This window comes from Kluyvera cryocrescens NBRC 102467, assembly GCF_001571285.1.
GTDB lineage: Bacteria > Pseudomonadota > Gammaproteobacteria > Enterobacterales > Enterobacteriaceae > Kluyvera > Kluyvera cryocrescens.
Window position 1 is genome coordinate 1 of the sequence record NZ_BCTM01000003.1, and the last position, 114968, is coordinate 114968.

Genomic DNA, 114968 nt, shown 5'->3' on the forward strand with positions numbered 1-114968 from the left:
CGGCTTTACGTGCTTTGGCACGTGCGATAGCGGCTTCAACGGCGGCCTTACGCGGGTCGGTGGCTTCAGTCGAAAGCGTTTCGGCGACGTGCTGCTGTTTTTCTGCCTGTGCTGCACGGGCCTGCGCTTTACGTGCTTCACGTGCGGCGGCGACGGCGCTGTTATCTGGCAGAGAGCCGGATTGGATAACAATTGGCTGCGTTGCCTGCTGCTGTTTTTCCTTCACGCGCGCCAAAGCGGCATGAATGGCATCCTGATCTTTCGCGGTTGGCTGTACTGCGGCCTTTTTATGGCGTTCTTCGCGGGCTGCTTTTTCACGTTCGAGACGCAACTGACGCGCTTCAAAGCGCGCTTTGGCTTCCGCTGCTCGCTGTTCCTCAAGACGGATTTCGTTGATCTCCGCTTTTTCTTGGCGGAAATACTGCACCAGCGGAATGCTGCTTGGGCACACCCAGGCGCAGGCGCCGCATTCTATGCAGTCAGAAAGATTATGAGCGGTCGCTTTATCATGCTGCTGGCCTTTGCTAAACCAGTACAGCTGCTGTGGTAACAGATCCGCCGGACAAGCATCGGCACAGGCGCTACAGCGTATGCAGCCTTTTTCTTCTTCCGGCTCACCCATTTCGGCAGGCGAGGGCGCCAGCAGGCAGTTTGTGATTTTGACTACCGGAACGTCAAGCCAGGGCAGGGTGAAGCCCATCAGCGGGCCGCCCATGATGACCATCTGGTCGCTGGAAGGACAAAAATCCGCGTGCTTTAACAGATGCTGAACGGGGGTGCCCAGCCGCGCCCAGACGTTGCCAGGTTGGCCAACGGACTCGCCCGTTAACGTCACGACGCGCTCGGTGAGCGGCTCGCCGTCGATAATGGCGCGTTTAACCGCATAGGCTGTGCCAACGTTTTGCATCAACACGCCGATATCCGACGAGCGGCCGCCGTGCGGAACCTGTTTACCGGTCAGAATTTGCGTGAGCTGTTTAGCGCCGCCGGACGGATACTTGGTGGGGATAACCCGCAGATGAATATGGTGCTGGTCCGCCAGCACCGCACGCATCATTGAAATCGCCTGCGGTTTGTTATCCTCAATACCAATAAGCACCTGCTGTGGCTGCAGGATATGCGCGAGGATCTGAATACCTTCAAGAATTTGTGCGGCGCAATCCTGCATCAGGCGATCGTCGGCGGTGATATAGGGCTCACACTCGGCGGCGTTAATAATCAACGTCTCAATTTTGTCGCCACCGCCGCGCAGCTTGGTCCCGGTCGGGAAGCCCGCGCCCCCTAAACCGGCAACGCCAAACTGATGAATTCGTTCGATAAGCTCTTCGCGGCTGCGATTTTTGTAATCACTCCAGCCGTCGCGAGTCGTCCAGCGATCTTCACCGTCAGCGTCGATAATGACGCTCATTTCCGGTAGCGCAGAAGGGTGGGCGGTAGCGTGTGGCTCAATTGCCACTACGGTTCCGGACGTTGGCGCATGAACCGGCAGCATTTTGCCCCAGCCACGGGTGAGAGGTTGTCCGCGTAGCACGCGATCGCCTGGCTGAACGCTGAGTTCGCCTTCGGCACCAATATGCTGCTTCAGTGGAATAACAAAACGCTGGGCGAGCGGGATCTGACGCAAAGGCGTCCCGTTCGACTGTGTTTTCATTTCCGGCGGATGAATGCCACCGTCAAAATCCCAGATTTTGTCTTTTCTGAACGCGGAGAATAGCTTAAACATGTTGTTCCACAGGAATAATTCGTACCGGGATTGTGTGCAAATCCCATTTCCAACTGTCGGTGGTGGTCTCGACCGGGCGTAATTCAATGCACTGTGTCGGGCAGGGGGCCACGCACAGGTTACAGCCCGTGCACAGATCGCTCATCACCGTATGCATCGCGCGCGTCGCGCCAACGATAGCATCTACCGGGCAGGCCTGAATGCACTTGGTACAGCCGATACAATTGGCTTCATCGATGATGGCGAGCATACGCGCGGGTTCTGCAGCGGATTCATCGGCATCAATCGGCTGAGGATCGACGTTCAGCAGTTCGGCAATTTTTAACATCACCGCTTCGCCGCCTGGGGCGCAGCAGTTAATTTTTTCGCCGTTGCTTACCGCCTCGGCGTAAGGGCGACAGCCGGGGTAACCGCATTGGCCACACTGGCTCTGCGGCAGTAATTCATCAATCTTTTCGACAACAGGGTCATCCTCCACCGCGAAACGGCGTGAGGCATAGCCGAGAATGACGCCAAAAATCAGCCCCAACAGGCTGATTGCAGCGACAGCAATCCAGAAGGTCATCATTACAACTTCACCAGCCCACTAAAGCCCATAAAGGCTAATGACATTAAACCTGCGGTAATCAATGCAATCGCGTTGCCGCGAAAGGGCGCGGGGACATCGGAAACCACCAAACGCTCGCGGATTGAGGCAAACAGCACCATCACCAATGAGAAGCCAACGGCGGCGGAAAAGCCGTACAGCGCTGACTGCAGGAAATTATGCCCGAGGTTGATGTTCAATAACGCCACGCCGAGTACGGCGCAGTTAGTGGTGATGAGCGGCAGAAAGATACCGAGCAGACGGTACAGTGCGGGGCTGGTTTTACGCACCACCATTTCGGTGAACTGAACCACCACGGCGATGACCAGAATAAAGGCCAATGTGCGCAGGTAGATTAAATCCAGCGGAATGAGGATCCAGGTATCGATGAGCCAAGCGCAGATGGAGGCAAGCGTCATAACAAACGTCGTCGCCAGCCCCATCCCCATAGCAGTTTCCAGTTTTTTGGAAACCCCCATAAACGGGCACAGGCCCAGGAACTTCACCAGCACGAAGTTGTTGACCAGCACAGTACCGATAAAGAGCAATAAATAGTCAGCCATCATTTGACCTGTAACGAAAAAAGCCACCTATTATCTGACAAAGTGTCGTCAGCGACAACAGGCTAAGTGTGGGGTTATTAAGCGCGTGTAAACGTGCGTTTTACCCGCGTTGAACGCTTGAAATAAGGAACGATAAGCGCGGCCGCCAACAGCGGAAGCAGCAGCTGGCGTACGGCCAGATCGTCAGCAATCGGTGAGAAGGCAAACGCTTTAACCGCCAGAATTACGCCGACCATCAGCCAAATAATGTAGTGCTTCGGCACATTGCTGCGTCGCTTAAAGAAAGCCACCGTCAGCCACATGGTGTAATACCACATCGCGACAAAAGAGATGAACGACAGCCCTAACAGGGCGACGTTCGACGTCCCCAGGTCTTTTAACAGCGCCAGAGTTTGCGGTGAGAACAGAACGTAGGTGAATTTAACCAGAGTAACGCTGATGCTTATTAACTGAACGATTAACCAGGCCAATGGGCCAAGCAGCCATCCGCCAATACGCTCTGCAGAAATATCTGACATTGTGTCTCCCAAAATCAGCGCCAGTGATGAGGTAAATTACAGGCCGTGGAGTATAAGCAACTGGCGCTGAGGAGAAAACCCTTATTGCACGAAACGCCAAACGGATTTCGGTACCTGGCCCACATCGTACAGACGTCCGCCGGATACCAGTTCAGCGCGACGGTGGTCTGCGGCGCGATACATATTGATCAATTCTTCGGTGCTGGTGAGCGAATAGTTAAGGTGATCATAAAGTTTTTCAAGTGTCTCAAGCGAATTGACTTTGCGGAATTTTAATAAATAATCCAGAACGGTCATTTGTGGGTATCCATTTATAATGTTAATGCCACCAGAAATCGCTTTTCAGCCGAGAGAATATCGGGAAAACGATGCGGTGGTTTCAGTTTTTATCGCCAATGTGATTATTGGCATCCGTTTGATTGTGCATTTAGCCTGTTAGGCTAAATCTCAACGGGATATCCTGGATTATTTGTTTTATACGAATGAATTTCAATAACAGAAATTGTGCTTATTGATTTCACCCCGAAATTAGCGGGCTTTCAAGCGTCTGGACGCCGCATGGCGCCCAGATGAGAGAAGGGGACTAACGATTTTCGCCGCGGCTGGCAATGACGTCCTGATACCAGAAGAAACTTTTCTTACGCTGGCGCGCGAGGTTTTTCTGATGATCAACATACACGAAGCCGTACTGCTTTTTGTAACCGTTCAGCCAGCTTAACAAATCGATGAACGACCACGGATAATAGCCACGAACGTCGGCGCCTAGCGCAATAGCATTTTCCAGCGCATCGATGTGCATACGCAGGAAATCAATGCGCGGGTCGTCAACGACCTCACCATCGATAATGGGGTCAACCGCCCCGAGACCGTTCTCAGTGATGTAGATAGGAATATCGCCGTAGCGATCTTTAATCATCATAATCCCATCGGTCAGGCCCTGTGGCCAAATTTCCCAGCCCCATTCGGTGTAGGTACTTTCCGGGTTACGCACGAAGTAGAACAACCCTTCAACGCCTTGTTCACCGCTGACTTTTTCAGCCGGCGGCTGGGCCGAAACCGTTTCACGACGATAGTAGTTTAGACCGATAAAATCACAGCGGTTTTTACGCAGCAGTTCATCATCGCCCGGCGCAAAACGCGGCACGCCCCACAGCGCCTGAGACTGCGCGAGCAGTTCGTCAGGATAACGTCCTTTCAGAACGGGATCGTAGAACCAGTGGGTGTGAATAGCATCGGCCAGATCGCTGGCCGTTTTGTCTTCCTGGCTCTGAGTCAGCGGAGAGTGGGGTTGCAGCACGTTCACAAAGCCAATTTCACCGTTGATTTGCATACCGCGAAAGGCCTTAACGGCGAGTGCATGCGCAATAAAGACATGGTGACAGGCCTGAATGGCGCGTGCCGGGTTACGCACTGACGGTGGGTGGTTGCCAGTAATATAACCGTGACCAATGAAAACGATGGTTTCATTAAAGGTGGCCCATTTCTTCACCCGTGAACCAAAGCGGGCATAGCACAGACGGGCGTACTCTTCGAATGCTTCTGCGGTCGAACGGGCTTCCCAACCGCCTTCATCCTGCAGCGCCTGCGGCAGATCCCAGTGATAAAGCGTAATCATCGGCTCAATATTATGCGCCAGCAGGTCATCAATGAGGTCGCTGTAAAACTGGATCCCGGCTTCATTCACTTCGCCGCGGCCGTTGGGCAGCAGGCGAGGCCAGGAAATTGAAAAACGGTAGCTTTGCAGGCCCATTTCGGCCATCAGCTGAACATCTTCTTTTACGCGATGATAGTGATCGACGGCAACGTCACCGTTGGTTCCTTGATAGGTTGTTCCTGGCTGGTGGGAAAAGATATCCCATATCGACGGGCCTTTGCCATCTTCATTATATGCACCTTCAACCTGGTACGCCGCGGTGGCAGCACCCCATAAAAAATTCGGGGGAAAAGCAGACATATAACACTCCTTATCTGTGTGATAAGGGGAGTGTAAAGAGGGCTATTAAGACGTGCAACCGGTTTCAGAAACCGGTTGCACAGATGGGATCCGAATCACTTTTTTTCGTGATAACGCTACTTTTTCTGCAGCGCGGCGGTGGCTGCCGGTTCGGGTGACTGATAGTTATCGATATGGTGCGCGACAACCAGCAGCAGAACGGAAAAGCCCAAAATAACCCAGCCAAAAAGCTCAACGATACGATTCATTACGGAAGTCATGAAATTTAGCTAACAGTCCATTGATAAAATAGTGCAGGAGCAAGATCTTAGCCTGCTTTTTCCACAACGCAAGTTTTCAGCCGAAACGATTCGACAACTGATGTTTTTTTCATCACCTCGCCTCCGAAAAGCGGATAATGTTATTAAACTGTTGTATGAAATTGTGAGATAAGGTCAAATAAGAAATCGATTACAAAATGGTTTTAACCGCATAAAACGAAGAATGAGGCTGCATTATGAGTGACCAAATCCGAGTCGGACTCGTGGGTTATGGCTTTGCCAGTAAGACGTTTCATGCGCCGCTCATCAGCGGCACACCGGGTATGGAGCTGGCAGTCGTTTCCAGCAGTGATGCCAGCAAGGTTCATGCTGATTGGCCTGCGGTGACGGTTGTCTCTGATCCTAACGCACTGTTTGCCGACCCTGAAATCGATCTGATTGTAATTCCAACGCCGAACGATACCCATTTCCCGTTGGCTAAGGCCGCACTGGAAGCCGGGAAGAACGTGGTGGTGGATAAACCGTTTACCGTGACACTGTCACAAGCGCGCGAGCTGGATACGCTGGCGAAACAGCAGGGCAAGCTGCTGTCGGTGTTCCATAACCGCCGTTGGGATAGCGACTTCCTGACGGTTAAAGCGCTGATTAATGAAGGCAAACTGGGTGACGTTGCCTATTTCGAATCGCATTTTGACCGCTATCGCCCACAGGTCCGCGCACGCTGGCGCGAACTGCCGGGGCTGGGCAGCGGCATCTGGTATGACTTAGGTTCACATCTCCTGGACCAGACGGTAAATTTGTTTGGCTTGCCGCACAGTATCAACGTCGATCTCGGCCAACTGCGTCCTGGCGCGCAGGCGACTGACTATTTCCACGCGGTACTGACCTACCCACAGCGCCGCGTGGTATTGCACGGAACGCTGCTGGCGGCTGCAGAAACCGCGCGTTACATCGTGCACGGAACGCAGGCGAGCTACGTCAAATTTGGTCTCGACCCCCAGGAAGACAGGCTGAAGAGCGGCGAACGCTTGCCGCAAGCGGACTGGGGCTATGATATGCGTGACGGTATTTTGACCACGGTGGAAGGGGAAACGCGCGTCGAAGAGAACTGGCTGACGCTACCTGGCAACTATCCCGCCTACTATGCAGGGATCCGCGATGCGCTAAATGGTATGGGTGAAAACCCCGTGCCGGCAGGCCAGGCGATTCAGATTATGGAACTGATTGAGCTGGGAATTGAATCGGCGAAGCATCGCGCGGCGCTGAATTTGGTCTGATGACCTGAAAAGGTGAAATCCCGGCAGACACGCGCTGCCGGGATTTTTTTTATCCGCGCAGGACGCGAGCCTTTAACGCCTGCTTCTCTGAATCGCTCAGGAAGGCCATCTCCAGGCCGTTGATCTGCGCCTGGCGGATCTGCTGCGGGCTCAAGCCGGCAGCCGGCGCCGCAACATGGTACTCGTGCTGAATATCGATACCCTGTACGGCCGGATCATCGGTGTTGAGGCTTGCCAGCACGCCGTGTTCGAGGAAGATTTTCAGCGGGTGCAGCGCCAGAGATGGCACGGTGCTGGTTTGAATGTTAGACGTCAGGCAGGATTCAATCCCGATACGTTTTTCTGCCAGATAATCCATCAATGTCGGATCCTGCACCGCTTTTACCCCGTGACCGATACGTTCAGCGCCAAGATCGCGGATGGCCTGCCAGATGCTTTCCGGGCCCGCGGCTTCGCCCGCGTGCACGGTGATGCGCCAGCCGGCGTCGCGCGCGCGGGTAAAATGGTTCAGGAACAGATGTCCCGGGAAGCCCAGCTCATCGCCGGCCAGATCCAGTGCGGTGATACCGTCGCGGTGGGCCAGCAGTGCGTTAAGTTCTTCCTCACAGGCAGCTTCACCGAAGGTCCGGCTCATGATGCCAATCAGACGTGCTTCAACGTGAAATGCTTTACACCCTTCGTTTACACCGGCGATCACCGCTTCGACTACGCCAGCAACCGGCAATTGGTGCGTCATCGCCATATAGCGTGGAGAAAAACGCAGCTCAACGTAATGCAGGCCATTGCGGGCAGCATCTTCGATATTTTCATAGGCAACGCGGCGGCAGGCATCCAATGAGGCCAGCACCTTAACGCCCCAATCCAGTTTGCTGAGAAAACTGACCAAATCGGGTTCATTGCTGGTGACCTGTACGTGCGGGATCAGCGTTTCGAGCGTCGTAGCAGGGAGCGCGAGATTGTACTGGTGGCCAAGGTCCAGAATGGTTTGGGCGCGAATATTGCCATCAAGGTGGCGATGGACGTCGGTTAAAGGCAGGTTAGTATCAATCATGGGTGCACTCTGTTTTTTGTTGAAGGTTTTTAGTTAAAGTGCAAACCATTATAACATAGCGCCTTATTTGATTAAAAGTATTGAAAAAATTACGGATATACAGGGATTTGGTTGCTGTATCAGGGGATTACAGCAGTTTATTTTTTAGCGTCGAATCACAAATCCGCAGCAAAAAATCATCCTCAGCTCGGGGAGAAATCCGCCGATTGTTACTGATTTAGTAACACTGAAGTTCTTTTAGAACTATTTTTCCACCGTAAACAACCCCGTAAATTGCTCGCAGATGAATTGGGCGCGCCATCCATGTCAATGTAAAGGCGCGCCGCTAACTGATGAGGTATTGGGTATGTCTAAAGTGGTTACGTTTAATCGCACCGGCGGTCCAGAAGTGCTGGAAATTGTTGACCTACCGGTAGCGGCTCCAGCGGCTGATGAAGTGCAGATTCGGGTGCAGGCGCTAGGACTTAATCGCGCAGAAATTATGTACCGTAGCGGTCAGTATGTCATTGAGCCCGTATTCCCGGCGCGTCTTGGCTATGAAGCTGCAGGCGTGATTGCAGCGGTAGGCAGCAATGTAGACGGTTTTTCCGAAGGCGACCGGGTTAGCGTCATCCCGTCGTTCATGTTCAACCAATATGGCATGTACGGTGAGCGGGTTAATGCGCCGGTACACGCCGTGGTCAAACATCCACAAAACCTCTCTTTCGAACAGGCAGCTGCGAGCTGGATGATGTTCATTACAGCTTATGGCGCCTTGGTTGAGTATGGCAATCTGCAAGCGGGGCAAAACGTGGTTATCCGCGCAGCATCAAGCAGCGTGGGGCTGGCTGCCATTCAAATAGCCAATATGCTGGGGGCTCGCCCGATTGCGTTAACGCGTACGCACGACAAACACGCGCTACTGCTGAAAGCCGGCGCTGCCGCGGTTATCGCCACCTCAGAGCAGGATATGGTGGCTGAAATCACGCAAGCGACGAAGGGGGAAGGTGTCCATCTTGTTTTTGATCCTGTCGGTGGCCCGGACGTGGCAAAGCTGACGCAGGTCATGGCGCCGCAGGGGATGTATTTCCAGTACGGCGCTCTGGATAGTCGTGATATGCAGGTGCCGGTATTCGACATTCTGGGGAAACATCTCACGCTGCGCGGCTATGAACTGTTCGAGATCACGACCGATGCCGAAAAAATGGCGCGCGCCAAATCCTTTGTGGCAGCAGGTCTGCGTTCAGGAAAACTGCGGCCGGTAATTGATAAAACCTTCCGGCTTGAGGACATTGCCGAGGCCCATCGTTATATGGAAGCTAACGGGCAGGTCGGGAAAATCGTCGTTACCGTGGCATGAGTTCGCTCCACATGCGCGTGAGATATCCGGCAATAACGGAGATTTCCGCTTAACGAAAGTCGATGGCTGCCGGGAAATTCGGCGGCCACGCTTGGTCGCTTCATCGTGCGCGAAGCAGGTGATGCTCGATGTTAAAAGCAGCCTCGCTGGGTGATATTTTTTCCCACCCTAATCACCTTATCACTGTCGGGATCGGCATTGAGAACCACATTACGAATTTGCGGGCAAAATGCCTCCATGCTCTGTTTGCTACATTCCAGTTGCTTGAAAAAACGCGCGTTATTTGCGTCGAGTGCAACCTTTGTGAGGCGTGCACTGTCGGCGCTACACCTATACCCCTGACGATTCATTTCCATGACGGCAGCATGCAGACTCATTCCCGTCACGTGCAGGTTATTTACTTCACGGGCGAACGCATCGTCAGAGACGCGCGTGAAGACGCAGCCGCTAAGCAGGCTGCTCAGCAGCACAAACAGGGCTGAGCGGGAGCAGCTCATTTTGTAGGTTGTTGGCATTAAACAGTTTTAGGTCGTTAATTAGGGATGAGATAGCAAAAGGATGGCAGGTTTCACGCCGACTGCAAATGTGGATAGCGTCGGTATTTGACACCGTGATGTGGAGAAAAACCCCACATCACCTCAATGTTGTTTACAGCCCCAGTTCGGTTAATCCTGGATGGTCGTCCGGTCGCCGACCCTGAGGCCAGTGAAAAAGGCGCTCCGAGGCGCTAATGGGCAGATCGTTAATACAAGCAAAGCGGCGCTGCATCAGCCCATCATCGGCAAACTCCCAGTTTTCGTTACCATACGAGCGGAACCAATTGCCGCTGTCATCGTGCCATTCGTAGGCATAGCGAACCGCAATGCGATGTCCCTCAAACGCCCACAGCTCTTTGATTAAGCGATATTCATGCTCTTTCTGCCATTTTCGTTGCAGGAAGGCCTGTGCCGCATCGCGGCCGTGAACAAATTCGGCGCGGTTACGCCAATAGGTATCAGGAGAATAAGCAAGGGCGACTTTTTCCGGGTTACGGCTATTCCAACCATCCTCGGCGAGGCGTACTTTTTCCATGGCGCTCTCACGGGTAAAAGGCGGCAGCGGTGGGCGAATGCTCATTAGATAATCCTCATGGTTAACGCAGGTAGACAGGTCTGTCTACCTGCGTTAACCTAATCCGCCATAAGGGCATTGTCAACGGTGAAAAACAAGGTGATGGAAAGAGTGGATAGGGGCCAGCAGGCAACCAGCGCACGCGAAAAAATTCTACTTTCGGCGCATGAACTGTTTTATCGACACGGGATCCGAGCAACCGGTATCGATAAAATCATTGCGCAAGCTCGCGTAACGAAAGTGACCTTTTATCGGCATTTTCCCAGCAAAAACGATCTGATCCTTGCCTACCTGGAGTATCGCCATACCCGCTGGTTAAACAGATTTTCGCAAAGCATCAAGCAGCACCATGCTGATGGGCGTTCGCCCGCCGACGCGCTGGCGAACGCCATGGCAGACTGGTGGGAGAACCCTGATTTTCGCGGTTGTGCATTTTTAAACGCGACGGCGGAGATGGGGGAAGCGCTGCCGGAGATTATGCCCGTGACCCGGGCGCATAAAGCCGCCGTAGCCGATGTGTTGGCGCACACCTGGGGTATTGAAGATCGGACGCTTATCGCAATGCTGGTCGTGGCCCTTGACGGCGCGATTATGCATGCACAGATGGGGGTTGATGTTTTGACGGTGAAACAACAACTACGAGCCATTGTGGCTGCAATGATCGGGGAGTAGCGAAAAGCCCTTTCCGACAAATATCCATCCGCCGCTGCGCTACAGTGTCTTCATATTTGATTTCACAGGAGTCGCGCTTTGTTAAGTCATATGCGCATTGCCAGACCCGTTACCGATCTTGAGAAAACCTGCCAGATGTACTGCCAGGGGTTGGGTTTGCAGAGAATTGCCGATTTCAGGGATCATCAGGGCTTTAGCGGTGTGATGGTCGGGAACGAACGGCTCAGTTGGCACCTTGAATTTACGCTTTGTCATCATCATCCAATCGCACCATCGCCAACGGATGACGATATGCTGGTGCTTTACTACCCCGATGTCACACACTGGCGGCAGGTTTGCGATCATATGACGGCCGCCGGTTTTAGCCCCGTCGCCGCCTTTAACCCTTATTGGGATATCAAGGGACGGACGTTTATTGATGGCGACGGTTATCGCGTGGTGGTGCAAAACCAGTCATGGCCCGTGCGTTGAGGTATTGGGAAGTGTCAGACGACGCAGCACCGGCCAGCGCTGCGCCGTAGGCAGATTATTGCAGGGTGCGAATGGCCGCAATCAGGCGGTTGACACCGTCTTCCAGCTTCACCCGCGGGCAGCCCGCATTCAGACGAATAAAGCCGTTACCTTCTTCGCCGTAGGTGTAGCCGGGCATGATCGCCACTTTTTGCTGTTTAATCAGCACATCCTGTAATTGTCGGTCGTCGATGTTCAGCGGGCGTAAATCGATCCATGCCAGATAGGTGGCCTGCGGACGTTGCCATTCCAGCGCGGGAAACGCTGCGTTCAGCGTCTCTTCGATATAGCGCATATTAGCCTGTAGATAATCGCGCAGCGCATCCAGCCACGCTTCACCGTGTTGATAGGCCGCAATGTGGGCCACCAGAGCGGGAACCGACGGTGAAGAGAGGCCATCACGCCCTTTGAGCGCATTGAGATAGCTATCGCGTGCGCCGGCGTCGGCGATTAAGCCATAGGCGCCGGTGAAGGCCGGAATGTTGAAGCTCTTGGAGCCGGAAGTAAACAGCGCCCACGGCCCCTGCGCTACGTCGCACCAGGGAATGTGCGAGTGCCCATTCCAGGTCATATCCATATGGATTTCGTCGCTAATGACTCGTACGTTGTGTTTTGCGCACAGCGCCGCCATGGTTTCCAGTTCGTCACGGGTCCATACTTTGCCGGTTGGGTTTTGCGGGCTGCACAGCAGCAGCACGCTGTTCTGCGGCTGGGAAAGCGCGGCTTCCAGCCTGTCCATATCGCAGAACCACTGGCCATCTTGTTTCTCCAGCGGCACGCCGACAATCTGCCGCTGATTGCCTTCAATGGTTTTAAAGAATGCGTTGTAGGCTGGCGTGTGAACCACGATACCATCGCCCGGCGCGGACCACTGGCGAATCATCTCGGCAACCATATAAATGACAGAAGGTCCGTAAACGATGCTATTGGTATCAATCGGGGTATGAAAACGGTGGGCGAACCAGTGGGCAATCGCGGGTAAGAATTCGTCGTTTTTCCAGCGGCTGTAGCCAAACACACCGTGGGAAAGGCGTTTGCTCAGAGCGTCGAGAATGCAGGGCGCGGTGGCAAAATCCATATCTGAAATAGTAAAGGGCAGCAGGTCGGCGTCACCAAATCGGTCAGCGACGTAATCCCATTGGGTGCACCAGGTGCCGTGTCGGTCAATCACCGTTGCAAAGTCAAACATGTGAAGTTCCTAGCGAAGAGAAGATGGGGGCTATTTTGCCCCTGTTTTTCACAGGGGCAAAGGGATCAGGCGCTAACGGTGTTCATTAGGACCGACATTTCGTCTTTCACTGACTGTACCTGTGGGCCAATCACCACCTGCAGGTTATGCTGGTTGAGTTTCACCACGCCGATGGCGCGATTCGCTTTCAGCACCGCTTCATCAACTTTACTCATGTCGTGAACCGACAGACGCAGACGGGTGATGCAGTTGTCGAGGGAGACGATATTCTCAGCCCCTCCAAGCGCCGCCAGAATGGCCGGAACATTGTAGCCCGATTTACCGGTAACGCCGCTGGTGGCGTGGTCAGCAGCCGGCGTAGTATCCACATCGCGACCCGGCGTTTTAATGTTAAAGCGAACGATAGCGAAGCGGAAAATCGCATAGTAAACCGCAAACCAAACCGCAGCCACAACCGGGACCAGATACCACTTGGTCGACAGACCGTGCAGGATCCCGAAGACCACAAAGTCGATGATGTTGCCGTCGGTATTCCCAATGGTCACGCCGAGGATCGCCATCATGGTGAAGCCCAGGCCGGTCAACAGCGCGTGAATCACGTACAGCACCGGTGCCACGAACAGGAACAGGAATTCCAGAGGTTCTGTGGTGCCACCGATAACGCAGGCAATGACGCCGGAAATCAACAGACCTTTAATTTTATGGCGGTTTTCCGGGCGAGCACAGTGGTACATCGCCAGTGCCGCACCCGGCAGGCCGCCGAGGAACGCCGGCATTTTGCCCTGTGACAGGAAGCGGGTTGCGCTTTCAGAGAAGCCGTGGGTAGTTGGACAGCTCAGCTGCGCCTGGAAGATGGTCAATGCACCGCTGACGCTATGTCCACAAACGTCCATGGTACCGCCGGCTTCGGTGAAGCGGATCAGCGCGACCAGGATGTGGTGCAGACCAAACGGCAGCAGCAGACGCTCGCCGGTACCAAAGATCATCGGGCCGAAATCACCGGCGCTGTTGATAACATGGCCCAGCGCGTTGATCCCCATTGCGAAGATCGGCCACACCAGAGGGATAACCAGACCTACCAGTCCTAACACTACGGTGGTGATAATCGGGACGAAGCGGGTACCGCCAAAAAAGGCCAGCGCGTCCGGCAGACGAATGGTGTTGAAGCGCTCGTGCAGCAGCCAGACGATGATGCCGGCGATGACTGCGCCTAAAATCCCGGTGTCGATAGACTGAATACCGAGGATGTTCTGAATATTGTTAGCTTTCAGAATGGCGGCATCGGTGGTCGGCAGGATGCCTTTCGCGGTCAGCCAGAAGTTAACGGCCAGGTTCATTACCGCATAGCCAACGAAACCGGCAAAGGCGGCCACGCCTTTGTTGTCACGCGCCAGACCCAGAGGGATAGCGATACAGAACATCACCGGCAGGAAGCTAAAGGCGAACGAGCCAACTTTGCTCATCCAGATGAACAGCGCTTGCAGGAACGGCTTATCCAGCCACGGCAGCAGGGTGAGAACATCGTGGCTGCTTAATGAACTGCCGATCCCGAGCATGATCCCGCAAAACGAGAGCAGAGCAACCGGAAGCATAAACGTTTTACCCAACTGCTGGAAAAATTCCCAGAGGGTGAATTTTGGTGCGGTTCTCGCCGTCATGAAACGACTCCTTAGTCCTGAAAAAGGGTTTCTGATAATCACGGGACAGGAAGATAAAACGTTTTATCATTTTTTAGTGAGAAACAAATCACAAAAGCAAGTGATAATACAGTTTATAAAGTACCCCTATTGATAAAACGTTTTAGCGAATGAGTAAAAGGAGTCGCGCAGGAGACATGGCGATTGCAAAGAAAGTCACCATTAATGATGTCGCACTGGCGGCCGGTGTATCCGTTAGCACCGTCTCTTTGGTGCTAAGCGGCAAGGGACGAATTTCATCGGCAACGGGTGAACGGGTTTATCAGGCTATCGATCAACTGGGGTTTGTGCGTAACCGCCAGGCGGTATCATTACGCGGTGGGCAAACGGGCGTCATTGGCCTGATTGTCGGCGATCTCTCGTCGCCATTTTATGCGGAATTGACGGCCGGTATGACCGCGGCGCTTGAGTCCGAAGGCAAAATGGTGTTCCTGACCCAGGGCGGCAAACGCGGTGAACAGATGCTGCAACGCTTTGAGACGCTGGTGTCGCAAGGGGTCGATGGCGTGGTGATTGCCGGCTCGGTCGATCAGGCGGCGGAATTGCGGGCGAAAGCGGCGGAAACCGAGACGCCGCTGGTCTTTGCTTCCCGCGCCAGCTATCTCGATGAAGTCGATATTATCCGCCCCGATAATATGCAGGCGGCACAATTGGTGACCGAACATCTGATACGCCGCGGCCATCAGCGAATTGCCTGGCTTGGCGGTAAAAGTTCATCGCTGACCCGCGCGGAGCGGGTGGGTGGCTACTGTTCGACGCTGATTAAGTATGGTTTACCGTTTCATAGCGAATGGGTGCTGGAGTGCGAGTCCAGTCAGAAGCAGGCCGCAGAAGCTATCGCGGGGCTGCTACGCCATAATCCGACCATCTCTGCCGTGCTGTGCTACAACAGCGTCATTGCGATGGGGGCATGGTTTGGCCTGATGCGCGCCGGGATTCAAAGCGGCGAGGATAGCGTCGAGAGCTACTATGAGCAGCGCGTTGCGCTGGCGGCCTTTGCCGACGTGGCGGAGAACGCGCTGGACGATCTGCCGCTGACCTGGGTGACGACACCGGCCAGGGAGATGGGGCAAAGCGTCGCCGAACGCATTCTGCAGCGCATAGATAACGTGCAGGGCAGCATTCGCAATTTGATCATGCCGCCGCGCTTATTGGCGCGGAAATAAAAAAAGCGCCTCGTGAGGCGCTCTTGGGATGATACCGCTTACTGCACGGGGGCCGGTGCTGGAACCGCCGCCGGTTCGCCCGGCTCGGTGAGCCCTGGCATACCAAACATGCCAACCAGCTCTTCCAGCGACATTTTCTGCCCGTTCAGCGTGACCTGACCGTCGGCGTATTGCAGGCTGCTATTGATGGCGTTGTCCTGGGTGGTGGTCAGACGGAACATCTGGCCCATGGCCGCCAGTCCTTGAACCTGCTGTTTAGCCAGCTTGCTGGCATCTTCCTGCTGATAACCTTCCAGACGCGCAACCTGCGTCATCAGTTCGGTCGCCATTTCCATAGGAATGGTTAATTTGGCATCCAGCGATTTCACGCCGCGATCGACCTGCTGAGCCAGGGTTTGTGCTTCACCGGTGGCCAGAGCCGGGTCTTTCAGCGCCAGCGACAGGTTCAATGCGCTCTCACCCTTGGTATTTTTCCAGCTAAGAGGTGACAGTGTCACAACTGGATCACCTTTCATCAGCAGCGGCAGAGAACTGAACAGGGCATCCACGGCTTTCTGCTGATAGAGATCTGGGTTCTGCGTCAGCGCCGGGTCGGCGAGCAGCGCCTGCGTTTTCGCCTGATACTGCTGGCTAAACTGGTGCATTGCCACGCCGTCAATGCCGTCGACTTTAAACGTCAACTGGCCGCTACCGAAGTCCTGATTTTGCAGCTTCAGGCTGTTGATCGAATAGTCGAGCTGGCTGTTGATTTTCTTCTTATCCGCGGTCAGTTCAGACTTACCGGCAATGCGCATGCCGTTAATCTCAGCCAGGTCTTTGCCTTCTACGGCAATAGCCAGACGCTCCAGATTCAGCGTCTGATCGCCCACGCGCTCGTCAAAAGCGGTCAGGCTGCTGGAGCCATCGGTTTTCAGGTCATTGAAGGTGAACTGGACTTTCTGACCATATTCATTCACCGCATTCACTTGACCGCTTTTGGCTTCGCCGGTCAAGGATACCAGGCTACCCTGGTTATCGGCTGACAGCGTAAAATCACCGCCGCTAAAGGTGACTTTGTCGGTGTCTTTTTCGTAATCCAGCGGCTTAAGCGAGATGGCGGATTCGGTATCGCCGTTGTAGCTAATGCGGGTATTGATATCAAATGGCGATTGGCCTTTTGCGATATCAAACAGCGGTTTAGTGACGTCGTTGTTCACCAGCACTGAGTTTACTGACGCCATAGCCGGCGCAAGGTTAAGGTTTTTCAGCGACGCCAGCGGGAAAGGGCCGTGGCTGACGGTTTCATCCAGCAGCACGCTTTGTCCCGGTTTCAACCAGGATTTTTCGGCACCTGCCAGCGGTTTAACCACCATTTTCAGCTGGCTGCTGAATACGCCGCGCTGATAATCCTGATAGCTCACCTCGAGACCGGCTTCTGGCGCCGTCAGCTTAAGTTGGGTATTGGCCTGCGACACCATTTCTGCGATGTGAGTTTCCAGCTGTTTGCCCGTGTACCAGGCTCCACCCGTCCAGACAACCCCTAAAGCAACAATGACACCTGCGGCAACCAGCGTTTTTTTCATCGTATATATCCATAAAAATGAAACCAGGCGGAGAAGCCGCCCGGTCGAGTCATAAGGCTATGCAAAAGAGTAGCAAGCCTGTCCTGAAACTTCAGTAATTACTTCAACTTATTATAAACGCGCGCTAAACGACCGCTACCGCTGACCTCTACCGGTGATTCGTCGGCGGCAACAAAGGCCGATTCGCCCGGTTTTAACGCCAGCGTCTGGCCGTTTTTATGAATCACGGATTCACCTTCCAGGCAGAAGACAATCGCCGCGCCATCCTGGGCCAGTTCAGTAGCGCTGGCGCTTAGGTTATGCAGGGAGAATGCAAAATCGTCTACCGGGATCGGGAAGTCCAGTGTCTCACCGTGTTTTTCTGGCTGGGTTAATAGCGTGTTTGCCGGTTTCGCGGTGAATTGAACGTTCGCCACCAGTTCAGGGATGTCGATGTATTTCGGCGTTAACCCGGCGCGCAGCACGTTATCGGAGTTTGCCATGACTTCCAGGCCGGTACCGCGCAGATAGGCGTGCGGCGTTTCAGCGAACAGGAACATGGCGTCACCCGGGTTTAGCTGCACCACGTTGAGCAGCAGCGGGGAGAACAGGCCGCTGTCGTCTGGATAGAACTCGGCGATCAGGCGGATGCCATCCCAGGCAGGTCCGGTTTGCGTTTCGAGAGCGGCACGCAGCACGCGCAGTGCATGGGCTTTTTCGTCACCCTGCATATTGAGCAGACCAGCGAATAGGGCACTCAGACGCTCGCTGGTCGGTTCGGCGATAAATTGCCCGATGGCGGGGTTGGCATCGGCAACCGGGGCCAGCAGCGCAGTGATTTCGCTGAATTCACGGAAGGCGTTCATCGCCAGGAATGGGGTCAGGGCGAAAACCAGCTCCGGCTTGTGGTTAGGATCTTTATAGTTGCGCTCGGCCGCGTCCAGCGGGATACCGGCGGCGTTTTCTTTAGCAAAACCGACTTCCGCCGCTTTTTTGCTCGGATGCACCTGAATAGAGAGCGGTTGAGCCGCGCAAAGGACTTTGAACAAATACGGCAATTCGCCAAAACGCTCGGCGACTTTTTTACCTAACAGCGTCGTTTTGTCGGCATCGATAACGTCGCGCAGCGACTGCTCCTTGCCATGGCTATCCAGTACTCGTGAGCTGCTCTTAGGGTGCGCGCCCATCCACAGTTCTGCCATTGGCAGACCATCAGGATTGGCCATTCCGTAGAGTTCCGTTAACGCAGTTTTGCTGCCCCAGCCGTAGTTTTGCACTGAGTTGATGAGTTTTTGCATTATCAAGCCCTGTTTTAAATGTGGATTCTTTGCGACGTATTAAAGCAAAAAAACGCACTGGCGTATGCGGGAGAAATAAAAAGTCGTACTAGTCTCAGTTTTTGTTAAAAAATTGTGTACGATAGGGTAACTCGCTTTTACATGGGCAAATGGGAAGTTCGCCCTTCATAACATCATCAAAGCAGTAAGTGAGAGCACAATGTCGAATAAACCTTTTTACTATCAGGATCCTTTTCCGTTAAAAAAGGATGAAACCGAATACTATCTGTTGAGCAACGACTACGTTTCCGTCGCTGAGTTTGAAGGGCAGGAAGTCCTCAAAGTTGCCCCGCAAGCGCTGACGCTTCTCGCCAAACACGCCTTCCACGACGCCTCCTTTATGCTCCGCCCCGCGCACCAGCAGCAGGTGGCTGATATTCTCAATGACCCGGAAGCCAGCGAAAACGATAAGTACGTGGCGCTGCAATTCCTGCGCAACTCCGATATCGCCGCGAAAGGCATTTTGCCGACCTGCCAGGATACCGGTACCGCCATCATCATGGGCAAAAAAGGCCAGCGCGTGTGGACCGGTGGTGGCGATGAAGCGGCATTGGCGCGCGGCGTCTACGATACCTTTATCGAAGACAACCTGCGCTACTCGCAAAACGCTCCGCTGGACATGTACAAAGAGGTCAATACCGGCACCAACCTACCGGCGCAGATCGACCTCTACAGCGTGGACGGCGACGAGTATAAGTTCCTGTGTATCGCCAAAGGCGGCGGTTCGGCGAACAAAACCTATCTCTACCAGGAAACCAAAGCGCTGATCACCCCGGCGAAACTGAAAAACTATCTGGTCGAGAAGATGCGAACCCTGGGCACTGCGGCCTGTCCGCCATATCACATCGCGTTTGTGATTGGCGGTACTTCAGCGGAAGCAACGCTGAAAACCGTGAAGCTGGCGTCCACCAAATATTACGACGGTCTGCCAACCGAAGGTAATGAGCACGGCCAGGCATTCCGCGATACCCAACTGGAAAAAGAGTTGCTGGAAGAGGCGCAGAACCTGGGTCTTGGTGCGCAGTTCGGCGGCAAGTACTTTGCCCACGATATCCGCGTAGTGCGTCTGCCTCGTCACGGCGCATCCTGCCCGGTGGGGATGGGGGTTTCCTGTTCCGCTGACCGTAACATCAAAGCCAAAATCAACCGTCACGGTATCTGGATTGAAAAACTGGAAAACAACCCAGGCAAGTACATTCCCGAATCGCTGCGTAAAGCCGGCGAGGGTGAGGCGGTGAAGGTCGACCTCAACCGCCCAATGAGTGAGATCCTCAAACAGCTTTCTCAGTATCCGGTTTCCACGCGTCTATCGCTGAGCGGCACGATTATTGTCGGCCGTGATATTGCTCACGCCAAGCTCAAAGAGCGGATGGACAAAGGTGAAGGGCTGCCGCAGTACATTAAAGATCACCCGATCTACTACGCGGGGCCAGCAAAAACGCCTGAAGGCTATGCCTCCGGTTCGCTGGGCCCGACTACCGCAGGGCGTATGGACTCGTACGTGGATCAGCTGCAATCCGAAGGCGGTAGCATGATCATGCTGGCCAAGGGCAACCGCAGCCAGCAGGTCACCGACGCCTGCCATAAACACGGCGGTTTCTACCTCGGCAGCATCGGTGGTCCAGCGGCGGTACTGGCGCAAAGCAGTATTAAGAGCCTGGAGTGTGTGGAATACCCTGAATTGGGGATGGAAGCTATCTGGAAAATTGAAGTGGAAGACTTCCCGGCGTTTATCCTGGTGGATGACAAAGGCAATGACTTCTTCCAGCAGATCCAGTCGTCACAGTGCGACCGCTGCGTGAAGTAATCTTTTAACCGCCCCATGGGGGCAACCGCTAGTTTGAGATTGAGATACCCGGGGCGACCACCGGGTTTGGTGTCCCTCCGGGAACCCAATCCCGGCGTTTCCCCTAATCGCCTTGCTCAAGTGTACGGTTGTTACCCCTCGTGGCGGTTTTTATTTGTACCATACTTACCCAAGTTTGCCTGAGCAATGTCACTTCACAATCACTTTGAATTCAAGGAGAAGGTAATGACAACGTCACGCTGCGAAAGCGATTCTATGGGCCCGATTGAGGTTCCGGCCGATAAACTGTGGGGGGCGCAAACCCAGCGCTCGCTGGAGCATTTTCGGATCTCCACCGAGAAAATGCCGCTTTCGCTGATCCACGCCCTTGCGCTTACCAAGCGCGCGGCGGCAAAGGTAAACCAGGATTTAGGCCTGCTGAAGGCCGATAAAGCCGGGGCGATCATCGCCGCGGCTGATGAGGTATTGAATAACCAGCATCCGGACGAATTCCCGTTAGCTATCTGGCAAACCGGCTCCGGTACCCAGAGCAACATGAACATGAACGAGGTATTGGCCAACCGCGCCAGCGAGCTGCTGGGCGGCGAGCGCGGCATGTCGCGGTTGGTGCATCCGAATGATGACGTCAATAAAAGCCAAAGTTCTAACGATGTGTTCCCTACCGCGATGCATGTGGCGGCGGTGATTGCGGTGCGTGAACAGTTGCTGCCGCAGCTGGCGGTTTTGCAGGAGACGCTGCGTCAGAAGTCTGAGAGTTTCCGCGATATCGTCAAAATTGGCCGCACCCATCTTCAGGATGCCACGCCGCTGACGCTGGGCCAGGAGTTCTCCGGCTGGGTAGCGATGCTCGAGCATAACCGTCGACACCTTGAACAAAGCCTGCCGCATCTCAGTGAGCTGGCGCTGGGTGGCACGGCGGTGGGGACCGGTCTGAACACCCACCCGGAATATGCGGTCCGCGTGGCGCAGGAGCTGGCGACCATTACCCAGCAACCGTTCATCACGGCACCGAATAAATTTGAAGCGCTGGCGACCTGCGATGCGCTGGTGCACGCCCACGGCGCGTTAAAAGGGTTGGCGGCATCGCTGATGAAAATCGCCAATGACGTGCGCTGGCTGGCGTCCGGCCCGCGCTGCGGTATCGGTGAACTGTCGATCCCGGAAAACGAACCAGGGTCGTCAATCATGCCGGGCAAAGTGAACCCAACGCAGTGCGAAGCGATGACCATGCTCTGCTGCCAGGTGATGGGCAATGATGTCGCGGTGAATATGGGCGGCGCCTCCGGAAACTTCGAGCTTAACGTCTTCCGCCCAATGGTGATTCATAACGTGCTGCAATCCGTTCGCCTGCTGGCAGATGGCATGGAGAGCTTTAACGAGCACTGTGCGATAGGCATTGAACCCAACCGCGAACGCATCGATCAACTGCTCAATGAGTCGTTGATGCTGGTGACTGCACTCAACACCCATATCGGCTACGATAAAGCGGCTGAAATTGCCAAAAAGGCGCACAAAGAAGGGCTGACGTTGAAAAATGCTGCCCTGGCGCTGGGTTACCTGAGCGCCGATGAGTTTGACCGCTGGGTTCGCCCGCAGGAAATGGTGGGTAGCCAGATAAGCGGCGCTTAATCGGTCGCTAACCACAGGTGCAGCCGCGGGATAATCAACTGCAGCGGCTGCGCCTGCGGTTTATGCCGATGCTGAACGTTATCGGCATCGTAGTTCAGCAGTTCGCCAAGATCCGGCACGCTCACGTCGTTTCTGCCGGACAACACCGCAATCAGCGGCCCGGGGCAGGCGTACTGCACCTGTTTTTGCTCTCCTGCATACCACACGCGCGCAATCGGCTGAACCTTCACCGGGCGCTTGATTTTCAACCGGGAGTTCTGCGGCAGGGCGGCGATATCCTGATACTCTCTTTCCAGCTTTTGCTGCCACTGCTCCCGGGTCCATGGCGGCACGGCGCGCGGCGACTTCAGGCTTTTTTCCAGTTGCGCCATCACTTCATCGCGGGTCAGATTTTTGATGATGTGTTTGTTCGCCCAGCCAAAGCGAATGGTGCTGGGATCGGAAAGTAGGGTCAGCGAACGGTAGGCATTCAGGGTAATCAAGCCGGGAATATAGCGATGCACCCACTCAAAACGAGCGACTGGCGGCAGACCGGAATCGACGGTAATGATTTTCTCCAGCTCCGCTTTCAGCGTATTAATCAGTTCGACGCGGGCAGCTAGCGCCTCATGTTGTGTCGTGCTTGCCTGTAAGCAAATTGTCCCCGGTAGCCGCACTGCTGCTTTGCTGCTGCGGTTTTCCGACTGCTGCTGGATAAACAGGTGGCCGAAGTGTTGCAATGAGCGGGTAAATGCCGTCTGGCCAATATGTTGCACCACCTTAACCTGTGACATCGGCGCGTGTTCCGCGCTTTTATCGACTTCAGGTAGCTCAAACACTCGCGCAGTCAGCAGACGGCAGTCGCTCAACTCATCGCGCAGGGCGGCAATGTTGCGTTCAATCTGGCGAAAGGTATCGGTTAACCGTTCAACAAGGTCGTAGCTGGCCATCGTTATCCTTTGAGAGTGACATTAGTTACAACATACTGTTTGTGCTTTCACTATACGCCGGGATTGGACTCTGTGCAAACCGCGGTCAGCTAGCCGCGGGCAGGGAGATGTGATGATAAATAGGCCACTGCAGGCTGAAGCTGGCGCCGCCGAGCGAACTGCTTTCGCAACTGGCGTGACCGCCCATCGCCACGGCGATAGAGTGCACGATGGCAAGCCCCAATCCGCAGCCGCCGGTGGCGCGATCGCGGCTTGGATCGAGACGGACAAACGGCTCGAAGACCCGTTCGCGTTCACTTTCCGCAATACCCGGGCCGTCATCTTCAACTCGCAGGCAGGCCTGGCTGCCGTTAAGAGTCAGGCTCACCTGAATTTTGGATTGGCTATAGCGCATGGCGTTGTTGATGAGATTGTCCAGCACGCGCTCCATCAGACGCATATCCAGCGCGCCGAAATCACCGTGCGTTATCTCGCCAATGACTACCTGGCGCTGCGGGTTTACCGATTGAACATCTTCAACGTGGGCGGCAATCCAGCCGGGCAGGTCAGGCGTGGTGAGCGACAGCTCGGTTTGCGGGCGGTCGAGACGGGCATAGGTCAGCAGTTCTTCAATCAGCGCTTCCAGTTGGCCGATATCGCGATTGAGCGCCAGCGATTCCGCTTCGGTCAGATTTTCGCTCATCTCCAGCCGATAGCGGAGGCGCACCAGCGGGGTTCGTAGCTCATGGGCTATGCCATCGATCAATTGCTTCTTACTGGCAATCAGGGCGTTGATATTATCGGCCATCTGGTTAAACGCCACGCCCAGGCGTTCGAAGCTCGACATGCTATCAAAGTGAATGCGCTCACCGAGATGGCCGTCACCAAAGCGCTGGGCCGCGCTTTCAAGGCGCAGCATATCCTGCCAATGAGGCCGCATCCAGATAAATACCGGGAAGGCCAGCGAAATGGCAATAAACGCCATCAGCGCAATATCTAAGAGCCGCATCTCATGCATAAAGTAGAGATAGGGAATCGGTCCGACGGCCAGCACATAGTGACTGCGCGGAATTCGCTGAATAAAGGTGTACTGATCGTCAAGCGCCACGATATCGCCCGCGCGCAGGTGCTGCATGGAGCTTTCTGCTAGCTGGAATTTACTGAGTGGCTCGATACGCAGATCGAACGACAGGTTCAAATCCAGCTCGTTGAGGGTTTTACTCCAGTTACGTGGCGGTATTTCGCGCAGTTCGCTGCGCATCAGATATAACGAGCTTTTCATCAAATCGTCGAGCGACTGACGTCCTGCCCGTTCGGCGGTGAACTTGTACACGAGGCCGACCAGCATAGTCATGACCAGGAAGCAGACAAACAGCAGCAGGTAAAACTGTACAAACAGCTTTTTCATGAAAATTCACCGAGTGTTCAATACGTTAGCACGTTCATTGCGAGGGTGAGCAAGCTTATAAGATTACACGGTAATAAAGAGATATGCATGCAACAACGCATCCAAATAGCATCGGTGTTTTACATTTCATGCGAACATTAAGATAACCTTAAGAAGATCGCATGCAATGCTAATGGCTAATCACCCTGAAAATTTATGATGATAGGCAGATTCTCAATGTGGCTATTATCATATGAAATTAGATACGCACGTTACGCTTCCTGTAATTGTTCTGATTGTGGTGTCAGCGCTATTTCCATTTGTCGCTGACTGGCATATTCCGCTGCTGGGCGGGGCGGTCGTCACGCAGATTGAAAACATCCAGGCACTGTGGCTGCTATTTGGTGCGGTGTTTACCGTATGGTATATCAGGCCATTGGCAAGGCCAGAGGGTGAAAAACAGTTCTGGATGTGGGCCGCACTGTGGTGGTTGGTTCTGTTAGGTCGGAGCACCAGTTGGGGACGCGTCTATTTTCCGGATGCGCCACATATCGTATTTAAAACTATTTCGGTTATTCTGGTTGGCGGGCTACTGCTCAGTTTGTTGTCTACGGCGTTACGCAAAGAAATTGCCCGTCGGATGCGCAAGGATACGTTTCCGCTGTGGCTGATGGCAGTAACAGTTGTCACGTTTTTAGCCGCCGATACCATAGAGCATCACCGTTTATTAGCGCCGCTGTTGGTGCGCGATCTGCATTATTCGGAGCTGATGGAAGAACTCTACGAAATACCGTTTATGGTTGGGCTATTCTTCGTGACGTTCTATTTTATGAAAGCGGATAAAAAGGCAGAAATGCTGTTCCCAATACGTTATCAGCACAGTCATTAATATTAAACGCCTCAGCGTTCAGGTCGCTGAGGCGTCGACGTTTAATTGAGCGTCACGTCGGCCGGCGTCGCCGGCGATTCTTGTTCCTGCTTCAGAACCCGGCTGGCAATGACCCCGGACATCATCGAACCATTCACGTTCAATGCGGTACGCGCCATATCAACAATCGGCTCGATAGCGATGAAGATACCCACGAGTGCCACCGGAAAGTTAAGGGTGGATAGTACGATCAACGCCGCAAACGTCCCGCCGCCGCCGACTCCCGCCACGCCAATCGAACCCAGCGCAATCGCTGGCAGCAGCGTAGCGAGGAACGTAAAGGATAGCGGATCGATCCCCATAGTAGGCGCAATCATCGCCACCATAATTGCCGGATAAATCCCCGCGCAGCCGTTTTGTCCCATGCTGGAACCAAAAGAGGCCGCAATATTCGCAATAGTGCCTGGAACGCCGAATTTTTCCTGTGCGGTAATCGCCAGTGGAATCGCCGCGGCGCTGCTGCGCGATACAAAGGCAAAGGTCAGGACCGGCCATACGGTTTTGTAGTATTGCAGCGGATTATGGCCGGTTAGGATGAGTAAAATCGCATGGACGATAAACATCATGGCGACCGCCAGGTAGCAGGCGGCAATAAAGCCTAACAGACTGGTAAATTGTTCCAACTGATAGGTGGAGAAGACTTTGGCCATTAAGGCCATGACCCCGTATGGCGTCAGTGCGATCACGATGCGGACCATCTTCATCACCCAAATCTGAATCGCGTTAATTCCGGCGCTCAGTTTTGCCCCTTCTTCCGGCGCATCCTTTTTCACCTTCAGCAGCGCGACACCGGCCAGCAGGGTAAAGATAACGATGCCAATAACCGACACGCTGCGTGCGCCCGTCAGATCGAGGAACAGATTGGTTGGGATAAGCGAAGTGAGAAGCTGTGGCAGTGAGACGGCGGCGGTTTTACTCACGTCATCGGTCGTTAGCGTTGACTGCATATGGCCGAAGGCACTGGCATCAAGGCCAATCACATGAGCGGTAAGCAGGCCGACGAAACCGGCAATCATCACCAGAACCAACATACAGGCGACGATGGTTAGCGACATTTTGCCAATTCCGGCATTGTTCTCGAGTTTATTAATGGCGGAAAGAATGGAAATAAAGATCAGCGGCACCGCGACCAGTTTCAATAAATTGACGTAGCCGTTACCAATAATGCTATACCAATCAATGACGATTTTGCTGCTGTCGGTGGCAATAAAATGCAGAGATAAGCCGATGATGGCGCCGATGAAAATGGCGATAAATACAGCACGGGAAAGCGAATGGCTTTTTTGATCTATTTTGAAAATGCCCCATGAGCAGATTAAAAAAAGCACAATATACGCAAGCGTGATAAACATAATGTGAGTCTCTTGCCCCATTCAGCACCTGAAATGCCGGAAAGAGTGGTTTGCTATTAAATAAACCTCAAAGCCGATATGGATTTGAGTTCGTGGCGGATTATAAAGATAAAAACACCGTTTTGTCATACAAAATGCGTGGTTTTATGCTGTTTTGATTGCGATGAAGGGGGAATGCGTTGCGGTATTAAAATCGGCAGCTTGTTATCGAGGTTACATTCTGGATAAATGGTTTTTTAACGTTCAGGCGAGGGTGCTATGCAGGCTTTATTGATTATCGATATGCAGGGATTTGTAACTGACAGAATAGCCAATGGGATGGACTATTACCCTAAGGACAGTATCGACAACATGCGCACGGTGATTCACGCATTTCGCGCGGCGGGGAAGCCGGTGCTCCATGTTCGGCATCAGACTCTGGCGCCAGATTCTCCGCTGCATTCATCGTCGCCACATTTTTTACCGGTTGCAGGTTTTGCCGAGCAGTCTGATGAACCGGTGTTGATTAAACATACGTCGTCGGCGTTTAGCTCAACCGATCTCTACCAGCGGCTGCAGCGAGATAACATCAACGAGGTCGTGGTGATCGGTGCCGTCGCTGGATTTTGCGTCAACTCGACGATTCGCGCCGGTTCTGATTTAGGGCTCGCGATGAGCGTGGTCCGCGATGCCGTATTAAGCTTCCCGCTGGACGGTGATGGTCTGGATGCGAAAGCGATTTATACCGTCACGCTTGGGCTGTTGGAGGCGGGTTTTGCCCGAGGTGTGCAGGCCGCTGACTTGACGCCCTGAAATTTATAGAAAACATTGCCAGTAGGCTAAGTTCTAGCCTGCTGGCAGCATAAACGCGTTGTTTTCTCGATCGGCGGTGTCAGCCTTCTCGGGGGTTATATTTTCTCGTCTAGCACAATCTGCTGTTTGCGTTCGGGTTATTCCCACGCATGCGGAGCAAACAGATAGCCTTTATTGCGTACCGTTTTAATACGATATGGTTCGGTGGCGCTATCCAGCAGTTTTTTGCGCAAACGTGAAATGGCGACGTCGACGCTGCGGTCCATTCCGTCGTAGCTTACGCCGCGTAAGTTTTTCAGCAGGGCATCGCGGTCCATAATTTGCCCTGCATGGGTTGCCAGCTCCCACAGCAGCTCAAAATCGGCGGTGGATAGCGCAATGTTTTCACCGCTTAACAGCACCTGGCGATTGACCGGGTCAATAGACAGAGTGCCGAAACGCAGCGCCTTGTGCGGCGTTAGCGTCGACTGTGCGCTAGCAACGTTGCTGGTGGTGGTGGTGTTCTGACGCAGGTGCAGACGCAGACGCGCCAGCAGTACGGCCGGGGGCGTGGTTTTGAGAATATAGTCGTTCGCGCCCATCTCCAGCGACAGAATATGATTCATGTCGCTGTCCAGCGAAGTGAGCAATACGATCGGCCCCTGCCACTGTCCGCGCAGATCGCGGCAAAGCGTCATCCCATCTTTGCCTGGCAGCATAATATCCAGTAGCACCAGGTCGGGCTTTTCGCGGGCAATCGTCGCTTCTGCGGTATCGCCGCGCGGTTCTACGATGACATCCATATCATGCTTGCCGAGATACGCGGCGATCAACGCCCCGACGTCGGGATCATCTTCAACATAAACGATCTTATTCATTGCTCTACGTTATGGCTGGCGAAAACGCTACGATACCGAAAAAAACGCAATTATCACAGGCACAAATCATTTGTGGTCGGGCAAACACTGTAAGTGACCGTGACGAACACCGCGCTGGGCGATAACGTCATCGGCAAAATGCTGTACATCGCCCATATCGCCTTTAAGCACGCTGATTTCCAGACAGTCCTGATGATTGATATGTACGTGCAGTGTAGATACCGACAGATCGTGGTGGTGGTGCTGGGAAGAGACCAGCCGGCTGGCGAGGTCACGTTTCTCATGTTCATACACATAGGAGAGCACCGCAAAGCCCTGAGTGCCGTGCTGTTGGGTGGTTTCCTGGGCCAGGGCGTCGCGCAAAATGTCGCGAATCGCTTCCGAACGATTATGGTAACCGCGGCGTTGGCTCAGGTTATCGAGGGTGGCCAGTAAATCATCATCAAGGGTTATGGTGACGCGTTGCATCGTGGTGGACCTTATTGTCGCGAAGGGGGAAGGCGGGAAGCACCGCGTGCTGCAGTTCTTGCCCGGCGGTAGAAGAAAAGACGAGCGAGTCGCCAACGCTTTGGGTCTCCACGATCTGGCCGTCATCCATGACCATCACCCGCTGGCAAAATCGCTCAACCAGCCGTAAATCGTGGGTGATAAACAGACAGGCGGTGCCAAACTGCTGTTGCAGCTTTTTGAGAAGACGAATAACGCCCGCCTGTATGACCAGGTCAAGATTCGAGACGGCTTCATCGAGGATGAGCAGTTTGGGCTCGACTACCAAGGCGCGTGCCAGGCATACCCGCTGAAGCTGGCCGCCGCTCAACTGCGGCGGGCGTTTGTCGAGCACGCTGTCGTCGAGGTCGACGGCGCTGAGCATGGCGCTAGCCCGTGTCAGTTGTTCAGCTTTAGTGAGCGACAGAAGATGGCGCATCGGCTCACGTAAAATGTCGCGCACGGTTTTGCGCGGGTTGACCGCGCTGATAGCATCCTGAAACACCATTTGAATATCACGGCGAAACGCCCGTTGCCTGGCGCGATTAAGCTGCGCTAGCGGTTCTCCGCGCCAGTGAATGGTTCCCTTTGCCGGGGGTTCCAGACCAACCAACAGACGCGCTAAGGTGCTTTTTCCACAGCCGCTGCGCCCCAACAGCGCAACGGTTTCGCCGCTGTGCAGCGCGAAGGAAACGTCGCGCAGAACGTTCATCTCGCGGTAGTGATGGGAAAGGGTTGTGCCGCTCAGTAATATCGTCATGCTAACTCCAGGCCGTACAGGGCAAGGTGAGCCGCCACCAGATTGCGGGTGACGCGATGTTTGGGCGCGTGAAAAAGCGTGTCGACATCGCCTTGTTCAACGATGGCGCCATTGTCCATCACCGCCACATCATCCGCCAGCCTGGCAACGACCCCCATATCGTGGGTGACCAGTAGCAGGCCCGGTCCACGGGTGTGCATCAGTTCCGCCAGCAAATCAAGAATGCGCGCCTGGGCGACCACGTCGAGATCGGTTGTCGGTTCATCGGCAACGATAAACGGCGCATCGCACAACACTGCCATGGCAATCATCATGCGTTGCAACATGCCGCCGCTCATCTCAAAGGGATAAAGCGTGAGCACGCGTTCGGCATCACTCAGCCCCACGGATGCTAACGCGGCAATCAGCGTGGCATCATCCGCGGGTCTACCCAGTGCCCGACAGGTTTCTTTGGCATGAGCTGCCATGGTGTGTAGCGGATTAAACGCGCTGCGCGGGTTTTGCATGATGGTGGCAATGGTGGCACCGCGTAAACGGCGCGGGGAGACCGGCTGGCCATCCGCGACGATGGCCCCGGTCGTTTGCCGTACGCCGGCGGGTAAAATACCCAGCGCCGCCGCACAGGTAAGCGATTTTCCACTGCCGCTGCCGCCAACCAGCGCCAGAACCCGGCCGCGTTTTAGCGTCAGGGAAACGCCGTGTACCAAAGGACGTTCAGCCCGTATGCCGATGTTGCGTAATTCAATTTGCTGTGGCATCAGTGGGCAGCCTCCGTTGCCAGATAAGGGTCAAGGCGATCGCGCAGGGCATCGCCCAGCAAATTAAAGGCCATCACGCAGATAAACAACATCAACCCGGGCCAGAACATTTGCAGCGGTTGAGTCCAGATATACTGACGTGCGTCGTTAATCATCACCCCCCATTCGGCGGTAGGCGCGCTAACGCCGAGACCGAGAAAAGACATCCCGGCAACGTGTAGCATCATATGGCCAATATCCAGCGTCGCCAGAACCAGCAGCGAGGGAATGACGGCACCGGCCAGATGATCGATAAACACCCGCAGATGTCCGGCGCCGGAAAGGCGGGCGGCGAGCACAAATTCACGCTGGCGCAGCGCAATCGTCAGGCTCCGCACCATCCGCGCGTACCACGCCCAGTGCGATAGGGCGATGGCGAGGATCACATTGGTCAACCCGGTACCCAGCACGCCGACCATAAAGAACGACAGAATGGAGGTGGGAAAGGTCATAAACATATCGGCAATCCGCATGGTGAGCTGATCGACGCGGCCGCCGAGCAGCCCAGCGCTGCCGCCGATAAGCAGGCCAAGCGCCAACACCAGCAGCAGACAGGCCAGCACCGAGCCTAGCGACACGCGAGTGGCGGCCAGCAGGCGGGAGAATATGTCGCGTCCCAGATGATCGGTGCCCAGCCAGTGTTCGCTGCTGGCGGACTGTAATCGTGCGGGTAAATCAATCGCCTGAGGATCGTATGGCAGCCACCATTGGCCGGTGAGCGCGACGAACGCCAGCAACGCAATAATGAGGATGGCCAGGCGAACCGAGCCGCGCGAGGAGAGGAAAAAGTTCACGAATGCGCTCCTTCATGACGACGGATGCGGGGATCCAGCGCGGCATTCAGCAGATCGACCAGTAAATTACAGACCACAAAAACAATCACCATCATCAGGGTAAAACATTGGATCACCGGGTAATCACGGTTGAAAATCGCTGAGACGGCGTAGCGCCCGACGCCCGGCCAGGCAAAAATATTCTCGATAATCATTGTCCCGCCAATCAGCTCACCGATATGCATGCCGACCGCCGTCACGACCGGCAGCGAGGCATTGCGTAAAATATGACGCCGCTCAGTTTGCCTGTCGTTAAGACCGCGCAGCCTGGCCCAGGTGACATGGCGTTGTCCGGCGACTTCCAGCATGCTGGCGCGCAGCAGGCGCGCATTAATCGCCAGCGACATAAAGGCTATCGACACGGCGGGGAGGACTAAATGCTGCCAGCCGCCGTAACCCAGCGCCGGTAACCACTGCCAATAGACCGAGAACACCATCACCAGCAAAAACGCCAGCCAGAAATTGGGCATCGATACGCCGAGAAAGGCGACGATCCGCACGACAAAATCGGGCAGGCGATCGCGATGGCGCGCCGCCCATATGCCCAGAGGCACCGAGGTGAAAAGAATCAACACCAGCGCGGCGCCCGCCAGTTCCAGCGTGGCAGGTAGGAAGTTCAGCATGTCATCCAGTACCGGGCGCTGGCTGGCAAATGAGATACCAAAATCCAGATGCAGTGCATTCCATAACCAACGACCGTACTGAACGACCAATGGTTCATTTAATCCCAGCATGCTCCGCGTCGAGGCCACCATTGCCGGCGTTGGCGGCAGGTTAGACAAACGCAGATAGTCGAGCGCCGGGTCGCCGGTCCCCAAACGCAGCATCAGGAAGATGATCACCGACGCGGCAAACACCATCGGGATCAGCAGCGCAAGGCGCCGTATGACGTAACGCAACATTAGGGTTTCACCGGCGTAATCAGTTCAAACGGAATATCGGAGGCAATCGGCGCGTAGGGGATCGTCCCCAGCTCCGGTTTGGCGACCACCATCATCGAGATATAGCTAATTGGTAAATAGACCGCGTCATTATGCAGGCGCGTGAGAATGTCGCGATACAGCGCCTGACGTTGACGGGCATCGCGGGTCTCCAGTACATCGCTGATCTCTTTGTCGATGATGGATTTATCGGCGAGGCCCTGTTGCGCCTGAAAATCGGCGTGTGATGGAACGCGCATGGAGCTCATAAAGGCGTGCGGATCGTACGGCGCTCCCCAGGTGCGGTTGAAGATCATGCCAAAACGGCCATCGCGCTGACGGGCGTAGATGCTGCTTTCTTCCTCTCCCACCAGCGCTACATCGACGCCAATCCGGCGCATATCGGCCTGGATGATTTCGGCCATCGATTTACTCAACGCATCGGTACCGATAAAGGCCAGTTCAATACGCAGCGGCTGGCCATTTTTCTCGCGAATTGTTTTATCTGCGGGCAGCGTCCATCCGGCTTTATCCAACAAACTGATTGCCTGCTGCGGCGAGTATTGACGCGGTTTTAGCTTAACGTCGGCATACGGAACGGCAGGGGAAAACAGGGTATCGGCCACCTGTTGAGTGCCGTACAACACATTGTCGATCAGCGATTTTTTATTCAGCGCGTGGTTTAACGCCTCACGCACCAACAGCTCGTTCGTCGGCGTTTTCGCCGAATTGAGCGCCAGCATCACCGTTTCAATCGGTTGAGAAAGCTGGGTATGGTAGGCGGGAATGTGGCTAAAGCGCGCGAAGGTGTCGAGCGGCAGCAGCCCCTCGTTACCATACAGCAGGTCGATATCGCCGGTTTCGAAGGCCACGGCGCGGGTAGTTGGGTCCGGAATCACCTTTACGGTAACTTTTTGCAGCGCCGGTTTCTTTCCCCAATAGCGTTCGTTGCGTAGCAGCACGTCATACTGATTGAGCTTCGACTCTGCAAGAACCCACGGCCCGGTGCCGATCGGCGCGTGAATTCCGTGTTGCGTTTCGTGGTCTTTAAACTGGGACGGCGCGATAAAGCGGAACGGACGCGGCAGGGCTAACTCTTGCAGAAACGGATAATAAGCACTTTTCAGGCTGATTTGCAGCCGGTATGGGTCGAGTGCTTTCACTTCGGCGATCTTGTTCACCAGCTCCAGCCAGGCGTGCCGCTGGCGGTTATCCAAAACAGCGCGGAAATTGTCGGCGGCGGCGTAGGCATCAAAGACTTCGCCGTTGGAAAAGGTGACGTCCTTGCGCAGGGTAAAGATCCAGGTTTTACCGTCCGGCGAGTGTATCCAGCGGCTCGCCAGCCAAGGAACCACCGAGCCATCGGCCTGATATTTAACCAGCGGCTCGTATACCATACTTTGGGCGAACATCTGGTTTGGCGTATACAGATGCGGATTGAGTGCCCCGACGTTGACCGGCCAGGCGATGTTGATTTCATTGACTGCGGAGGCGTGAGCGAAGAGAGGGATGCAGGTGAGCAGCGCCCAAAGCGAGCGGCGTAGTCTGGACAAAACGATGGCCTTAATGATGGAGGTATACAACGAAAAGAGTATGACGATTGTAAGGATTCATCATACGAATGAGATGAGCGGGATCAAAGTAATCCCGATTACGGGCGGTAACGGGGATACGTTTTCTATTCATAATCAAAAGCGTATCCGCTATGCTGAAGCCACATGTTGTTAAGCGGTGAAAAATGAAATGGGGTTGTTAATTAAAGCGCTGCTCGGGGCGCTGGTGGTGGTATTGATTGGAGTGCTGGCGAAAACCAAAAATTATGCCATTGCTGGCCTGATCCCACTGTTTCCGACCTTCGCGCTGATTGCACACTATATTGTCGCCAGCGAACGGGGAACGGAGGCGCTGCGCGCCACCATCGTGTTTGGAATGTGGTCGATCATCCCGTATTTCCTCTACCTGCTGTCGCTGTGGTATTTCACCGGGATGATGCGCCTGCCGTTGGCGCTAGCCGGCGCGGTGGCGTGTTGGGGAGTCAGCGCCTGGCTGCTGATTTTCCTGTGGGGCCGTTTTCACTAAACCAGCGGACGGCCGCCATCGACCGCAAAGGTACGGCCGGTCACGTAGCAGCTGCCGAGGATGTAATCCACGAGATCGATGATCTCTTTCTCCCCGGCGGCAATCTTCATCAGCGACTTATTCAGCGCTTTCTGGCGATACGCCTCGTCATCGTGCTCATTAAACAGCACCAATGCGGGGGCAATGGCATTCACCTTCACTTCTGGCGCCAGCTTGCGGGCAAATGAACGCGTCATATTATCCAATGCCGCTTTGCTGGCCGCGTAGGCGATATGCTTGTCGCTACCGCGCTCGACCACATAATCGGTGAAGTGAATAATATCGCCCTCCGCATGACCATGACCGCGCAGCAGATCTTCCAGCGCATGGTTAAGCAGATAGGGGGCATGTACGTGAATTTGCAGCATGGCGTTTAGCACGTGGCTGAGCGATGCGGTAGGGCTTTCCGCCAGCCAGCCGCTGGCGTTATGCAGAATACCGCGCAGGCTGGTGCACTGCTCTCTGACTTTATCGGCAAAGGTGTAAATGCCTTCGTCGGTCGAAAAATCAGCCTGAATGCACACCGCGCCGGCTTTGCGCAAAACGTCAATCGCCGGATAGTGGGTGCGGTAGCTCAGGATAACCGGCTGTTGCTGGGTGAGAAAATGGTGGGCAAGGGCGAGGCCGATACGGCGGCCTCCACCGGTTATCAGGATCGGGCGTGATAGCATGTTTCCCATCGTTATCTCCGTTTCAAATTGACGATGAGGAGACGCACGTTACCTCACCAACATCCACGTTGCTGGAATAGCCGCAACCAGAAGCAAACCAATTAAGGCTAATTCACGACGCTTAAGCAGGACGTTATCCTCATGAGTGCGCCGCGCATAAATAAAGACCATTAGCCCCGGTGCATACAGCACCACCGACAGCAGCAAATGCATCGGCCCGGAAGCATATAATAACCATAAGCCATAAATACAGGCTCCGACACCAATCACCTTATGTAGTGGGCGGCGGGCCACTTTTAAGAGGAACGCGCCGACCAGGAAATACGGCACCAGGATCATCTCAGAAGCGATGGTCAGCAGAGTGTTATAGTCGGAACCGGTCAACCAAATCAATACCAGGCTTGCCTGTACGCTCAGGTTGGTTAACCACAGCGATGCGGAAGGCGCATTGTTGGCGTTCTGACGGGCAAAAACGCGCGGGAAGGCTTTGTGCGTTGCCGCCAGCAGCGGAACTTCAGCCGCCATGATGGTCCAGCTCAGATAAGCGCCACAGACGGAAATAATCAGCCCGGCGGCAATCACGATCTCACCCCACGAACCCATCATGCGAACCATCAGGCCGGCCATGGACGGGTTGCGCATTTCGGCCAGCTCCGGACGAGCTACCACACCCATCGACAGCAGCGTCACCAGCAGATAAACGCACAGCGCAGAAATCACCGCCAGCAGGGTCGCGCGACCGACGTCCTTCTTATTGCGCGCGCGGGCAGAGACCACCACCGCGCCTTCCACGCCGATAAACACCCACAGGGTGATCAGCATAGTATTTTTCACCTGTTCCCATACCGGTACGCCTAAATCGATACCGCGGAAGTCCAGTGTGAAAACGTCGCTATTAAAGGCGATGGCGGCGAGGACGATAAACAGGCCCAGCGGTACCAGCTTAGCCAGCGTCGCGGCGAGGTTGATGCTGGCGGCCGTCTGAACGCCGCGCAGCACCAGAAAATGCACCACCCACAGCAGTACCGAAGCACCGACAATCGACTGCCAGGTGTTGCCGTCGCCAAACAGGCGCAGTTCCGGCGTATCGGTAAAGAAGCTCAGGGCGGAAAAGACGATAACCAGATAGGAGACGTTGGCGATCACCGCGCACAGCCAGTAACCCCAGGCGGAGCAGAAACCGACCAGCTCGCCAAACCCTTCACGCGCATAGGTAAAAATGCCGCCGTCCAGATCCGGACGAATACGGGTCAGGACCAGCATAGCGACGGCCAGGAACAGAATGCCGATGCCGGTAATGGCCCAGCCAATCAGCAACGCGGCGGGACTTGCCACCTGCGCCATGTTTTGCGGCAGACTAAAAACGCCCGCACCGAGCATGGAGCTCAGAACCAGGGCTGTCAGGGCGCTAAGCCCTAATTTCTTTTCCATGTGAATCCTGTCGTGGAAGAAGAAGAACAAGAATATTTATTTGGCGAAATCGCATAAACATGGAGGATTGCGCTGAGGCGGCGATTTTACGGAGAGCGATGCGGACATGCAACAGGGGAAGGCTTAAAGCGAAAAAAAAGGCGGCTGGTGCCGCCTTTGGGGGGTGTTTATTTGTACAGATCGGCGCTGATGGTGACGTTACCGCCGCGCTCCTGCCATTGACGCGTAATATGGTAGTACTTCGCGTCTTTCTTCGCGGCACGTTTAGCCACCTGGTAGGAGACTTCAGTCATGTTGCCGTAGTTACCGGTGAACTTGATGCTGTCGAACGGCACCATCTGTGCAGCGGCCACTTTGTTCAGCTCTTCCACTTTTGTGCCGTCCGGCAGCGTGACACTGTAACGCCCGCCTTTAGAGGACTGCGTTTCGAAGAAACGGCCTACGCCGGTACCTGAACCCACGGCTGCGGTGGTAGCTACACCTGGGATCTCAACCTGCTTCGCCGCTTCGCCGCCGGCAGCCAGCGCTTTACGACCAGCATCGGAATCAGCCGGAATGGCGTCAGGACTTTGCAGAACGCGTTTTTCCGCATCGGCCTTATAGACATAAGCGGTAATACGCTGGTTGCCACCATCGTTGGCGTCAACCTGACGGACGATAAAGAAGGAGGCCGCACCTTTGGCTTTCGCCGCTTTGGTGATGGCGTCGTTCACTTCAGGCTGGCTGCGGTAGAAGCCCTGAACGGTGACGGTATCATAAGGAACCAGCGCAACGGCCTGGTCTTTTGGCAGTTCCATCACGCCATTGATGATGCGGTTTTTCGGCACGTCAGCTTTTGGCGCATCTTCTTTATAGAAATCGGCTGTTACGCGCCAGTTCCCGCTGTTGCCGTAGTCTGAGGTGTCGACAACGTAAAAAGAGGCTGCGCCTTCTTTATCCGCTTTGCGGGACATTGCCTGTACCGCGTCGCCAATGGCGGTAAAGCGACCGGTGATCACAACGCGGTCATAAGGTTTCAGTGCGGACGCTTGCTCCGGGGTCAGCTCAGTGGCTGCGTGAGCGGACATCGCCGCGGCAGACAACATGGCGGACACGAGGAGGGTGTTCTTAAGCTTCATAAAAATAATCCTTCGCCTTGCGCAAACCAAATTCGGGAAATGTTGTTAACAGGAAAACATCTGATTATGGCATTGAAATGACTCCACTGTCTGCGTCATTTTTAACTTCAGATGCGAACCCGGTGACGGTTTTGAATAACTTTTCCTGATATGTTGAAAAAACGGGCGCTTGACCAGAAAAAGCGGTCAACCATATGACTTTTTTAAGTTAATGGAATGTTAATTGGCCTGTCACGTCCGAGAATAATCATGTTTTCCCGCGCTGATTAAGCGAATTATGAGGCTCGCTAATCAAATCGGGGTAAATATCGCTGTTTGTAGCCCTCTGAACTCATTATTTGGCATTTAATGCAAAATAGTAATTTTTGGCGCTAGATCACAATCGGTATTTTCAGTAGGTTATAGTCAGTTTGTTACTGTTTTATTTATTCAGGTTGTTCGCCTGTTAGCTCGCAATGGGTTACCCGCAACAAACTGGCAAAACGGCAAACCATCATATAAGAACCGATGGAAGGGAATAGTTATGCGTATTGGTGTACCAAAAGAGAGGTGGGCCCAGGAAACGCGAGTAGCAGCGACGCCGAAAACGGTGGAGCAGTTGCTTAAGCTCGGTTTCAGCGTGGCAATTGAAAGTGGCGCAGGAAAACTGGCAAGTTTTGACGATGAAGCCTTTGCTCAGGCTGGCGCTGAAATCGTCTCGGGTGATGCGGTCTGGCAATCGGATGTGATCCTCAAGGTCAACGCGCCAACGGCGGAAGAGATCCCGAATCTTAACCCGGGCACGACGCTGATTAGCTTTATCTGGCCGGCGCAGAACGCCGATCTGATGGCTAAACTTGCCGAACGTAACATTAACGTGATGGCAATGGACTCCGTCCCGCGTATCTCCCGCGCTCAGTCGTTGGATGCACTCAGCTCTATGGCCAACATCGCCGGTTACCGTGCGATTGTGGAAGCCGCCCACGAGTTTGGTCGCTTCTTTACCGGGCAAATTACCGCTGCTGGTAAAGTCCCTCCGGCGAAAGTGATGGTGATTGGCGCCGGGGTTGCCGGTCTCGCCGCCATCGGTGCGGCAAACAGCCTTGGCGCCATTGTGCGTGCATTCGATACCCGCCCTGAAGTCAAAGAGCAGGTGCAGAGTATGGGCGCCGAATTCCTCGAGCTCGACTTCAAAGAAGAAGCGGGCAGCGGAGACGGTTACGCCAAAGTGATGTCCGAAGCGTTTATCGCCGCAGAAATGGCGCTGTTCGCCGCGCAGGCGAAAGAAGTCGATATTATCGTCACCACCGCGCTGATCCCAGGTAAACCGGCACCGAAGCTGATTACCCGTGAAATGGTAGATTCCATGACTCCGGGGAGCGTTGTGGTCGATCTGGCGGCGCAAAACGGCGGTAACTGTGAATATACCGTGCCGGGTGAAGTGTTTACCACCGCGAACGGCGTGAAGGTGATCGGCTATACCGATCTCGCCGGTCGTCTGCCGACTCAATCTTCGCAGCTCTACGGTACCAACCTGGTTAACTTGCTCAAACTGCTGTGCAAGGAAAAAGACGGTAACGTTACCATTGATTTTGACGATGTCGTGATTCGCGGTGTGACGGTGATCCGCGAAGGTGAAGTCACCTGGCCGGCACCGCCAATTCAGGTCTCTGCTCAGCCACAGGCGGCGCCAAAAGCCGTGGAAGCCCCGAAAGAGGCAGAAAAACCGGCTTCCCCATGGCGCAAGTACGCGCTGATGGCGCTGGCGATTATTCTGTTTGGCTGGCTGGCCAACGTGGCGCCAAAAGAGTTCCTCGGCCACTTTACCGTGTTTGCGCTCTCCTGCGTGGTGGGTTACTACGTGGTATGGAACGTCTCGCATGCGCTGCATACGCCTTTGATGTCGGTCACGAATGCCATCTCCGGCATTATCGTGGTTGGGGCGCTGCTGCAGATTGGCCACGGTGGCTGGGTCAGCTTCCTGAGTTTTATCGCGGTACTGATCGCCAGTATTAATATTTTTGGTGGTTTCACCGTCACTCAGCGCATGCTGAAAATGTTCCGCAAAGGATAAGGGGTAACAAATGTCTGGTGGATTAGTTACAGCTGCATACATTGTTGCCGCGATCCTGTTTATTTTCAGCCTGGCGGGGCTGTCAAAGCATGAAACCTCACAGCAGGGCAACTACTTCGGTATTGCCGGGATGGCGATTGCGCTGATTGCAACCATCCTCGGGCCGGATAGCCATAACGTTGGCTGGATTATCCTCGCGATGATCATCGGCGGCGCGATTGGTATTCGTCTGGCGAAGAAAGTTGAAATGACCGAAATGCCGGAGTTGGTTGCCGTACTGCACAGCTTCGTCGGTCTGGCCGCGGTGCTGGTCGGTTTTAACAGCTATCTGCAGCATGAAACCGGGATGGACCAAATTCTGGTCAATATTCATTTGACCGAAGTGTTCCTCGGCATCTTTATCGGGGCAGTGACCTTTACCGGTTCTATCGTTGCGTTCGGTAAGCTGTGCGGCAAAATGTCGTCCAAACCACTGATGCTGCCTAACCGCCACAAGCTGAATCTGGCGGCGCTGGTGGTATCTTTCCTGCTGCTGATTGCCTTTGTGCGCACCGATAGCGTCGGAACTCAGGTCCTGTGCCTGCTGATTATGACGGTTATTGCGCTGGCGTTCGGCTGGCATCTGGTGGCGTCGATCGGCGGTGCGGATATGCCGGTGGTGGTTTCGATGCTGAACTCCTACTCGGGTTGGGCAGCAGCAGCAGCGGGCTTTATGCTCAGCAACGACCTGCTGATCGTGACCGGTGCGCTGGTGGGTTCCTCCGGTGCGATCCTGTCGTACATCATGTGTAAAGCGATGAACCGTTCATTCTTCAGCGTGATTGCCGGTGGTTTTGGTACCGATGGCTCCTCAACGGGCAGCGATGAAGAAGTGGGCGAGCACCGCGAAATCAGTGCGGAAGAGACGGCAGAAATGCTCAAAGATTCCCACTCGGTTATCATCACCCCAGGTTATGGGATGGCGGTGGCGCAGGCGCAGTATCCGGTGGCTGAGATCACCGAAAAACTGCGTGCGCGCGGCGTGAAGGTGCGCTTTGGTATTCACCCGGTTGCTGGGCGTCTGCCGGGCCACATGAACGTGCTGCTGGCGGAAGCGAAGGTGCCTTACGATATCGTGCTTGAGATGGATGAAATCAACGATGACTTCTCCGACACCGATACCGTGCTGGTTATTGGCGCGAACGATACCGTTAACCCTGCCGCGCTGGATGATCCGAAGAGCCCAATCGCCGGTATGCCAGTGCTCGAAGTGTGGAAGGCGCAAAACGTTATCGTCTTCAAACGCTCGATGAACACCGGCTACGCCGGGGTGCAGAACCCGCTGTTCTTTAAAGAGAACACCCAGATGCTGTTTGGCGATGCCAAAGCCAGCGTGGATGCGATTCTGAAAGCGCTCTGATTTTTTTGTAAATCTATAAAGCCGCCTGTGACGTAGCCTGGCGGCTTTTTTATTTGTCTGGTGATTGCTTTTGGTCAAAAAATGCACATTCAATGGTGTTATACTGTGCAAAGTCGTCCACATCTATGAGGAAATTATGGATACCTTGTTAACGCCAGCACAGTTGGCAATCGAATTTCTCCGCCGTGATACCACGTCTTTAACTCCCGCTCAGTACCTGAAACGCGTTAAGCAGCTAGAACTGGAGTTTGCCGATCTGATGGCGCTATCTTCCATCGAACTGAAAGAAGAAATCGATTTTGCCTGGCGACTGGGGCTCCACTGATATTCCTTCCTGAGCAGGGTTGACTACTACGCACTGCGACAGCGAAAAAAAACCGGCTTGCGCCGGTTTTTTTGTACCTGAATCAAACTCAATCGTCTTCTTCGTCATCCATCTCGACGGGAGTCTGATAATCGTTTGGCTTAATGGCCAGCAGATCGCAGCGCAGGTGATCAATCACCTGTTCCGCGGTATTCCCGAGGAATGCGGCGGAAATACCGGTACGACCGACGGTGCCCAGTACCACGATACCTGCATCGAGGTGGGCCGCCAGGTCAGGAATGACCTCTTCAGGTAACCCTTTTTCTACGTGAGTAAACTTCTCATCGATACCGAATTGCTGGCGCAGTGACTTCATTGCCAACAGGTGCTGGCCGCGAATCGCATCGTTATAGACGCTCGGGTCAAAATCAGGGAGTTCAATGGCGATATTGATCGGTGTAACCGGGTAGGCGCCAATCAGATGGACTTCAGTATGGTTAACCTGTTCGGCGAGCTCAATCGTCTCCTTAACCAGCTTTTCGTTCAGCGCATTATGGTACGCTTCTTCACTGGCCAGATTCACCGCCACCAGCGCTTTACCGCCTTCTGGCCACGGTTGATCTTTCACCATCCAGACTGGACACGGGCATTTACGCAGCAGGTGCCAGTCGGTTGGCGTAAAGATAACGGATTCGAGTTTGTCGTGCTGGTGCGCCATCTTCAGCATAAGGTCATGACCGCCGCTGATGACCTCCTGGATGATCGCTTCAAACGGGCGATTATGCCAAACCACTTTAATTTCCAGCGGAACACCTGCCTCCAGATAGTATTTCGCCTGCTCGCGGATCCATGCGGTACGCTGGCTAATTACGCCCTGGCGCATCGCGGTGCGCTCGTCGGGAGACAAAAGGGTGGTCATCTCATAAGAGAAGTCATAGATCGGTAAAAACGCTTTAATGCGACCACCAATCCGTTGATGTAGATACACAGCGCGTCGCAGCGCGGGCTGATCGTCCTGGTTAGGATCGATAGCAACGAGCATATTCTGATACTTGGCCATACAGGGTCTCCTTACAGCTGTAACCACAGTTTGTCAGTAAAAGATAACTCATATAATGGGAATGAAACAGGGGGGAACCTTTGCCAGATCAATAAATCAGGATAAATACCTGGCGGTGAACACCTCGCTTGTATGAATCTTAGCTTCGCCAATCATCGGCCTGTGGGGCGCTAATTGACGGTAGTCTCCTTGTTGTTTTGCGCTAAAAGCGCGATCACCAGGTCGATATAAGTGAGGGGTTTGTAGAAAAAATAGCCCTGCATTAAGGAAATATTATTGCGGTTGAGATAGGCCAGTTGCTCGGCGGTTTCGACGCCTTCGGCAATAATCTGTAGGGACAGTTTTCTGACCATATCAAGCACGCAGTCAAGCAGCATTGTGGACTCCTCATGGCTATCCACACGGCTGACAAAACTCTGGTCAATCTTGATAAAATCAATCTTTAAATCATGCAGATAAGATAAACCGGAGTATCCGGTGCCAAAATCATCAAGGGCGATAAAGAAACCATGATGGCGCAACGTATTGAGATTATCTATGAGTTGTTCATCGATTTGCAGCGGTTCGCGTTCGGTGAGTTCCAGTACCAGTTTGAGATCATTCTGGCGGAGACTTTCTCGAAAATGCAGGCAATCATCCATAAATGAAGGGGCACACACATGAGCTGCGCTGAAATTGATGCCAATATGAAAACCGCCGGGTAATTTATCGGCGATTTTATTCATCTGATCGACGACCTGGCCCATCAACGCTTTGGTTAGCGGAATAATCAATCCGCTCTTTTCCGCCACCGGAATGAAGGTTGCCGGGGAGATAAAGCCGCTGCTCTCATGTTTCCAGCGGGCTAAAACCTCAACGCCCTGTATTTTACCGGTTCGCCCGTCGACGACCGGCTGATAGAAAGGCACAATCTGTCCATTTTCAATCGCCCGGCGTAAATTCTCTTCCGGCGTCGTATATTTATTGGCGTATTTATACAAGATGTACGCCACCGTGCAGGAAAGAATAAAAATAAAGAATAAAAGTCCGGAGCCTTGTTGTATCAAACGTTCGAAACTGAACAGCGGCGGCAGATGATAGCCGATGCTAAATGGATAGCGGCGAGAGTTCAGAACAGCAGACGTTTTGTGATTGAGCTGGCTGGCCATGACATCACCTGAGGTGCCAATTCTTTTGCCGTCAATCACCAGCACATAGTGAGCATCTGTAATAAAGCTGCTTAGTGCATCGCGAATATGCGCATCACTGACGCTGACAAAGATTTTCCCCTCGGGAGAATGTGTTTGATAAATCAGCACGGGAAGATTATTGGTAGTTTCTTTGGCTGATAAGAGCAGTAACTTCATATCCGGTAGGGTATTAAGATGATAAATCAATACTCGGTTGCCCGGTAACGAGGAGCACCACGCTTTGCCGTTCTTCAGAATGACAAGGGTCCGCAGGTGGGGGTTTAGTGCGGCAGCCGTCCCCAACTGATATTGATTTTCCGCCGAGCAGCCCTGATAGGCGATCTTCATTGCTGTTTTCGTCGCGGCTTGGGCTTCATCAAGAATGGCATCGATCTTTTTTATCGTGTGCATCGCACCATTGGCGCTGTTTGTCTGAGCCAAATACCACAACTGGACATTCAAAATAGTTGTGCCGGCAATGAATATCACGACGGCGAAACACACAGGCAGTATGGCGGTGCGCATGAATGTCCTCTTTTAAAAGGTACTTTTCATTATTCGCTTATGATCATTTTCACGGTGACCTGTTCATGACCGAATGCAGTGGCATCAAAAATGAACGTCCATACACGAATGGCTCTGATTTTATCTATAGGAGAGACCATCCTCGGGATCAATAGACCGGGATAAATAAAGTTTTTAGTTTATTAACCCTACGTCCTGTCGCGTCAAATGTGGCGAAATGCCAAAAATAAGCGGGATTAAGGATCTCCCGATTGCCTGTTTTGGCAACTACTCGCGTTTAGACCGATGGCAGAAAAAGAAAAACCCCGAATAAACGGGGTTTTCAGAAGAACGGCAGCAGAAGCGTCGATTAGGCAACGTTGCGTGAATGACCCGCGAGGATAGCCAGCGCATCGCTGTTTTCGATAGTGATATATTTGCCTTTGACTGCCAGCATCCCGCTTTTCTGGAAACGACCCAATAGGCGACTGATGGTTTCCACCGTCAAACCAAGGTAGTTACCGATATCGCCGCGGGTCATGGTCAGACGGAACTCACGCGGTGAGAAACCACGCTGCGCAAAGCGGCGCGACAGGTTATAGATGAAAGCAGCCAGACGCTCTTCGGCATTCTTCTTCGACAGCAGCAGGATCATGTCCTGGTCGCCTTTGATTTCACCGCTCATCAGACGCATCATCTGCTGGCGCAGGTTAGGCATCTTACCGGATAAATCGTCCAGCGTTTCGAAGGGGATTTCACAGACCATTGAGGTCTCCAGCGCCTGAGCAAAGCTCGGGTGGTGACCGGTACCGATGGCATCAAAGCCAACCAAATCACCGGCCAGATGGAAACCGGTAATCTGCTCATCACCCTGTTCGGTGATGGTGTAGCTCTTAATGGTGCCGGAGCGAATCGCATACAGAGATTTCAGTTCATCACCGGCTTTGAACAAGGTCTGCCCTTTCTGGATGGGCTTTTTACGCTCGATAATATTATCCAGCTGATCAAGCTCATGCTCATTAAGAGTGAACGGGATGCAAAGCTGGCTGATGCTGCAATCCTGACAATGGATAGCGCAACCGCCAGACTGAATGCGTCGTATAATTCTCTTTTCCGGGATCATAGGTTTGCTCAAGCCGTAATTGATATTAGTCAATTTTAACATCTTTTTGGTGAGCAAGTAAGTCTCGGCGAGGGTATTCACCCAAGATTAAAAAGGGATATCATTTATTGATACATATCCAATTGATATGTATCAATAAATTTTGCATAAGACATCGAAGGATGGTTTCCGATAAGCGGCTAAAGGGCACAGAAAATCAAAGCAGCAGGTAGCCTTCGTGGCGTAAAAGCCACTCTTTGCGCTGCACGCCGCCGGCATAACCGGTCATGGTTCCGTTGCGGCCGATGACGCGATGGCAGGGGACCACTACGCTGACCGGGTTGGCGCCATTGGCTGCCCCTACGGCGCGTGCGGCACCGGGACGGCCAAGCTGTTCAGCCAGTTGACCATAGTGCATCACTTGTCCGCAGGGAATGGTGCGCAACGCTTGCCACACTTCACGCTGGAAAGGCGTTCCGCCAGTGGCAGTGGGAATCGACTCAATAACGGCCAGATCGCCCTCAAAGTAGTCAGACATTAAACGGCTTAATCCCCCCGGATTACTGGAAGCCACCCGCGAGTAGCCTTCAGTCCGATAATGGATATTCAGCAACTGCTCCATACGATCGCTATGCTCTTCCCATTCAATAGCGCGCAAATGGAAATTTTCATCACAAAGGATCCACAGCGGCCCTAGCGGGGTGGCGATTTTATCTTCGAGCAAAATCAGCATACGTACATCATCCGTTTATGCGAAATATTCTTATTTATCACCATACCACGCGAATAGGTGATGACTCTATACCTCAAGAGGATAACCATTAAATTTGTGTGGTAATTATATAGATGCATAACAACAGCAACAATTAAATTGCGCCATAAAAAGATTAAGAATAAGAAGATGATATATAAAATAGTCAAAGTGGGAAAATGTAAGGTGCTGAAAGAAAGAGGGAAAGAATGGCGTTATCACATTTGCAGAATAAAAATCGGGGCCTGTCGACATCGCCAGACCCCGCAGCAACCACACAGTTGTATCCGTACCGAATCCCACATTTTGCTCCGCACAGCGGGTATTACTATTTATAACGGTTCTTTTCATAATTTCCAGATAATTCTTGGTGATTTATTTCACGCATTCGCAATGGAAGGAAAGTTTTAATTAGGGGTTTATTTTGTTTAAGCATGAATTAATATATTTGCAAAGATTATGAGTTGCGTATGAAAACGTTTCGGATGTTTAAACTTTAAACACAAAAGATAAACGGATTGAGCCTATCCTGCCTCACGGCTATAGTATTCGCCAGTTGTTGTAAGGGGGAGTTCACATGAATCCTGAAGAAAAGTCACTGTTCCTGGACGCCATGGATGATGTTCAGCCGCTTAAGAAATGCCACGATGTCCACTGGCAACCTGTGCGTAACTCCCGAACCCGGCAGCAGATAGACACGCTGCAGTTGGATAATTATCTGACCACCGGCTACCTGGATATCGTTCCGCTCGATAGCCCGCTCGAATTTAAGCGCGAAGGCCTACAAACAGGCGTGCTGGATAAACTGCGGCTGGGTAAGTACAGCCAACAGGCGAGCCTTAACCTGGTGCGCCAAACGGTGGAAAGCTGCCGTCAGCAGCTTTTTGCGTTTATCCACCAGGCGCAGCAGGACGGTTTGCGCAATGTGCTGATTCTTCACGGCAAGGCAAAAGAAGACGGTTCTCACGCCAATATCGTCCGCAGCTATCTGGCGCGCTGGCTCACCGAGTTTGATGATGTGCAGGCATTCTGCGCGGCGCTGCCGCATCACGGCGGCAGCGGGGCGTGCTATGTGGCGCTGCGTAAATCGGCGGCGGCAAAGCAGGAAAATTGGGAGCGCCACGCCAAACGCAGTCGCTAACGCATTAGCAGACTCAGTTCAGACGCTGCTTTTTGCAGCTCCGGCAGCACGCGATCCAGCATTTCGGCTGCCGAAACCTGTCCAGCATGAACCCCCACGTTAAGGGCGGCCTCAACCTGGCCCTGCGGGTTGTATAGCGGTACTGCCAGCGAACGCAGCCCCATTTCCAGCTCCTGATCGTTTAACGCATACCCCTGTTGCCGCACGGCTTTTAGCTCGCTGCGTAGCTTGCTGACCGATGAAATGGTCTGCGGGGTATAGCGGATCATGGTGATGCGGGCCAGCATATCGTTGAGCTTTTCTTCCGGCTGGTGGCTTAACAATACGCGTCCCATCGATGTCGACCAGGCCGGGAGACGACTGCCGATATCCAAATCAATCGTCATGATGCGCGAGCTGGAGGCGCGGGCGATATACAGAATATCGTCGCCATCGAGAGTGGCAATAGAACAGGACTCATTCAGCATTTCACTTAAATGTTTCAGCACCGGCTGCGCAGAGCGCGCCAGCGGCGTAGACGCTAACCAGGCGTGACCCAGCGATAGGATGCGCGGGCGAAGCTGAAAATTCTTACCATCTTCTGCATACACGAAACCCAACTTACCGAGCGTATACAGGCAGCGGCGAACCGCCGCGCGCGGAATGCCGGTCTTCTGGCTGATTTGTGAAATTGATAGCACTCTGCGCTGCGGAGTGAATGCCTGAATGACCTCCAGTCCGCGCGCCAGTGAAGCCATAAAGTTAGGGTCGCCTTTGAACGGGTCGCTATCGCCCGTCAATTTATCGTCTGGATGCATCTCCATTTCACTCTCCGTTTTTGCCGTCGATCACATTCTGAAGTTAAACATACACGATGTTCGATAATCGCACCATATTTCGATTATCGCCCTTGACCCGCATCGTTAAGCGGGTCACATTTTGTGCGAACAGCGAATAATAGTGCGATAACCGCACATCAAGGAGCAACCTGATGATTGATAAAAGTGTGTCGACGCTGGCGGATGCCGTCGCGGGTATCAACGATGGCGCGACGATAATGATTGGCGGCTTTGGCCCAGCCGGGCAACCGACGCGGCTTATCGACGCTCTGATTGAGCAGGGCGCTCGCGACCTGACCATTATCAACAATAACGCCGGTAACGGCGAGATTGGGCTGGCGGCACTGCTAAAAGCCAGACGCGTACGCAAAATGATCTGCTCATTCCCGCGTCAGGTTGACTCGCAAATTTTTGATGGGCTCTACCGTCGCGGTGAAGTGGAGCTTGAGCTGGTGCCGCAGGGTAACCTGGCGGCGCGCATTCAGGCGGCAGGTGCCGGATTAGGCGCCATCTTCACACCAACGGGCTACGGCACACCGCTGGCGGAAGGTAAAGAAACCCGTGAAATCGACGGGCGCCACTACGTTCTGGAATATCCCATCAAGGCCGACTTTGCTTTGATTAAAGCCCATCAGGGCGATCGCTGGGGCAATCTGGTTTATCGCAAAGCCGCGCGTAATTTCGGGCCGATTATGGCTACGGCAGCCAAAACGACGATTGCCGAAGTGACCAATTTGGTGACGCTGGGTGAACTGGACCCGGAAAACATCATCACCCCGGGGATTTTCGTTCAGCGCGTGTTCTCGCTGGAATCTCTCGCCACTCAAGCGCTGCGTGCTTAAGGAGCCCAAAATGCAAAAACTCTCTCGTGATGACATGGCGAAACGCGTGGCCCAGGATATCCCGGAAGGCGCTTACGTTAACCTTGGCATTGGTCTGCCAACCCGCATCGCTAACTACCTGCCAGCGGACAAAGAAGTGTTCCTGCACAGCGAAAACGGCCTGCTTGGCATGGGGCCAAAACCGGCGGAAGGGGAAGAAGATCCCGAGCTGATTAATGCCGGTAAAGAGTACGTGACGCTATTGCAGGGTGGCTGCTATTTCCACCACGGTGACTCGTTTGCCATGATGCGCGGCGGTCATCTGGATATCTGCGTACTTGGCGCGTATCAGGTCTCGCAAAAGGGCGACCTTGCCAACTGGAGTACCGGCGCACCAGATTCCATTCCTGCCGTTGGTGGGGCGATGGATCTCGCCGTTGGCGCGCGCCAGGTCTTTGTGATGATGGATCACCTGACCCGCGACGGCGAATGCAAACTGGTTGAACATTGCTCCTATCCGTTAACCGGAGTGGGCTGCGTGAGCCGCATTTATACCGATCTGGCGGTGATTGATATCACCGATAAAGGCCCGGTCGTGCGTGAGATTTTCAACGGACTGTCGTTCGATGAATTACAGCGTATCACCCCCGTCACTCTGACCTACGATACAGTCGCGGAAACCGCATAAGGAATCATGATGAATCAAGCATTTATCTGCGACGCAGTGCGCACACCGTTTGGCCGCTTTGGTGGTACGCTCTCTAGCGTGCGCGCCGATGATTTGGGGGCGTTACCGTTAAAAGCGCTGCTGGAACGCAACCATGGGTTAGATCCGGCGCGTATTGACGATGTTATCTACGGCTGTGCCAACCAGGCGGGCGAAGACAATCGTAATGTGGCACGCATGGCCCTGTTACTTGCCGGGTTGCCAGAGACGGTGCCGGGCAGTACGGTTAACCGTCTGTGTGGATCCAGCCTTGATGCGATCGGCATTGCGGCGCGGGCGATTAAAAGCGGCGAAACGCAGCTGATGATTGCCGGTGGCGTTGAGTCAATGTCCCGTGCGCCGTTTGTCATGGGGAAGGCGGAAAGCGCGTTCAGCCGCAGTATGAAAATGGAAGACACGACCATCGGCTGGCGCTTTATTAATGCGCAGATGAAGGCCCTGTATGGCGTTGACTCCATGCCGGAGACGGCGGAAAACGTCGCCAGCGACTTTGCAATTTCTCGTCTCGATCAGGATGCATTTGCGCTGCGCAGCCAGGTGCGTACTGCCCAGGCACAGGCAAACGGTATTTTTAACGATGAGATCATCCCGGTGTGGATCCCCCAGCGTAAAGGGGAAGCGCTGTGTTTCTCTCAGGATGAACACCCGCGCAGCACGTCGATTGAAGCGCTGGCCAAATTGAAAGGTGTGGTCCGCCCTGACGCGACCGTTACCGCCGGGAATGCGTCCGGGGTCAACGACGGCGCTTGCGCGCTGCTGCTGGCCAGCGAGCAGGCCATGACGCAGAATGATTTGCAGCCGCTGGCTCGCGTCGTAGGCGTAGCCACCGCCGGCGTTGCGCCCCGCATCATGGGCTTTGGCCCGGCACCGGCCGTACGTAAGGTGCTGGCACAAACCGGGTTGACGCTCGCGCAAATGGATGTCATTGAATTAAATGAAGCTTTCGCCGCTCAGGCGTTGGCGGTGCTGCGTGATTTAGGCTTGCCGGATGATGCCGCGCAGGTGAACCCGAACGGCGGCGCGATTGCGCTGGGGCATCCTTTAGGGGCTTCCGGTGGGCGACTGGCGATGACGGCGGCCTATCAACTGCGTCGTACCGGCGGCCGCTATGCGCTGTGTACGATGTGTATCGGTGTGGGCCAGGGGATCGCGCTGATTATTGAACGCGTTTAAGGAGCAGGAATGAGTTTGTTGACCCCGCTATTGCGTACCCATGCGCTGACGGATTTTTTTAGCGACGAGCAGACCGTGCAGGGCATGCTGGATTTCGAAGCCGCGCTGGCGACGGCACAGGCGCAGTGCGGGGTGATCCCCACGTCAGCGGTCAAGCCGATTGTGGACGCCTGCCGCGCTGAAAATCTCGATTTTCTTGCGTTGGCTAATGCCGCCGCTAACGCCGGTAACCTGGCGATCCCTCTGGTTAAACAGCTCACGCAGTGCGTCAAGCGTGTTGATGCCGAAGCCTCGCGCTACGTGCATTGGGGGGCGACCAGTCAGGACGCCATTGATACCGGCATGGTATTACAGCTGCGCAAAGCGCTTGCCGAAACGGACCAACGCCTCCAGCGCGTAATGCAGGCGCTGGCGGGGCAGATAGCCCTCCACCTCCAGACGCTGATGCCGGGACGGACATGGATGCAGCATGCACTGCCCATTACCTTTGGTTTAAAGCTTGCAGGAACGCTGGATGCGCTACTGCGCTGGCAGCAGCGGCTGGCTGAAATGCGCCCGCGCCTGCTGGCGCTGCAGTTTGGCGGCGCGGCCGGCACCCTGGCATCGTTGAAATCTCAGGGGCCCGAGGTCGCACAGCGCCTTGCCGACACTTTAGATTTACAGCTTCCCGACACGCCGTGGCATAGCCAGCGCGATCGGGTCATTGAGGTGGCGAGCTGGTACGCCGGCGTAGGGGGAACGCTGGGCAAGCTGGCTAATGATTTCGCATTATTGATGCAAACTGAAGTCGCCGAGGTCAGTGAACCTATCGCAGAAGGGCGCGGCGGTTCGTCGGCGATGCCGCATAAGCGTAACCCGGTTACCTGTGCGGCGGTTCTGGCGGCGGTGCAGCGTATGCCAGGCCTGATGGCGACGCTGTACGCGGCGCAAATCCAGCAGCATGAGCGGGCGCTCGGCGGTTGGCAGGCGGAGTGGGAAACGCTACCGCAGCTGATCGTTCTCGTTGGCGGTGTGCTGGAAAACAGCGAAGTCCTGCTGCGCGGTATGCAGGTTAATACACAGAAAATGCGTGACGATTTGGATATCACCCATGGCCTGATCATGGCTGAGTCCGTGACACAAGCATTGGCGGTGTTTATCGGTAAAGCCGATGCCCACCATGTAGTTGAGAAAATTTGTCACCGGGCGATTGCATTGGATTGCCCATTACAACCGCTGTTGGAAAACGATCCGCTGGTAAGCCAGCATCTTTCGGCGGCGCAACTGACACCGCTGCTCGACCCGGCGAACGCTATCGGCAGCTCGGAACACTTTGTGCGTCAGGTTCTGGCGCGCTATCAGGAGCAGGGAAATGAAAATCCATTATCGCCTTGATGGGCCTGAACAAGCACCGGTGCTGGTGCTCTCTAACTCGTTGGGCACCACGTTATCCATGTGGGACGCGCAGATCGATGAATTAACGAAAAATTTCCGCGTATTGCGTTATGACACGCATGGTCATGGCCAAACCCGTAAGCGGGAAAAGGTGACGTTGTCACAATTAGCTGAGGACGTGATTACGCTACTCGATCACCTGAATATCCCCAAAGCCTATTTTTGCGGTATCTCGATGGGGGGCTTGACCGGCCTTTGGCTGGCCCGCTTTGCGCCGGAACGTTTCCACGCTATCGCCGTTGCCAATACCGCGGCAAAAATTGGTGAGCAGGCCGGCTGGCTTTCGCGTGCGCGAACCGTGCGTAGTGAAGGAATGGATGTGGTTGCGGCGGGTTCGGCGGATCGCTGGTTTAGCCATTACTACCGTCAGCATCAACCGGCGGTTGTTGAACAACTGTGTCACCAGTTGGCGAACACGGATGCCGAAGGTTATGCCGAATGCTGTGAGGCGTTGGCCGCAGCGGACTTACGCGCTGAAGTGGTCGCGATTCAACTGCCGATGCTGATTATCGCCGGCGAACACGACCCGGTGACGACGGTGGCGGATGCGGATTATCTGCATCAACAAATTGACGGTTCATTCCTGGTGACGCTGCCTGCGTCGCATCTCTCAAACGTGGAAGCCAGCGAAGAGTTCACCGCGGCGCTAGCGGCATTTCTGGAGAAAAATAATGAGCGATAACCCACGCTATCAACAAGGCATGGCGGTACGTCGGAAGGTACTGGGCGATGCACACGTAGACCGAACGCTGCAAAAGCTGTCGCCGCTCAATGAAGAGTTTCAGGACTTTATTACGCGCTACGCGTGGGGGGAAACCTGGACGCGTCCCGGTCTCGACCATCACACTCGCAGTATGATCACCATTGCGATGCTGATTGCGCTCAACCGCGAAGCGGAGCTGAAAATGCATCTGCGGGCCTCGTTTAATAACGGCGTCACCCGTGATGAGCTGAAAGAACTGATTATGCACTCGGCACTTTACTGCGGTCTGCCAGCGGCTAACGCGACGATGCATCTGGCACAGCAGGTATTTGATGAGCTGGACGCTGAGAAAGCGTGATCGCTAAGTTATAAAATAAAATGCAGTTCCATTATTATCGGTTCTCAGTTTCTATTTCATGCAAGTGATGGAGAACCGATGACAAGAATACCTTATCTGGGCATGTCGACGCTGCTCTGTATGCCGCTGGTGCTCCAGGGCTGCGCGGCACCGTTGTCGACAGGCACGGCCACCAGGCCGCTGTTGACCTCGCAGGAAGCGGCCCCTTACACCGCAGAAAACTACTTTGCGCAGGGCGGCCTTCGGAGCCAGCCGCAGGGCGCATGGCAGCCCAGCGACATCAACCTTACCGATATTGCGACGCCGTGGCGCGTGGCCGCCAGCGGAGCCCCCTTCACGCGCGTTCAGCAGGCGGTTGATGCTGCTATAGCCCAGCATCAGGGTTCCGAGCGGATTTACATTCGTCTTGAGCCGGGGGTGTATACCGGTACGGTGTATATCCCCGATGATGCTCCGCCCATCACGATTTTTGGCATGGGTAAACAGCCGGACGCGGTGCGCATTGAGCTGGCGCTGGATTCCCAGTTTAGCCCCGCGCAGTACCGCCAGACGGTGAATGCCGATGACTATCCGCCGCATTCACCGGCCTATTATCAATACGCGTTGTGCGCCGGGAAAACCACGGCGCTTATTGGCACCAACTGCGCCGCGGTATTCTGGTCGCAGAGCAACGATCTCCAACTGGTGAATTTGACCATCGCCAACAGCCTGCTCGACACTGTAGACGGCGGGACTCATCAGGGCGTGGCGCTGCGCACCGACGGCGATCGTATCCAACTGCAAAACGTCCGCCTACTGGGGCGGCAGGATACGCTGTATCTCAACGTCAGTAACCGTCGCAACGATGCGCTAACCGACAGAATTAACCGCGTTTATGTCAAAGACAGCTATATCGAAGGCGATGTCGATTACGTTTTTGGCCGAGCCAATACGGTGTTTGAGGGCGTGCATTTCCATACGGTTTCCAGTCGCCAATCTCCAGAGGCCTACGTGCTAGCGCCGAATACCTTGCCGGATAACCCGTACGGTTTCCTGGTGAAAAACAGTCGTTTCACCACTGACGATGGCTATAAAGGAACGTTTAAAGCCAAGCTGGGGCGGGCCTGGGATCAAGGGGCCGGAAAAACGGGATATGTGCCGGGCAAAACGGCGAACGGGCAGGTGTTAATTATGAATAGCGCTATCGACAGCGGCTATGACAGCCTGTCGCCGTGGGGCGCGGCCGCGACCACCGCAAGGCCGTTTAAGGGGAATGCCAGTCCATCGCGGCAGTTGAACGATGTACAGTACAACCGCCTGTGGGAACGGTGATGCGGTAAACCTATTACCTGACCGGCCGCAGAAGTCGTCGCTCGGTCAGGTGATTAGGGTTAAAACGGCAGCGCCCGTGGGGTGGTCTGCAGAGTTACCCAGCGCAGTTCGGTAAACTCATGAATGCCCGCACGTCCGCCAAAGCGCCCGTAGCCGGAATCTTTCGTGCCGCCAAACGGCATCTGCGCTTCGTCATGCACCGTCGGGCCGTTGATGTGGCAAATGCCGGTTTGCAGATTTTGCGCGACGTTCCAGGCGCGGGCGGTATCACGACTGTAGACCGCCGAAGATAAACCGTAAGCGCTGTCATTGGCGATGTACAACGCGTGTTGCTCATCGCGCGCGCGGATCACGGCCTTCACCGGGCCAAACGACTCTTCGCTCCAGATGCGCATCTCCGGTGTGACGTCCGCCAGCAAGGTCGCGGTCATCATCGTCGAGTTGGCCTTGCCGCCGGTAAGCAGCGTGGCGCCTTTCGCTAGGGCATCATCAATCAGCGCGTTGCAGCGTTCAACGGTTTTGTTATCCACCACCGACCCTAGCAGACCTGCAGGTAGGCCATTCACCCGTTTCACTAAAGCGGCGATAAACGGCTCAGCGATGGCGTCATCAACGATAATGCGTTCGGTGGACATACAAATCTGCCCGGCATTGGCGAACGCGCCAAAGGTTGCGCCAGCCGCAGCCTGTTCGATATCGGCGTCGTCCAGCACCAGCAGCGGCGCTTTGCCGCCGAGTTCCAGCACCACCGGTTTGAGATGCTTCGCGCAGGTCTGGGCAATAATGCGCCCGACGGGCGTGGAACCGGTGAAATTAATGCGCCGGACGCCAGGATGTGCGATCAGCGCCTCAACCAGCGCCGGCGCGTCCTGTGCTGCACAGGAAAGATAGTTCACCACGCCGTTTGGTAAACCCGCAGCGGCCAGTGCTTCGATAATCAGCCCCTGAGTGGCAGGCGACAGTTCAGAGCCTTTGAGGATCACCGTATTACCGCAGGCCAGCGGGGTGGCGATGGCACGAACGGCCAGAATAATCGGCGCATTCCACGGCGCCATCCCGAGCACCACTCCTGCACCCTGGCGAGTGGCCATGGCGAGATTTCCCGGAATATTCGATGGGATCACCTGGCCTTCGATTTGCGTGGTGAGCGCGGCGGCCTCACGCAAAATATCGGCGCCGAGATGCACGTTAAACCCAGCCCAGTGGGGCGTGGCGCCGGTTTCGGCATTCATGGCGGCTACAAATTGGTCGTGACGTTGTTCCAGCTGTTCGGCGGCGGCTAACAGCAGTCGTCGACGTTCGCCGGGTGGCGTGTCGCGCCACTGTGGAAACGCCGCGGTGGCCGCATCGGCGGTGCGCAGCGCATCGGTAAGGGTTGCAGCAGGAGCGCGCGTGGCGGTCTCGCCGGTGACGGGATTGGCGCGGGTAAACGTCTCCGCGTTGGCGGCCGCGCAGGCTTCGCCATTAATGAATAGGGTGCAGGTGAGTGTCATGGAAACCTCTTATTGATTCGGGTAACGGATCGAGTGTAAAGAGGTGCGTCATAGCTGAACATCCATGACGCAGATTTCGCACGCTTTTTTTGAAATTCCGGGAGCGGTTCACATCCTTGTGCCGCCGAGGGTTACTGGAGCAGTGACTGCAGTTGGCGCTGTGCGTGCGGATCTAATTGCAGCAGATTCATCTCTTCACCCGCTTCGGTGCTGCGGGCATACAGCGCCACCAGCCAGTCGTAGACATAGCGCGTCGCCGCATGCACCGGCTGTTCACCCAACTGCGTTAAGCGCGCGCTGCTGGCGGCTGCGCTGTGCGCGAAAATCGCGCTGTCTTTAACGACGCGGCTGGCAGGACGACGATCGGCGGGTAGCTCAGCGTACCCCAGCCAATTGATGAAATCGCCGAGGGTGGCACGCAGTTGGGCGGCCCCCGCCTGCTGCTCGGCGCTGACCCGGCGAAGCTTCTGGGCTAACGCCATTCGCTGACTGGCTGCAATAAGGGTCAGGGTCAGCTGTTGCTGGGTGGCTGGCGTCAGTACCGCATGCGGCTGACGGCTCCACTGGCGCAAATGTTTGCACCACAGGGCATAGGCTTGAGAACCCTGATCCTGATGGAACTGCGCGCTCTGCTGGGGCGTTTCAGGTGCGGCGAAAAGATCGACCACCTCGGTAAACAGCCCGCTGACTTTCTCTTCGCGCTGCTGCTGCACCTGGCACAATGCATCAAAAGCGGCCAGGTCGGGCAGCAGACTTTCCAGCAGCTCACCGTGGTGTGATGCATGGGTTTGCAGTTCACGGATAGCGGTTTGCGCCTGCGCGGCGTGGTTTTCCGTGGTGGCTAACAACGGCTGGCACAGCGCCTGGAGTTGCTGTTGATAGCCGCTGGCAATCGCCGTAAACCGACGCTGGCGCAGTTCAGGTAAGGTGGCCTGCGATAGCCACTCGACGAGGCGCTGTAGGCTGCTGTGATCCAGCGCCTGCAGCGTCCCCCAGTGCTGACCGGGTTTACCCACCAACTGCTGAATGGCTTCATCAAAATGACGCTGATGCACAAAACGATCATCTTCCGGAGTGATAGCCCACACCAGGCCCGGTAGCTTGTTTTCCTGCGCAGGCTGGGTTTCATTCACCCAGCGCAGCAGCGCTTTGGCGGTGGCGGGGATCATCGCGCGCTGGGCCGTGGCGTTACACACCAGCAGAATATCTGGCTGACGTTGCTGGCGAAAGTGATCAAGCAGCCAGCGGCACTTGCAGGCCCACAGCGGCGATTCGCTCGTGGTTTGCGGCACGGGAATATCAAGGATATCCACGTTATCCAGCACGCCGTTTTCAGTGCTCAACACCAGCTCAACGGTCAACAGCGCCAGAGTGGTCGCCGGAATGCTGACCGCGTTCTGATAGCCTTCTGCCGTGAGTGGGTGCACCAATACGGCGTCTTCACTCTCACCGCCGGGTGTCAAAAAAGCATCCATCGGCAGAGTAAAGGCATCCACCAACAAACTCAGCGGCGCCATCACTGCCCGGCGATTGCCCAACTGGTGCAAGGTATGCGCCAGCTTCAGCCATTGTTGCGTCAGTTCCTGCTGTTCACCCCACAGCAGCGACCAGGCACGGGCGCGGGCGGTCAGATCGAGCGACGGCAGCAGGTGGGCGAACTGATACCACAGCGCATCGTCAATTTGCTGGTATGACGTCGGTAGCGTATCGCGCCAGAAACGCGCAATGGCAGCAATTTCAGCGCGGGTAATGCCAGGAACCGGCTGCGGTTGACGCAGACTTTGCCAGCCGCGCAGACGCTGAGCAATCACGCTAGCGTCCGGTGCACGGACATCGCCGCGCTGTATAGCGTGAGAGATAAACAGCTGCACCAGTTCGGCTTCACTCATCAGCATCAGGCGCAGCGGGAACGCATCGTCAGGCGTAGCCGGGTCGCGACTAAAGCGCACCGCCATTTGCGTCAGGCTGTGACCGGGATTGATATGGCTGAAGTAGTCGAGCGTTTTACTGCCCGCCTGGACCGCCAAACGGCCATCGCCGCTGCCGCACAGCGTGCGCAGTAAATGGGCTTTTGACGCCTGCGAATGGCCAAAAAGGGCGATGCTGGCGCGGCGCTGGCTGGCCAATTGGTGGGTTTGCTGTTGGGCGTCGAGACCCAGGAGACGCGTGAGCAGCGCGTCGGCGTCTTCATCCAGCGCGGAATGGGTTTGTCGGGTGACGTTGAGCCATTCCATTACGTTCTGTACAGAGGTCATTTCAGGAATACACTCCCGCTATCAATCCAGTAGTGGCTGCCGCTGTGACGGCGGTCAGCCAGAGTGTTCAGTTTCAGCGTCAGGGCATCCGGCGATACCGGCGTACCGTCCTGCAGCCAGGCGTCGCTGAGGACAAAGGCCTGCGGCGCTTCGTGTTTGCTGCCACCCTCTAGCTTCAGGCGCACCTGAAGTACACCGTCACCGGCAATGGCTTTCGCCAGCTCCGGTGAATTAATGCTCAGCGTATACAGCGGCGTGGCAGGCCAGCGGGTATTTGCCAATTGGCGGAAACCGAGCGTCACGTTGCCGCGCAGTGGGAAATGCAGGCGAGCGTCGAGCTTGGCGCCTGGCTTATCGAGATCGAGATCGTGATACCAGATGTTCTCGTCACGCAGCGTGTTGACGGTTTTATCCAGTACGCCCAAATAGCGCACGGTGGAATAAGCGCCAATATCCGCCGCCTTAAAGTTAAAGTGCGGCAACCGCAGATCCAGCGCCAGGCTACACAGCATCGCACCGACCGCAGCAGTGGATTTCGGGTTGCCGATACGCCCTTGCTGGCTGAACGGATACCACTCGTGAACATGGTATTTATCCAGCCAGACCATGCGGTTCACTGGCACCGGCTGGAGGTAGCGGATCAGTGCCTGAACGCCGGGCAGACAGCCCGGGCGCCCAGTCACCAACAGCACGTCGCAGGCGTAGTGAGAGATGGCCTCACACAGCGCGTGCAGCGGCCCGGCAAGCGTAAATTCACCCGCCAGCATTGCCTGCTGTAGCCCTCTAAAATTCACTTCCAACGGCACTGCCAGCAGATCAAACGACGCGCTGCCCGCCGGTAGCGCATGCTCAATAGCCTGACCGACGTAGTTCATCACATTACGGGTTGGTGTTTGCGGCAGCAGTTCACCAAAGGTGGCATGCAGCCCGGCCAACGGATCCTGAACGTCACATTGCTCCCAGGCAGCGAGAATGGCGTGGCCAATAGGCATGAATAGCTGGAGCGTGGTTTGCTGGCGCAATACCGCCTGCGTGTCCAATCGTCCGGAGTCGCCAAACAGCGTCGCCATCAGGGCTTGAGCATCGTTCACGCCGGATTTTTGCAGCTGGGTTTGCAACGCAGGCAGCACGCAGCGCTGAATAATATCCAGCAGCACGTCGTCACCGGCTATCTTAAACCCTTCGCGGAATAACAGCTGCGGAGTGATTTTGACGTTGCCGCCAATGCCATCGTCCAGTTGATACTGCGCAATCGCCATATCGGTGGTACCACCGCCCAGATCCAGTGAGGCGATACGGAGCGCGCGCCCTGGGGCCTCGCCCGGCTCCGGCTGGCGATCCGGTCGCGCCATGGAGGCGAATAGCGCCTCGGTCTGGCCCGCAAAGTGGGAGATGGCTTCGTTATACAACCACACCAGTTGACCGCAGCTGGCTTCGTCCCATTCCATATGAATTTTCGGGATCGGCACTACGCTTTTTTCCTGGAGGCGTACGCTGGCAAAATCATCGTCCTGCGGGTGCCAGCCCATGGCTTTCCACACCAGCGCGATGGCTTCGAACATACGGCGACGGAAGATCTCACGTTCCTGTTTTGGCATGGCTGACGGCAGCGTGAGGATCAGCGTACGCAGTTGGCGCGGAGAGGCAGGGAAGCCCAAACGTAGGCGAGTGGCAACGCTGTTGATCTGCCCCAGTGCCTGTGACAGGATTTCGCACAGCATATGGGTCATCAGAGTGCTGCGGCTGTACTGCGGTGAGAAGACCGGCATTCTTTCGTCAGGCGGCAGGGTAAACAGCGGCTGCCCCTCATCGTTCATCAGATTCATCAGCGGGAAGGCGGTGGCCAGCGGTTCGCGCTGCGTTTTGCCATTCATCTGGCTGAATCGCCAGTCCTGTACGGTGGGGGTTTCATCCCACAGATAGCGGCGTGGACTAGAGATACCGCTGTAGCCCTCGGTGCCCAAACGCTGCATCGCCAGCTTACGCGCCTCATCACCCACGCGGACCAAAGATGGCCAGATAAAGGCATCTTCACGGCCGCTTTCGACGGAGAAATGCTGTTTGCCAAAGCGTGATTCGGAGAACTCGACGCGGCTGGTAAACAGAGGTTCGTTTAGGTACTGCGGTTCGCTTAGGGAACGGACCTGCAGCTCGGCGGTCTGGCGCAGCCCGTCGTTGGCGTCGCCGTGATCTTCAATAATAACGCCGCAGGTGTGGGTGTTTCCGACGTCCAGAATCAAGTCCACCGGGATTGCCGGGGTGCTGAGCGTAGCGGTGACGATTTTGATCTCCGGCACCGTAAGCTGTTCGCCCAGCAGCGCCAGAATATTCAGCCAGTGGCCCTGATATTCAAAGCTGCGCAGCGCCTGTGCAACGTCGCGCTCGCTGCGGGTTTCGTGTGCCGCCACCGTTTGCTGGAAAACTTCGCGCAGCCAGCCATCAATCCAGGTCTGGTCGAGAAAATCCGCCAGCTCATTGTCGCGCCAGGCCAGCGCAAAACGGGTGCCGTTTAGCAGATCGTTAGCCACCGGCGACAGCGCCGTGGCGGCGTCGTCGCTGATCTGGCTGTCAAAGGCCAGCGTCACGCGGTGAGTATTGCCCGCGCTATCCGGTTCGGCAAGCTTGCGGATCTGCACCCGCGCCCAGTTATCCGGGCCTTCGACGAAGGTTCGCGGCGGGTTAAAACGTAAAAATGGCAGCGGCAGCCACACGCCGTCTAATAAGGTCAGCGAGTGGTGTAGCGGCAGGGTGGATTCGGGTTTTACGACTTCCGGCGGGCGTCCCGGCTCGCCTGGCAGCGTGTGGCGCTGATTAACCACGTCATAGTCGAGACGCAGCAGCGGGCCGTTGGCGGTTTTACGCACGAAGCGGCCGTTTTGCAGCGACTCCTGCGGGCTGAGGCCGAAGTCAAGGAACTGGACGCCGCTATTGGCAATCAGCGTCACGCTTTGTTTGTAATCGCAAAGTGTCACCAGCATGGTTTAGGCTCCGGTCTTTTTAAAGGTCAATGGCACAACCGTTTTGGCGTCAAACCGTGCGGTACAGATAGCCACATTGCTGTTACCGGGTTTACAGCTAATTTCAGGCAGCGGATAGCGCGCGCCATCGCTGCATTGGGCGTTGCCGCGGCTCTTAATCATCAGTTCGCCGTTTTGATGCAGTCCGGAGAAGATTGCCGCTTTGCAGACGATATTGCCGTCGCGAACGACGCGAGCGGTGCCTTTATTGTTTTGAATTTGGTAACGCAAATTCGGTGCTTTTCCGCTGTGGGCATCGTTGATATCCATTTGTACGCGCCAGTTGCCGTTCAGGAAACGGGTCGTCCCTACGCGCATCTGGTCGGCATCCATCACCAGCGCATCTTTCGGGATGGCGGCAATGACCGGCGGTTTTTCCTCCGGCTTAACAACGGGCTCTGGTTTGACGCTGGCCTGATGCAGCGGCAGGGCGGTCACTAATACCGGCATCTCCGGGGCTTTAACCACGACCGGCTCAGCAGCAGGCGCCGCTGCGGTTTGTAATACCGGCTCGGACTCAGCCTGTGTTGATGGGATCATCAGCGGCACGGCAATAGCCACGGCGGCCACCGCAGCTGCCAGCGGAGCGGCCCACACCCAGCGTGACCGGCGCGTTTTCACGGTGACGGCCTCAGCAACAACGGTTTCTTTAACCGCGGCAGGCTCGTCGTTCGCCGCTTCATCGGTCTCGTCCGGCAGCGCGTAGGCATGGAGTAACGGCTCTTGGGGGCTGAGCAACGGTGCATCGGCTTCGCTGAAGGTCACCGCAGGAACATCGGTTTCTTCCACCTGCGGAATTTCAACGTTAAGCGGTTCTTCCGGCAGTTCGGGCTCGACGTAACGCAGGCAGTCGAGAACGTCCTCGCGCGCACCTTCATTCAGGTTTACAAACCCCCAAAAGCTAATGACCGGTTTACCCTCGACGAGAAAAAGATGGTTCTCGCCGGGAAACTGCAGGGATTTTTCGAGCAGGGCACCGAATAACTGTTGCGCGGTCTTCTCCGATTGCAGGCATTTCTTACTGAGGGTGCGGGCGCTATCCTGCAAGCCTTCCAAATAGTGCAGCGCGCGAGTGCGCTGCGTTTCGTCCGCCGCTTTCCAGCCGATCACTTCGCCGGCCACCGGTGAATACCAGTCAACCCGGTCGCCTTCGTCGTTCAACTGCGGTACCGCCAGGCAATCCGCTAAGGCGTATTGCTTGCGTAAACGCAGCGTTTCCCGCACCTGTAATGCGGAATGAAATACGGTTTGTCCGCCGCCGCCTACGGCCTGGAAATCATCAAGACTTCCACTGCGTAAAAGAGTTTTTGCCACGTTCCTGTCCCATAGACTTCTTCACGCCATTACTTTACGCAAAGCGAAATGCAACAAACGGTGAAAGAGAGGGGTAAATAGGGTAATTCTCGTGGCATTGAATGTTTTTACTTAAGTTAAATCTGATGATTAACCGATGAAGAAACCAACAAAAAAAGGTTATTCAGCATAACCTGAGACAAATTGGTTATTTGCCAGTTATCTGGCGCTGTGCTGTTATTAGAGCGTCCTCGCTTATAATAAAATTGAAAGGCATATAACCATGACCACAGGGAAAACGCTCCTGGCGCTAGCACTCAGCGCACTTTTACCGGCAAGCGCCGCTTGGGCGGCAAACAACGACACGCTGATCTACTGCTCCGAAGCCTCACCGGAATCCTTTAACCCGCAAATCGCCAGCTCCGGCCCGAGTTTTGTGGCCAGTTCACAGGTGCTGTACAACCGTCTGATCAACTTTGATCCGGTCAAAAACACCCCGGTGCCATCGCTGGCAACCGACTGGACGATTTCACCTGACGGCCTGACCTATACCTTTACGTTGCGCCAGGGCGTGAAGTTCAACAGTAATAAATTCTTCAAACCCACTCGCGACTTTAACGCCGACGACGTGATTTTCTCCGTCCTGCGCCAAAAGGATAAAGATCATCCGTATCACAACGTCTCGCAGGGTAACTATGAATACTTCAGCGACGTGGGCCTCGATAAGCTGATTAAAGCAGTGAAGAAGGTCGATGATTATCACGTGCAGTTTGTGTTGAACGAACCAAACGCGGCGTTCCTTGCCGACTGGGGGATGGATTTCGCGTCGATTCTTTCGGCAGAATATGCTGATGCGATGCTGAAAAAAGGCACGCCGGAAAACGTCGATAACTGGCCGATTGGGACCGGACCTTACGTACTGCAACAGTACAAAGTCGATTCGCAGATCCGCTATCTGGCAAACCCAAACTACTGGGACGGCCCGGTACCCACCAAACACCTGATCTTCTCCATTACGCCGAATGTCGAAACGCGGCTGGCAAAACTGCAAACTAATGAATGCCAGATTATCCCGGCGCCTTCGCCGGTCCAGTTTGATGTGATCAAAGGTAATCACGATCTGGCGCTGCATGCGGTTGAAGCGCTGAACGTCGGCTATCTGGCGTTTAACACCGAGAAAAAACCGTTTGATAACGTGCTGGTGCGCCAGGCGCTGAACTACGCCACCGATAAGCAGGCTATCGTCAACGCGGTATTTATGGGCTCCGGTACGGTCGCGAAATCACCCATTCCGCCGAATATGATGGGCTACAAAAAAGATCTCCAGGACTACAGCTACAACCCGGAAAAAGCCAAGGCTTTATTAAAACAGGCTGGGCTTGAGAAGGGCGTTGACGTGACGCTGTGGTCGATGCCGGTACAGCGTCCCTACAACCCGAACTCACGTCGCATCGCTGAGATGATTCAGAATGACTGGGCTAAAGTGGGTGTGAAAGCCAAAATCGTCAGCTATGAATGGGGCGAATACCTGACGGGGCTGCGTAAAGGTGAACACGATAGCGCGCTGTATGGCTGGATGTCGGACAACGGCGATCCGGATAACTTTGCGAATACGCTGCTCGGCTGCGACAGCATTAAATCTGGCTCCAACGCCGCGCGCTGGTGCAATAAAGAGTATGATGGCCTGGTGAAGAAAGCGCTGGTATCCAGCGATCCGGCGAAGCGCGCCGCGCTGTATGGCCAGGCGCAGGAAATCTACTACCAGCAGGCGCCGTGGATTGCGCTGGCGAATGGCAAAACCTTCTATGCCACCCGCAGCAACATCAGCGGCTATAGCGTGAGCCTGATGGGCAGTGATTTCTCGAAAGTGAAAATTAATTAAGGAGCGACTATGTCACATCTGGATGAGGTTATCGAACGCGTTGATGCCGCGCTTGATGAGAGCGTGATTACGCATATGAATGAACTGCTGGTGGTCTTAAGCGATGATGCGGCGCTAAGCCGCGAAGATCGTTTTACCCAGCAGCAGCGTCTGCGCGTGGCGATTGCTCATCACGGTAAAAACCAGCAGGAGCTGGAAGAAGCGCGTCGCGAACTGCTCAGCCAGGGCGGCGTGATCCTCTAATTTTACCGCGTGTCCGCCTCCTCGGCCTGTGGGTTGAGGGGGCAGTCCATCTTTGCTAATATAAACCATATGGTATAAACCGATATACCAAATGGAGAATTGGCGATGAAAATGTACACCCCCGCACCCTCCACCCACGCACCAGAACGCCTGTGGCAGTTCGCTGGCCTGAAAAGCGACGACGGCGTACAGCTTATCGAACAAATTTACGATGGCCTCGACGGCGAAGTAGCTGACCGAATCATTCTGTGGTCGAACATTTCGAAGGTTGAACTGCGCCAGATCACCGGCATACCGAGCACCACGTTCAATCGTAGCCTGAAAAGCGGTTTTAACGCTGAGCAAAGCGAGCGCCTGGTGCGCTTTATCCGCGTGATGGACCGCGCCGTCGAGTTGTTTGAAGGCGATAAAGCGGCGGCGCAAAACTGGCTGTACAAGCCGGTTCGCGGGCTCAACTGGAAAAAACCGGCGGAACTGCTGGCTTCTGAGACGGGGGCGGTGGAAGTGATGCGCTTAATTAATCGTCTGGAGCACGGGGTCTTTTCTTGAGGCTTTACCGGCTGACTAAGACCCGTTTTGCCGCTGAAGCCTGGACCGGTAACGGCGCTCGAGACTACGGCGGGCGCTGGAACAGCGAAGGTACACCGATGGTGTATACCACCGGCGCGGCTTCGCTTGCCGCCCTCGAGGTGCTGGTGCATCTGGATGCGTTCCCCGGGCTGGGCGGTTTTTCGCTGCTGGCCATTGATGTGCCGGATAGCCTGATTGTACAAATTGATCCGGCCGCGCTGCCCGGCGGTTGGGACGCGCCGACTGCACCAAAAGCCGCGCAGGCGATAGGCGATAATTGGATCCGCGAAGGGGCCTCGGTGGCACTCGGCGTGCCGAGCGCCATCCTGCCGATTGAGTACAACTTTCTGCTCAACCCGAAACATCACGCCTTTAAAGCCATTGCGGCGAAAGCATCAGTATTACCGTTTGAGTTTGATAATCGGTTGTTTAAATCGCGGGGCTGAGCGGTGCAAAAAGCGACCGCTTAAAACTGACGTCTCGCAACCAGCCACGCCCCGACGATTAACATCACCGCACCGCACACCGGCCCCACCAGCGCTCGCCAGGGAATGCCGTGACTTTTGACAATATCCATCACCAGTCCGCCAATCAACTGGCTGGCGACCAGTACCGCAATAGTGGTGGCCGCCCCGACATACTGATAGCCGCTGATGCTGGCAAACACAAAAAATGACCCCAGCAGGCCGGGAATTAGCGTCCACCACTTGATGGTGGAGACCAGTTCATTCACGCCGGAGAGTCCGTGCTTAATCAGCAAAATCGTCACAAACAGTACGATCCCCACCAGTGAATTGAGCAGCATCGCCACCAAAATTGTGGAGGCGGACTGGGTAATGCGCACCATCAGCGTGTTCTGGATAACCAGGCCAATACCCGCGGCTATCAGGAACGTGAGCGTGAGGGATTGATTCATGCCTTGCCGTCCGGATCCTGGCGGTTATCCAACTGAAGCTGCATGAAGGTGAGATCCAGCCAGCGGCCGAATTTGGTGCCCACCTGAGGCATCTGCCCGGTAGTGACAAAGCCGTGTTTGGCGTGCAGGTGCAAAGAGGCATGGTTTTGTGATTCAATACCTGCCACCATCACGTGCTTACCGCGACGTTTTGCCTCTTCAATAAGCGCAGCGAGCAGGACATTACCAAGCCCTTGCCCCTGATATTCCGGATGAATATATACCGAGTGTTCTACGGTATGGCGAAAACCGTCAAAGTTGCGCCAGTCACCGTAGGAGGCGTAACCGGTAACAACACCGTTTTCCTCGCTCACCAGCACTGGAAAGTTTCCAAATTGGCGCGCTTCAAACCAAGCGATGCGGTTGTCGGTGTCGACGGTTTTATCGTTCCAGATAGCCGCCGTATTGATTACCGCATGATTATAAATGGCCGCGATCGCGGCGCAGTCTTCTTTTGTCGCAAAACGAATAGACATAGTTGCACCCTGTAAGTTGTTCACTATATTATTACGACATGAATACTATTGAAGACAACCTAAATCAGCGAATCGGTGCAAGAATTCGCATTGAACGTGAATCGCGGGGCTGGTCGCTCAGCGATCTGGCTGACCGTGCCAACGTTTCGCGGGCGATGATCCATAAAATTGAACGCGGTGAGAGCAGCCCAACGGCAGCGCTGTTGGCCAAACTGTCCGGCGCCTTTGGCATCAGCATGTCGACGCTGATTGCCCGCGCGGAAATTCAGGAAGGTAAACTGCTGCGGTTTGCCGATCAGCCGGTATGGCACGATCCGCAGAGCCATTATTTGCGCCGTCACGTTTCACCACGCGGTGAGCTGCCTATCGATTTGGTGCAAATTGAACTGCCCACGGGCAGCGATATCCCCATGCCGGCGTCAGCTTACGCGCTGGCGCGCCAGCTGATCTGGGTGCAGAAGGGGGAATTGCTGTTCATGGAAGGGGCCACGGCGCATCGCATGCGGGCAGGGGATTGTCTGGAGCTTGGGCCGCCAAACGATTGTCGTTTTATTAACGACAGCGGCCAGTCTTGCGTTTATCTGGTTGTACGCCTCAACGCTGCGCTATAACTCACTTTAACCGTGGGGTAGACAGTATGTCTGCCTCACTCAATCGTTTCGCTAACAATATTGGCCGGTGAATTTCACTCAGGGAACAATTTTAAAATATATATCGTATTTCCTGAGCAAAAAAAGAGAATGCCAGCTATTAGTTATTATAGGGCTCTGGGCCTATAATATGTGGAGTTAAAATAAACATGCTGGATTTTGCAAAAGCACAACGCATCAGTCTGACGCAACAAGTAGAGAATAATATCAAGAATGCACTCATCATCGGTGCGTTAAAACCCGGTGAACGATTGGTCACGCGAGAAATAGCCGCCAGTCAGGGGATCAGTATTACTCCCGTGCGCGAAGCATTGCTGCGTTTGGTTTCTTCTGGCGCACTTCAGGCCGCGCCGGCGCAGGCGTTTATGGTTCCCGTATTAACGCATTCAGGCTACCGTGAAATTAGTCAGATTCGTAAGAATCTGGAGGGAATGGCTACTGCGACGGCTTCAGCAAAAGTCACCCCTGAAGAGATAGGGGAATTGAATGCGCTTTCCACTTTATTTCATGAGGCGAAAGTTGCGGGCGATATCACTCAAATGTTGAAAGCTAATTATCAATTTCGCTTCAAAATTTATGCCTGTGCAGAAATGCCAACCTTAATGACGATGATCGAACAATTATGGGTTAGGGCGGGCCCCAGCTTTCATTATTTATATTCGAACTCTATAGAAACGTTTCAGCATATAAATATATATCAGCCGTTATTATTAGCATTGGAAAAAAAAGAGCCTGATGCCAGCCATACGGCGATATGCCAGATTATTGATGAGTCCGCGACTTTTTTACAGCAGCAATATCGGCATTGATTTGGGCAAAGAAAAATACGTTTCCGGGTTGCCCCGGAAACGTCAGCGCATTTATTCAAAGCGCCATGCAACGTTAAGACCTACGCCGTAGTTACGTCCGGGTGCCGGTTCGTAGTAGCGGCCGTTGGATTCATTAACGATAACCGATCCAACGTACGAGCGGTCAAACAGGTTATCGACGCGTCCAAACAGATCCATGCTCCAGTTGCCAATCGCAAACTTATAGCCACTGTTCAAGCCGACAATTGTCCATGACGGCGCGCGGGCGGTGTTTTCGTCGTTAGCCATAATATCACTCATATAGCGTACATCGGCACCGGCGTACCAACCGCTTTCAGGTTCATAACCCAGCGATGCAAAGCCCATATTGCGAGCGATGCCGGGGATCCGGTTGCCGTTACAGCTACCATCGCCGCAGACGTCGCTGCGATAGGTGGCGTCAAGCCAGGTCCAGGCGGCTTTGGCGCGCCAGTTTTCGGCGAACTGCTGGTCGAGCGAGAGCTCCATTCCCTGACGGCGCGTTTTCCCTGCATTTTTATAGCTGGTACGCCCGCCGCTGCTGCTGTCGGTGACAATTTCGTTATCGGTATCGGTCTGGAACAGCGCAGCGGTGAACAGGCCGTTACCCACGCGGGTTTTGCTGCCTATTTCCACCGTATCGTTAGTTGCGGGTTGCAGCGCGAAGTTCAGCCCGCTCTGGTCGCCGGAACGGTAGGAGAGTTCGTTAATGGTCGGCGTCTCAAAACCGCGTCCAGCGGAGAGGTAGACGTTCCAGGCATCAGTCACCGCATACTTTAACGATCCGGCGGGCAGCCATTTGTGGTAGCTGGCATCGCCGCTGTCATCACCATTTTTGGCGGTCACATAATAGTCGTTGGAATCAAACCACACCGAGCTGTAGCGCACGCCGGCATCGAGGCTGAGCTTGTCGGTCAGCTGCCATTGGCTTTGCAGATAGGGGTCAAGGTTCCACATCAAATTACGTTCATTGCGGCGCAGATTGCCTTTTTCACCATAAACGGGCGTGCTGCCGTTCATCACGAAGTTTTCGTAACCATGGCGTTTTTCGCTCATGGTCTCGTAATCAAGACCGGTGGTGAAGGTCACCGGCACCAGCAGCTCGCCGCTGTGCGTCCAGCGGGTATCGATACCTTGATAGTGGCGATCGAGATCGATAACACCACCGGCATGCGTCGGTTTAAGCTGCGGGCCAATGGGGATTGACTGATACTGGGTGGTTTGGCGTTCACCGGCGTACATCATTACGCTGAGTGAATCCTGCTCGCTTAGCTGGCGCTCATAGCGCAGCCCCGCTTGAGTCTGTTTGACATCCTTGCGGGTGTTGTACTGGTCGCCACGCGGCGACTGGTGAGGGTTCTGGTGCATCTCGTTATAGCTAAGGCCGCCCGGATCGTTGGCTTTAATATCCACGCTGTTGAACAGTAACGTCAGCTTGCTGGCGTCATTGATCCGAACACCCAGCTTGGCATTGGCGAGATTTTTGCGTGCCGCACTGTGGTCACGATAACCGCGGGTGATGAAACGATTGGTTGACACCGTATAGTCGACATCGCCGGCCTGAGTCCCGTCACCTACCGCGCCGCTGGCTTTCATGCCGTAGTGCCATGTCCCAAAGCTGCCGTAATAACTGCTGGCTTCAAGGGTTGTTGGCTGTTCTCCGGTCTCGGTTTTAACGTTCACTACGCCGCCGGAAGAGTTGCCGTAGAGAGCCGAAAAGGGGCCGCGCAGCACATCAATACTTTCAACGCTGCCAATATCGATGTTCGACGTTTGGCCCTGGCCGTCCGGCATGGTGGCCGGAATGCCGTCAACGTACATACGAATACCGCGCACGCCGAAGGTAGAGCGAGCACCAAAACCGCGGATAGAGAGCTGTAAATCCTGGGCATAGTTCTGCCGGTTCTGAATCTGTAACCCCGGTACCGCGCCCAGCGACTCGGAAAGATTGACGCGCGGAGCCGCGTGACGCATCTCTTCGCCATCGACCACGCTCACCGCGGCAGGGGTATCCAGCTCGGACACGGTCTGCGGCGCGGCGGTGACAATTAATGTTTGTTCGTCATTGGCCCAGGATAGTGGCGAAAAAACAAGCGGCAACAGCAGAGCAGGCAGCGCCGCTGTGCGAACAGTAATGATTTTCATGAAAAACTCGCAAAATGTACCAAATGGAACAACACGGATAGGGTAATACTTTTGTAAATATATTGAAAACTTTAGCAGCATAAATCGTTAAGTACAGGTAATGAAAAGGCAACTATTTGGTACACAGGATTAAGAAAAGCTCCACTTTACATAAATTAATGATTACTATTCGCATCTATAAAACGCGGTGCAACGACGCCGCGAAGTCTGAAGCGATGTGAAGCGTAAAAAAATAGTTCATCAAAGGGAGTCGTCATGTCATTACGTCAATTGTCCGCACCACGCCTGCGCCGTTCTCTGTTGTTGAGTGCATTTCTGCTGGCGGGGAGCTTTAGCGCACATGCCGCAGACGAAATGCTGCGCAAAGCGGTGGGTAAAGGGGCATATGAAATGGCCTACAGCCAGCAGGAAAACGCGCTGTGGCTGGCCACCTCACAGAGCCGGAAAACCGATAAAGGCGGCGTGGTCTATCGTCTCGATCCGGTGACGCTGGAAGTGACTCAGGCTATTCACAACGATCTGAAGCCGTTCGGCGCAACCATCAATGGCAAAACCCAAACCCTGTGGTTTGGCAACACCACTAACGGTTCGGTGACCGCTATCGATGCGAAGACCAGCGACGTCAAAGGACGCCTGGTGCTGGAAACCCGTCAGCGTAGTGAGACCGTGAAGCCGCTGCAACCGCGCCAGTTGGCGGTTGATGAGAAGACCAACACCGTTTACATCACCGGCATCGGCAAAGAAGGCAGCGTAGTGTGGGTGGTTGATGGCGACAAAATTGCGCTGAAGACCACCATTGAAGGAACCGGCAGCTTCGGTACTGGCCTGGCGGTGGATTCTGACAAACAGCGTCTGTACGTGACCAACGCCGACGGTGAACTCATCACTATCGATACCGCGACCAACAAAATTGTCACTCGCCAGAAACTGCAGGACGACGGTAAAGAGCACTTCTACATGAACATCAGCCTGGATAAAGACGGCCAGCGTGCGTTCATCACTGACTCTAAACAGCCGGAAGTGCTGGCCGTTAACCTGAAAGACGGCAAAGTGCTGGCGAAGATCGACACCAAAGAAGGCCTGGCGGTGCTGTTTAACCCAGCGCGTGACGAAGTCTATGTGACTCAGCGTAAAGCGGGTACCGTGACGGTTATTGACGCGAAGTCCTACAAGGTGACGAAAACCATCCAGACCCCAACCTTCCCGAACAGCCTTGCGCTGTCTGCTGATGGTAAAACGCTGTACGTCAGCGTGAAACAAGAGTCCACCCGTCAAAAAGAGGCCACCGCGCCTGACGACGTGATTCGTATCGCGCTGTAATCGGCATAGCAGGGAGGCGCCCGGCGTCTCCCTGACCCTCTGGATTTATCTTCTGTTACATCCCTTATCTATCCCATTTTGCGCTATTGGGCATACAATACATTCAACAAACCATACAGATAGTGTGGATAGAAAACGGAGAGAGCATGAAAAAGTCTTTATACGTGATGGGGGCGGGAGCAATCTTACTGGCGCTCGCGGGCTGTTCCAGCAACTACGTGATGACCACCAAAAGTGGGAAGACGATTGTCACCGAAGGTAAACCGCAGCTCGATAAAGAGACCGGTATGACCCGTTACGTTGATCAGGACGGCAATACCCGTGAAATTAACAGCAGCGACGTCGCGCAGCTGATCAAAGATAACTGATATTTTAGCGACCGCGCTTACGATACTCGCCTGGCGAGATGCCGAACCGCTGCTTGAAGGCGGTCGAGAAATGGCTGTGGTCGCTGAATCCCCAGCGGTAACCGATTCCCGCCAGTTTCTCATCATCATGCGCGCTCTGCAGTGCCTGGGCACAGAGATCCAGACGCCGATTCTTGATGTATTGCGCCACCACCAAACCTTTATCAGCAAACAGCCGGTACAGGCTTCTCACCGACATTCCGGTTTCCCCCGCCAGCCACTCCGGGCGCAGGTGCTCTTCCTGAATAGCATCATCAATCAGCGCCATAATCCGTGAAAATTGCTTCTCACGCCGTGATGGCTGCACTTCCTGACGGTGCAACATTGGGCGCAGAAGACAGACAATTGCATCCAGCGCGGCTTCGCTTTCGCTGGCCGACAGCATCGGGCTGCTCATGCTTTCATGCAGCAGGCGTTGGCTCAACTGAACCATCGGTAGGGATTTTTCCAGGCGGGTCGCAACGCTGATACCGCTGCCGCGCAGCTGGTTTTCCAGCATCTGACGCGGCAACAGCAGGGAAACCTGGCGGGACGTTTGCTGCCAGAGAATCGAACAGGGGCGGGAAGCATCAATCAGCGTCATATCGCCAGCTTCCAGATTCACCTGACGTTCCTCTTGCTCAATGCTGGCCTGGCCGGAGAGTTGAAACACGGTGTAAAACCAGGCGTCGTTACCGCCGCGGATCTCCTGGCGCGTACGATAGAGATTGACGTTACGCGAGGTGACGGTGCTGAGCTTCAGGCTGCCCGCGTAGCTGGTATCGATCTCACCGTGGAAATCGCCCTCCAGCGGACGGGCGGCAAAATGCCCGCAGACCTGATTAATCTTCGCCAGCCAGTTGTGATATGTCTCGCCGCTGTCTACCGCTGCCATACGCCATCTCTGCAATGAAAATGTGTGGTTATTGTTGCATTAATGTTGCCGTAAACAAGGGCGGCGACGGGAATATATGAAAGAACTATTACCTGCCACACATTTCTGACGGTGCAATCTGTTGAATTGCGGCGTCTGTCACAGCGGCAACAGCGAATGTCACAGAGACAAAAGCGCCATTGCGCGACGCGCCGTAGACTGAAAAGACTATCCGCGAAGAATAAGGAGACGATATGTCCGCACAACAAGTAGCGCTGCTTGCCAGCGTACAGCAATTCTTAGACCGTCAGCATGGCCTCTACATTGACGGTGCGCAGCAGGCGGCCGAAAGCGAAAAACGTCTCACCGTGTGGAACCCGGCGACCGGGCAGGCGATTGCCAGCACGGCGGATGCCAGCGCACAGGATGTGGACCGGGCCGTCATGTCGGCATGGCGCGCCTTCGTTTCCCGCAGTTGGGCCGGCCGTCCCCCCGCCGATCGCGAACGCGTGCTCCTGCGGTTTGCCGATCTGGTTGAGCAACACGGGGAAGAGCTGGCACAGCTTGAGACGCTGGAACAGGGCAAATCGATCAATATCTCCCGCGCCTTTGAAGTGGGCTGTACCCTGAACTGGATGCGCTACACCGCCGGCCTGACGACCAAAATCAGCGGTCGCACCCTCGACGTATCAATTCCGTTCCCGCAGGGCGCACGCTATCAGGCGTGGACCAAAAAAGAGCCCGTGGGCGTAGTTGCCGGGATTGTACCGTGGAACTTCCCGCTGATGATCGGTATGTGGAAAGTGATGCCTGCGCTGGCTGCGGGTTGTTCAATCGTGATTAAACCATCGGAAACCACGCCGCTGACCCTGCTGCGCGTGGCGGAACTGGCGACCGAAGCGGGGATCCCAGATGGGATCTTTAACGTCGTCACCGGCAGCGGCGCCGAGTGCGGCGCGGCATTGACCTCGCACCCACACGTTGCCAAGGTCAGCTTTACCGGTTCAACCGCAACAGGCAAACAGATTGCCCGCGTGGCAGCCGACCGCCTGACTCGCGTTACTCTGGAACTGGGGGGCAAAAACCCGGCCATCGTGCTGAAGGACGCGGACCCGCAGTGGGTTATCGAAGGGCTGATGACCGGCAGCTTCCTCAACCAGGGGCAGGTGTGTGCTGCTAGTTCGCGTATCTATATCGAAGCGCCGATCTTTGACACCCTGGTCAGCGGCTTTGAGCAGGCGGTGAAATCGATGTCCGTGGGGCCAGGGATGCTGGAAACCACCCAGATCAACCCGGTGGTGTCCAAAGCCCACTGTGCCAAAGTCGCGGCCTATCTTGACGAGGCCCGCCAGCAAAAAGCGGAACTGATTAGCGGTAACGTTGGCCCGGATGCGCAAGGGTTCTATATCCCGCCAACGCTGGTGATTAACCCGGACGCAAATCTACGCCTGACGCGGGAAGAAGTGTTTGGCCCGGTGGTTAATCTGGTGCGTGTGGCGGATGGTGAAGAGGCGCTGCGCCTTGCCAACGACAGTGACTTTGGCCTGACGGCAAGCGTCTGGACCCGCGATTTGACACAGGCGCTGAACTACACCGACCGCCTGCAGGCGGGCACCGTGTGGGTGAACAGCCATACGCTAATCGATGCGAATCTGCCGTTCGGCGGCATGAAGCAGTCCGGTACCGGGCGTGACTTCGGGCCTGACTGGCTGAATGACTGGTGTGAAACCAAATCGGTGTGCGTGCGCTATTGATCGATTGGTAATATATTGGTTGACGACAACCTGCCTGGCTCCGAAAAGGGGATAGGCAGGTTGATGAAAAGCGGTACAGGGTAGTAAGGATCACACCAGACTCGGTAATATTATAAACGAGATGTTTGTCAAGCAATTCTCTTTTCACCGCATCCGGTTAAAAATCCAATTTAGACATCGTCTTATTTTCAGGCGATAACTCAATCTAGACCTCTATTAATAAGATGCAACTTGTTGTTTGCTTTAAGAAGGATTTCACATACTTCAATATTTTCCTTGGCTTTTTTGTCTTTGCTGATTTGTGTTTTCAATGCCTTAAAGTTTCTTAGCTCATCTTTCCTGCCTGTGTCGATCCAGTACACTAGCTTTATCTTCACATTGTTCTTTTTAACGAACTCTAAAATTATATTCGTACAACTCTTACAGGGAATCCTTTCTGTTACCATAAGAACCGTATCAAAATCCAAATACTTGTTATTAATGATATCTTGAAGAATGTTGATTAAAATTCGTTCAGAGTCATGAAGATGGTTTTCTTTACCGCCATAGTAAGGCTGAATTACATAGCACTCGGATTCAGGATATGGTAATGAAACCCATATCGGGTCCTTATATCCATGCCTAAAGTTATCTTCATCTCCGCAACCAATTAGTGATGCTATATGGCTTGGAGTTGTTGAACCAGTAATATAAGACTCAAATTGTATTTCCCGTAAAATTTGGTAGGAATGAATACTCCCGGCAATATGACAATTGGATACCACTTGATCATCTTTTATCAAGGAACAAACGGCAATATTTCCTTCTAAAGTGTTTTTTAAGTTACTTTTATCCACGATCCCGATAAATTCAGGATCTTCCTCTAGCAATTGTTTCTCATAATCTCTATATTCTAAAATATGATTGAAGCAATTAATTAATTCATCGGAGTATTTGTTTAATAACATCGGGGCTCCTTTTTGAACCAGTTGAATCACTGTTGTGGTCATATTTACGCTCATTGAAAACGATAACCTCATAAATCAGGATATTATGGCACGTAAACATGGGAGAGAAATGAACAGGCACAAAATCCTACTAATTTTAGGGGATTCAGCGAGATGTCCATCACCGTCAGGTGTGTTTCAGGAACTTGAGCAGTCTACTCATTGCTGGACTCAGCGCTGCCTGGCTTTTAAAACACAGACAGATTTTCCGTTTTGCCCAAGGGTCGGTTAATAACCGTTTCGTAAACGGAAATTTATGCCGAAATCGGTCGGCCACCGACTCCGGCACAATCCCCACGCCGATGCCATTACTGACCATTTCGCAAAAACCGTCAAAGCTGCTCATTCTGATGCGATAGTTCAGGTGGTGACCGAGTTCGGCGGCATGCTGACTGATGTTTTCCTGAAGCGCATTGCCGGGATACAGCGCAATAAAAGGCTCCGTCACGACGTCTGACAGCGACAGGCCATCGGCGTGAGAAAGCGGATGGTGGGGAGGGACAATAAGAACCAGCCGGTCATCGGCAATCGGTGTTAGCGTAAGATCCTGGGCATTAACCGCGTCGGAGACCAGGCCCGCCTCTGCGATGCCGGAAGCGATAAGATGCACAATATCAACGCTGGTTCGTTCTTCAAGTTCAATAGCCAGACTGGGGTGTTCGGAAAGCCATTTGCTGAGCCTTGGCGGCAGAAATTCGGCGATGGCTGCCGTATTGGCATACAGTTTAATTTTCCCCCGGGAGCCGTTGGCAAAGGCGGCCAGTTCGGCTTTCAGTTGCTCCCGCTGGGTCAAAATCAGCCTAGCGCGCTGGGCGAAAATCTGACCGGCGTCAGTCAGGCCAATCCCGCGGGGGTGACGTACCAGCAGGCTCACGCCCGCGTCCAGCTCTATATTTTTTAACCGCTCGCTGGCGGATGCCAGCGCCAGATTCGCCCGTCTGGCGCCGCCAGTAATGCTGCCCGCATCCGCAATACACACGAACAGCCTCATATCGGCAATATCTAATCTCATCACGCTCATCCTGCTTGCCTTCGGAATAACCGAAGCATGGCCCGTAGATACCAGATTGTCCACCGCCGACTGGCCGGGTTGAATAGGTGAAACGTTAAGGGCAAGGAAAATAAAATGGGTGAAGGGCTGTATCTCTACCTGCTGGCGGTGTTTATGCTCGCAGGCTTTGTAAAAGGCGTAACCGGGATGGGCCTGCCGACGGTCTCAATGGGGCTGCTGGGGGTTGTGATGCCGTTACCGGTTGCCGCCGCGCTGCTGGTCATACCGTCGTTTGTCACCAATGTGCTTCAACTCTTTACCGGGGCATCGGTATGGCGGATCCTTCGACGTTTGTGGCCGATGATGGTACTGATTGTGCTGGGGACGGTCGTGGGGGCTTCGCTGCTCATCAGTATCTCTCCGGTCTGGTCGTCATTGGGACTAGGGGGAGCGCTGATCGTTTACGCGATCTATGCCCTGGTTTCTCCCGAGCTGACGATTTCCTCGGCGAGTGAAAAATGGCTTTCGCCGTTGGTCGGAGGGATGACCGGGCTTATCGCTGGGGCCACCGGCGTATTTGTGATGCCCGCCGTGCCATTTCTGCAATCACTGGCGTGGAGTAAAGAAGAATTGGTTCAGGCGCTAGGGCTGTCGTTTACGGTGTCGACGATTGCCCTGGCGATCGGCTTGTATCACCATCATGCCTTGCCAATGCAGTCATTTTTGCTGTCACTGCTCTCGCTTGTTCCGGCGCTGATGGGAATGTGGTGCGGGCAAAAGGTCAGGGCGCGGATCGGTGCCAAACGGTTCAGGCGCTGCTTTCTGCTGTTTCTGCTGGTACTGGGCAGTGAAATCGCGTTACGGCCCTTAATTTAGTGACAGCGATGACAACCGCGAGGGCCGGCAAACCCGGCTCTACGGGATCCCGTTTTAAGATGCGGACGCTCAGGATTTTAGCGCCGAAATAATCGCGGCTTCCATTTTTTGTGGGGAGGTAAACGGTGCAAATCGCTTGAGCGGTTTGCCGTCGCGGCCGATCAGAAACTTGGTAAAGTTCCACTTGATCCGCCCGCCCAGTACGCCAGGCAGTTGGTCTTTCAGGTAACGAAATATCGGATGCGCGGCGTGGCCGTTCACCTCGACCTTTTCGAACATTGGGAAGCTGACGCCATAGTGAATATGACAGGTCTGGGCGATATCGTCAGCGCTGCCGGGTTCCTGCTGACCAAACTGGTTGCACGGGAAGCCCAGTACGACCAGCCCCTGGGGCGCATATTTTTGGTATAGCGCCTCCAGGCCAGCGTACTGCGGCGTAAAACCGCAATGGCTAGCGGTATTGACCACCAGAATCAATTTTCCCGCGTAGTCCGCCATTGAAACGGGTTCACCGCGCAGGCTGTTGGCCGTCAGTTGATGGAATGGCGTCATGGTGGGGTCCTCTGTGCTGAATCGGGTTGTCATCAGTGATTGCTTAGGAATGACGGGGGCCGTTTTTGATAATTTCATCGATATAAGGCAGGGGTTTACTAAACAGGTATCCTTGCGCGAAATCACAGCCCAGCGCCTGAAGGCTTTCCAGCTGCTCTTGGGTTTCAACACCTTCGGCAACGACCTTCATACTGAGGGATTTCGCCATACTGGTGATAAGCTTGATGATATTCAGAGCGTCTTCCTGAGTCGATATCGACGTTACAAAGGATTTGTCGATTTTAATTTTATCGAAGGCCAGTCGACTCAACCGTGAAAGGGAAGAGTACCCGGTACCAAAATCATCAATGGAGATTGTCACCCCCAGCGTTCGGAGTTTATTCAGAGTGTTCATCGGCGAATTGCTTTCAGAAAAGACTGACGTTTCCGTGACTTCCAGTTCAAGCCGGTCAGCCGCAAGCCCTGTCTCTTTCAGAATCGACAGGACGATCCCGGAGAAGGCTTTGCTGCCCAGTTGGACCGGCGAGACGTTAACTGAAATTTTCGCCGGAATAGCCCACGAAGCGGCTTCCCGACAGGCTATTTCGAGTGCCAATTTGCCCATCTCATTAATCATGCCCGTTTTTTCAGCCACCGGAATAAAGCTATCCGGCGACAGAAGACCTTTTCGCGGATGATTCCAGCGGAGAAGGGCTTCGTAGCTGTATATTTCACCGCTAAACGAATCGACAATGGGTTGGTAATAGACGGCAAACTCGTTATTTACTAATGCCAATGACATATCGTGTTCAAAAGTCCTGCGTTCTTGCAGTTTTTCTAACATACTCTGGCGGAAAACTTTGATCTTACCGGAACCTTCATTTTTGGCTTCATACAGCGCGAGATCGGCGAATTTATATAGGTAGTCGGAGCGGTGTTCAGTCTCTGAGTTAACGATACCCACGCAGGTGGTAATATTGATAATCGTGTTATAGATAGTGTACGGCTGGTTTATCGCCGCACATATTTTTTGCGCTTTTGAAACGGCGGTATTCTCCGTCATGCCGCTGGAGATAAAGGCAAACTCATCGCCGCCTAAGCGATAAAGAGTGCCTGAATTCAGATCCATCGACATCAGACGCTGGGAAATTTGGCGCAGCAGTATGTCACCAACATCATGCCCATACGTGTCATTGACCTCTTTGAAACGGTCTAAATCAAACAACATCACCGTAACTGCGTGATTGTTTTTTTCGGCCAGCGCGATGGTGTTATTCAAATTCTCCCAGAAGAAATGACGGTTGTTCATCTCGGTCAGTGAATCATGGTAGGCGTCATATTCCAGTCGGGCATTCTGGATTTGCAGTTTCTCTTTCGATTTTTGCAGTTCTTCAGCAAGATTTTTAACCTGCAGGTGCGCCTGGAGGATGTTCCTGTTCTGATAGAAGATGAGAATCCCAAGTATCGCACTCAATATTATCAGCAGCACCGAGGTTGCTGAGTAAATAAAGTACAGCGTTCGAATCTTGAGGTTGGCGTTGGTAATCGAACTTATATCTTTATCCAATGCACCGGAAGAAAGGCGGCCGAGCGGCGGATCGAGGTCGTGCATCACTTTGAGGTATTTCTGAAGCTCAGGGCGGCTCATTTTTTCGAGGTGAAGATCCAGATATTTCAGTATGTCTTCAAGCTGGATGGCCAGGTCATGATGTGCCTTATTGCTTGCAATATAATGACCTAAATCGCCTTCTTTCATCAAATCACTCTGGCTGAGCATGATGTCGAGGCGCAGGCGGACATCATCGACCGACATGGTGTCATCAATGGTGTAAAGTCCAAGCCACGACTCAAAACGGTAATATTCTGATACCAGTTGTGCAGCAGACCAGGAGTCGGTGTAGTGAGTCAGTTTCTGTAACTCTTGCTGTCTTTCGTGCACAAGAAAAGAGATATATCCTGTCGATATAAAAAGGAAAAAAATGATGCCAGCCAGTATTCTGTTCATATTACGCTTGTGAACTCCTACTCAATATCCATTTTACTGACTTGCCATGCCGATCTTGAGTAGTAGATCTGAGTATTCAGCTCAGGGAGACTGTCATAGGGATACACCACGAACAGCGGGCCTTTATCACGGATGCGCATATACTCTCCGTCGATTTTTAACGCCAGAATGACATTGTATTTTTTGAAGTCGCTGAGTGGGATGAGGGTGGTGTAGTCATTGAGCGCGGTGATCTTCACGATCGTCCCTTTTGCTCCGACATAATCCATCAGTTTTTGCAGCGAGATACCCGTAAAAGTCGTACGGCCATTATACCAGGGAGAAGTAGTCTGGAAGCTCACCGTACCCAGTTTCTCAAGGCTGGCGATATCCAGCAGGGCTTTCCCGCTTTCGTTGGTATTTTCTATTTTACCGGACATGGTTAAAATGACTTTACCGGTCGGTTTGGCCAGTTCACCCGCCCAGACGTGCGCGGAGACCACAAAGCTTAACAACATAACAATTAATCTCATTCTAACCTCTGCTCTCTGTCGGATGATAAAGAATTATAATTTAGTTATCATGCTATTAATATAAGCTACCTGATCAATATTGATGTAATAATTTGATTTATTTTTTAAATTTTAAAAATCAATGAGTTAGGTTTGTTTGTTTTATTATTCATGATTAAGAAAATCCGTCGTTGTTATTTGTTATAGGCTAATTTTTTTACGCTTGTACAAAAAAGAAGCCAGCGCATTAGTTAGTATAAGTAAATACGCACAAATATAGAGGTTTATTTTTATGTAACCCCATAGCCTCTTTTCTTTGTGTGAGACGGCGGGGCTGAAAGAACTGAATCTGTAGACAAAAGCAGAATTAGATAACAAGACATCCGGGGAATAGAGAGGCTTTCACCAATAGATGGCGGTAATGACTCCAACTTATTGATAGTGTTTTATGTTCAGATAATGCCCGATGACTTTGTCATGCAGCTCCACCGATTTTGAGAACGACAGCGACTTCCGTCCCAGCCGTGCCAGGTGCTGCCTCAGATTCAGGTTATGCCGCTCAATGCGCTGCGTATATCGCTTGCTGATTACGTGCAGTTTTCCCTTCAGGCGGGATTCATACAGCGGCCAGCCATCCGTCATCCATATCACCACGTCAAAGGGTGACAGCAGGCTCATAAGACGCCCCAGCGTCGCCATAGTGCGTTCACCGAATACGTGCGCAACAACCGTCTTCCGGAGCCTGTCATACGCGTAAAACAGCCAGCGCTGGCGCGATTTAGCCCCGACATAGCCCCACTGTTCGTCCATTTCCGCGCAGACGATGACGTCACTGCCCGGCTGTATGCGCGAGGTTACCGACTGCGGCCTGAGTTTTTTAAATGGCGCAAAATGGTGTTGAGGCCAACGCCCATAATGCGGGCGGTTGCCCGGCATCCAACGCCATTCATGGCCATATCAATGATTTTCTGGTGCGTACCGGGCTGAGAAGCGGTGTAAGTGAACTGCAGTTGCCATGTTTTACGGCAGTGAGAGCAGAGATAGCGCTGATGTCCGGCAGTGCTTTTGCCATTACGCACCACCCCGTCAGTAACTGAACAGGAGGGACAGCTGATATAAACAGAAGCCACTGGAGCACCTCAAAAACACCATCATACACTAAATCAGTAAGTTGGCAGCATCACCATAGATGGCGTGCTTAATCCGTCATTCGCTATTTGCGCCCGCAGTGAGCGAGGCGCAAAACGATGTTTTCTTTTGCACTGCACTTTGAACGCTGCCGCACCGTGATGCGGAACCGACGGTTAGGCACGCGCCCAAGGCTGCAATCGTCGGTTTAACAGGCGCATCGCAGCGATGATAAAAACGGATTATCGCTAACGGCGCAGCGTTAACAGATCCTCAATCAAGCCAGGGCCTGTAGGCTGCCATGCCAGACGTTCTCGGGTGAGCGCACCGGAGGCCGACATATCATGCGCGATAAGCTGACTCATCCAACCAAAGTGCTGCTGGGCGTCTTTGGCGGCGATACGCTTAACGGGGACATTCAGTACGTAGCCAATCACTTCTGCAAGGGTACGCATGGGAATACCTTCTTCCGCCACCGCGTGATAACGGCGATTGTTGATATTGCCCTCCAGGGCGCGTAGATAGACGGCGGCTACATCGCTGACGTGCACCGCTGCCCAGCGGTTTTGTCCTTCCTCCACGTATCCGGAGACGCCTGTTTGCCGGGCGAGTTCGATAAGCGGGGTGATCAATCCTTGTTTATGCGTGTCATGAACTTGCGGTAGGCGCACGACCGAGACGTTAACGCCGCGCTGTGCAACCGCAAGCCCCGCTAATTCTGTCGCCCGGCGCGGGTTGGGATTTTCCGCATTAAAGTTGTCTTCAGTAGCCAGTGCATAATTACCGGGCGATCCCATGGCGACACCCGACGTTATAATCAGTGGTTTTTGCGTCCCCTCCAGCGCGGTACCCATCGCATCAATGACGCGGTAGTCGTGTTCGCAGTTGGCGACAAATGTCGAAAAATCATGATTAAAGGCGGTATGAATCACGCCGTCGGCCAGGCGAGCGCCGCGCTGTAGGCTATCCAGAGAGTCAATATTGCCAAAGTGCACTTCAACCCCGGAGGCCATGAGCTGTTCAGCCCCTGCGGTAGTTCGGGTTAAACCCAGCACCTGATGGCCTGCAGTCATGAGTTCGCGGGCCACCCGTGAACCAATAAACCCGGTCGCACCGGTCAGAAAAATACGCATCGCTAAATCCTTGAGGTGAGTGAAGGCTGAGCGCCCGTTGACCATGACTATAGGGGCCCGCCTAAATACGATCTATGATTGAAAGTCGCTATTAATCGTCCCATCGTCTCGAGGTCGTATGGATCCGCTTTCAGAACTCTTATCGTTACTCAAACCGCAGAGCTACGCGTCAGGTGGACTCGCACTGTCTCAAAACATGGCAATTTCCTGGCCTGATCATCAAGGGATCAAGTGCTATAGCGTGGTTTCCGGTCAATGCTGGTTATCCGTCGAGGGTGTTGCTGACAAGCGGCTGCTGACGGCCGGGGATTGCTATCTTATGCCGCCAGGGCCATCGTTTACCCTCGCAACCAGTTTGTCGGTTGAACCCGTTGATTTTGCGATTATTGTTGCAGAACAGCGACGGGTTAATACCGCAGATGGCGGGGGGCCTGGCGGCTGCTTTGTCGTTGGTGGCCATTTTGTGCTGAGCGGCCATCACGCCAATATGTTATTGGGAGCTCTGCCGCCGATTGTGCATATTCAGAAAGACGCCGATAAGGCGGCAGTGCGGCGTTCGATTGAACAAATGGCTGAAGAGGTGCTCAATCCGCAGCCCGGAAGCGCTTTGATTGTGCAGCAGATGGCGTATGCGATGCTGATTCAGGCGCTGCGTTTACACCTTGGTGATGCCAGCCGTGACAAGGTGGGCTGGCTTTTTGCTCTCGCGGATAGGCAACTGAGCGCGGCAATTAGCAGTATGCACAGCGATCCCGGCCGTCAGTGGACGCTGCAAATATTGGCCGAAAAGATCGGTATGTCTCGCTCAAGTTTCGCTAAACATTTCAAAGAAAAAGTAGGGAGTGCACCGATGGAATATCTGACTCGCTGGCGTATGTTGCTGGCCTGTGAGCGGCTAAAAAATACCGATGATTCGGTCATGCGAATTGCTAACGCGCTGGGCTATGAGTCTGAAAGTGCATTTGGAAAAGCTTTTAAGCGGGTAATAGGTTATTCACCCAGACAGCACCGTTAGGTGAAGACGAAAAAAATCCACGCGCGGGCGTGGATTTTAGCGTGAGAACGCAGGGTGTGGATTAGCGTTCACGGCTTGCCATTAACAGCGCGAGGTCAACGAGGCGATTGGAGAATCCCCACTCGTTGTCATACCACGCCAGAATCTTGACCATATTGCCGCCAATCACCAGCGTTGACAGCCCGTCGATAATGGATGAACGCGCGTCCCCCTGGTAGTCGCTGGAAACCAGCGGCTCGTCGCTATAACCAAGGATCCCTTTTAATGGCCCGGCTGAGGCGGCTGCACGAAACGCGTTATTCACCTCGTCTATCGTCACATCCCGTTCGAGCGTGACGGTCAGGTCAACGATCGACACCACCGGTACCGGCACGCGCAGCGAGTAGCCGGTTAAGCGGCCATCCAGTTCAGGGATGACTTTACCCAGCGCCTTTGCGGCACCGCTGGAGTAAGGCACTATCGACAATGCGGCGGCGCGCGCTCCGCGAAGGTCTTTTTCCGGTTGGTCGTGCAGTGCCTGGCTGTTGGTGTAGGCGTGAGTGGTGTTCATCAAACCATGCTTAATGCCAAAATGCTGATGCAGGACCTGCGCGGCAGGCGCCAAACCGTTGGTGGTGCAGCTACCGTTGCTGACCACGTAGTGTTTTTCCGGGTCGTAGAGGCCATCGTTAACGCCCATCACGATAGTCAAATCATCGTTTTTACCGGGGGCGGAGATAATCACTCGTTTGGCGCCACCGCTGTGGATATGCACCGCTGCCTTGTCACGGTCAGTGAAGAAGCCGGTGGCTTCGATGACAATATCGACTTCTGCCTGGCGCCACGGAATGTTGGCCGGGTCGCGTTCGCTGAAAACGGTAATTGCTTTACCGTCAATCACCAGTTTTTCTTCATCGGCGGTGACGTCAGCGTCAAGTTTGCCGAGCAGCGAGTCGTATTTCAGTAGATGCGCCAGCGTTTTACTGTCTGTCAGATCGTTAATGGCCACAATCTGAATTTCCGGATTGCCCAGCGCTGCGCGCAGAACGTTGCGTCCGATACGGCCAAAACCGTTAATACCGACCTTTACCATGATTCACTCCTTATCTGTTGTCTCTGGCATTACTGTAGGTCGGTCGCCATTTGGCGTAAATGACAAAAAAGGATCACATTACGCCATTTTGCGACAGTGAAAACGCTGGCGATATTCACCTGGTGTTAGGTGAAGCTGTTTTTCAAAGAGCCGCCGCAGGTTAATGCTGCTGCCAAAGCCCGTTTGCTCGGCGATGCGATCCAGCGTTTCGCTCGTTTGCTCCAGACGCTGGCGGGCTGCGGCTAACCGTGCTTCGGCGACGTAGCGCGCCGGTGAAGCGCCTGTTTCTCGGGTAAATACGCGGGTGAAATTTCGTGGACTCATGGCGACTTTTTCCGCCAGCTTTTCGACGCTGAGGTCGGCAGTAAGGTTCTCCAGCAGCCAGGCCAGCAGATCGTTAATGGGGCCCAGGGTGCTGGTTTGCTGCAGTTTATAGCGGCTAAACTGTAGCTGGCCGCCGGGACGGCGCAGGTACATCACGAAGTCCTGCGCGATGTCGCGCGCCAGGCTAAAACCGTAGTCTTCTTCAACCAGCGCGAGCGTCAGGTCAAAGCCGGAGCTGACGCCGCCTGAGGTCCAGATGTGTTCATCCTGAATATAGAGCGGACCGCCTTCGACGCGCACCTGCGGATATTCCGCCTGCATGGTTTCCAGGAGCTTCCAGTGGGTGGTGGCTCGCCTGCCATCCAGCAACCCGGATTGCGCCAGCAGCATCGCTCCGCCGCAAATGGACGCAATCCGGCGGGCATGCGGAGCCGCAAGCCGCAGCCAGTCAACCACCGCGACGCCTTCCTGCGGATTCTGGCCTCTGCCGGTGATGATGATGGTATCAAGAGGGTCGCGCGGATCTATCTCATGTAAGCGATGATCGGCCAGCAGATTTAAGCCCGACTGCCCGTGGATCACCTGGTGAGGCTGGGTCGTGGCGAGCTGAACCTGATAACAGCAGGTGGTTGCGCTTTCTGGATGCAGATGGTTGGCCTGCATCAGAATGTCGGCAATACCGGCGGATTCAAACAGCATGCCGCCATCAGGGACAATAATCAGTATCTTTTTCATGTCCTGAAAAGTAGTATTTTTACAGAATAAGTCAACAGGACGGTTTTGTGCCTGGTGTTAATTGTCGTCGTATAGGGGGGCAGATGGGGTCGTCATGACGACGCCGCGAGTTCAGCAATGGGCCTGTTAGCGCTCATCGCTCATCCTATTCGCGGGCATTTTGTTGTCTCCAACATTTGCCAGCGCTTCGCGTAAGTACTGCATCAAAACCGTTACCCGCACCGGGGTAAACTGGCGCGATGGCCGTACGATCGACAAAGGCAGTGGCGGGGGAGCATAGCGCTCAAGCACCGGGACTAATGCACCAGCGTGCAGCGCCTCTTCGACGATATACCAAGGTAGCATTGCAATTCCCATGCCCTGAATAGCGGCTTCGCGCAGTACATCGCCATTGTTGGCGGCCAACGGCACCCGGACATCCAGCTCTTGCCCGCCGCTGGCAAACTCCCATTCATCGCGGGTGGAAAGCAGCGAGTAGTGTAAACAGCGATGGTGCTTTAATTCGGCGGGAGATTCCGGCTTGCCATGGTTTTTCACGTACTCCGGGGAGGCGCAATACAACCTAGGCATCATGGCGATAGGTAAACTGACCAGGGACGAATCCTGTAAATTACCGATGCGTAAGGAGAGATCGATACCTTCATTCAGCAGATCGCTAACGCGGTCTTCCAGCTGTAAGGTCACGGTAATCTGCGGATATTTCTTCAAAAATGCCGGAAGCAACGGGGCCAGCTTTTGGGTACCAAAACTCAACGGCGCGCCCAAGCGAATGATACCGCTGTAGGTTTCCTGGGCACAGTTTAGCCGCTCTTCGGCCTGCTCAAGCGCGCTTAAAACCGCTAACACATCCTGATAAAACTGTTGGCCGCTGGGGGTTAAATCGAGCTGGCGGGTGGTGCGATTAATTAGCTTCACGCCTAACGCCGTTTCCAGTGCGGAAACCCGACGGCTGATAGCGGCACTGCTGGCGTCAAGCTGGACGGCGGCATTATAGAAGCTGCCGCTTTCTACGACGGCGACAAAGCTGCGAAGTGAGATGAGATCGTATTCTTTCATTTTGCGTAACGGTGTCTTACCTGAACCCTGATTTATCTACCGTCATCCCATGCCTATCATACGTGCATCAAACAAACATTAAGGATCAACGGCCATGGCTAGTCATTCTCGTAAAAAAGGCGCGGAGCTACTGCATTATCTGCCAGCCAGTGAATATCATCCAGCGAACACCTATTTTCATTTTTCGTTCGCTAACTATTACGACCCCGATAACATGCATTATGGCGTGCTGCGGGTGGTTAACGATGATGATGTCAAACCGCACAGCGGCTTCGACCGGCATCCGCACAAAGACATGGAAATTGTCAGCTATCTGGTGAAAGGGAACCTGACGCACTGGGATAGCGCAACGCAGGTAGAAGATGTGTTGAGCCGTGGTCATGTGCAAACGGTGACCGCCGGGAACGGCGTATGGCACTCAGAACTAAACAACCATGATGAGTGGTGTCGTTTCCTGCAAATTTGGATCCTGCCGCCTAAACAAGGCCTGGAAGTGCGGTATGAAAACCATAAATTCAGCGACGAAGATCGTGAGAATAAATTGCTGCACATCGTTGGTAGCCTGCAAAATGATGACGATGCGCCGCTGCATCTGAATCAGGATGTGAACATGTTTGTCAGCGAACTGACCGACAGCGCTGCTGAAGTGACCTATGAGCTGAAAGCGGGGCGTCAGGCATACATCAACAGTATTGAAGATAGCGTGAATGTTGAAGGTATTGTTACCCTGGATGAACGTGATTCACTCGAGGTCGTCGGGCCATTGACGCTGACCTTTAAAGCGAAAGATCAGCATGCGCACTTTATCATTATTGAAATGGGCGAGTGGGCTGAGCAGCAATAAGCGGTTCGATGTAGCAAAATTAACGCTCCGCCTGAGAAGGTGGGGCGATTTTTTGTACGGGCTGAATCAGTGAGTGGAATGGCTAAATCGCTGATGCCCTGATTTACGGCTTAATTCCTCCTCTAAGCAACATTCCTTCGGTCAGACTGCGCGATTTTCAGGTGATAGCCTGCACACATACGATACTCAACTTTCAAGCGTAAATATCAATCCTGGTAGGTTAACACCTCCGTCAGACTCACCTAAGCTACTCTTTGTTATTTTTGATAGAGGGATTTTGTCATGCCATTATCGAGGCATCTTAAGTGGAGTGGGGTTATCGTACTGGCCGCCACGCTGTTGGGAGGATGTATTCCCTATCCGAGAGAAAGGCCGGGGTATATCGATCTTTGCGAAAGCGAGCATAAATTTATTGTTGATACCCCTCGCGGCAAGCAAGAAATAGTGCTGGAAACCTATCTCTACGATCACACTATTCCTGGCCGATATATGCCTGCGAAGCGAAGCAGTTTCACTATTCCTTACGTTCAGGGGCCTGAAGCAAGACCGGAATTTTATGTTCAGCTGATTGCCTATAACAAAGGCCGCCAGCGACCTTCGCGGCCGGGGAGTCGGGGGCAGCCCGCGGTGCCGATTATTATCGACACGCGTAAAGCCTATATTGACCTGGGCGATGGGCATCGACAGAACGCGCGGCCAGAAGTTTATCTTGGCACCACCGCATTCCCGTATGATTTCCCCGAAGAGAATGCGAAATATGCAAGGCCATCGCCTTACGATATCAACAGCGATGAGGTGCATCGCAATGTCCCGCGTATTACCAATAACGATGACTACGGTTCAGCCTATGTGGTCTTTAAAATTTATGACGGCTACGCCAATGCTAAATGGACCGTTCATTTAGGTGAACTTGAGGTGGATGGGGTGAAAGTAGCCGTGCCGGCGCTGAAGCTTTGCTATCAACCGACGCTGAAGTGGATTGGTATTGAGCCGCTTATGCGCCCGTAAATACATTACAAAATACACATCAGGGGGGCAGTTATTCCCCCTGTTAAGGCGATATTAATTCATCTTGCGATTGCGCTGGGGATAAATGGCTTAGTTTCTGCAGCATAAAATCAATGAATGCTCTTGTTTTGGCCGGCAGGTAGCGCCTGTTTGCATAAATGACGAACAATTGCAGTGGAGCCGCAGGCAGTTCACACTCAATCTCGATTAACCGCCCATCATTAATGTAAGGCTGGCAGGCTTGTTTCGAAAGAATGGCAAAGCCAATGCCAGCAAGCGCAGCGCGTCCCGCCATCTCGCCACTGTTGACCCGATAATGTCCCTTGACCTTAATGGTCGCGAATTCGCCCTTTTTATTCACGAACTGCCAAGGCGCGCCTTTCAGTGCACTTACCGTAGTAATACAGGGTAATTCTGCAAATTTCTGAATAGTGGAAGGGGTACCATAACGTTGGATGATTGAGGGGGCGGCAACAACGGTGCAGGGGATGGTCATCAGATGGCGGGCGATGTAATCACTGTCATCCATCTGGCCACGGGTAATAATGACCGCTAAATCCAGCTCTTCGCGTAGAGATTCAAAACCTGACAAATTCGTGACGCAACTGATCTCAAGCTCCGGATACTGACAGGCAAAATCAGCCACTACAGACCCCAACAATGCAGGGCCTATTTCATTGGGAATACAGAGGCGTAACGGGCCTTTGAGCTGCATTTGCCGCAGCGTTAACTCTGTTTCAGTTTGCTCAAGCGCCTCCAGTAATGGTTTCGCTCGGGTGTAGAGTAGGTGCCCCGCTTCGGTGAGCTTCATATGCCGGGTGCTGCGCTCCAGGAGCTTAAGATTCAGTTTCTCTTCTAACTGAGAAATAGAGCGGCTTACATTTGATGTCGGCATTTCAAGGGCTTTTGCGGCGCTGACAAAGCTTTCGCCTTCCACCACCGCAATGAAGACTTTCAGGGTATTAAAATCAAGAGCCGGACGCATCGATTCTCCCATAAATGATAATAATAAATGTCATTTCTACCATCTAATGTGCGCTATTGATAGCAGTTAAACTCCTATATCTTTCATTTCTGGAGCTGCGCGCTATGCCACCGGTTACACAGACGTTTGATCCGAAAACCCTGATGCGGATAGCCATTGTCATGGCATTTATCCAGTTCACTAATGCACTGGAATATATGTTGTTCAACCCGGTATTTGCGTTTATGGCGGCAGACTTCGCCGTACCCGTATCGTACTCAGGCTATGTATCCGGTATGTACACATTAGGGGCCGTTTTGTCAGGAGTTATCGCGTTTTACTGGATCGGGCGTTGTAATCAAAAACGGTTTTTATTCGCCAATATGGCCCTGTTAGGGGTTCTGACGCTGTTGACGGTATACACGTCCAGTTTTCGTTTTCTGCTTACGCTGCGGTTTTGTGCCGGATTGGTGGGCGGTACGACAATGGGGGTAGGGGTTGGTATATTGATAAACCTTGCCCCTGCTAATCTGCGCGGAAAAATGCTAGCGGCGGTGATTGCATCATTTTCGATGGTCAGTATCGTCGGGATGCCCGCGATATTATTTATGTGCACACATTATGGTTGGCATATCGCTTTGTCGTTAATCAGTCTTCTGTGTCTATTGGCGCTGCCGCTGATTCACTTTATCATTCCCCAGGACCCTGTTTCTTCTGCCACGCTACATAAGCCGTCTCTTGATAGAGATACTCTGCTTTTTGCCTCCAGTAATGCGCTGGTACAATTTAGCCCAATGCTGGTTATTCCTATACTGGTCCCCTTGATGACCCAACTATTGGGTGCGTCACAAGACCAGCTACCATGGTTTTTCTTTTGCGGAGGTGTTACCGGTTACCTATCTACCAAAATAACGGGTGTATTAACTTCCCGGTTTTCCGCTGTGGTTCTGGCGAGCGCATCAACCTTCGTATTGATACTGAGCTTACTTATCCCTATGCTGGGTTATCACCTGGCGGCATTATTTATTACCGTTTTTCTCGGCGCTTCATATAGCCGTCTGGTTTCATCGTCAACGGTTTCAATTCAGTTTCCGCAGGACAGGCAAAGGGCGGGGTTCTCATCACTGCAAACATCAATAATGTATTTGATGACATCCGCTGCATTTTTTCTGTCCGCTCTTCTATTACCCGATAACGGAATAATCACAGCTCAAAATATTCATCTGTTGCTGGTGGTATGTGCAATTTCCGCATCAGGCTTCCCCATTGTGGTGGTTATTTTGCAAAAGAAACTGGTAAAACGGGCTCTTCAGTCTGATAGGAATAAAGTCATTGATACGTAGGATATGATGAGTACGCAGTAGTTTATTACTGCCGTATTCTCCCCCTTTGCGGATCCCAGTATGCAAAAAAGCCGTGAGCAGCGTTCTGCTTACGGCTTGTCATACGGCAATGCTGCGCACTGTTATTCAGGCCGCGTTAACGGCTCTGATTTTTGTACTGCCAGCCGCCTCTGATTCTGGAATATCTGCATCCGGTGGGGGAGCGAGTTCAGGAAGCTTGCTGGTCCGCAGAACATGCTGCACGGCCACTTTTTGCTCAGCAAGATACAGACCAAGATCCTCGGCCTGCGTTTCATCCATCGGCATCCCGCTTTGCATCAGCAAGTCGGTGAACGCTTCTGCCATGTCGAGCAACCTGTCATAAGCATCAGCCTCTTTCTTACTGGCAAATGTCATTTTCTCTTCACCTTTTCTTACGACAACAAATTTTGTTTCAACAGCCATTATTTGCCCCTTGCACTGTAATTATATCCAGTATACCCGTTTTGGCTCTACGTTGCAGGGAAAAATGTGCATGGATAAGCTGTTAATTACTATTAGCCGGTGAAGGAAAGAGGGCGCTAGTTATGCAATGAGCGAGAAGCGGAAGTAGAGGGCCATCTGTAGTGTAGTCACAGGCTGACCCGTTCTTTAAAACGTAAGATGCTGGTTTTCCTGCTTCAATCTGAAGCCGCGCTCCGAAATGATTGCCCGCAGCTTTTCTCGTCCACCCATGTAATCCATACTGGTCGCTGATTCGACAACCGAACCCTGCCAGGTCTTAGCACGGAAGGCCTGATATAACGCTTCACATAAAAAAACAGCTGTCTGGTCCGAGCTGAGTAGACCTAATTTCTACATTAGGTGTGCTGGCGGTATAAAATCGTCATATTTGTTTTACTGGGCGTCGGTCTTACTGGACATCAAGCGGCAGTAAAATTGATGAAGAAGGTCTATGCCTGGCTTTAGCGCCAATAGCCATTCAGACGCCGATCCTTTAGGGGATCCCGTCCGATTACATTGGCTTGTTATCTCTATCTCAGTAAAAATTGAATCAGTTGAGTAATAAAATATGCCGTTGCGGCGATTTGCAGTAACCGGAATCCCCACCTGAGATAGCGCCATTCATGGCGTTCCCTGGCATCAGCTTCTTCAATTGCAGGTGCCGAACGCTTGGTTTTCTTTTCTCTGAATTCATGGATAACCCATAGGACAAGAATAAAGGTGATGAGGGTTTTCTGAAGAATGAGAATATTCATAAAGCGTGACTCCGGCCTATCGGTAGAGACAGACAGAATAAGTGAACAATATTAACGTTGCTACTCATAAATCCGCGAGGAACACTCACTTTCGCCTTAACTGGGCATTGACGTGATTCTATAAACTGCACAGGGAGAGATTGTTGATACACAGTCGTTAATGCGAAAAATCTGACGGACCTTTGGCAGACTTCCTCACGTGTCATTTTCTATGCTACTTTCATTTTTATTTGCAGAAATGAAGCGATGACCACCAGCATTCAGTTTAACTTTTCAACGCGCCCATTGATTCCTTTGGCTCATGATTATCCTCACGGGGCGGCTGAACCCTGGCACAGCCATGATTGCGCCCAGTTACTGCATACGCTCAGTGGTGTGGTAAGGGTAGAAACAGAGCAGGGACATTGGATTGTCCCACCCAGTCGGGGCGTATGGCTGCCAGCGGGTACGCATCATCGCCTGAAAGCCACAGGGCAGGTTGCTGCCAGAACGTTGTTTATCGACCCTTTTGCCCGAGCCGACTTACCCTCGGTTTGTCAGGTCGTGCAGATTTCAGATTTGCTTCGGGAGTTGATCATCAATTCGTTATCGCTGCCTGCGCAATACGATGCTGGCACCCGGGAAGAAAGAATCTACGAGCTTATTCTTGATGAAATCCGCGTAATGAATGTGCTGCCGTTTAATCTTCCGGAACCGCAGACGCCTGCACTACAAACACTGTGTCGCCATATTCAGAACGAACCGGGTAAGTCCTGGACCGCAGCAGTGGCCGCGTCCCAGCTCAACATGAGCGAAAGAACGTTGTTACGGCAATTCCGTAAACAAACGGGCCTTTCATTCAGCGAGTGGGTGCGGCGGGCAAAACTGATGATTGCGCTGACTTATCTTGCTCAAGGGCAATCGGTTTTACGCGTGGCTTTGGATCTTGGATATGAAAGCCACAGCGCATTTAGTGCCATGTTTCGGCGTATCCTTGGGGCTTCTCCAAGCGATTACTTTCAGTCACGCGAATAAAGCGGCAGCGCATTCAGCAATGCCTGCAATGACGCGCGCGCAACATCATTGTCGATGCACACTCCCCAGCGGCTTTCGCCATCCGCAAAGGTGCAGTGAATATACGCGACAGACCGGCTCTCGTTGTGCCTGCCTAACGTATGTTCATGATAGTCTTCAATCGCAAAGGTTAGCTTGAACCGTGATTTCAGCGCATCGGCAGCAGCAGACAGCAACCCATTACCTTTGCCATTGAGCTGAATAATTCCTTCGGTTGTTTGGATCCGCGCGCGAAGCGAATTTCCACCGTCTTCCAAACTTTCGCTGCGGTACTCCAGCAATTGCCATCCGGCCGTTTGATGGCCAGTGTACAACTTGCGGAACAAAAGCCAGATATCAGCCAGCGTCATTTCGTGCCCCCCTCGGTCGGTCTGCCTCTGAACGTGCTGGCTAAAGTCCTGCTGTAATCGACGTGGCAGTTTAAGGCCATGATTTTGTTCCAGTATCCACGCACCCCCGCTTTTTCCTGACTGGCTATTGACGCGTATGACCGCTTCGTAGCTACAGCCAATATCGTTGGGATCAACGGGAAGATAAGGCATCTCCCAGCGTTCGGATGCGGATTGTTGTCGCGCCGTAAATCCTTTTTTGATGGCGTCCTGGTGTGAACCCGAAAAGGCAGTAAAAGCGAGTTTCCCGGCATACGGATGACGGGGATGAACGGGCAATTGGTTACATTGTTCCACCTGCTCAACGACGTGTTTCATATCACTAAAATCCAGCTTCGGGTTAATCCCCTGGCTGTAGAGATTCATTGCCAGCGTGACCAGACACACGTTCCCGGTGCGTTCACCGTTACCAAACAGACACCCTTCAACGCGGTCAGCTCCTGCGAGCATGGCCAGTTCCGCACTGGCGACACCGCCTCCGCGGTCATTGTGAGGATGCACGCTGATACACACGGCGTGGCGTCGTGAAAAATGGCAGCAGAAATACTCGATCTGATCGGCGTACACATTTGGCGTGTTGACCTCAACGGTCGCCGGCAGATTAATGATCATCGGCCTTTCAGGAGCAGGCTCCCAGACATCGGCTACCGCTTCACAAATTTGCAGGGCAAATTCAGGTTCAGTAAAACAAAATGTTTCCGGGGAGTATTCATAACTCCACCGGGTCTGCGGATTGGCTTCACACAGCGCGCGAATTTTTTGTGTCGCACTAACGGCCAGTTGGATGATTTCTTGTTTGCTTTGACGGAACACCAGTTGACGGAACAGGGGGGCAGTGGCGTTATACAGATGCACCGTGGCACTAGCCGCACCATCAAGCGAGGCGAATGTCCGTTCAATCAGCTCAGAGCGAGCCTGCGTTAACACCTGAATTGTGACATCTTTGGGGATCAGATTGTCTTCAATCAGTTGGCGAACAAACTGGAAATCTGTCTCTGACGCGGCCGGAAAAGCTACTTCAATCTCCTTGAAGCCACATTTGAGCAGCAGTTCCCAAAAGCGTAACTTCCGTGCCGAATCCATGGGTTCAGCCAGCGCCTGATTGCCGTCGCGCAGGTCGGTAGAAAGCCAGCGTGGGGCGTGCGTCATACGTTTATTCGGCCACTGGCGGTCGGGCAGTTCAATGGGAATAGGTGGGGAATATTTGCGCGAGGGTTCTTGTAACATGTTGTCTCTCCTTTGTGTTTGAACTCCTTTATCCTGCGTAATCAGAATAGGGAATACCGACGCAAAGATGACAACCTGTGTAGCGAAACCGCCAATAAATTGGCCGGCATTTATGCCAACATGATTCACATTGATTGATGAAGGGGGCTGACTGATGGTGATTATTGTCATTACCCTAAATCGTGACTTGTTGCACTTCTGCGAGCAAAAGAATAGGGGCTAACCATGAACCGTTCAGGCATGAGCTTGAGGCGAGACGATGCTCCATACCTCAACTTAAAATAGGATGACAAATAGCCGATGGCAACTAATAATTATTTATTATGTCTAGCAACAGGGGGAAGCGATATCGTGTGTTACTATAATGAAAGTGGCATTTTGAGGGGTTGGGGATTATAAATTTATGAGATTTTATGGCATCGCTTATCTACAAACGCAGTCTAATATCAATGATTATTTGAAGTACATCATTATATTCAGCGCGTTATTTATCCTAATCGTTGTTTTTAGCCTGTATATGCGTCATCGTTTGCAAACTAAATATCGTGATTTAACGATCATAGTCTTCTTGTTCTTACTCTTCATTTCTGGTGTTCAGTACGCAGATTATACCGACAGCCAAAATATACACTCCCAATCATCGCAAATGGTTAATTTTGTTAGGCTACTATCACATGAAAAAAACGTGAGCATGGACTCAATATTTTCCAGTTCAGTCCAGCTCTCGGATGGCATTATCGTTAAGATTAATGATGTTTATTATCGCGTCAACTTAAGCCCGGATCAAAAAACATACAGCTTAGTTGAAGTATCGTTAGTAAACCCAGACATAGAAATCATCAAGAGTTGAGGAGTGGCAATGATAATTTATACACCTATTATTATAAAGTTGGGGCTGGGGATACTGTGCTTAATCGTTCAAATAAATCTCATGGGGAAGGGGAATCTGGCCCCGTCATCCGCAATGGATCAGGTTCAGAACTATGTGCTGGGGGGGATTATCGGTGGCGTAATTTACAATGAATCGATAACGGTACTACAATTTGTTTTAGTGTTAATTATATGGACTTTTCTGGTCTTTGTTCTCAAGTTTTTAAAAGAGAATAATCGGTTGGTTAAAAGAATTATTGATGGCAAGCCTATTACTTTAGTACATAATGGCAGCGTTAATGTTAAGGAGTGTTTACGCAACGGTGTTTCTGCAAATGATTTAATGTTCAAGTTAAGAGCAAATGATATTTATGAAATCGAACAGCTAAAACGTGTGGTGCTGGAACAGAACGGCCAGTTAACCATTATACAAAATGGTGATGAAAATATACGTTATCCAATTATTGTGGATGGTTTAGCCAACTACGATCTGCTCGAAATCCTTAACAAGGACAGCGACTGGTTAGAAAGTGAAGTGACAAAGCAAGGCTTCAATAAAATCAGTGAAGTCTATTTAGGTGAGTATTTGTCGGGTAAAATTAACTTATACGGATATGAAACATAATATTCAAAACCCACTCACCTGTTATCCATCGCCAAATGGAAATATCTTTCTATGGACGGTTCGGTGCCGGGAGTCTGCTGTTTCAGGAGGCTCTGCCACAGAACACGACCATCACCGTCAGCTTGTGGCAGTCAATTACCAGCGGCGAACCGAAAACCGAGCAAATTCACAAAGGCCAGGTACAGCAACATCTTGAGACTGGTCTACATCATTCCTGAAGTCTATCTCTATGTATCATCATGAGTAAGAATGTCTTCTCAAGTACGTGCATTCATAGACTTTATGCTCGAAAAACGCTTGAAAGATTGAGAAAACTGTCTGGCGAATATCCTTCGCGATAGGTTTTAGCGCCAACGTCCGCGAAAGCGGTTAAGCGTTATTTCAATAGTTTTGACATCAGCTCAAAAAACATGGGCAGGTCACGGCAGAAAGAGAAGGATGGGTTGATCGCTTTACGCGCAATTAAACCGTCAATAAAGGCAAAAAGTATAATCGTGATCTCTTCCAGGCTCAGGTCCCGACGAAACTCTCCCGCGGCAATGCCTTCCTTGATAATCCCCGCGATACTTTCCCGCATGATGGTGTCGCTGGATAGATACGTCTTTTGCAACTCGGGATTTCGCGCAGACTCCGCCATGATTTCAACCCACAGTTGATGGGTGACGGGATAGCCTACATCGCTAATGCATGACGTCACTTGCGCGCAAAGACGATCGAAATAAGTACCGTCGGATGGCGCACTGTGTGCTGTCAACGCGGAGTTCTGCTCTTCAAGAACGATGGCTTTGATAAGGTCATCCTTGCTTTTGAAATACGTGTACATCGCACCCTGGCTGATCCCGGCCCGGGTAGAAATTTCACGTACGCTGGTCGCACTAAAGCCTTTTTCTGCAAAGCAGGCGGCGGCAGCGGTAATCAGCTTATGGTAGGTTTCTGTTTTCTTTAACATATCGACAATTATTATTATTCAGTTGCCCAGACTTTAACGTTCTTTTATCCCAGGAGCCAGCGTTGAACTCTGGAGTCTGGCTCCTAGAATAAGATGTTACTTCATAAGCGGTAATGCACTGAGCATATTCTTCAGGTTCAGCATATCCCAGGGTAAATGTTCAGCAATCGTCAGGCCAACGGGTTCTGCTTTTGAGGTGGCCTGAGTAATGAGATTGAGTACCTCTTCAATAGCCAGTTTGCCTTCTGCTACGTCGCCAAAGTCGTGCTCGCCTCTGCCTGGCTTGGCGAAAAGTACAGAGCGGAACAGTGACGGATCGAGAACGTCCAAATCAATGTGTATCGCCAGATATTCAATATGTTCCCTTTCGATCCACGCCATGACTTCTTTCCCGCCGTTTTTAACTTGTTCAGGCGCTATCGTTGCAATGTTATGACGAGCAAGGTAGTCGGCTTCATAGGCCAACGGATCGTGGAGACCTGCAATCATGATTTTTGCGGGATTGAGTCTGGTGGCTACGTGAGCGACTAAATCGTTATCTCCCGTTCCAATGAGCGCTCCAAGCACATGGGCATGAGCGTTTGGGTATTGTTTTGCCGTCTGCACATCAGGATGAGAATCAACCCAGAGCACGCCCAGTTTATCGCCGTATTTATTGAGCAGATGTGCAAAAGGAGCCAGTGATACCAGGCAATCACCGCCTAAAACGACAATCGAGTCCGGACAATGTTGCGCGATAAGCGCGGTGGCATCGTTGAGCTGTCGGATAATTTGGGGTTTAGCGGTAATACCATCGATCTCGGTCAGCGGTTCCGTAGTGGGCTCATAGACTGGAACCGATGCAACGGGGCCCGTTGGCTCAGGTGCAAGAAACGAAAGAAGAAGCGAGCCAAGATAATAGGGCGGATTGTTGCCGCCTTGCCATTGAGGAAATAAAAGTCGGAGCGTTTTACTGGTCATAACCTACCTATGCTTGTTCTAACACGAACGGTTTGATGTGAACTCATCACATGAATATGAATGAACGTTCATTCATTTTTTATCAATCGCTGCGCGTTCGCAAGCAAGGCCGCACATTTAGTTAATGAAAAGAGAAAAGTAGCTTTGCTGGTGAGCTTTAACCAACGTTCGCTTCTGGCACGGAGCGGGCCGACCAGCTTGTTGTCAGGTCCGCTTTGAACTGTGAGTTCAACGGGTCGATGCAACGCTATCCTTAATCAAGGGGGACGTTGTCATGAAACGAAGAACTCGGATTAACTACACGCCAGAGCAGAAGGCAATTATCTGGGACAGATATAAGCAAGGTGATTCTCTACATGATATCGCCAGAATGTTCGACAGATATCATTCTTCCATTATGCCCACTATCCACCAGACAGGCGGCTATCGTCCTCCCGTGCGAAAACGGCACCGATTAGCGCTTTCGCTTGATGAAAGAGAGGAGATATCCAGAGGGCTGGTAGCAAAACTCAGTATCAGGGATATCGCCGCCAAATTATCAAGAGCGCCCTCAACGATTAGCCGCGAGGTCAGGAGTCACGGTGGTGCAAAACAATACCGTGCAGCAAAAGCCGATGCTACTGCGTGGGAAAATGCACTGAGACCAAAACCTTGCAAGCTAATTGAAAGCCCCGCATTGTGTAAAATCATTGCAGAGAAGATGCATCAGGACTGGTCGCCGGAACAGATCGCCGGTTGGCTGAAACGCTGTTATCCGGATAATCAGGAAATGCATGTGTCACACGAAACGATTTATAAAACGCTTTTTATACAAACCCGGGGAGCATTAAAAAAAGAGCTGCAGCAATGCCTCAGAAGCGGAAGAGCAGTGCGTAGATCCAGAACGTCATCGCTTAAAGGGAAAGGATTAGGTTCAATCCCGAACACGATACCTATCAGCGAAAGGCCACCAGAGGCGGCTGACAGAGCCATCCCAGGTCACTGGGAAGGTGACTTGATTCAGGGCTCGAAAAACTCCTATATCATCACCCTCGTAGAACGTCATTCTCGTTTTGTTATGCTGGCGAAGATCAGAGACAACAAGACCATAACGGTTATATCTGCACTCATCAGACAAGCCCGGGAATTACCTGCTGAGCTTTATAAAACATTAACTTGGGATCGTGGCGCTGAAATGACCAGCCACACACGATTTACTATAGCGACAGACATTCAGATTTATTTTTGTGATCCTCAATCTCCCTGGCAACGTGGCTCAAATGAAAATACGAACAGATTGCTCAGACAATATTTTCCAAAAGGAACTGACTTATCGGTTCACAGCCAGCAAAGACTTAACAATGTTGCCAGACAGCTCAACGAAAGGCCGAGAAAAACGCTAGACTATGAATCACCCGCAGAACGGTTCAATCAATGTGTTGCATCCATCGGTTGAACTCACAGCGAAGAGCGGACGTAGGATTTCTATAAAAACGTTATAACACCTCTTACTTTATCGAGGCGCTATATTTACTTGGTGAATAACCTGTCCTGCGTTTAAACATATTCCCGAATGATTCCGCTGAGGCATAGCCTAAATGGTGAGCTATTTTCGCGACAGAGCTTCCTTCTTCCAGTAATGAAATTGCGCTTATGACGTGCATCTGTTGGATCCAGTGTCGAAAAGTCAGGCCAGTTTCTTTCACGAAAAGACGCATAAGCGTGCGACTACTGACGCTGATTTTATCGGCCAGATTATCCAGTGAGGGAAGATATCCTGGATGATTCATTAACTCTTCGCACAGCGACTGGAGCCGCATATCACGTGGCCAGGGAAGTTCCAGAGAGACTTTTCCACCGGCTTTTATTTCCTGCAAAATTAATGTCTCTAAGGCAGAAAAACGCTGCTGCTGTTCGCTGTCAGGACTATTTTGTTGCTGATGCGTCAGCTGGTTTATCGCAATCAGCAATTCCCTTAACAGCGGTGAAATCCCGGTCGTGAAACACCGATTTCCGACTATTTTGCTCTGTGCTTCATTGATCAGAATGGTTTTAAGCAACACGTTGCCTGTCGCGACAAATTTATGCGGCATCTGTGGCGGCAGCCAGAGTGCACAGCTGGCGTGGACCATCCAGACGCTACCACCCGCCCACACCCGCACGGCGCCTTCCGCAGGATAGAGCAGTTGGGCATAGATGTGCTTATGCCACGGTACTATCCCACCGTTCAGATGTTCAGAATCCAGTCCGATGATGTGATGTCCCGGCAGTGCTTCTGGCTGTAGTGTGATTGTCATTTTGGATGTGTTTATTGGCATTTATCATCATAAAAGACATGATAATTTTTCTGCCACGGATGTGCAACCTCATCAGGATGCACGGTATTTAGACAATCTGAGTGACGGTCATTAATGATGATTTTTTTTAAAAGACACCTTACCCGCACAGTGGGAATAATTTGTCTGGTGGTTTGCGCGATTATTTACGGATGGTGGTTAATAAATGGTCGTTTTATACAATCCACGGATGATGCCTATGTAGGGGGGAATATTACTGTAGTCGCCAGTAAAGTCTCGGGTTATATCTCGCGGATTGAGGTTGGCGACAATCAACTCGTTAAAGCTGGCGAAATTATCCTTACTCTTGATGACAGGGATTATCGCGCCGCTGTTGCTCAATCTCAGGCAAAAGTATCGAGGAGCAAAGCCAATCTAGACAGTATTCGTGCCAGTATCACGATGCAACAATCAGTCATCGCGAGTGCCGGTGAAGCCTGGCAGGCGGAAAAATTCGATGTGCAAAAGAGTTCGAAAGACAGCCAGCGTTACGAACTGTTGGCAAAGTCAGCGGCCATTTCTCAACAAATCAAAGATAACGCACGGCTTGATTATCAACGAATGATAGCCAGAGAACGCAAAGCGGCGAATGATTACCAGACTGAGAAACAGCGTTTGACAATGTTATCTGCCGAACTGGAAGCCGCAAGGGCAAGCTACCGTGAGGCGAAGTCGGCACTCGACCGGGCGTTGCTCGATCTGGAATACACCGTTGTCCGATCCCCTATAACGGGTACTGTTGCGAACCGTCGCGCCCGTGACGGTAGCTGGGTGGCGGGAGGCACGCAGTTAGCCTCCATTGTACCGGTTAGCGGCCTATGGATAGATGCGAATTTTAAGGAGAGCCAGATTGCCCGGATGAAACCTGGGATGAAAGCGGAGATACGGGCAGATGTCCTATACGGCAAAGTTTTTCACGGATATGTCGAAAGTCTGGCACCGGCAACGGGATCGAGTTTTAGCCTGATCCCTGTAGAAAATGCCACCGGCAACTTTACTAAAATTGTGCAGCGCGTTCCGGTGCGGATTGCTATTGATAAAGTGGATGAACTGGCGCGCATCCTTCGCCCCGGACTTTCAGTGACCGTTAGCGTCAACGAACGACACTGATGGGGGCCGCTATGCGAAAACATATCGCCTTCGCCAGTATGTGTATTGGGCTGTTTATTGCCCAACTTGATATTCAGATTGTCTCGGCCTCACTTAATGAAATCGGCGGCGGTCTCTCAGCAGGCAAAGATGAGATGGCATGGATTCAGACCAGCTATCTGATTGCGGAAATCATTATTATCCCTCTCTCTGGGTGGTTGTCACGGGTATTTTCAACCCGCTGGCTTTTTACGCTTTCTGCCGGGGTTTTTACCGTCATGAGCGTTGCCTGCGCTCTGGCGTGGAATATACAGAGCATGATTGTGTTCCGCGCTTTGCAGGGAGCCGCAGGAGCATCGATGATTCCGTTGGTCTTTACCACTGCTTTTATTTATTACCAGGGCAAAGAATTGGGGTTAGCTGCCGCCGTTGTCAGCGCGCTGGCATCCTTATCTCCAACGCTTGGGCCAACCCTGGGAGGATGGATTACCGATAATCTTGAATGGCGTTGGCTTTTTTATATCAACATATTGCCGGGTCTTTATCTGGTGATGAGCATTCCTTTGCTGGTGGATATTGATAAACCCAACCTGTCACTCCTTAAAGGTGCAGATTATCTGGGCATTGCTTTACTTGCGCTTACGCTAGGATGCCTGGAGTACTCTCTTGAGGAAGGGGCCAGGTGGGGATGGTTTGACGACAGTACGATTATAGTGACATCAGGTCTAACGCTGGTGAGTGCGCTTTTATTTGCGACACGCACTCTGACAATATCGAATCCCATTATGGATCTTTATGCGTTCAGGGATAAAAACTTTTCGCTGGGCTGTTTTTTCTCTTTTGCTGGAGGTGTAGGGATATTCTCAACCGTTTACCTGACCCCAGTATTTTTGGGGCAGGTCAGAGGGTTTAGCGCGATGGATATTGGCCTAGCGGTATGCACAACCGGGATATTTCAAATTCTGTCAGTGCCTCTTTATTTATATTTGAGTAAAAGAATAAACCTGCAATGGTTACTGATGGCTGGACTGGGCGGATTTGCGTTTTCTATGTTTCTTTTCACCCCCATAACTCATCAATGGGGATGGCAAGAACTACTGCTACCACAGGCTATCAGGGGTGTTTCACAGCAATTTGCGATGGCGCCGATCGTCACATTAACCCTGGGCGGTATACCAAAAGAACGGCTGAAGCTGGCATCGGGAGTATTTAACCTGACGCGTAATCTTGGTGGCGCTATCGGAATTGCCCTGTGTGGGACGATTCTTAATAACCGGACTAATTTTCATTACCAAAGAATTGGGGAGAAGATTGTGTCCGTGCCACAAACTGTCAATGAATTCATTACCCGTTACACTGTAATTTTCATTCAGGGAGGAAGTGACGGTACCGCAGGGCCACTGGCAGCAACAAAATTACTGGGTCAGATGATGATGCAGGAAGCTGAAACAATGGCATTTTCTGATGCTTTTTTGCTGGTTAGTCTCCTCTTGTTTATGGCTTTCGCGCTGGTTCCTGCAATGGGTAGAAAACAGTAATGATGATTTGATGATTCGCTCGTCCTCAACTCACAGGTCACACTGGACGTCCGCTCCTGGCACACAGCAGCCGTTATGACCAACACTCGTCATAAGAAGGGGGTTATGGGCAAATCTTGTTGGCGATGGTGAAGTGATTTGCAAACGGTCGCTATGTCTTGCGATCAGGGATGGCTGGAGCCGTATTGTGCGATGTCACACTGTGAAGTGAAAATTGCGTGACGCCAGCCGTCCATTGAAAACCCGTCGCCTCGGGGGATTTGACGGTGTGATATTCGCTCTAAATCTGCGCCATACCGCCGTCAACAAACAGTTCTATGGCATTGATAAAACTGGCGGCATCAGAAGCCAGAAACGCAACGGCTTTACCGACTTCCGCTGGCTCACCAATCCGGCCCAACGGAACCTGTGCTGCCAGTGCATCAAACAGGCCCTGACGCTCTTCCTCGGCAACCAGTTCCCCTAATCCAGGCGTTTTGACCGGACCCGGGCTCACGACATTCACCCGAATACCACGCCCCTTCAAGTCCAGAGCCCATGAGCGGGCGAAGTTTCTCACTGCGGCTTTACTGGCGCTATACACGCTAAAGTTAGCCGTTCCTTTTACCGAAACGGTGGAAGCGGTGAGAATAATGGATGAACCGGCACCAAGCAGTGGCAGTGCTTTCTGGACGGTGAATAGTACTCCGCGAACATTAATGCCGAAAATCCGGTCAAAATGCTCTTCGGTTATAGCACCCAGCGGCAGCATATCTCCGCCACCGGCGTTAGCAAACAAAATGTCCAGACGCCCCGATTCTTCTGCAATCTGCGCGTAAACCTTATCCAGATCGTCAAGGCGGGAGACATCAGCTCGAATCCCCTTAGCCGACGAGCCGATCAACGCGATGGCCGCATCCAGCTCCTGCTGACGACGTCCGGTGATGTAGACTTTTGCTCCCTGTGCCGCCAGTTCCTGAGCACTAGCAAGACCGATTCCTGTGCTGCCGCCTGTGACCAGGGCGATTTTATCTGAAAGTGGTTTACTCATTATTCCTATCCTCGACGTTGTTTCAAATTGGCCGTCATTCGGCCTGTAAACACACTTTAGTCGCAGAGGGATTATTGATAAATTAGTAGAAATGGAAAACACTATTTCTACAGGTGAATAATCAGGTGTCACACGGAGAAACAAAACGTGGATCAGTTAATGGCTATGCGTGCGTTTACGCGAGTGGTGGAAACCGGCAATTTTACGCGGGCAGCGGATTCGCTGAATCTGCCGAATGCCACATTAAGTAAGCTGGTTAAATCACTGGAGGCCCACCTCGGTGTGCGTCTTTTACATCGCACGACCCGGCACGTCGTCGCAACGCCAGAGGGTCAGGACTATTATGAAAAAGCCGCTCGGGTGCTCATTGATATTGAGGAGATAGACACTTCGTTTAGCGCCTTGCAGAGCAGACCTAAAGGGTATCTGCGTATTGATATCGGCGGCTCTACCGCACGTGAAGTCCTGATCCCCGCGTTACCGGATTTTTTGCAGCGCTATCCGGAAATCAAAATCGATTTAGGTGTGTCCGATAGGCCGGTGGATCTTATTAGCGGAAATGTGGACTGTGTAATCCGTGGCGGCTCTCTTGATGACTCATCGTTGATCGCCCGTCATATTGGTGATGCCCCGATGGTGACCTGCGCAACGCCCGGATACCTGAAAACCGCTGGTATACCTGCATATCCGGATGAATTAAGAAATGGACATAAGCTGGTGAGCTATTTGTCTCCGCTGACGGGCAGAGCCTTTCCATTTCGCTTTATCGCCGAAGGTGAAATGCGGGAGATGAAGTTGCAGTATCACATCGGGGTTAACGAAAGTAATGCGCATTTGGCTGCGGCCGTAGCCGGGATGGGCATTATCCAGACTTTTTACTATGCGGCGAAAGATGAACTCAACAACGGCACTCTTGTTGAGATCCTACAGGCATGGCGTCCTGCGAGTTATCCGTTTTATGTTGTCTATCCGCAGAATAGGTATATGACGCACCGGTTACGAGTGTTTATTGACTGGCTCACCGAGGTATTCCCAGCGGCACTGCGCGGATACCGATAAACATACCTCTGACGACCCAAAGGGGGCAAAAGATACCCCCATTGCTCTGCTATTGTGTCCTTCTCTAATGCCCACCCTCGGCGGTTATCCGCTATGAGCGAGGCGCTGACATACTATTTCGAATGCCGTTTGCGGTACGTTAAATTAGATGCATAACAATAAACTGAACAAGAATCAGACGAATCGCCCTGAAACAAAAATGACGCAAACGCAGCCGGGCATGGCTATCCAGGCAATGACAACGCGCACGAAAACAAGGAATGCCGTTAAGTTTCTTGATTTCTTTTTCTGCAATACGTGCCGTTGCCTGTAATAGCGAACGTCTTAAACGACGCGGTCGTCTCAAGCCGGATTGGAATCGCGCATTGTTTCATCCTGGTTGAGGAGAGGTGCCAATGGTTGGGCGAACGGACGTAATTTATTGGTTTGTGGGGTTTGATAAGGAACAGGTGCCAGAAGAATGGGGGCCACTGTGGAAAGAAAGCATGTGAACCGCTAGGGGCGACCGGCAAAGTCACTCACACTGCGGCTCTTCAGGTCTGCCTTTTGCCAAAGAGGCCGGGCCCAGGTTTCCCGGAGCCCGGATGGTTAATCTACGATTGAAGGATCGCGTTCGATCATCATCTGCTTCATTTCGGCAAAATGCTGGCGTGAGAAGTCGGTGATTTTTTCCCAGTCCTGCGCCGTTTTCTCCGCAACGTCATCAGACAGTACTTTTAGCGGCTGTCCGCTAGACCATGCGGTGATCAGAATCTGGCACGCGCGCTCTAGCGTCCAGATATCATCAAACGCCTCGCCAATGTCCGGGGCCGTGACCAATACGCCGTGGTTACCCATCAGCAGCCGGCGCTTATCCGCCAACAGTCCCGCCAGACGGGCGCCTTCTGCCGCGGTGTCCGCCATGCCACCGTACAACGTATCGACAGCGACCCGGTTGAAATAGCGGGCAGTGTTTTGATCGACGGGCAGGATCTGCGGCGTCGCCAGACAGGCAAGGCTGGTGGTGTAGACCGGGTGTAGATGAAGCACAACCCGCACGTCCGGCAAGCGCTGGTGGATCTGCCCGTGAATCGCCCACGCGGTGGCATCGACGTCCGGGCGCGCGGCACAGCTTGCATCATCGGCATTCAGCAACAGCAGGTCGCTGGCGCGAATGCGTGAAAAATGCTGCCACTTGGGGTTCAGCAGAAACGTTTTCCCATCGGCAGAGAGGGCAGCGCTGAAATGGTTGGCAACCGCCTCATGCATGCCGAGGTGGGCGATGATGCGAAAGGTCGCCGCCAGGTCGATACGGGTTTGCTCTTCGTGCGAGTAGCTCATGGTGATTACTCCGCTTTTGGCATCAGGGTCTGGAGGTCTTCCGCCGTTGGTGCCTGGAAGTGATACTTCTTCAGCAGCGCGGCATATTCCGGGGTGGCACTGAATTTTTTCAGTCCTTCTTCAAGAGCGGTTTTCACCTCGGTATTGCCTTTCTTGACGCCAAAACCGTTTAACACGGGGTAGATCAGCGTGTCGGAGGAGATCACCACGCGGTCACCGAGTTTTTCAATCACCCCGCGGGCGACCGCCGCATCGGTTATTTGCGCCTCCACTGCGCGAGAAAGCATCGCCTGAGTGGTTTGCGGATCGGTGGTGTACTCGCTTAGCTGAATGGGTTTGAGCCCTTTTTTCACGCAGTAATCGACGGAGAGTTTTTGCAGCTGAGCCAGCCAGGAGGTTGCTCCCATTGAGCCAATTTTATGGCCGCAAAATTCCTCCGGCGTTTTCGGCTGATAGTCGCTGCCTTTAAGCGCCAGAATGGCTTCACCGCTCTTCAGGTATGGAACCATATCGATAACCTTCAGACGCTCGGCGGTTATGTACATCGAGGAGTTCGTGATATCGAAACGCCCGCCCTGTAAGGCGGGGATCAGGTTAGGAAAACGAGTATCAATATTAACCGCTTCGCGGCCCATGCTTTTTGCCAACCCGTCGAGAAACTCAATATCAAAGCCAGCCGGTTTATTGTTATCCATATATTCATAAGGGAAAAAGGTCATGTCCGAGCCGGCGGTGATCTTGCCAGTTTGCTGGAAGGCCAGCGCGCTAAACGATGCCAGCGCGCCTGCGGCGCAGAGGAGCAGGGCAACAGGACGCAGTGCGATAAGACGTGTCATAAAACCTCCGGAGTGTAAGCAAATTACATGCTGGCGCTGTCGGCACCGGCCTGTTGAACGAAAAAGGATGCACCGCGTGGTTTCTGCGGCAAACGTAGCTGATTAACCGTGCTGCGCACGAGACCACTTTCTTCCCCTGCGACCAGTTGGCCGGCGTGCGCGCTCGGCAGCGGATTTTCGCCAAAAGGCAGGGCGTCTTCGGCGGCATAGACGCTAATGAACAGCGTGCGCGGCAGGGGGGTCTCATTTGGGCTCGAGGCATGCAGCAGTCGCGTATGCATAAAACACACCGAGCCGGATGGGCCAAAGCAGGCCTGCGGCTGCTGGCAGTGCGCTTCCACGACGTCGTTATCCACCGCACCGGTAAAGCGTTCCTCCTGCCAGTGCGACCACAGCGGCCCTTTATGGCTGGCGGGAACCACGTTAAGCGGGCCGTTTTCTGGCGTAACGTCGCTCACCATCAACAGCGCGGTAATGACGTCGTCGTTACTGTGCGGGGTGAACAGAAAATCCTGGTGCCATTTCACCTGCGTCGCCGTATGCGGCAGCTTGGAGTTAATTTTGCTGTGATGAAAACGGGTCCCGCTGCCGCCGATAAGCTGGGCGGCAATCGTGGCCATTCGTGAGTTCAGCGCGGCGTGGTGATAGGCCGCAGAAATCTCGGTCGGCGACGTCACGCGGCGCAAGGAGGGGTGCTCCGCAGAGTGATCCTCTTCGAGATCGAAGCGCGGGCGCCCATCCAGCGTTTCACCCCATACCGCGCTGTGACCGCGGCTCTCCTCAACCCAACCGTCGAAATCGGTCTGCAAAGCGGCGATTTCAGCGCGGGAAAGTACCCCTTCGACCACCAGATAGCCCTGCTGATGAAACTGCTCGATTTGCCATTGCGCGATCATAGTTATTCCTCTTCAAGTAATAATGATTAAGCCAAAGAGACATCTTTCAGGAAGGCATCAACGCGCGGATGCTGTCCGCTGCGCATCGCCTGCGGCGTGTCGTCGCAGACCACGCGTCCTTTTTCCATAAACACAATGCGGTCCGACACCTTGAAGGCAAAATTCATCTCGTGGGTGACGATGACCATGGTGATCCCCTCATGAGCCAGGGACTCGATGACCTGCAGTACCTCGTTGACTTTTTCCGGATCCAACGCGGAGGTAGGCTCATCGAATAGCATGATTTGCGGGCGCATCATCAACGCGCGGGCGATAGCGACGCGCTGCTGCTGGCCGCCCGATAGCTGGTGCGGGTATTTCCATGCATGCTCCAGCATGCCGACTTTATGCAACAGTTCGCAGGCGTGCTGCCGCAGTTCCGCCTCACTGGCCAGGCGGTGATAGCGAGGTGCCAGTAGCAGGTTGCCCAGCACGGTCAGGTGGGGAAACAGATTGAAGCTCTGAAACACCATGCCGATATTCAGGCGGTGCTCAGCATTCTCCATAAAGCGCGGCTTCTGCTGACCCTGGCGGTTAAGATGAATAAAGGGCTGCCCGTTGATGCTGATTTCGCCGTTGTCGATCTGCTCAAGGCCGTTGAGCAGGCGGATAAGCGTGGTTTTTCCTGAGCCGGACGGGCCGATGACTGAGACCACTTCGCCGGGCTGGATCTTCAGGCTGACGGCGCCGAGCACTTCGACATTGTTATAAGCTTTATGCAGTTTTGAGGCCTGTAGCGCGGGCTCCTGTGATGCGGTGACGCTGCGCGCCATCGCGGGGCGGTTCGCGGTGGCCAGTTGTTGCATCTGCGCATCAACCTGACGGGTGGTTTTACGCTGGGTGACGTCGAGATAGCGTTCCAGCCACTTGAGCAGAAAATCAAACACCGTCACGATCAGGATGTAGTAAAACGCCACCGCCGCCATGGTCTCCATCACGAGGAAGTTTTGTGAGTAGAGGCGCTGGCCGACCATCAAAATTTCGGTCAATGAGATAACCGACACCAGCGAGCTGAGCTTGACGATAGCGATATATTCGTTGGCCAGCGCAGGCAGGGCGACGCGCAGCGCCTGGGGAATAATCACCCGCCATTGAATGCCCGCGTAGCGTAACCCCAGTGCTCGCGCGGCTTCGCTTTGTCCACGCGGGATGGAGAGCAACCCGCCGCGGTGGATTTCCGCAATGTATGCCGACTCACTCAACACCATCGCCAGCAAACCGGCCCAGAAGGGATCGTTAAGCAGCGGAGCCACCGACGGTAGCGCCTGGGGCATGTTGTAGACGAAAATCAGGAGTACCAGCAGCGGCATGCTGCGAAACAGCCAGATATAAACCCGAGCGGGTGCGCTCAACCACGCTCGCGGCGATTGTTTGGCCAGCGCCAGAGTAAATCCCAGCACAATACTGCAGCCCCAGGTCAGCAGACTCAATTTAATGACGGTCCAGGTGGCCTGCCAAAAATCGACATCGCTAAGCAGGCTTAACATGTAGTTCCAGTTAAACGTCATGGGCTATTTACTCGCCATAATTAACATAAATGGAAGCGACTCGATGGTGCATTAATGGAGAGTCGCCGATATTTATCGTGCAATAACACTATGCTGGCAGGTCTCTGATTGGCGCAATTAGTAAATTTTTGGTCTTTAAGTTTAAAAAAACTATACAGTGACATTAACGTTATGGAATCTAAAGCGATTATTGCGAAACCATGTTGATACAATTAAAAAACAATCGCCGAAATTAAATAACGCATTTTTTCACCTATTGCCGAAATTGCACGCTATTAGGGCGAGAGTTGCATAATAAGAGTGCAGGGTGGTTCATCATGGTGCGCAGGGCCATTTTAAGGCGAAATAAAAAAGCTATAGTTAAATATTAAAATCCCTTGTCATCACTAAGTTCCCTTTTTTCAGAGTGTGGCACGAGGATTGCTTATTGCTTAGCAGGAAACTATTCCCCAAGGACGATGAGCAATATTTTTTCAAGGGTGATGCGATGAACCGATTTACACTGAAACAGCTGAAATACTTCGTGACGGTAGTGGAAACGGAAAGTATCGCCGAGGCCTCTCGCCAGTTGCATATTGCGCAGCCGTCGATTTCGATTGCGATAAAAAACCTCGAAAGTACCTTTGACCAACAGTTGTTTATCCGCCACCACGCACAGGGCGTTTCCCTGACCTCCAGCGGACGACGGATTTACGAAAAGGCCAAAGATTTACTGCGGTTATCGTGGGAGTTTGAACAAAACTCGCGGGCAGATAAAGAACTGGTTTCCGGTATGATTTCAGTAGGTTGCTTTGAATCCGTAGCACCACTGTATATGCCAAAACTGGTGGCGGGATTTAAAAAACTGTACCCGGAAATCACGTTGCATTTATACGATGGCGAACAGCATGAATTGATGCACGGGTTGCATCGTGGGCGTTTTGATTTGGCGCTGGTTTACGATTTGGAGCTGGGGCATTCAATTAATAAAGAGAAACTGAATGCGCCTCATAAGCCCTATGCGCTGCTGCCTGCCTCGCATCCATTAGCCCAAAAAAGTGCGGTCACGTTACAGGAATTAAGCCGCGAGCCGATGATCCTGCTGGATGCCGTCCCCAGTAAAAACTATTTTATTTCGATATTTAAAGAGAAAGGTTATCACCCGGAGGTGGCATACAGTTCGCCCTCTATTGAAATGGTCCGTTGCATGGTCGGACAAGGTTTAGGATTTTCGGTGCTGGTGACGCGACCTTATTGTGAAATAACGTATGACGGCGAACGAGTCGTGCAACGGGATATCGTCGATGAAATGCCCGCCTCGACATTAATCATGGCGCACCTGGCGAATAATGAACCGACACGCCCAACGCAGTTGTTTATGGATTATTGTCGCAGCATCGAATTAACCCCCGTACATTCCTGAAATATGGCCCGCAATTTTGTGGACTTATTTTTCATGACACCGCTAGCCTCATAATTTTCTATTCAGACGATCGTTTTATAATAATTTACGATTCCCTCACAGTTACATAACCTGAGTTCTGTCAATTCCGGCGAATTCGTCGGCAACCGTGCTTGAAGGACTGAATAATGACAGAACAAATAACCGTAATCGATACCCTGGTGGTGGGCGCGGGGCAGGCGGGCGTCGCCATGAGCGAACATCTGACCCGGCTCGATATACCCCACCTGGTGCTGGAGAAACAGGGGATTGCCCAGGCCTGGCGCACGGGGCGCTGGGACTCGTTAGTGGCCAATGGCCCAGCCTGGCACGACCGATTCCCGGGCATGGCCTTCGCGAACTGCGCCGCCGATGGCTTTGTGGCCAAAGAGCAGATTGCGGACTATTTCGAGGCCTACGCCCAAAGCTTTGGTGCGCCAATCCGCACCGGAGTCGAAGTCTTCAGCGCCGAACGTCTCAGCGGTCGCCCGGGTTTTCGCATTGAAACCTCCCAGGGGGTTATCGAAGCGCAGCGAATTGTCGCCGCGACCGGGCCTTTCCAACGTCCGGTGATCCCGGCCATTGCACCGACGACAGCGGCGATAAAGCAAATCCATTCCGCGCACTATGCCAACCCACAGCAGTTGGCTGAAGGCGGCGTGCTGGTGATTGGGGCGGGATCGTCCGGTGTGCAGATCGCCGACGAGCTGCAGCGGGCGGGACGCCAGGTGTGGCTATCGGTGGGGGCCCACGATCGCCCGCCGCGCCGCTACCGCGAGCGTGATTTTTGCTGGTGGCTTGGGGTGCTGGGACTGTGGGACGCGGCGGCAAATCAGCCGGGCAAAGAGCACGTCACCATTGCGGTTAGCGGTGCGCGCGGCGGTCATACCGTTGATTTTCGTCAGTTGGCGCATCAGGGCGTGACGCTGGTTGGCCAGACTGAAGGATTTGACGGCGAACGCGCGACGTTTCGCGACGATCTCGCCGACAATATCCAGCGTGGTGATGACTCCTATCTGGCGCTGCTGGATGCGGCGGATGACTACATTGCGCGTAACGGCCTCGATTTGCCGGAAGAACCCGCCGCGCGCGAGTTTCTACCGGACCCTGCTTGCGTCACCGACCCGCTGCTGAGCCTTGATCTGGCCCTGGCCGGTATTAGCACCATCATCTGGGCAACCGGATACACCACCGATTACCGCTGGCTAAAGGTCAACGCCTTTAGCGACGCGCAGCGGCCGCAGCATCATCGCGGTGTTTCCACCGAACCCGGGGTCTATTTCCTCGGTCTACCGTGGTTATCCCGCCGTGGTTCGACCTTTATCTGGGGCGTTTGGCACGATGCGAAATATATCGCCGACCAAATTGCTATCCAGCGCCAATACCAGCACTACCAGCCATCCTGAACCCGTGTCATCTGAGGAGTAAAGCAATGCCTACGCATACCCGTATTCGAATGTTTAACACCAAAGAGACCTACCCGAACCAGAGTCTGAATAACGATTTGTGTCAGGCGGTGCGTGCCGGCAATACCGTCTACGTTCGCGGCCAGGTCGGAACGGATTTTGACGGAAATCTGATTGGCCTAGGCGACCCGCGCGCCCAGGCTGAGCAGGCGATGAAGAATGTGCAGCAGTTGCTGGTCGAGGCCGGCAGCGACCTGACGCATATTGTGAAAACCACCACCTATCTTATCGATCCGCGCTATCGCGAGCCGGTCTATCAGGAAGTCGGCAAATGGTTAAAAGGGGTATTCCCGATCTCCACCGGCGTGGTGGTCTCGGCCCTGGCGCAGCCGCAGTGGCTAATGGAAATTGACGTCACGGCGGTGATCCCTGACGACTGGCAGGAGACGGCAAAATGACGATATCCATTGCAGCACTGTGTCCGGAGTCCGGCCAGTTGGGAATTGCGATAAGCTCCTCCAGTATCGCGGTGGGCGCACGCTGTCCGTGGCTGCTGGCCGGGGTTGGCGCGGTATCCAGCCAGAACATTACGCTGCCATCGCTGGGGCCGCATATTCTTAGCGGTCTGGAATCTGGCGAGTCCGTTGCGCAGGCCGTGAAGCGGGCGCTGGCGGAGGATCGCTTCAGTGAGTATCGCCAGTTGGCGGTTATTGATGCCAGCGGAGAAGTCGCCACCTTTAGCGGTGAGCATACTCTCGGTATTGGCGAGGCGCTGGCGGGAGAAAACTGCGTGGCAGCCGGAAACATGCTGGCCGCGCCGGGCGTCATCGCTGCCATGATTGCGGCGTTTGAGACGGCAACAGGCGAACTGGCCAGCCGACTGATTGCGGGCCTGCGCGCCGGAATTGCGGCCGGCGGGGAGGCTGGGCCGGTACACTCGGCGGCGGTAAAAGTGGTGGAAGATTACGCCTGGCCGGTGGTCGATCTGCGTGTCGATTGGGCGGATGACGATCCGGTTGCGGCGCTTGAGCAGCTATGGTTAGCCTACGAGCCGCAGATGGAAGCCTATATCACACGAGCGCTGGACCCGCGCGATGCGCCGTCCTACGGTGTGCCGGGCGATGAGTAATAGCACCCGCGATATTCTCGCGCAGCTGCTGGCTTTTGATACCACCAGCCGGGAGTCCAATCTGGCGCTGATCGACTGGATTGCTGATTTCCTGGCGGCACGCGGCGTGGCTTCCCAACGTTTTTATGATGTCGACGGACGCAAAGCCAATCTTTACGCCCGTCTGGGGCCATCTGGGCCGGGAGGGGTCATGCTTTCCGGTCATACTGACGTGGTCCCGGTGGACGGCCAGTCGTGGAGCGTGGCGCCGTTTGCCTTGACCGAGCATGAAGGGCGGTACTACGGCCGCGGTAGCGCAGACATGAAAGGCTTTATCGCCTGCGTGCTGGCGACCGTGGAGGCCTTCTGCGCACAGCCGCTGCGGATGCCGCTACACCTGGCATTCTCCTATGACGAAGAGGTAGGGTGTCTTGGCGTGCGCAGCCTGGTCGATTATTTGCAGGCGTCGCCGGAGAAACCGGCGCTGTGCGTGATTGGCGAGCCGACGGAAATGCAGCCGGTGTACGGCCACAAAGGTAAGCTGGCGATGCGCTGCTGCGTTGAGGGGCACGCCTGTCATTCCGCCTATGCGCCGCAGGGCGTCAATGCGATTAGCTATGCATCGAAACTGATAAACCGCCTCGATTCACTGGGTGAAACGCTGGCCCAGCATCAGGATACGCGCTTTTCTCCCGCGTTTAGCACCCTCCAGGTCGGCACCATTCAGGGCGGGGCGGCGTTAAACATTGTGCCTCAGTCATGCTGGTTTGATTTTGAAATTCGCTATCTACCCGGCGCCCGTCCGGAGACGGTCACCGAGGCGCTGATGGACTATGCGCAGCAGCTGTTACCGCCGATGCGGCAAATTGCCGAGGCCAGCAATATCCGCTTTACGCCGCTCAGCCATTATCCGGGGCTACTCAGCGATCCGCAGTCGGACTTTGCCCATTGGCTGGCGCAATGGTGCGGCAGCGAAAGCTTCGCAACCGTTGCGTTTGGTACCGAAGGTGGGCTGTTTGACGAAATCGGTGTGGCGACGCTTATCTGTGGGCCTGGCAGCATGGCGCAGGGGCATAAACCGGATGAGTACATAACGCATTCACAAATTGATCGCTGCCGCCAGATGCTGGAAAACCTCTGCGTCTGGATGCGCGCCTTTCCCTAACACTCCCGTAACTGAACCCCCAACACAGGATCGTAAGCGATGCAAAAAGAACGCTCTGCGCATATTGATCAACAAACCCTCGACAGTTGGCAAGCCGATGGGGTGGTGTTACTAAAAGGCGTATTCACGCCGTGGATTGACAGTCTGGCCAGCGGCGTGGCGGCGCTGATG

The 114968-nt window shown here is 53.5% G+C and carries 110 protein-coding genes (1 of these 110 running past the window's edge); 49 read left to right on the top strand and 61 right to left on the bottom strand.

Annotated elements, in window-relative coordinates:
• From rsxC to blr, 7 genes are all read right to left on the bottom strand, one after another.
• Window positions 1-1723, bottom strand: a 1723-nt coding sequence (rsxC, locus tag KCR01S_RS02600; RefSeq protein WP_061279601.1) for an electron transport complex subunit RsxC, incomplete at its 3' end; no start/stop codon positions are given.
• Entirely contained in the window at window positions 1716-2291 is a 576-nt protein-coding gene (rsxB, locus tag KCR01S_RS02605; protein ID WP_061279602.1) for an electron transport complex subunit RsxB, read from the bottom strand. The genes rsxC and rsxB, both read right to left, overlap by 8 nt.
• A complete protein-coding gene (rsxA, locus tag KCR01S_RS02610) occupies window positions 2291-2872 on the bottom strand; it encodes an electron transport complex subunit RsxA (protein ID WP_061279603.1) in 582 nt (193 codons plus the stop codon). Before rsxA ends, rsxB begins: the two co-directional genes overlap by 1 nt.
• 77 nt (window positions 2873-2949) lie before the next feature.
• Entirely contained in the window at window positions 2950-3390 is a 441-nt protein-coding gene (locus tag KCR01S_RS02615; protein WP_061279604.1) for a DUF2569 domain-containing protein, read from the bottom strand.
• 81 nt (window positions 3391-3471) lie between these two features.
• Window positions 3472-3687: a transcription modulator YdgT gene (gene ydgT / locus KCR01S_RS02620; RefSeq protein WP_061279605.1), complete on the bottom strand. Its 216-nt coding sequence runs from the start codon at window positions 3685-3687 to the stop codon at window positions 3472-3474.
• 286 nt (window positions 3688-3973) lie between these two features.
• A complete protein-coding gene (locus KCR01S_RS02625; protein ID WP_061279606.1) occupies window positions 3974-5344 on the bottom strand; it encodes a GH1 family beta-glucosidase in 1371 nt (456 codons plus the stop codon).
• 116 nt (window positions 5345-5460) lie between these two features.
• A complete protein-coding gene (gene blr / locus KCR01S_RS02630; RefSeq protein ID WP_061279607.1) occupies window positions 5461-5604 on the bottom strand; it encodes a division septum protein Blr in 144 nt (47 codons plus the stop codon).
• 236 nt (window positions 5605-5840) lie between these two features.
• Between blr and KCR01S_RS02635 the strand changes: the two genes are divergently transcribed.
• A complete protein-coding gene (locus tag KCR01S_RS02635) occupies window positions 5841-6881 on the top strand; it encodes an oxidoreductase (protein ID WP_061279608.1) in 1041 nt (346 codons plus the stop codon).
• 49 nt (window positions 6882-6930) lie between these two features.
• Here KCR01S_RS02635 and add read toward each other — a convergent pair whose 3' ends face one another.
• Window positions 6931-7932, bottom strand: a complete 1002-nt coding sequence (add, locus tag KCR01S_RS02640) for an adenosine deaminase (protein ID WP_061279609.1) — start codon at window positions 7930-7932, stop codon at window positions 6931-6933.
• Window positions 7933-8278: 346 nt separating this feature from the next.
• On the opposite strand from add, the gene KCR01S_RS02645 reads away from it, so the two are divergent.
• Together KCR01S_RS02645 and KCR01S_RS25045 are read left to right on the top strand one after the other, a co-directional pair.
• Window positions 8279-9271, top strand: coding sequence for a zinc-dependent alcohol dehydrogenase family protein (locus KCR01S_RS02645; RefSeq protein ID WP_061279610.1), 993 nt, complete (start codon window positions 8279-8281; stop codon window positions 9269-9271).
• Between the two features lie 128 nt (window positions 9272-9399).
• Window positions 9400-9753, top strand: coding sequence for a hypothetical protein (locus KCR01S_RS25045; protein WP_061279611.1), 354 nt, complete (start codon window positions 9400-9402; stop codon window positions 9751-9753).
• A 166-nt stretch (window positions 9754-9919) separates the two neighbouring features.
• On the opposite strand, the gene KCR01S_RS02655 is transcribed toward KCR01S_RS25045, so the two are convergent.
• A complete protein-coding gene (locus KCR01S_RS02655) occupies window positions 9920-10387 on the bottom strand; it encodes a nuclear transport factor 2 family protein (protein WP_061279612.1) in 468 nt (155 codons plus the stop codon).
• Between the two features lie 96 nt (window positions 10388-10483).
• On the opposite strand from KCR01S_RS02655, the gene KCR01S_RS02660 reads away from it, so the two are divergent.
• Window positions 10484-11053, top strand: coding sequence for a TetR/AcrR family transcriptional regulator (locus tag KCR01S_RS02660; protein WP_072277070.1), 570 nt, complete (start codon window positions 10484-10486; stop codon window positions 11051-11053).
• A gap of 90 nt (window positions 11054-11143) precedes the next feature.
• Window positions 11144-11524: a VOC family protein gene (locus KCR01S_RS02665; RefSeq protein WP_061279614.1), complete on the top strand. Its 381-nt coding sequence runs from the start codon at window positions 11144-11146 to the stop codon at window positions 11522-11524.
• 55 nt (window positions 11525-11579) lie between these two features.
• Here KCR01S_RS02665 and KCR01S_RS02670 read toward each other — a convergent pair whose 3' ends face one another.
• Together KCR01S_RS02670 and malX are read right to left on the bottom strand one after the other, a co-directional pair.
• Window positions 11580-12752, bottom strand: coding sequence for a MalY/PatB family protein (locus KCR01S_RS02670; protein ID WP_061279615.1), 1173 nt, complete (start codon window positions 12750-12752; stop codon window positions 11580-11582).
• Between the two features lie 65 nt (window positions 12753-12817).
• The gene (gene malX / locus KCR01S_RS02675; protein ID WP_061279616.1) at window positions 12818-14410 is read right to left on the bottom strand and encodes a maltose/glucose-specific PTS transporter subunit IIBC; all 1593 of its coding nucleotides are present in this window, start codon (window positions 14408-14410) and stop codon (window positions 12818-12820) included.
• A gap of 176 nt (window positions 14411-14586) precedes the next feature.
• Between malX and KCR01S_RS02680 the strand changes: the two genes are divergently transcribed.
• Window positions 14587-15615: a Mal regulon transcriptional regulator MalI gene (locus KCR01S_RS02680; protein ID WP_061279617.1), complete on the top strand. Its 1029-nt coding sequence runs from the start codon at window positions 14587-14589 to the stop codon at window positions 15613-15615.
• A gap of 38 nt (window positions 15616-15653) precedes the next feature.
• Here KCR01S_RS02680 and KCR01S_RS02685 read toward each other — a convergent pair whose 3' ends face one another.
• Both KCR01S_RS02685 and manA read right to left on the bottom strand, forming a co-directional pair.
• Window positions 15654-17177 carry a YdgA family protein gene (locus tag KCR01S_RS02685; RefSeq protein ID WP_061279618.1) on the bottom strand — a complete coding sequence of 508 codons (1524 nt, stop codon included), beginning with the start codon at window positions 17175-17177 and terminating at the stop codon, window positions 15654-15656.
• Window positions 17178-17275: 98 nt separating this feature from the next.
• Complete coding sequence (gene manA / locus KCR01S_RS02690) at window positions 17276-18454, bottom strand: mannose-6-phosphate isomerase (RefSeq protein ID WP_061279619.1); 1179 nt, start codon at window positions 18452-18454, stop codon at window positions 17276-17278.
• A 199-nt stretch (window positions 18455-18653) separates the two neighbouring features.
• On the opposite strand from manA, the gene fumA reads away from it, so the two are divergent.
• Together fumA and fumC are read left to right on the top strand one after the other, a co-directional pair.
• On the top strand, window positions 18654-20300 hold the full coding sequence (gene fumA, locus KCR01S_RS02695; protein ID WP_061279620.1) for a class I fumarate hydratase FumA: 1647 nt from the start codon (window positions 18654-18656) through the stop codon (window positions 20298-20300).
• A 225-nt stretch (window positions 20301-20525) separates the two neighbouring features.
• Window positions 20526-21929, top strand: a complete 1404-nt coding sequence (fumC, locus tag KCR01S_RS02700) for a class II fumarate hydratase (protein ID WP_061279621.1) — start codon at window positions 20526-20528, stop codon at window positions 21927-21929.
• Here fumC and tus read toward each other — a convergent pair.
• Both tus and rstB read right to left on the bottom strand, forming a co-directional pair.
• Window positions 21926-22858 carry a DNA replication terminus site-binding protein gene (tus, locus tag KCR01S_RS02705; protein ID WP_061279622.1) on the bottom strand — a complete coding sequence of 311 codons (933 nt, stop codon included), beginning with the start codon at window positions 22856-22858 and terminating at the stop codon, window positions 21926-21928. The genes fumC and tus overlap by 4 nt on opposite strands.
• A gap of 85 nt (window positions 22859-22943) precedes the next feature.
• Window positions 22944-24245 carry a two-component system sensor histidine kinase RstB gene (rstB, locus tag KCR01S_RS02710; RefSeq protein WP_061279623.1) on the bottom strand — a complete coding sequence of 434 codons (1302 nt, stop codon included), beginning with the start codon at window positions 24243-24245 and terminating at the stop codon, window positions 22944-22946.
• Between the two features lie 232 nt (window positions 24246-24477).
• On the opposite strand from rstB, the gene KCR01S_RS02715 reads away from it, so the two are divergent.
• The gene (locus tag KCR01S_RS02715) at window positions 24478-25113 is read left to right on the top strand and encodes a hypothetical protein (RefSeq protein WP_061279624.1); all 636 of its coding nucleotides are present in this window, start codon (window positions 24478-24480) and stop codon (window positions 25111-25113) included.
• Between the two features lie 41 nt (window positions 25114-25154).
• Here the strand turns inward: KCR01S_RS02715 and KCR01S_RS02720 are convergent, their stop codons facing one another.
• The gene (locus KCR01S_RS02720; RefSeq protein ID WP_061279759.1) at window positions 25155-26504 is read right to left on the bottom strand and encodes a cation:dicarboxylate symporter family transporter; all 1350 of its coding nucleotides are present in this window, start codon (window positions 26502-26504) and stop codon (window positions 25155-25157) included.
• Window positions 26505-26762: 258 nt separating this feature from the next.
• Between KCR01S_RS02720 and KCR01S_RS02725 the strand changes: the two genes are divergently transcribed.
• Window positions 26763-27296, top strand: coding sequence for an isochorismatase family protein (locus tag KCR01S_RS02725; protein WP_061279625.1), 534 nt, complete (start codon window positions 26763-26765; stop codon window positions 27294-27296).
• A gap of 137 nt (window positions 27297-27433) precedes the next feature.
• On the opposite strand, the gene rstA is transcribed toward KCR01S_RS02725, so the two are convergent.
• The 7 genes from rstA to nikA all read right to left on the bottom strand — a co-directional run bounded on the left by rstA (window position 27434) and on the right by nikA (window position 33508).
• Complete coding sequence (rstA, locus tag KCR01S_RS02730) at window positions 27434-28153, bottom strand: two-component system response regulator RstA (protein WP_061279626.1); 720 nt, start codon at window positions 28151-28153, stop codon at window positions 27434-27436.
• 66 nt (window positions 28154-28219) lie between these two features.
• Entirely contained in the window at window positions 28220-28621 is a 402-nt protein-coding gene (nikR, locus tag KCR01S_RS02735) for a nickel-responsive transcriptional regulator NikR (protein WP_061279627.1), read from the bottom strand.
• The gene (gene nikE / locus KCR01S_RS02740) at window positions 28596-29399 is read right to left on the bottom strand and encodes a nickel import ATP-binding protein NikE (protein WP_061279628.1); all 804 of its coding nucleotides are present in this window, start codon (window positions 29397-29399) and stop codon (window positions 28596-28598) included. The genes nikR and nikE overlap by 26 nt, the downstream gene beginning before the upstream one ends.
• The gene (gene nikD, locus KCR01S_RS02745) at window positions 29396-30157 is read right to left on the bottom strand and encodes a nickel import ATP-binding protein NikD (protein WP_061279629.1); all 762 of its coding nucleotides are present in this window, start codon (window positions 30155-30157) and stop codon (window positions 29396-29398) included. Before nikD ends, nikE begins: the two co-directional genes overlap by 4 nt.
• The gene (nikC, locus tag KCR01S_RS02750) at window positions 30157-30990 is read right to left on the bottom strand and encodes a nickel ABC transporter permease subunit NikC (protein ID WP_061279630.1); all 834 of its coding nucleotides are present in this window, start codon (window positions 30988-30990) and stop codon (window positions 30157-30159) included. Before nikC ends, nikD begins: the two co-directional genes overlap by 1 nt.
• The gene (nikB, locus tag KCR01S_RS02755; protein WP_061279631.1) at window positions 30987-31931 is read right to left on the bottom strand and encodes a nickel ABC transporter permease subunit NikB; all 945 of its coding nucleotides are present in this window, start codon (window positions 31929-31931) and stop codon (window positions 30987-30989) included. Before nikB ends, nikC begins: the two co-directional genes overlap by 4 nt.
• Window positions 31931-33508, bottom strand: a complete 1578-nt coding sequence (nikA, locus tag KCR01S_RS02760; protein WP_167348804.1) for a nickel ABC transporter substrate-binding protein — start codon at window positions 33506-33508, stop codon at window positions 31931-31933. Before nikA ends, nikB begins: the two co-directional genes overlap by 1 nt.
• 184 nt (window positions 33509-33692) lie before the next feature.
• On the opposite strand from nikA, the gene KCR01S_RS02765 reads away from it, so the two are divergent.
• Entirely contained in the window at window positions 33693-34028 is a 336-nt protein-coding gene (locus KCR01S_RS02765; RefSeq protein ID WP_035895486.1) for a GlpM family protein, read from the top strand.
• On the opposite strand, the gene folM is transcribed toward KCR01S_RS02765, so the two are convergent.
• From folM to ydgH, 3 genes are all read right to left on the bottom strand, one after another.
• A complete protein-coding gene (gene folM / locus KCR01S_RS02770; RefSeq protein WP_061279633.1) occupies window positions 34025-34747 on the bottom strand; it encodes a dihydromonapterin reductase in 723 nt (240 codons plus the stop codon). The two genes, KCR01S_RS02765 and folM, sit on opposite strands and share 4 nt — an antisense overlap.
• A 39-nt stretch (window positions 34748-34786) precedes the next feature.
• Entirely contained in the window at window positions 34787-36169 is a 1383-nt protein-coding gene (locus tag KCR01S_RS02775; protein WP_061279634.1) for an amino acid permease, read from the bottom strand.
• A 167-nt stretch (window positions 36170-36336) separates the two neighbouring features.
• A complete protein-coding gene (gene ydgH, locus KCR01S_RS02780; protein WP_061279635.1) occupies window positions 36337-37287 on the bottom strand; it encodes a DUF1471 family protein YdgH in 951 nt (316 codons plus the stop codon).
• Between the two features lie 523 nt (window positions 37288-37810).
• Between ydgH and pntA the strand changes: the two genes are divergently transcribed.
• The 3 genes from pntA to KCR01S_RS02795 all read left to right on the top strand — a co-directional run bounded on the left by pntA (window position 37811) and on the right by KCR01S_RS02795 (window position 41064).
• Entirely contained in the window at window positions 37811-39340 is a 1530-nt protein-coding gene (pntA, locus tag KCR01S_RS02785; protein ID WP_061279636.1) for a Re/Si-specific NAD(P)(+) transhydrogenase subunit alpha, read from the top strand.
• Window positions 39341-39350: 10 nt separating this feature from the next.
• Entirely contained in the window at window positions 39351-40739 is a 1389-nt protein-coding gene (pntB, locus tag KCR01S_RS02790) for a Re/Si-specific NAD(P)(+) transhydrogenase subunit beta (RefSeq protein WP_061279637.1), read from the top strand.
• A gap of 136 nt (window positions 40740-40875) precedes the next feature.
• Window positions 40876-41064, top strand: a complete 189-nt coding sequence (locus KCR01S_RS02795) for a YdiH family protein (protein ID WP_052283427.1) — start codon at window positions 40876-40878, stop codon at window positions 41062-41064.
• A gap of 88 nt (window positions 41065-41152) precedes the next feature.
• Here KCR01S_RS02795 and uspE read toward each other — a convergent pair whose 3' ends face one another.
• The 4 genes from uspE to ogt form a co-directional block, all read right to left on the bottom strand.
• Window positions 41153-42103 carry a universal stress protein UspE gene (gene uspE, locus KCR01S_RS02800; RefSeq protein ID WP_061279638.1) on the bottom strand — a complete coding sequence of 317 codons (951 nt, stop codon included), beginning with the start codon at window positions 42101-42103 and terminating at the stop codon, window positions 41153-41155.
• Window positions 42104-42273: 170 nt separating this feature from the next.
• A complete protein-coding gene (locus KCR01S_RS02805) occupies window positions 42274-43797 on the bottom strand; it encodes an EAL domain-containing protein (RefSeq protein WP_061279639.1) in 1524 nt (507 codons plus the stop codon).
• Window positions 43798-44146: 349 nt separating this feature from the next.
• On the bottom strand, window positions 44147-44899 hold the full coding sequence (gene fnr, locus KCR01S_RS02810) for a fumarate/nitrate reduction transcriptional regulator Fnr (RefSeq protein ID WP_146751565.1): 753 nt from the start codon (window positions 44897-44899) through the stop codon (window positions 44147-44149).
• A 196-nt stretch (window positions 44900-45095) separates the two neighbouring features.
• Complete coding sequence (gene ogt, locus KCR01S_RS02815) at window positions 45096-45611, bottom strand: methylated-DNA--[protein]-cysteine S-methyltransferase (RefSeq protein ID WP_061279640.1); 516 nt, start codon at window positions 45609-45611, stop codon at window positions 45096-45098.
• 595 nt (window positions 45612-46206) lie between these two features.
• Between ogt and smrA the strand changes: the two genes are divergently transcribed.
• The gene (gene smrA / locus KCR01S_RS02820) at window positions 46207-46770 is read left to right on the top strand and encodes a DNA endonuclease SmrA (protein ID WP_061279641.1); all 564 of its coding nucleotides are present in this window, start codon (window positions 46207-46209) and stop codon (window positions 46768-46770) included.
• Here the strand turns inward: smrA and KCR01S_RS02825 are convergent.
• The gene (locus KCR01S_RS02825; RefSeq protein WP_061279642.1) at window positions 46767-47573 is read right to left on the bottom strand and encodes an IclR family transcriptional regulator domain-containing protein; all 807 of its coding nucleotides are present in this window, start codon (window positions 47571-47573) and stop codon (window positions 46767-46769) included. The two genes, smrA and KCR01S_RS02825, sit on opposite strands and share 4 nt — an antisense overlap.
• 167 nt (window positions 47574-47740) lie before the next feature.
• Between KCR01S_RS02825 and KCR01S_RS02830 the strand changes: the two genes are divergently transcribed.
• From KCR01S_RS02830 to KCR01S_RS02860, 7 genes are all read left to right on the top strand, one after another.
• A complete protein-coding gene (locus tag KCR01S_RS02830; protein WP_061279643.1) occupies window positions 47741-48430 on the top strand; it encodes a 3-oxoacid CoA-transferase subunit A in 690 nt (229 codons plus the stop codon).
• A gap of 10 nt (window positions 48431-48440) precedes the next feature.
• Window positions 48441-49097, top strand: coding sequence for a 3-oxoacid CoA-transferase subunit B (locus KCR01S_RS02835; protein WP_061279644.1), 657 nt, complete (start codon window positions 48441-48443; stop codon window positions 49095-49097).
• Between the two features lie 9 nt (window positions 49098-49106).
• Window positions 49107-50309, top strand: a complete 1203-nt coding sequence (pcaF, locus tag KCR01S_RS02840) for a 3-oxoadipyl-CoA thiolase (protein ID WP_061279645.1) — start codon at window positions 49107-49109, stop codon at window positions 50307-50309.
• Window positions 50310-50318: 9 nt separating this feature from the next.
• On the top strand, window positions 50319-51683 hold the full coding sequence (locus KCR01S_RS02845) for a 3-carboxy-cis,cis-muconate cycloisomerase (protein WP_061279646.1): 1365 nt from the start codon (window positions 50319-50321) through the stop codon (window positions 51681-51683).
• A complete protein-coding gene (gene pcaD / locus KCR01S_RS02850; RefSeq protein ID WP_061279647.1) occupies window positions 51661-52425 on the top strand; it encodes a 3-oxoadipate enol-lactonase in 765 nt (254 codons plus the stop codon). Before KCR01S_RS02845 ends, pcaD begins: the two co-directional genes overlap by 23 nt.
• Window positions 52415-52804 carry a 4-carboxymuconolactone decarboxylase gene (gene pcaC / locus KCR01S_RS02855; protein WP_061279648.1) on the top strand — a complete coding sequence of 130 codons (390 nt, stop codon included), beginning with the start codon at window positions 52415-52417 and terminating at the stop codon, window positions 52802-52804. The genes pcaD and pcaC overlap by 11 nt, the downstream gene beginning before the upstream one ends.
• Before the next feature lie 78 nt (window positions 52805-52882).
• Window positions 52883-54115, top strand: coding sequence for a putative acyl-CoA thioester hydrolase (locus tag KCR01S_RS02860; protein ID WP_061279649.1), 1233 nt, complete (start codon window positions 52883-52885; stop codon window positions 54113-54115).
• Between the two features lie 59 nt (window positions 54116-54174).
• On the opposite strand, the gene KCR01S_RS02865 is transcribed toward KCR01S_RS02860, so the two are convergent.
• From KCR01S_RS02865 to KCR01S_RS02880, 4 genes are all read right to left on the bottom strand, one after another.
• Window positions 54175-55608, bottom strand: coding sequence for an aldehyde dehydrogenase (locus KCR01S_RS02865; RefSeq protein WP_061279650.1), 1434 nt, complete (start codon window positions 55606-55608; stop codon window positions 54175-54177).
• A 131-nt stretch (window positions 55609-55739) separates the two neighbouring features.
• A complete protein-coding gene (locus tag KCR01S_RS02870) occupies window positions 55740-57863 on the bottom strand; it encodes a virulence factor SrfC family protein (RefSeq protein ID WP_061279651.1) in 2124 nt (707 codons plus the stop codon).
• Window positions 57860-60841: a virulence factor SrfB gene (locus KCR01S_RS02875; RefSeq protein WP_061279652.1), complete on the bottom strand. Its 2982-nt coding sequence runs from the start codon at window positions 60839-60841 to the stop codon at window positions 57860-57862. Before KCR01S_RS02875 ends, KCR01S_RS02870 begins: the two co-directional genes overlap by 4 nt.
• Window positions 60842-60844: 3 nt before the next feature.
• On the bottom strand, window positions 60845-62194 hold the full coding sequence (locus KCR01S_RS02880) for an SrfA family protein (RefSeq protein ID WP_061279653.1): 1350 nt from the start codon (window positions 62192-62194) through the stop codon (window positions 60845-60847).
• Between the two features lie 262 nt (window positions 62195-62456).
• Here KCR01S_RS02880 and KCR01S_RS02885 point away from each other — a divergent pair, with 262 nt between their 5' ends.
• The 4 genes from KCR01S_RS02885 to KCR01S_RS02900 all read left to right on the top strand — a co-directional run bounded on the left by KCR01S_RS02885 (window position 62457) and on the right by KCR01S_RS02900 (window position 65314).
• Window positions 62457-64055, top strand: a complete 1599-nt coding sequence (locus tag KCR01S_RS02885) for an ABC transporter substrate-binding protein (protein ID WP_061279654.1) — start codon at window positions 62457-62459, stop codon at window positions 64053-64055.
• Window positions 64056-64064: 9 nt separating this feature from the next.
• Entirely contained in the window at window positions 64065-64298 is a 234-nt protein-coding gene (locus KCR01S_RS02890; protein WP_061279655.1) for a DUF2526 family protein, read from the top strand.
• A 105-nt stretch (window positions 64299-64403) separates the two neighbouring features.
• Complete coding sequence (parS, locus tag KCR01S_RS02895) at window positions 64404-64847, top strand: type II RES/Xre toxin-antitoxin system antitoxin (protein ID WP_061279656.1); 444 nt, start codon at window positions 64404-64406, stop codon at window positions 64845-64847.
• On the top strand, window positions 64844-65314 hold the full coding sequence (locus KCR01S_RS02900; protein ID WP_061279657.1) for an RES family NAD+ phosphorylase: 471 nt from the start codon (window positions 64844-64846) through the stop codon (window positions 65312-65314). Before parS ends, KCR01S_RS02900 begins: the two co-directional genes overlap by 4 nt.
• A gap of 20 nt (window positions 65315-65334) precedes the next feature.
• Here the strand turns inward: KCR01S_RS02900 and KCR01S_RS02905 are convergent, their stop codons facing one another.
• Window positions 65335-65784, bottom strand: coding sequence for a DMT family transporter (locus KCR01S_RS02905; RefSeq protein ID WP_061279658.1), 450 nt, complete (start codon window positions 65782-65784; stop codon window positions 65335-65337).
• Window positions 65781-66299 (bottom strand): GNAT family N-acetyltransferase, encoded by a 519-nt coding sequence (locus KCR01S_RS02910; RefSeq protein ID WP_061279659.1) that lies wholly within the window; start codon window positions 66297-66299, stop codon window positions 65781-65783. The genes KCR01S_RS02905 and KCR01S_RS02910 overlap by 4 nt, the downstream gene beginning before the upstream one ends.
• A gap of 38 nt (window positions 66300-66337) precedes the next feature.
• Here KCR01S_RS02910 and KCR01S_RS02915 point away from each other — a divergent pair, with 38 nt between their 5' ends.
• Together KCR01S_RS02915 and KCR01S_RS02920 are read left to right on the top strand one after the other, a co-directional pair.
• Entirely contained in the window at window positions 66338-66910 is a 573-nt protein-coding gene (locus KCR01S_RS02915; protein WP_061279660.1) for a helix-turn-helix domain-containing protein, read from the top strand.
• A 188-nt stretch (window positions 66911-67098) separates the two neighbouring features.
• Window positions 67099-67758 carry a GntR family transcriptional regulator gene (locus KCR01S_RS02920; protein ID WP_061279661.1) on the top strand — a complete coding sequence of 220 codons (660 nt, stop codon included), beginning with the start codon at window positions 67099-67101 and terminating at the stop codon, window positions 67756-67758.
• Window positions 67759-67809: 51 nt separating this feature from the next.
• Here the strand turns inward: KCR01S_RS02920 and pqqU are convergent, their stop codons facing one another.
• On the bottom strand, window positions 67810-69921 hold the full coding sequence (gene pqqU, locus KCR01S_RS02925) for a TonB-dependent receptor PqqU (protein ID WP_061279662.1): 2112 nt from the start codon (window positions 69919-69921) through the stop codon (window positions 67810-67812).
• 255 nt (window positions 69922-70176) lie between these two features.
• On the opposite strand from pqqU, the gene yncE reads away from it, so the two are divergent.
• Together yncE and KCR01S_RS02935 are read left to right on the top strand one after the other, a co-directional pair.
• Window positions 70177-71241 carry a 7-bladed beta-propeller protein YncE gene (gene yncE / locus KCR01S_RS02930; protein ID WP_061279663.1) on the top strand — a complete coding sequence of 355 codons (1065 nt, stop codon included), beginning with the start codon at window positions 70177-70179 and terminating at the stop codon, window positions 71239-71241.
• Between the two features lie 146 nt (window positions 71242-71387).
• A complete protein-coding gene (locus tag KCR01S_RS02935) occupies window positions 71388-71609 on the top strand; it encodes a YgdI/YgdR family lipoprotein (protein ID WP_061279664.1) in 222 nt (73 codons plus the stop codon).
• Window positions 71610-71613: 4 nt separating this feature from the next.
• Here KCR01S_RS02935 and feaR read toward each other — a convergent pair whose 3' ends face one another.
• Window positions 71614-72522, bottom strand: a complete 909-nt coding sequence (gene feaR, locus KCR01S_RS02940) for a transcriptional regulator FeaR (protein WP_061279665.1) — start codon at window positions 72520-72522, stop codon at window positions 71614-71616.
• A 233-nt stretch (window positions 72523-72755) separates the two neighbouring features.
• Between feaR and KCR01S_RS02945 the strand changes: the two genes are divergently transcribed.
• On the top strand, window positions 72756-74255 hold the full coding sequence (locus KCR01S_RS02945; RefSeq protein ID WP_061279666.1) for an aldehyde dehydrogenase family protein: 1500 nt from the start codon (window positions 72756-72758) through the stop codon (window positions 74253-74255).
• 200 nt (window positions 74256-74455) lie between these two features.
• On the opposite strand, the gene KCR01S_RS02950 is transcribed toward KCR01S_RS02945, so the two are convergent.
• Window positions 74456-75244, bottom strand: coding sequence for a hypothetical protein (locus KCR01S_RS02950; protein ID WP_156478734.1), 789 nt, complete (start codon window positions 75242-75244; stop codon window positions 74456-74458).
• Between the two features lie 124 nt (window positions 75245-75368).
• Window positions 75369-76253, bottom strand: coding sequence for a LysR family transcriptional regulator (locus KCR01S_RS02955; RefSeq protein WP_061279761.1), 885 nt, complete (start codon window positions 76251-76253; stop codon window positions 75369-75371).
• Between the two features lie 114 nt (window positions 76254-76367).
• On the opposite strand from KCR01S_RS02955, the gene KCR01S_RS02960 reads away from it, so the two are divergent.
• Window positions 76368-77108, top strand: a complete 741-nt coding sequence (locus KCR01S_RS02960; RefSeq protein WP_061279668.1) for a sulfite exporter TauE/SafE family protein — start codon at window positions 76368-76370, stop codon at window positions 77106-77108.
• Between the two features lie 69 nt (window positions 77109-77177).
• Here the strand turns inward: KCR01S_RS02960 and KCR01S_RS02965 are convergent, their stop codons facing one another.
• From KCR01S_RS02965 to KCR01S_RS02985, 5 genes are all read right to left on the bottom strand, one after another.
• Entirely contained in the window at window positions 77178-77660 is a 483-nt protein-coding gene (locus KCR01S_RS02965) for a glutathione peroxidase (protein WP_061279669.1), read from the bottom strand.
• A 43-nt stretch (window positions 77661-77703) separates the two neighbouring features.
• The gene (locus KCR01S_RS02970) at window positions 77704-79644 is read right to left on the bottom strand and encodes a putative bifunctional diguanylate cyclase/phosphodiesterase (RefSeq protein WP_061279670.1); all 1941 of its coding nucleotides are present in this window, start codon (window positions 79642-79644) and stop codon (window positions 77704-77706) included.
• A gap of 17 nt (window positions 79645-79661) precedes the next feature.
• Window positions 79662-80156: a putative pterin-binding protein gene (locus KCR01S_RS02975; RefSeq protein WP_061279671.1), complete on the bottom strand. Its 495-nt coding sequence runs from the start codon at window positions 80154-80156 to the stop codon at window positions 79662-79664.
• Between the two features lie 411 nt (window positions 80157-80567).
• Window positions 80568-81265 (bottom strand): IS1-like element IS1A family transposase gene (locus KCR01S_RS02980; RefSeq protein WP_114476145.1). Its coding sequence is split into 2 segments (ribosomal slippage): window positions 80568-81016 and window positions 81016-81265, totalling 699 coding nucleotides; the frame shifts between segments, so codons are not numbered across the junction.
• A 246-nt stretch (window positions 81266-81511) separates the two neighbouring features.
• The gene (locus KCR01S_RS02985) at window positions 81512-82396 is read right to left on the bottom strand and encodes an SDR family oxidoreductase (protein WP_061279673.1); all 885 of its coding nucleotides are present in this window, start codon (window positions 82394-82396) and stop codon (window positions 81512-81514) included.
• 118 nt (window positions 82397-82514) lie between these two features.
• Here KCR01S_RS02985 and KCR01S_RS02990 point away from each other — a divergent pair, with 118 nt between their 5' ends.
• Window positions 82515-83411: an AraC family transcriptional regulator gene (locus KCR01S_RS02990; protein WP_061279674.1), complete on the top strand. Its 897-nt coding sequence runs from the start codon at window positions 82515-82517 to the stop codon at window positions 83409-83411.
• Between the two features lie 61 nt (window positions 83412-83472).
• On the opposite strand, the gene gap is transcribed toward KCR01S_RS02990, so the two are convergent.
• From gap to KCR01S_RS03005, 3 genes are all read right to left on the bottom strand, one after another.
• Entirely contained in the window at window positions 83473-84483 is a 1011-nt protein-coding gene (gap, locus tag KCR01S_RS02995) for a type I glyceraldehyde-3-phosphate dehydrogenase (protein WP_061279675.1), read from the bottom strand.
• A 78-nt stretch (window positions 84484-84561) separates the two neighbouring features.
• Complete coding sequence (locus KCR01S_RS03000) at window positions 84562-85542, bottom strand: GlxA family transcriptional regulator (protein WP_061279676.1); 981 nt, start codon at window positions 85540-85542, stop codon at window positions 84562-84564.
• A gap of 126 nt (window positions 85543-85668) precedes the next feature.
• Window positions 85669-86598 carry a LysR family transcriptional regulator gene (locus KCR01S_RS03005; RefSeq protein ID WP_061279677.1) on the bottom strand — a complete coding sequence of 310 codons (930 nt, stop codon included), beginning with the start codon at window positions 86596-86598 and terminating at the stop codon, window positions 85669-85671.
• Between the two features lie 94 nt (window positions 86599-86692).
• Here KCR01S_RS03005 and KCR01S_RS03010 point away from each other — a divergent pair, with 94 nt between their 5' ends.
• Complete coding sequence (locus KCR01S_RS03010) at window positions 86693-87442, top strand: pirin family protein (RefSeq protein ID WP_061279678.1); 750 nt, start codon at window positions 86693-86695, stop codon at window positions 87440-87442.
• A gap of 282 nt (window positions 87443-87724) precedes the next feature.
• Window positions 87725-88450: a hypothetical protein gene (locus KCR01S_RS25565; RefSeq protein ID WP_061279679.1), complete on the top strand. Its 726-nt coding sequence runs from the start codon at window positions 87725-87727 to the stop codon at window positions 88448-88450.
• Between the two features lie 43 nt (window positions 88451-88493).
• On the opposite strand, the gene KCR01S_RS03020 is transcribed toward KCR01S_RS25565, so the two are convergent.
• On the bottom strand, window positions 88494-89435 hold the full coding sequence (locus KCR01S_RS03020; protein ID WP_061279680.1) for a LysR family transcriptional regulator: 942 nt from the start codon (window positions 89433-89435) through the stop codon (window positions 88494-88496).
• Window positions 89436-89539: 104 nt separating this feature from the next.
• On the opposite strand from KCR01S_RS03020, the gene KCR01S_RS03025 reads away from it, so the two are divergent.
• Window positions 89540-90757 carry an MFS transporter gene (locus KCR01S_RS03025; RefSeq protein WP_061279681.1) on the top strand — a complete coding sequence of 406 codons (1218 nt, stop codon included), beginning with the start codon at window positions 89540-89542 and terminating at the stop codon, window positions 90755-90757.
• Window positions 90758-90883: 126 nt separating this feature from the next.
• Here the strand turns inward: KCR01S_RS03025 and KCR01S_RS03030 are convergent, their stop codons facing one another.
• Together KCR01S_RS03030 and KCR01S_RS03035 are read right to left on the bottom strand one after the other, a co-directional pair.
• Complete coding sequence (locus KCR01S_RS03030) at window positions 90884-91201, bottom strand: YebG family protein (protein WP_061279682.1); 318 nt, start codon at window positions 91199-91201, stop codon at window positions 90884-90886.
• A 569-nt stretch (window positions 91202-91770) separates the two neighbouring features.
• On the bottom strand, window positions 91771-91995 hold the full coding sequence (locus KCR01S_RS03035) for a hypothetical protein (protein ID WP_061279683.1): 225 nt from the start codon (window positions 91993-91995) through the stop codon (window positions 91771-91773).
• A gap of 246 nt (window positions 91996-92241) precedes the next feature.
• Between KCR01S_RS03035 and KCR01S_RS03040 the strand changes: the two genes are divergently transcribed.
• Window positions 92242-93009: an AraC family transcriptional regulator gene (locus tag KCR01S_RS03040; RefSeq protein WP_061279684.1), complete on the top strand. Its 768-nt coding sequence runs from the start codon at window positions 92242-92244 to the stop codon at window positions 93007-93009.
• Here KCR01S_RS03040 and leuA read toward each other — a convergent pair.
• The gene (leuA, locus tag KCR01S_RS03045; protein ID WP_061279685.1) at window positions 92994-94664 is read right to left on the bottom strand and encodes a 2-isopropylmalate synthase; all 1671 of its coding nucleotides are present in this window, start codon (window positions 94662-94664) and stop codon (window positions 92994-92996) included. The genes KCR01S_RS03040 and leuA overlap by 16 nt on opposite strands.
• Before the next feature lie 403 nt (window positions 94665-95067).
• On the opposite strand from leuA, the gene KCR01S_RS03050 reads away from it, so the two are divergent.
• Window positions 95068-95514: a DUF3290 domain-containing protein gene (locus tag KCR01S_RS03050; RefSeq protein WP_061279686.1), complete on the top strand. Its 447-nt coding sequence runs from the start codon at window positions 95068-95070 to the stop codon at window positions 95512-95514.
• Window positions 95515-95523: 9 nt separating this feature from the next.
• Entirely contained in the window at window positions 95524-96159 is a 636-nt protein-coding gene (locus tag KCR01S_RS03055; RefSeq protein WP_061279687.1) for a DUF421 domain-containing protein, read from the top strand.
• Between the two features lie 376 nt (window positions 96160-96535).
• On the opposite strand, the gene KCR01S_RS03065 is transcribed toward KCR01S_RS03055, so the two are convergent.
• Window positions 96536-97108, bottom strand: a complete 573-nt coding sequence (locus tag KCR01S_RS03065) for a TetR/AcrR family transcriptional regulator (protein WP_061279689.1) — start codon at window positions 97106-97108, stop codon at window positions 96536-96538.
• A gap of 96 nt (window positions 97109-97204) precedes the next feature.
• Window positions 97205-98068, bottom strand: a complete 864-nt coding sequence (locus KCR01S_RS03070) for an arginase family protein (protein WP_061279690.1) — start codon at window positions 98066-98068, stop codon at window positions 97205-97207.
• A gap of 274 nt (window positions 98069-98342) precedes the next feature.
• Here KCR01S_RS03070 and KCR01S_RS03075 point away from each other — a divergent pair, with 274 nt between their 5' ends.
• Complete coding sequence (locus tag KCR01S_RS03075; RefSeq protein ID WP_061279691.1) at window positions 98343-99503, top strand: IS30-like element ISCfr4 family transposase; 1161 nt, start codon at window positions 98343-98345, stop codon at window positions 99501-99503.
• A 52-nt stretch (window positions 99504-99555) separates the two neighbouring features.
• On the opposite strand, the gene KCR01S_RS03080 is transcribed toward KCR01S_RS03075, so the two are convergent.
• Window positions 99556-100344 carry an AraC family transcriptional regulator gene (locus KCR01S_RS03080; RefSeq protein ID WP_061279692.1) on the bottom strand — a complete coding sequence of 263 codons (789 nt, stop codon included), beginning with the start codon at window positions 100342-100344 and terminating at the stop codon, window positions 99556-99558.
• Between the two features lie 117 nt (window positions 100345-100461).
• Here KCR01S_RS03080 and KCR01S_RS03085 point away from each other — a divergent pair, with 117 nt between their 5' ends.
• Window positions 100462-101493, top strand: a complete 1032-nt coding sequence (locus KCR01S_RS03085; RefSeq protein WP_061279762.1) for an HlyD family secretion protein — start codon at window positions 100462-100464, stop codon at window positions 101491-101493.
• A complete protein-coding gene (locus tag KCR01S_RS03090) occupies window positions 101493-103010 on the top strand; it encodes a DHA2 family efflux MFS transporter permease subunit (RefSeq protein ID WP_072277072.1) in 1518 nt (505 codons plus the stop codon). The genes KCR01S_RS03085 and KCR01S_RS03090 overlap by 1 nt, the downstream gene beginning before the upstream one ends.
• A 280-nt stretch (window positions 103011-103290) precedes the next feature.
• On the opposite strand, the gene KCR01S_RS03095 is transcribed toward KCR01S_RS03090, so the two are convergent.
• Window positions 103291-104040 carry an SDR family NAD(P)-dependent oxidoreductase gene (locus KCR01S_RS03095; protein ID WP_061279694.1) on the bottom strand — a complete coding sequence of 250 codons (750 nt, stop codon included), beginning with the start codon at window positions 104038-104040 and terminating at the stop codon, window positions 103291-103293.
• A 147-nt stretch (window positions 104041-104187) separates the two neighbouring features.
• On the opposite strand from KCR01S_RS03095, the gene KCR01S_RS03100 reads away from it, so the two are divergent.
• Complete coding sequence (locus tag KCR01S_RS03100) at window positions 104188-105099, top strand: LysR family transcriptional regulator (RefSeq protein WP_061279695.1); 912 nt, start codon at window positions 104188-104190, stop codon at window positions 105097-105099.
• Between the two features lie 588 nt (window positions 105100-105687).
• Here the strand turns inward: KCR01S_RS03100 and KCR01S_RS03105 are convergent.
• The 4 genes from KCR01S_RS03105 to KCR01S_RS03120 are packed head-to-tail and all read right to left on the bottom strand — an operon-like array spanning window position 105688 to window position 109698.
• A complete protein-coding gene (locus tag KCR01S_RS03105; protein WP_061279696.1) occupies window positions 105688-106419 on the bottom strand; it encodes a class II aldolase and adducin N-terminal domain-containing protein in 732 nt (243 codons plus the stop codon).
• Window positions 106420-106424: 5 nt separating this feature from the next.
• The gene (locus tag KCR01S_RS03110) at window positions 106425-107255 is read right to left on the bottom strand and encodes an ABC transporter substrate-binding protein (RefSeq protein WP_061279697.1); all 831 of its coding nucleotides are present in this window, start codon (window positions 107253-107255) and stop codon (window positions 106425-106427) included.
• Window positions 107256-107278: 23 nt separating this feature from the next.
• The gene (locus KCR01S_RS03115; protein WP_061279698.1) at window positions 107279-108151 is read right to left on the bottom strand and encodes a phytanoyl-CoA dioxygenase family protein; all 873 of its coding nucleotides are present in this window, start codon (window positions 108149-108151) and stop codon (window positions 107279-107281) included.
• A gap of 26 nt (window positions 108152-108177) precedes the next feature.
• Window positions 108178-109698 (bottom strand): amino acid ABC transporter permease/ATP-binding protein, encoded by a 1521-nt coding sequence (locus KCR01S_RS03120; protein ID WP_061279699.1) that lies wholly within the window; start codon window positions 109696-109698, stop codon window positions 108178-108180.
• A gap of 487 nt (window positions 109699-110185) precedes the next feature.
• On the opposite strand from KCR01S_RS03120, the gene KCR01S_RS03125 reads away from it, so the two are divergent.
• The 6 genes from KCR01S_RS03125 to KCR01S_RS03150 all read left to right on the top strand — a co-directional run.
• Window positions 110186-111100, top strand: a complete 915-nt coding sequence (locus KCR01S_RS03125) for a LysR substrate-binding domain-containing protein (protein WP_061279700.1) — start codon at window positions 110186-110188, stop codon at window positions 111098-111100.
• Between the two features lie 167 nt (window positions 111101-111267).
• Window positions 111268-112524 (top strand): flavin-containing monooxygenase, encoded by a 1257-nt coding sequence (locus KCR01S_RS03130; RefSeq protein WP_061279701.1) that lies wholly within the window; start codon window positions 111268-111270, stop codon window positions 112522-112524.
• 26 nt (window positions 112525-112550) lie between these two features.
• Window positions 112551-112982 (top strand): RidA family protein, encoded by a 432-nt coding sequence (locus KCR01S_RS03135; RefSeq protein ID WP_061279702.1) that lies wholly within the window; start codon window positions 112551-112553, stop codon window positions 112980-112982.
• The gene (locus KCR01S_RS03140) at window positions 112979-113653 is read left to right on the top strand and encodes a DUF1028 domain-containing protein (protein ID WP_061279703.1); all 675 of its coding nucleotides are present in this window, start codon (window positions 112979-112981) and stop codon (window positions 113651-113653) included. Before KCR01S_RS03135 ends, KCR01S_RS03140 begins: the two co-directional genes overlap by 4 nt.
• Window positions 113646-114797: an acetylornithine deacetylase gene (argE, locus tag KCR01S_RS03145; protein ID WP_061279704.1), complete on the top strand. Its 1152-nt coding sequence runs from the start codon at window positions 113646-113648 to the stop codon at window positions 114795-114797. Before KCR01S_RS03140 ends, argE begins: the two co-directional genes overlap by 8 nt.
• Before the next feature lie 39 nt (window positions 114798-114836).
• A protein-coding gene (locus KCR01S_RS03150; RefSeq protein ID WP_061279705.1) for a phytanoyl-CoA dioxygenase family protein crosses the window boundary here: on the top strand, window positions 114837-114968 show its start. 687 nt of this gene lie beyond the right edge of the window; 132 of the gene's 819 nt are visible here — the first part of the coding sequence; its start codon is at window positions 114837-114839; its stop codon lies off the right edge, out of view.

Coding starts and splice junctions, on each gene's coding strand:
- KCR01S_RS02910 (WP_061279659.1), bottom strand. CDS start 66,299: ATGTCTATTCGTTTTGCGACAAAAGAAGACTGCGCCGCGATCGCGGCC.
- ydgT (WP_061279605.1), bottom strand. CDS start 3,687: ATGACCGTTCTGGATTATTTATTAAAATTCCGCAAAGTCAATTCGCTT.
- KCR01S_RS02960 (WP_061279668.1), top strand. CDS start 76,368: ATGGGTGAAGGGCTGTATCTCTACCTGCTGGCGGTGTTTATGCTCGCA.
- rsxA (WP_061279603.1), bottom strand. CDS start 2,872: ATGGCTGACTATTTATTGCTCTTTATCGGTACTGTGCTGGTCAACAAC.
- KCR01S_RS03030 (WP_061279682.1), bottom strand. CDS start 91,201: ATGGCTGTTGAAACAAAATTTGTTGTCGTAAGAAAAGGTGAAGAGAAA.
- KCR01S_RS02905 (WP_061279658.1), bottom strand. CDS start 65,784: ATGAATCAATCCCTCACGCTCACGTTCCTGATAGCCGCGGGTATTGGC.
- KCR01S_RS02680 (WP_061279617.1), top strand. CDS start 14,587: ATGGCGATTGCAAAGAAAGTCACCATTAATGATGTCGCACTGGCGGCC.
- KCR01S_RS02765 (WP_035895486.1), top strand. CDS start 33,693: ATGGGGTTGTTAATTAAAGCGCTGCTCGGGGCGCTGGTGGTGGTATTG.
- uspE (WP_061279638.1), bottom strand. CDS start 42,103: ATGGCCAAGTATCAGAATATGCTCGTTGCTATCGATCCTAACCAGGAC.
- KCR01S_RS02890 (WP_061279655.1), top strand. CDS start 64,065: ATGTCACATCTGGATGAGGTTATCGAACGCGTTGATGCCGCGCTTGAT.
- KCR01S_RS03080 (WP_061279692.1), bottom strand. CDS start 100,344: ATGACAATCACACTACAGCCAGAAGCACTGCCGGGACATCACATCATC.
- rstB (WP_061279623.1), bottom strand. CDS start 24,245: ATGAAAAAGCTGTTTGTACAGTTTTACCTGCTGCTGTTTGTCTGCTTC.
- KCR01S_RS03140 (WP_061279703.1), top strand. CDS start 112,979: ATGACGATATCCATTGCAGCACTGTGTCCGGAGTCCGGCCAGTTGGGA.
- KCR01S_RS03050 (WP_061279686.1), top strand. CDS start 95,068: ATGAGATTTTATGGCATCGCTTATCTACAAACGCAGTCTAATATCAAT.
- KCR01S_RS02990 (WP_061279674.1), top strand. CDS start 82,515: ATGGATCCGCTTTCAGAACTCTTATCGTTACTCAAACCGCAGAGCTAC.
- KCR01S_RS02950 (WP_156478734.1), bottom strand. CDS start 75,244: ATGACCACAACAGTGATTCAACTGGTTCAAAAAGGAGCCCCGATGTTA.
- manA (WP_061279619.1), bottom strand. CDS start 18,454: ATGCAAAAACTCATCAACTCAGTGCAAAACTACGGCTGGGGCAGCAAA.
- KCR01S_RS03005 (WP_061279677.1), bottom strand. CDS start 86,598: ATGAAAGAATACGATCTCATCTCACTTCGCAGCTTTGTCGCCGTCGTA.
- KCR01S_RS02945 (WP_061279666.1), top strand. CDS start 72,756: ATGTCCGCACAACAAGTAGCGCTGCTTGCCAGCGTACAGCAATTCTTA.
- ydgH (WP_061279635.1), bottom strand. CDS start 37,287: ATGAAGCTTAAGAACACCCTCCTCGTGTCCGCCATGTTGTCTGCCGCG.
- KCR01S_RS03135 (WP_061279702.1), top strand. CDS start 112,551: ATGCCTACGCATACCCGTATTCGAATGTTTAACACCAAAGAGACCTAC.
- argE (WP_061279704.1), top strand. CDS start 113,646: ATGAGTAATAGCACCCGCGATATTCTCGCGCAGCTGCTGGCTTTTGAT.
- malX (WP_061279616.1), bottom strand. CDS start 14,410: ATGACGGCGAGAACCGCACCAAAATTCACCCTCTGGGAATTTTTCCAG.
- KCR01S_RS02720 (WP_061279759.1), bottom strand. CDS start 26,504: ATGTTTATCACGCTTGCGTATATTGTGCTTTTTTTAATCTGCTCATGG.
- nikR (WP_061279627.1), bottom strand. CDS start 28,621: ATGCAACGCGTCACCATAACCCTTGATGATGATTTACTGGCCACCCTC.
- KCR01S_RS03025 (WP_061279681.1), top strand. CDS start 89,540: ATGCCACCGGTTACACAGACGTTTGATCCGAAAACCCTGATGCGGATA.
- rsxB (WP_061279602.1), bottom strand. CDS start 2,291: ATGATGACCTTCTGGATTGCTGTCGCTGCAATCAGCCTGTTGGGGCTG.
- tus (WP_061279622.1), bottom strand. CDS start 22,858: ATGGCCAGCTACGACCTTGTTGAACGGTTAACCGATACCTTTCGCCAG.
- ogt (WP_061279640.1), bottom strand. CDS start 45,611: ATGCTGATTTTGCTCGAAGATAAAATCGCCACCCCGCTAGGGCCGCTG.
- KCR01S_RS03125 (WP_061279700.1), top strand. CDS start 110,186: ATGAACCGATTTACACTGAAACAGCTGAAATACTTCGTGACGGTAGTG.
- KCR01S_RS03000 (WP_061279676.1), bottom strand. CDS start 85,542: ATGAAAAAGATACTGATTATTGTCCCTGATGGCGGCATGCTGTTTGAA.
- KCR01S_RS02830 (WP_061279643.1), top strand. CDS start 47,741: ATGATTGATAAAAGTGTGTCGACGCTGGCGGATGCCGTCGCGGGTATC.
- KCR01S_RS02985 (WP_061279673.1), bottom strand. CDS start 82,396: ATGCGTATTTTTCTGACCGGTGCGACCGGGTTTATTGGTTCACGGGTG.
- KCR01S_RS03065 (WP_061279689.1), bottom strand. CDS start 97,108: ATGTTAAAGAAAACAGAAACCTACCATAAGCTGATTACCGCTGCCGCC.
- pcaF (WP_061279645.1), top strand. CDS start 49,107: ATGAATCAAGCATTTATCTGCGACGCAGTGCGCACACCGTTTGGCCGC.
- pcaD (WP_061279647.1), top strand. CDS start 51,661: ATGAAAATCCATTATCGCCTTGATGGGCCTGAACAAGCACCGGTGCTG.
- smrA (WP_061279641.1), top strand. CDS start 46,207: ATGAATCCTGAAGAAAAGTCACTGTTCCTGGACGCCATGGATGATGTT.
- KCR01S_RS03090 (WP_072277072.1), top strand. CDS start 101,493: ATGGGGGCCGCTATGCGAAAACATATCGCCTTCGCCAGTATGTGTATT.
- KCR01S_RS25045 (WP_061279611.1), top strand. CDS start 9,400: ATGTTAAAAGCAGCCTCGCTGGGTGATATTTTTTCCCACCCTAATCAC.
- folM (WP_061279633.1), bottom strand. CDS start 34,747: ATGGGAAACATGCTATCACGCCCGATCCTGATAACCGGTGGAGGCCGC.
- KCR01S_RS02845 (WP_061279646.1), top strand. CDS start 50,319: ATGAGTTTGTTGACCCCGCTATTGCGTACCCATGCGCTGACGGATTTT.
- KCR01S_RS02670 (WP_061279615.1), bottom strand. CDS start 12,752: ATGTTTGACTTTGCAACGGTGATTGACCGACACGGCACCTGGTGCACC.
- KCR01S_RS03105 (WP_061279696.1), bottom strand. CDS start 106,419: ATGAGCTACTCGCACGAAGAGCAAACCCGTATCGACCTGGCGGCGACC.
- KCR01S_RS02635 (WP_061279608.1), top strand. CDS start 5,841: ATGAGTGACCAAATCCGAGTCGGACTCGTGGGTTATGGCTTTGCCAGT.
- KCR01S_RS03035 (WP_061279683.1), bottom strand. CDS start 91,995: ATGAATATTCTCATTCTTCAGAAAACCCTCATCACCTTTATTCTTGTC.
- feaR (WP_061279665.1), bottom strand. CDS start 72,522: ATGGCAGCGGTAGACAGCGGCGAGACATATCACAACTGGCTGGCGAAG.
- KCR01S_RS02685 (WP_061279618.1), bottom strand. CDS start 17,177: ATGAAAAAAACGCTGGTTGCCGCAGGTGTCATTGTTGCTTTAGGGGTT.
- parS (WP_061279656.1), top strand. CDS start 64,404: ATGAAAATGTACACCCCCGCACCCTCCACCCACGCACCAGAACGCCTG.
- KCR01S_RS03115 (WP_061279698.1), bottom strand. CDS start 108,151: ATGATCGCGCAATGGCAAATCGAGCAGTTTCATCAGCAGGGCTATCTG.
- KCR01S_RS02970 (WP_061279670.1), bottom strand. CDS start 79,644: ATGAACAGAATACTGGCTGGCATCATTTTTTTCCTTTTTATATCGACA.
- KCR01S_RS02660 (WP_072277070.1), top strand. CDS start 10,484: ATGGAAAGAGTGGATAGGGGCCAGCAGGCAACCAGCGCACGCGAAAAA.
- KCR01S_RS02645 (WP_061279610.1), top strand. CDS start 8,279: ATGTCTAAAGTGGTTACGTTTAATCGCACCGGCGGTCCAGAAGTGCTG.
- KCR01S_RS02775 (WP_061279634.1), bottom strand. CDS start 36,169: ATGGAAAAGAAATTAGGGCTTAGCGCCCTGACAGCCCTGGTTCTGAGC.
- KCR01S_RS03020 (WP_061279680.1), bottom strand. CDS start 89,435: ATGCGTCCGGCTCTTGATTTTAATACCCTGAAAGTCTTCATTGCGGTG.
- KCR01S_RS03075 (WP_061279691.1), top strand. CDS start 98,343: ATGAAACGAAGAACTCGGATTAACTACACGCCAGAGCAGAAGGCAATT.
- KCR01S_RS03055 (WP_061279687.1), top strand. CDS start 95,524: ATGATAATTTATACACCTATTATTATAAAGTTGGGGCTGGGGATACTG.
- rstA (WP_061279626.1), bottom strand. CDS start 28,153: ATGAATAAGATCGTTTATGTTGAAGATGATCCCGACGTCGGGGCGTTG.
- KCR01S_RS02725 (WP_061279625.1), top strand. CDS start 26,763: ATGCAGGCTTTATTGATTATCGATATGCAGGGATTTGTAACTGACAGA.
- KCR01S_RS03110 (WP_061279697.1), bottom strand. CDS start 107,255: ATGACACGTCTTATCGCACTGCGTCCTGTTGCCCTGCTCCTCTGCGCC.
- KCR01S_RS03130 (WP_061279701.1), top strand. CDS start 111,268: ATGACAGAACAAATAACCGTAATCGATACCCTGGTGGTGGGCGCGGGG.
- KCR01S_RS02665 (WP_061279614.1), top strand. CDS start 11,144: ATGCGCATTGCCAGACCCGTTACCGATCTTGAGAAAACCTGCCAGATG.
- KCR01S_RS02625 (WP_061279606.1), bottom strand. CDS start 5,344: ATGTCTGCTTTTCCCCCGAATTTTTTATGGGGTGCTGCCACCGCGGCG.
- KCR01S_RS02965 (WP_061279669.1), bottom strand. CDS start 77,660: ATGACGCCATTCCATCAACTGACGGCCAACAGCCTGCGCGGTGAACCC.
- KCR01S_RS03010 (WP_061279678.1), top strand. CDS start 86,693: ATGGCTAGTCATTCTCGTAAAAAAGGCGCGGAGCTACTGCATTATCTG.
- KCR01S_RS02715 (WP_061279624.1), top strand. CDS start 24,478: ATGAAATTAGATACGCACGTTACGCTTCCTGTAATTGTTCTGATTGTG.
- KCR01S_RS03120 (WP_061279699.1), bottom strand. CDS start 109,698: ATGACGTTTAACTGGAACTACATGTTAAGCCTGCTTAGCGATGTCGAT.
- KCR01S_RS03095 (WP_061279694.1), bottom strand. CDS start 104,040: ATGAGTAAACCACTTTCAGATAAAATCGCCCTGGTCACAGGCGGCAGC.
- KCR01S_RS02870 (WP_061279651.1), bottom strand. CDS start 57,863: ATGACCTCTGTACAGAACGTAATGGAATGGCTCAACGTCACCCGACAA.
- KCR01S_RS02825 (WP_061279642.1), bottom strand. CDS start 47,573: ATGGAGATGCATCCAGACGATAAATTGACGGGCGATAGCGACCCGTTC.
- KCR01S_RS02885 (WP_061279654.1), top strand. CDS start 62,457: ATGACCACAGGGAAAACGCTCCTGGCGCTAGCACTCAGCGCACTTTTA.
- nikB (WP_061279631.1), bottom strand. CDS start 31,931: ATGTTGCGTTACGTCATACGGCGCCTTGCGCTGCTGATCCCGATGGTG.
- leuA (WP_061279685.1), bottom strand. CDS start 94,664: ATGTTACAAGAACCCTCGCGCAAATATTCCCCACCTATTCCCATTGAA.
- KCR01S_RS02835 (WP_061279644.1), top strand. CDS start 48,441: ATGCAAAAACTCTCTCGTGATGACATGGCGAAACGCGTGGCCCAGGAT.
- yncE (WP_061279663.1), top strand. CDS start 70,177: ATGTCATTACGTCAATTGTCCGCACCACGCCTGCGCCGTTCTCTGTTG.
- KCR01S_RS03085 (WP_061279762.1), top strand. CDS start 100,462: ATGATTTTTTTTAAAAGACACCTTACCCGCACAGTGGGAATAATTTGT.
- KCR01S_RS02795 (WP_052283427.1), top strand. CDS start 40,876: ATGGATACCTTGTTAACGCCAGCACAGTTGGCAATCGAATTTCTCCGC.
- pcaC (WP_061279648.1), top strand. CDS start 52,415: ATGAGCGATAACCCACGCTATCAACAAGGCATGGCGGTACGTCGGAAG.
- fumA (WP_061279620.1), top strand. CDS start 18,654: ATGTCGAATAAACCTTTTTACTATCAGGATCCTTTTCCGTTAAAAAAG.
- pntA (WP_061279636.1), top strand. CDS start 37,811: ATGCGTATTGGTGTACCAAAAGAGAGGTGGGCCCAGGAAACGCGAGTA.
- fumC (WP_061279621.1), top strand. CDS start 20,526: ATGACAACGTCACGCTGCGAAAGCGATTCTATGGGCCCGATTGAGGTT.
- KCR01S_RS02805 (WP_061279639.1), bottom strand. CDS start 43,797: ATGCGCACCGCCATACTGCCTGTGTGTTTCGCCGTCGTGATATTCATT.
- pntB (WP_061279637.1), top strand. CDS start 39,351: ATGTCTGGTGGATTAGTTACAGCTGCATACATTGTTGCCGCGATCCTG.
- KCR01S_RS02860 (WP_061279649.1), top strand. CDS start 52,883: ATGACAAGAATACCTTATCTGGGCATGTCGACGCTGCTCTGTATGCCG.
- nikE (WP_061279628.1), bottom strand. CDS start 29,399: ATGACGATATTACTGAGCGGCACAACCCTTTCCCATCACTACCGCGAG.
- KCR01S_RS02920 (WP_061279661.1), top strand. CDS start 67,099: ATGCTGGATTTTGCAAAAGCACAACGCATCAGTCTGACGCAACAAGTA.
- KCR01S_RS02935 (WP_061279664.1), top strand. CDS start 71,388: ATGAAAAAGTCTTTATACGTGATGGGGGCGGGAGCAATCTTACTGGCG.
- KCR01S_RS25565 (WP_061279679.1), top strand. CDS start 87,725: ATGCCATTATCGAGGCATCTTAAGTGGAGTGGGGTTATCGTACTGGCC.
- KCR01S_RS03070 (WP_061279690.1), bottom strand. CDS start 98,068: ATGACCAGTAAAACGCTCCGACTTTTATTTCCTCAATGGCAAGGCGGC.
- add (WP_061279609.1), bottom strand. CDS start 7,932: ATGATTGATACTAACCTGCCTTTAACCGACGTCCATCGCCACCTTGAT.
- nikD (WP_061279629.1), bottom strand. CDS start 30,157: ATGCCACAGCAAATTGAATTACGCAACATCGGCATACGGGCTGAACGT.
- pqqU (WP_061279662.1), bottom strand. CDS start 69,921: ATGAAAATCATTACTGTTCGCACAGCGGCGCTGCCTGCTCTGCTGTTG.
- KCR01S_RS02975 (WP_061279671.1), bottom strand. CDS start 80,156: ATGAGATTAATTGTTATGTTGTTAAGCTTTGTGGTCTCCGCGCACGTC.
- fnr (WP_146751565.1), bottom strand. CDS start 44,899: ATGATCCCGGAAAAGAGAATTATACGACGCATTCAGTCTGGCGGTTGC.
- KCR01S_RS03040 (WP_061279684.1), top strand. CDS start 92,242: ATGACCACCAGCATTCAGTTTAACTTTTCAACGCGCCCATTGATTCCT.
- KCR01S_RS02915 (WP_061279660.1), top strand. CDS start 66,338: ATGAATACTATTGAAGACAACCTAAATCAGCGAATCGGTGCAAGAATT.
- KCR01S_RS02865 (WP_061279650.1), bottom strand. CDS start 55,608: ATGACACTCACCTGCACCCTATTCATTAATGGCGAAGCCTGCGCGGCC.
- KCR01S_RS02875 (WP_061279652.1), bottom strand. CDS start 60,841: ATGCTGGTGACACTTTGCGATTACAAACAAAGCGTGACGCTGATTGCC.
- blr (WP_061279607.1), bottom strand. CDS start 5,604: ATGACTTCCGTAATGAATCGTATCGTTGAGCTTTTTGGCTGGGTTATT.
- gap (WP_061279675.1), bottom strand. CDS start 84,483: ATGGTAAAGGTCGGTATTAACGGTTTTGGCCGTATCGGACGCAACGTT.
- KCR01S_RS02615 (WP_061279604.1), bottom strand. CDS start 3,390: ATGTCAGATATTTCTGCAGAGCGTATTGGCGGATGGCTGCTTGGCCCA.
- KCR01S_RS02655 (WP_061279612.1), bottom strand. CDS start 10,387: ATGAGCATTCGCCCACCGCTGCCGCCTTTTACCCGTGAGAGCGCCATG.
- KCR01S_RS02955 (WP_061279761.1), bottom strand. CDS start 76,253: ATGAGATTAGATATTGCCGATATGAGGCTGTTCGTGTGTATTGCGGAT.